We start from the raw sequence: 115,343 nt of genomic DNA on the forward strand, positions 1-115,343 counted from the left end.
TGTTTTCTGACGGAAGCTTTGCTTCAGCAAAAAAAGGGGCCCAGAGGTCGGAAAAACCAAGCGCGGCAAGGGTTCAAAGTGGATGGTGGTGGTCGATGGCGAAGGTGTTCCACTTGGAAGCACCATTACCTCGGCCTCACCAGCAGAAGTCAAACTGATTGAACCTTTGCTTGAAGTTACGTATGGGAAGACAAAGATACAACGCTTGGTGTATGACAAGGCGGCCGACTCAGATCTTCTGCAGGACCGTTTGGCTAAGCAAGGGATAGACTTGATCTGCCCACATAGAAGCAATCGAAAGAAGCCCGCTAAGCAGGATGGTCGAAAGCTTCGACGATACACGCGCCGCTGGAAGGTTGAGCGAACGTTTGCTTGGCTTGGTAACTTCCGCCGACTTGTTGTTCGCTGGGAAAGGCATGTAACCATCTACAGGGCCTTCTTCTATATTGCGTGCATGCTGATCGCGCTTAGGAAGTTATGAAATAGCTTCTAACAACAATTAGATAGCATACTTCATTATTACCAAAAATCTGATCCCCATAAAACGGGAGTATCGGCTTTTCTCCTTAGCCTTCAAAAACATAGCTACTTCGACATACCCAATTCCGGAAAATAGCTCATCTCCGTATTTTTCCTTCCCTCACCAGAACACTCATTTCACCCAAAACCGCATGCCTGTCCGCCAGGATCTCAAGCAACCGCTTTTACGCCATACACTTACAGCTCATTCGCCCTGCGATAATTCCCCAGATAGTCAAAAATCCGCTCCTGCACCTGCCAGTAGCGTTTCTGTTTGCGGGCGATGACGAAATCCGGGGCCGGTAGGTGGGCCTGTTGCGCGAGTACTTCTTCAATATCGGTGAAGGTTTTCAGGGTCTGGCCATTGGCGAAGCGGCGGCCGAACAGGCGGTTGAATACGCTGCGCTGGGTGGGTTTGGAGAAGTCAAAGGATTCGCGGAGTTCTTCTCCGTCTTCACCGTGATAGGTGATCGTCAGTCGGGTGTCACTGGTGCTGATACTGATGCCGGCGCAGCGGATCACCATGGCGTCTTTGAGTTTCAGGGCGTCCCGGAGCTGGTCGTCCGGGTCGATGATGGCCTTGCGGCACTGGTGGCAGTTGCGGGCGGCAATGTCATTTTCGGCGCCGCATTGCGGGCATTCCTTGAAGCGGAAGCGGTAATCGCATTGCTGCGGGCGCTTGTGCTGCGCGCCCGGGCCATTGTCTTCCTCCGGCTCCAGCAGGCCCTGGCAACGGCGTCCGTAATGTTCAGTCACATGGCCATCTACGTCGGTTTTGCCCCAGAAGATATTGGCAAAGCCGCAGGCCGGGCAGAACACCTGTACCGGCTCCCAGTCCGGGGCTGGCTTTTTCTCTCCCACTTCCGGGTGGTACAGGTTGATACCGTTACCTGCGTAATCAATCACCAGACAATCCTTCTTGCCGTCATCCAGGCGAAGACCGCGCCCCACCATCTGCTGGTACAGGCTCACCGACTGGGTCGGGCGGAGAATGGCGATAAAGTCCACATGCGGCGCATCAAAGCCTGTGGTGAGTACGGAAACATTCACCAGATACTTGAGCTGGCGCTGCTTGAAGCGGCGGATCAGCAGGTCCCGTTCTTTCTGGCCGGTTTCACCGGTAATCAGGGCCGTCTGCTGTTGCGGCAGGTAGCCGGTGATCTCCCGCGCGTGCTCCACCGTTGCCGCGAAGATCATTACCGCCTGGCGCTCGGCGGCCAGCTCGACCACCTGTTCGATAATGGCCCGGGTCACCCGCGGATGCCGGCTCAGCAGCCGGTTCACATCCGCCTCGGCGTATTCACCAAAGCGGTTCTGCGGCAGCGCCGAGAAATCGTACTGCGCCACCGCCGCGTCAATCAGCTGGGGTCGGGTGAGATAGCCGCGGTTGATCATGTAACTCAGCGGCAGCTCATAGATGCAGTGCACAAAGGGCTTGTGTTCCTCACTGCGGACAAAGCCCCGGTAGTGATAACGGTAGATCCAGCCCAGCCCCAGGCGGTAAGGAGTGGCGGTGAGGCCCAACACTTTCAGGGAGGGGTTCTGCCGGCGCAGCAGGGTGATGATCTGCTGATACTGACTGCCTTCCTCACCGCTGACGCGGTGGCATTCGTCAATGATGAGCAGGGAATACTCATTCCGGAACAGCTCCGGATTCGCCGCCACGGACTGCACACTGGCGAAAGTGACCTGATGCCGGGTTTCCCGGCGCTTGAGGCCGGCGGAAAAGATGCCCCCGGTCAGACCGTAACTCTGGTACTTACCGTGATTCTGTTCCACCAGTTCTCTGACATGGGTGAGCACCAGAACCCTGCGCCGGGCCAGACGCGCCAGCTCCGCAATCACCAGGCTTTTCCCTGCTCCGGTGGGCAACACGATAACGGCAGGCTCATCCGAGCGCCGGAAGTGCCGCAGGGTGGCATCGACGGCTTCCTGCTGGTAGGGGCGCAGGGTGAACGGAGCTTTCATTCCGGAATGCCTGCTGTTTCTTTGCATGCAATCATAAGACAGTCGTTACTGCTCGCTGGTGTCGGGTTGAATGTTGGCCTGATCAATGTTCGCACCGTAACGCCCGTTTCCCGGGCCGGGAAGCCGCTGCCCGCCGCCCATTTGTAAATCTCGGCAGAACCCGGGCCTGAAACGGCCACCAGCAGAAAAAAGACAGGGAGCAGGTGTGCGCCTTTCCGGCGGAGCATCAACATGCTCCGGCTTTCTTCTCAGTGAATATGATTCGCCTGTAGCGCTGGTCAATGATGTCTGCAATCCCCCACCGTAGAGGCATTCCGTTTTCCTTTTAGGGGTTGATCAACCGGATTCAGGCTGCAACCGGCATTCCCCTAGCGCCTGCGCCTTCAGATGCTCACAAAACGCCAGCACATCCGGATTTGTATACTCTTTGGAAATCAGCTCCCCCGGAATCAACCCCTCATCCCACCGGTTCGTATACAGGGTATGGGCGTGCACCTCATCATCCGGCAAAACCATCACCTCAGCTCTCGTCTGGTGAATATACAGATCCCTGAGCTTCCTGTAACACCGGAGAATCCCGCCCTCACGCTCGCGGTCACAGCGGTAGCTCCGCTCTCCAAAGAAGTCACTGGCGGCAGAGAACAGTGCTTCTGTATTCAGGGAAGATCCAGTCACAGGATAAACGCTTCTGGCGGCATCGCTGGTTACATTGGTACAGCCGGCGACAAGCGCCAGGGACAGAAACAGCAGGGTTTTGAGTTTTGTCACAGCCGAGGTCTCCTGCCTCCCATAAAGCCCGCTTGCCCTGTGGGACAGCCGCACAGGTGGAGCTTCAGCGCTGTGGCTAGGTCTGCTCCCGGAAAACTTGTTAAGCCTGGTGTCTCTAACATTTTTAACCTGAATTTAGGTGAGGTGGTCTAGTCGGTCTAATAGTAACCGACACCCCAGTTAAGGAATAATACCCTGAACTGAGGTGTGAGATGACCAAAAAGACACGAAAGAATTATACCTCCGAGTTCCTGCAGGATGCCGTCCGGTTAGTCGCGGAGCAGGGATACATGAGTGCGGCAGCGGTAGAAGTCTCGGTATGGACGCCGGCATGTTGGGCCGGTTACTGGGCGTAAGTCGTAGCGGTTTTTATGGCCGGCAACGTCGTGCACAGTTGTCTTCTGATAGCGAGAACCAGCGGGAACAGCAGGACTTGATCCAGGAGCTTGCAAAGAGTTCCGGTCATACCTAAGGGAGTCGTCGGTTGGTCATAGTATTCAACAGCAATCACAAGCAGCCGATCTTTCCCAGCTGGCTGGAACGCAACTTCAAAGTAGAGGAGCCGGACCACGTGTGGGCCAGAGATATCGCCTATATCTGGACACAGGAAGGGGGGCTGCATTTGGTGGTGGTAATCGACCTTTACTCGCGCAAAGTCGTGGGTTGTTCGCTTGGCAAGCGGCTGACAGTCGCCTTGGTTTGCGACGCGCAGAGCATGGCGATTTGGGAGCGACGCCCGTACTGCTTTTCGGCTCACTGAAATCAGAACGCATTTACTGGCGCAGTTATCAGAGTAGGGGAGAAATGAGGGCAGATATCATTGATTACATCGTGATATTCTGCAACATTCACCGGCTACACAGTTACTTTGGATACCGGAGCCCGCATTTGCACAAGGAAGAAATTGGGTTGCCATTACCAGTACACCAGAAATCAGCATAATTCATGTAAAAGAAAGGCGCCATGCATTCCCTGACTCTATTACTATTCATTTTTATTGCTCTGAATGGAAAGCAGCTTAGGAATGACAGTCTCTACAGGGCAAACGTATTTGCTATTGTGGGAATCTGTTACTTCTTTTTTGTTCAATATATCGCTTATTGGAATAGAGTATTTCCTGTGGAAGGTTGGGGGAAATACCTGCTTGAAATGTTGGTGGCTCTTGGTGCTGTGGGACTTTCTCTTTCTTCGTGGAATAAAAAATCTCACCCGATAAAAACTCTATGTCTCTGCTCGATATTTTTTATTGCTCTACTGGTGACATATGTTTTTGATATAAAAGTTAAAGAGTGGCTTGCTGAAAAAGGTGGCTTTTTTAATGGCGAACCTCCATTAGTATTGAAGCAGCAAGCAGGCACTTTGGATAAGTCGATTAAGTTTTCCGAAGTCGGTATTGAATTTCGAGCTTTTGAAGGCTGGCGTAAGGGCGAACTACCATCTGGACATGAATACTTAACTTATGGCAATAGTGATGCCGGAGTTGTTGAGGTAAGGCCAAATTGTCTGGATGGAATGAATATTGATACGCCTACTTATGTTTCTAATATGCTCGAACTTCTGGAGGTTAACAAGCCAACCTCCAGGTATGATTATCAGTGTAGTAAGTCTGCACAAGTTAAAGAGTGCTTTATCAGAGTTGAGTACTTGTCTGCCGATGGGGTTTCGAAACGGTGGCATTGGCTGAGGTCTCAGAGAGGCGAAAGATCCATTGCCGTAGATTTTATTATTCCCAATGACAGCAAAGTAGTTGAGGAAAAAGTCTTAGAGTTGATAATGTCCACAAAAATTTCAAAGAAACGCCAAACAGCAATATGTACTACACCTGCCGCTTGGCTTTAATGCGAACCGACCTGGCTTCCGTATTGCTCTACTGCCAAGCAACTCCAATCTGAGTGTCCAGCACTTCTTGCTGCATCCTTATAGAGCATGGAGCGCTGGTCAGCCGCTGCATTCTGAATAGCCATCCATGCTTGATAGGCATTACTAGAGGGCGGAAGCTTTTCGGTCAAAAAGGTGTCCAGTTTCAGAGCACGCTCTTGCGCTGTCAATTCGGAGTAGTCATCTGCATTTACAAGCCTCGTAAATTGATCGCAAAATATATCAAAATCGCTATTTTCAATACCAGAATTTGGATCTTCTTTTGGAGTGCAGGCACATAAGGATACCAGAATTGGAAACACCGCTACGTATTTAAGCTTAATCATTTTGTTATCACCTCCCAGTTAAATCCGCCGCTCAGTCCTGCCTGATAAGGTTTTTTGGGGCGGTATATTTTCAGGAAGTCTAGAGGTTGATAGTCGGCGACTAGGTTACCCCTGGCATCGGTAATGTATACCCATAGGCCAATATTGCTAATCCAAGCTGTGCCCCCTTTGTTAGCTATTGACATCGCGACAATTTCAGGTGCGGAAGAACCGTAATTGCTGCATGGGTGGATAAATTTAGCATACTTGGCTGGCTCTTTGCTGCGGACATGAGATAGCTTTCTCTGGGTATCGTCGTCCATCACGGCTTTAATTACGCTGGTAGTGATTGCGGCCGGCGCGGATACGAATCCGGTTGCCCAAAGGCCAATATCAACAGCTCCCGGCTTACTGCCTTCTGCCGCATAGTTCAAGGCCCAAGTTGCAGGAGTAATCAAGGAGCCGGCTACCTTTTTTCCCGATTGCTCTAGCCCAATTGAGGCAATAGTGCCACTTAGGGTTTGGATCGTATTCTTGTGATTTCTTGCCGCTGATACTGTGTCCATACATTGCAATTCCTTTTGAGTAAAAGCGGGCCGATTTTGGAAAATTACAAACTAATAATCAAGTTTTAAAATTCGGGTCAGAGTGGAACTTTATATTGCGGATGTGATGCTTGCCACAGTTGCTGTGTGATGCTGATCTATTTAAAGGCTGTTTCAGACTTGGTTTTTCAATTGATGGGTGTCCATTTTTGTTTTTGTTTTCACAGCTGGCGATCCACTACCCGGAACGCTTGGAGAAATACATCAGTCTATGAGGCGATTTGGCTGACACAGAATTTTGAATACCCCCAGGTGCACAGCACCTGGGTACTGAGCTTAGTCAGGAAAATGAAAGTTACACACCTGCTTCTCTACCACTATCTATATCTCGTTTAAACATAAAAATTACGACATATGCTAGCCCAAATATAGGAACTATTGAAAAAATGACACCAAGGAATGCTGCAAGTACAGGAGTCTCCGTTTTCCTGCGGCCAAGGAAGTAGCTAACAATACCAATAAAGATCGCAAAAACAACAATAAACTGGCCAAGCAATGCAATATTAATATTCACGATGATAAATTTCCTTTTCTTTTATAAACGTTTATCGTGCCCCAAAGGAGAATTTCGCATACCTCTTATCCAAAGATATAAATTTACGCTAGTATACTTTAACCTTCAAGCTGCAAGAAGTGTAGAAATTTTCAGAATGACAGGTTAGGGAACCTCTGATCAACTCACCGTTTTCTGGGGGCTGATTCATGGATACCCATAAAATAAAAAGCTTTCGATGCCAGTCGTATTGCAACATTCTCTACCTCATAGAAAATGCTGTTCATCTATACAGTAAATGAATAGCTAAAATGGGACGCCCGCGCAAATCCCTAATCTCTCTCAAAGCTACCCCCTACTACGCTGGATATCTGTGCCTATGCTGTCATAAGCAACCACTACCATGTGGTACTGCATATCAATGCTGCGCAGGCTGAAGCCTGGACGCTGCGCGAGGTGGTGGACCGTTGGCATCAGCTCTGTAAGGGCTCGCCGCTCTCACAGCGTTTTTACTCGCAACGAAACCTTGAGCGCTGCGGAACTGGCTCGGCAGGAGGAGATAGCCACAGAATGGCGGGCACGGCTGATGGATATCTGCTGGTTTATGCGGGTGCTCAATTTCTCGAACGGCTACAGATCGATCCGCGGTATTGGCTTTATCTGAACCGTAACTTCGAAAGCCGCTTCAAGTCTCTGGTTGGCTGCGCACTTGGTGCGCAGCGCCTGTGAGCAACTCGGAAAGCGCTGGTCTCACGGTATCCGCGACTGCGAGCGCTACCTATCCCCACCGATCACTTCCTAAAATTTTTCCTGTCACGGAAAAACGCCATCGCGGGCTTCTGCGAAGGACTGATGCGCCACAACAAAGCTGTTTGGTGAAATTTCACATAGGACGCAGGCTCTACTTACCCGAATAGCAAGCTCTGGCAACAGCGAGCTAAGAATGCAGCAGCCTTCCCATCAATGTTTCAATTAATGGGTGGCCGCTGATTGTTATGCCTAGTGGCTGACATACGCTTCATACTCCTTTCCTCTATTGTCTTTCAAATAGGCTTTAACCCATATTTGATGTGATGGAGTACTAAATATATCGGTACGCATTTCCGTGATAATACTTGCATCAACGCCGTGGCTTGCTAAGTGCTTGGGCAGCCAATCCTAGTATGTCGCTATGGACTTTCGAACTCTTTTTGAAAAATTCGATGAGTCGTAGTTTATTCTCGGAATCCATTGAATCGAAATGGTTTCACCCTTGACTTCCCGTGCCATAACAATCAAATCATCAACAACGTAACCATCATCAATATAATTCATTAGACTCACGAATGAGTGGCTGAAGTTGTGAGACATTGACTTTAAATCTTTGTATTTCATAGTTCAAAGGTATAACGCCCGTAGCAGGCGCGTTTTTGTAGGTGGTTTTTGTATGCCAGCGTAGCGACCGGCATGCAAAAAGTGCCGCACTGACTACGTTTTTATGGCATTTTTTACTACGTGGGGCTGATTATAAAACGCATTTGTTTTTGATTAATAACTTTTTCGACTTCTGCTTCTGCATGAATAGCTAACAAGGCGTCCGAAAATGCTTGGTCATTTGTTACCTCCATAAGAAATTCAAGCTCTTCACTGAATGACTCACATTGCTCGGGATCAAAAACAGTATCAATTATTGGCTCAACAATCTTCTGAAAATGTAATTCGTATGCAGCTCCGTAGGATAAAAGTCGAGACCATAGGCGCTCTGACACGCAACCCCAAAATTGGGCCGGGAAGAAAACTTTGATCTACAGCTGCAAGTTCAACCGATTCATCGTCGGTGAATTCCCCGGGGCTTACTAGCTTCTTCAGATTCTCATTCATGATGCATAACGCTCTGCATCAGCGGTCAAAATGAGAGCATAGCGAATATTTTGATCCGACTGCATGCGCTTGTTACATTGTGGTTGCTTCCCAACCTTGAAGGTGGGTCGCTACCATTGTTTTAATTTCTTTAAGACGTAGGTAGTCGTCTTCTGTGGCAGATATTTTTGTATACATTCCCAAAACATCTACAATAAACGAGCAACTCGTTTCTACACCGTCTGCATTTTGGTAGCAACTACCAACCCAAAGCCCTTTGTAACTGTTGCTAGGTTCATAATCTGTTGTTGGCTTAACTGTAACGAGATCCCAGAACCCACCAAGTTTTTTCCCTTCATGCTCACGAAATACACGGTAGAGTCCCAAGTCATCGTCGTATTCTACAAAACCATTCTCAAAATCTCCGGATAGTGATAACGGCTCGAATCTTTTGTTCCAGCTCCAGAGTTCAGTCATTTCTTGTTCTGAACCATCAGACAAGGTGACATGAATGTTTCGAAAGTAGCGATCATCTTTACCACCTTTCAGTTTAAACTCTGGTATATGCTCTTTTGTATAAGCACCGTTAAACCAAATGAAAATATCCGGCCCTTCTGTATCGAAGCCTTCTGCTGGCGACTGATTTGGTAGCGTACCAGGAACCACGAAACGATAAGGTATTTTGAAGTTAAAGTTTTTGGTGTGATATGAGATCAAATCATTCGGTTTTGGGGCTCTGTATACGGATAGAGTAAACAGCACGGTGACTATTCCAGCCACTACACCAAAAATGCCCAGAACCCACTTTATTAATTTTTTCACGTTAGCTCAGTATCTCCAGAGTAATGTAGCGCCAAGGTCTGCTGATTTTTAAAGTGGAGGCGAAGCCGGAGCTTGAAAAATTCCGCAGCACATTTTGTTATATTATTTCTTCACCTAATGTTTCTACCACTTTTATAAGCCAATTTTTAAAAGTACGCCATGAATTTATTTCGGTAGAAACATTTACGTATTCAAAAACTGGGTACTCATGGCAATAAATGTCAAAATTATTTGGACCTTCTCTATTCATGGTAAATCCAATGTGGTCGCCCATTGAATTAGATACACCTATCATACAAAAAAGGTCAGTGATAGGTTCTTCTTCGTCCATAGTTTTGAGCTCTTCATGAGTCTTAATAATTTTATCAAGAGTAAAAATATCAATGCCTAAGCCAAGCTGTGGATCATTGAACAAACATGTATTACCTATTTCCTTCATGAACGTTCTAAACTCAGTAGGAAACCGCCAACTCAACGCCTTCTCTGCGGAAGCGATTTCTTCATCTGAGTAGACTTTAAATTGGTGGAATTCGCAATGAACGTTTTTGCCAATATGGATAGCTGCTCCATTACTTTTAGCAATCCAACTTTTTAATTGTTCGATTGCTTGATCGTACGTCATTCTATCTCCGCTGTAATATAACGCTTAAAGCACGCCCAATACCGGAGCTTGAACTTTGTGCGAGTATTTTGGCGCACAAAACTCAAGTGGAGAGTATTGGATTGCCGTGACTTTTTTTGTTATGTGTTTTATACTGAATTGTTTAAGTGATTGCATAATAACCAAAGACAACGATTGGGATTAATATTGTAACCAATGTATACGCTACAAAATCTGAATATATATTTTTCTCTAGAGCCTTTAGTCCATCCCTGATTGAAAGCAGAGATATTACGGTTAGAGCTAAGCCCACATAAATTGGCCAGCTTTCATAATCACCCCACCCCATATAAATATAGATGGGGCCTAGTACGGAACCAACCCAAGCTACGACTACGGCTTTAGCTCCTATATATGATACATAAAGGTCTTGATTCATGGTTTACACATAACGCCCTTTAGCATGGGCCGTAGTGGAGGTGTTTTTGATATTAGCGTTAGCGTACAGCATAAAAAATACCGGAACGGAGGTCCAGCCGAAGGCGGACATGGCTAAATTGGTTATGTGTCGCTGCTTGCACAGCCAAGGGATACCCCCAACCATAAACAACCTAAAAAACTGGGACAGCCAAATATAGAGCCACCACCATAATCCGCAAAACCACAACGGAAGCAGCCTCTTTCCAATTGCTGATAAATAGCGCGATCCCGCTTTCATGAACCCAAGATCCATCGGAAGTATAAGTAACCCCTTGATTGAGGAATACAGTAACAATAATGGAAGTAGCCAGACCCATCACAATTGCTATCAATACACTTTTCGTAATTATTTTTTTCATAGAACTATGACACATAACGTTTTGCTAAAGGGCCGAGCGGCATAGCCGCCAGGTCCAAGTGAGCGAAGCGAATGGCTTTGGGCAACTTGTTATGTGCTTTAGTCTCCATCGAACACGACACCTACTTCTTTTGATTCGGCTTCATCAACAATTGATTCGAACTGTGAAATAAACTCCAGCACCTTGGATTTGCTCACTTTGGTGTATAAATCTTTTTCTTCAGGGTGTGTTTGTTTGCCGACAAACTCTTGCCAATATTCGGGCTTAGATGAAATTCTGTTTTTCACATCTTTTATGAGCCTTTTAAGATGTACCAACTCAATAGTCTGGAACGTAACTCCATCATATAGATCAATGTATTTTCCGGTTACTGAGCTTAGATGATCTATTTCAGGCCCCATAACCCAATAAAAAACTTCTGGTTCAAAAGCCAGTTTGTATTCCATTGATTTTGAATCTTTTCCGATTCCTATAACTAGAGACATTCTCTAATTCCTTGGTAACACATAACACCTCAAACACCGGCGTGGTGAAGTTGGCGGCTTTTGTGCGTTTTTTTTGCACAAAAGATGACAGCTTTGCCACGTCCGCGTGATTTGACTTGTTAGGTGATTTATTCAATGTAGATTATATTACCATCTAAATCATAAACCTCTTCATATTGAAGGAGGCTTGATAAAAACTCTTTAAAAGTATTTGCTACCACGAGGCTATTACCATCATCAGTCTCTGTGACAATAACTTTGGGATCAGTTAGGGAATCGCTGTAGTCTAGAGCTAACCAAGTATGGCCATCACCTTCAAGTGCTGATTCATGGACACCCACAAAATTGCTGATTCATGGACACCCACAAAATAAAAAGCTTTCGACGCCACCCATATTGCAACATTTCTTATCTCACAGAAAATACTGTTCATTTATACAATTGGGTGAATAGCCAAAATGGGACTCCCGCGCAAATCCCTGATCTCTCTCGAAGCTACGCCCTACTATCACTGCGTCTCCCGCTGCGTGCGCCGCGCTTTCCTGTGTGGCAAGGATGAGCGCTCCGGGCGCTGCTTCGAACACCGAAGGCAGTGGATCGAAGATCGCCTGCTGGAATTGGCCGAGGTATTTGCGCTGGATATCTGCGCTTATGCAGTCATGAGCAACCACTACCATGTGGTCCTGCATATCAATGCAGCACGGGCTGAAGCCTGGACGTTACGTGAGGTGGTGGACCGCTGGCATCAACTCTTTAAAGGATCTTCGCTATCCCAACGTTTTGCCCGCAACGAAGCCTTGAACGGTGCGGAACTTGCGCGGTTGGAGGAGATGGCTGCAGAATGGCGAGCAAGGCTAATGGATATCAGCTGGTTTATGCGGATGCTCAATGAATCTATTGCCCGGCAAGCCAATCAGGAAGATGGCTGCACGGGTCGTTTCTGGGAGGGCCGATTTAAGTCTCAGGCCTTGCTCGACGAACGGGCCTTGGCGGCCTGTATGGCCTATGTGGATCTGAACCCTATCCGGGCCAAAATGGCTGATACGCCCGAAACCTCAGACCACACTTCCATACAACGGCGTATATCAGCAGCTCGGGATGGCAAACAGCCACAAGAACTCTTCCCCTTCGCTGGTAACCCACGAGAACCGATGCCAATAGGACCGCCGTTTCAGTTACAGGACTATCTGGAGCTGGTCGACTGGAGTGGCCGTTGCCTTCGTGAAGACAAGCGCGGCGCGATCGATGAACAACTGCCGCCGATTCTCGAACGGCTACAGATCGACCCGCGGTATTGGCTTTATCTGAACCGTAACTTCGAAAGCCGCTTCAAGTCTCTGGTTGGCTGCGCACTTGGTGCGCAGCGCCTCTGAGCAACTCGGAAGGCGCTGGTCTCACGGTATCCGCGACTGCGAGCGCTACCTATCCCCGTAGATCACTTCCTAAAATTTTTCCTGTCACGGAAAAACGCCATCGCGGGCTTCTGCGAAGGACTGATGCGCCACAACAAAGCTGTTTGGTGAAATTTCACATAGGACGCAGGCTCTACTTACCCGAATAGCAAGCTCTGGCAGCAGCGGACTAAGAGTGCAGCAGCTTTCCCATCAATGTTTCAATTGATGGGTGTCCATTTTTGTTTATTTTTTTGTTTATTTAATTTTTGTTTATGGGTGTCCATTTTTGCTTAACAGCATAAGTTCAGATAACTTTTGTTCTGCTGTACGACGATAGCAATAAGCGAGACTAAGGTGTATGCTATCGAAATTATCTAGATCACTCATTTGGTTTGTGAGTTTACAATATGCCTCTCTATAATCTCTCCAAGAAGTAATAGAATTGTCAAAACTACTTATAAGGCTTTTCCCTTCAGGAGTAAGCTCTAAATCTCTCCTAATCTTCTTTTCGATAGCTTCAATTTTTTTCTCTGCTATTTTATTATGAGCCCAGCCACACTGTGCTGCGCCCCACTTCCCACCTGAATCTTCACAAGGGTCATATGCAGATAATTCAATACAACGAATAATTATATCTTGATTTTTGCTTGCCCGACAAGATTGACGATCAATCACAAAGTTTGGTTCATTAATAAAACCTGACAAAGTATCTCTTAGGCGTTCAATTCGCTCTTTATAAGTAGATTTACATTTTTCAATATCAATACGACAGGAAGAATTTCTAAGCGTTATCCATTTTCTTTGTTCTTCTCTCACTTTTCTAACTTCATCTGAATTGTTAGAAAGGGTCTTTATTAAGGATTTATAAACATCTGAAAGGTGTTCATCTAGGTAGCTAATAGAATGATTAGAGCATATCAAATGTTCAGCATCGTTACCTGCTTTTTTACAATTAAAACTCGCTGAAAATGATGGCGCAGAAGTCAATATTGATAGTATAAAAGAGATAATTATAACTTTATTCATTGGTTGCCTTTTATCATATAACGCCCAGCGCAGGCACAGCCAGAGCGGAGCATATTTTGTGTTAATGTTTGAGCGACAGCGAGTAACATAAAAAGTGCGTAGTGTTGGCTGTCGCTCTGCCGCTGTTTGTTATGTAATTATTTCCACTGAGCCAAGGCCAGAAAGAAGATGTCTTCTGAATTCCTCAAACTTCTTGGCCGGGAATACGAAGCTAGGAAATTTTCCTGGCTCAATCTGATTATAAGGAAGAGTAAAATAGCAGTCATTCTCAACAACTTCTAAGGCTACTTTTTGAACCTTATTGACAGGGATGGACACTTCGGAAAATGCTATTTTTCCACCTGAAAATTTCACAAAACTTACCGGATCTTCGACCTTCTGGGGGCCACTTTCCTTGAATAGAGCTATCAGTAGGAAGATATTGGTAATAGCGCTTAGCTCTAAGAGCTTAAATTCATACTCTGTAGTCAGGACGAACAAACAGTACACGACTACAATTGCACACCAAATAATCAGCATTCTAAGTCTGTACTTTTTCATTGCACTTTAGCTCTTATGATTACATAACGCCGTCAGCAGGGGCGGCCAATGCTGTGCACGTATTGTGCGAAAATGGGAGCGCAGCGACCCGCACAATATGTGAACAGCGTTGGACGTCCCGCGGAGGGCCGAAGGCCCGGAGCTTTACTGCTTGGCATTGTTATGCACCTTACTTTTAGCCCACTCTAAAGCCCAGCCCTCATGTGCGTTCCCACGATTGTAAACCACCATTAATGTATTTTCTGACGTTAATATTTCTTGTTGATCTTGCAGGAAAACTAAGAATACCGCATTTTCTGAAAGGTCCGGACTTTTGCATGGCTCCGCACTTAGGTAAAAGTAGCCTTCTCGCGCAACCTCTCCTTTTAATATTGGAGAAATAGCAGAGTAACGCCACCTAAGATGAGGTGGTCCATCTAAGTGTTCTGCTTCAACATTTGCCAAAAATACGACTTTTGCTGCTTCATATGCGGAATTCAAAATATCAACTCTATCGAGTGATTTTCGATCGCCACAATAAATATCAATTGCTAATGCCTTTCCACTAAAGGTGAATACTAAGAATAACTGAATTACTCTAGTCATGCTCTTGCCGCATAACGCCTTGGATAAGCCGCCGCTTTAGCGGTCGGCTTAATTCACTTGTTAGGCAATCTAAAGTATCTTATCTAAAGGCAGACCAACCTCATCCTCTATAGATTTGTATTCGGATTTTAGGTACTCCAGAAACTGTGTTAATTGTAAATGATGTTCTTCATAGTCGGATCGATCCCGAATTGTCTCACTATTTAACAGGCTTTCAGTGTATAACACTGCATCCCTAACTGCGGAGAGCATTAAAGGCGCCCATGTATTCGGTATTTCCATTATACAGCTTCCTTAATTAAGTCTTGCGCAAGTGAGTTCAGCAACATCTTAAACCGCCACAATGGCATATCAAAAGCTGGGGCAATTGTATAATGGGTTGCATCAAAGCGCGAATTATACTCATCTTTAACTATGGCAAGCCCATAAGGTAGTGTTGTGCCTTTAGGAATTCGAAAATATTCCCAATTTTTTCCTTTAGGAAGCCCCGGCTTGTCAAAGGTACTTAGGCCTCGCGGTCTTTCTTTGACCTTTACCCACTTTTCCTTCCCGACATTTTCTATTTTAATATCTGCTGGCCGAGGCCGACCATTAGATAACATATACGGTTCCTCTACAAATTCGAAGGGCTCCTTGTTCGCTTTAACGTTCATCGCCCTCCATAAATTGATTGGGACCTGCCCATCAAAATACTTCTCTATCTGATTTTTCGATAGTAATACGTCCTTCAAAACAGTAGCAGTCATTGCTGTATTTCATCCTTTTAAAATTAGACGATACTGCCTAACAGTTTTATTCACAGTCCAGTGGCTCTATATTATCTTGGCTCTTGTTCACAGGCGCGCAATACCACACGCTGGAAAATCTCCATTGAAATCAATGAGATAACCTACAGCTCGATTTGAATTCAGGAGTTAAACGAGCAAGATGCTCAGTTATCTTTTTGTTGATGTGGCTCCAAGTTTTATCACTACGCCGTTTAAAGTCAACGAGTTAACAACTGCTCATCGGTGAATAAGAGCCGCCGTCTACTGAGCACGGGCTTGATATATCGGTTCCTGCAACAATGATGTTTGTATAAACAGTTTTCAGGGGCTCTACCATGGTCATGGGTGACGTTCGTCCCAGGATATCCGCCCAAGCAACAGCTTCTTCAGTATGACGGCTGGATGCTCGGTGGAGTAACGAGGCTATGTGTTCTTGTTTGTCGCCCCCCTGTCTTGCTTTCTTTGTTTCAGTAGAAGCGAAACTGTCCTGATACAGGGGGGAATTGCGGCGGGTTGAGTTTTATCCCGGTTCTACAGTGCGGGGCTCTGGTGCAGCACTGCTGCGGCGGTCGTAGAGCCAGATAGCGCCAAATACCAGTAATAGTGCCATCGGCAACAGGGCAACCAGGGCGAAGGACTCGGCCGCAGCCAAACCCTGTATCTCCGCCAGCGCTTCGGCGGACAGTTGTGAAAGGTGTTCGGAGCCGCCGGCTAGTTCGGCCTTCACTTGGTCGTAGTAGGCGCCGAGCATGGGGAGTACAAAATAAATGGACAGGGCTCCGGCAGATCCCAGTAGGCCGATCATCAGAGAACCGCCGCGAGGATAGCGTTCGGATACGCTGGCGAGCATGGTGGGCCACATAAAGCAGACGCCTGTGCCCCAGACGGTGGCGGCGAGGAGCGCGGTTATCGGTCCCTGGGCCTGAGATAGCAGCCACAGGCCCAGTGCCGCCAGCAGGCTGGAAAACCACAGCAGCCCGGCGTTGGAAAGGCGGTGTGCCAGGGGGCCGGCGAAGTGGCGCATTACGAACATCAGCCCGCTTACGTATACCAACAGCAGCATACCGCGGAAGCCCACCTTTTGAGTCAGGGCCAGGTCCACCCATTGCCCCGGTGCCAGCTCTGAAGCCGCGGTGAGCAGCATTGCGCCGAACCAGATAAAGAAGCTGGGGCGGCGCACTATCTCTGCGAACATCTCGCCCATGCTGATGCCGTTGGCGGCACGTTCGGTAGGAGGGAAGGGGGTGTTGAGGGACAGCAATATCACCGCGGATGCAGGTAACAGAACAAGAGCCAGTGCCCACTGCCAGCTAATATTCAATGTCCCCAGGACCACACCCGCGAGCCCTCCGGCGATCATGCCTGCCGGCCACCAGGCGTGCAGTACGTTCAGGCGGTGGGTTTTTTGCTCCGGGTAGAGAGCTGTGGTCATCGGGTTGATCGTCGCCTCCACGCAGCCCCAGCCGATACCGCATAACAGCATGCCGCCCCAGATTACTCGGTAGGCAGCCTCTCCCCCGAGCAGCGGTGCACAAATCGTCAGCAGAGTGCCCCCGCCCAGGCAGGTACCGGCGGCGATTACCACCCGGCGCATACCCAACAGGTCCAGAAAGGGGCTGACCGCGAAGAGGGTAAAGGCAAAGCCCAGAAAGGCTACACCGAGGGCTTCGGCGATGAGTGTCGCCGACCTGGCGAGGTCTATGGCGTCGAGTAGCTCGGTTTTGATATTGCCCGCCACGGTGGCACGCAGGGAGGCGCTCATGGCGGCGGTGAAAAGGGCGAGGACGCCGATAAGGAAAAGTTTACTGCGGGGGTACTGCGCGGGACTAGTCATGGTTTTTCTCCCATCGCTTTATTGTTGTTATGGGCCGCGCCGCAGCTGTTCGTTTGGCGGTGAATGAATTGCGGCGCGGTTTTGTTTGCCCGCCGGCTCGAGCTATCTGATGCCTAAAATGCGCGCGTTGCGCCCGGCATCGCTGGCCCCGCCGGCGAAGTCGTCGAAGGCCTTGTCGGCGCGGCGGATCAGGTGTTCGCGCACGAAGCGCGCCCCCTCGCGGGCGCCGTCCTCCGGATGTTTGAGGCAGCACTCCCACTCCACCACCGCCCAGCCGTGGTAGCCGTACTGACTGAGCTTGCTGAAGATACTTTTGAAATCTACCTGGCCGTCGCCGAGGGAACGGAAGCGGCCGGGCCTGTCCTGCCAGTTCTGATAGCCGCCGTAGACGCCGGCGCGGCCGTTGGGGCGGAATTCGGCATCTTTAACGTGGAACATGCCGATGCGGTCGTGGTAGCGGTCGATAAAGTCCAGGTAATCCAGCTGCTGCAGGACGAAATGGCTCGGGTCGTAGAGAATCTTGGCGCGGGGGTGCCCGTCCACCGCCTGCAGGAACTGCTCGAAGGTGGCGCCGTCGTGCAGATCTTCGCCTGGGTGTATTTCGTAGCAGAGGTCCACGCCGGCTTCGCCGAAGGCGTCGAGTATGGGCTCCCAGCGCCGCGCAAGTTCCGCAAAGCCCTGTTCCACCAGCCCTGCTGGCCGCTGTGGCCAGGGGTAGACCAGGTGCCACATCAGGGCACCGGAAAAGGTGGCGTGGGCTGTAAGGCCCAGGCGCTCGCTGGCTTTCGCGGCGAGCAGCAATTGTTCGATTGCCCAGTCGGTGCGCGTATCGGGCTTACCGCGCAGTTCCGGTGGGGCGAAGTTATCGAACAGCTCGTTGTAGGCCGGGTGTACGGCCACCAGTTGTCCCTGTAGGTGGGTGGATAGCTCGGTGATTTCCACGCCAGCATCCGCGCAGAGCGCGCGCAGGTCGTCGCAGTAAGCCTGGCTTTCGGCGGCGAGGCGCAGGTCCAGGCAGCGGCTGTCCGAGGTGGGGATCTGCACTCCCCGGTACCCCAGGTCCGCGGCCCAGCGGCAGATGGCCGCGAGGCTGTCGAACGGCGGTTGGTCGCCCATAAACTGGGCGAGAAACAGGGCGGGCCCCTTGATGCTTGAGTCCGTTGTACTCATGAGAGCACCTCGGTCGGCGAGTCCACGGTATCTGCCAGGGCCACCCAGTTGCCGCGGCTGGCGACGACCGCTTCAATAAACGCCATACCGCGGATACCTGTTTCTATACCTGGATAATTGGCTGGCACGCCGTCGAGAATCGAAGCGGCGAAATCCCGGTAAAGGTTGGCCATGGCCTCGAGGTAGCCTTCCGGGTGACCGGCGGGCAGTCGCAACCCCTGCAGGGCGCGCGGGTGCAGAAAGTTTTTGTCGCTGCCTGCGCGCAGCAGGCGCACTTCGCCGCCGGGGATTCGATGAACCAGAGTATCCGGCGCCATCTGGCGCCATTCCAGCCCACCTTTTTCTCCATAGATGTGTAGGGTCAGATCGTTTTCTTCGCCTGCGCACACCTGGCTTGCGATCAGTACGCCGCTGGCGCCACCGGCGGTGCGGAACAGGGCCGCGCCATCGTCATCCAGCCGCCGCTCCTCGACGTGACTGCGCAGCTCAGCGCACAAATGGGTGATGGGTTGGCCGCTGACAAATTCCGCCAGACTGAAAGCGTGGGTGCCGATATCGGCCATACAACCACTGGCGCCGGCCAGAGCGGGATCGGTGCGCCAGCCGGCCTGCTTATTGCCGCTGTTTTCCAGCCCAGTGGAGAGCCAGCCCTGGCGGTAGCTTACGTAGATTTTTCGTATGCGGCCCAGTGCGCCATCGATCACCATTTGCCGCGCCTGCTGTACCAGCGGATAGCCGAGGTAGGTGTGGGCGAGGGCGTATTTGCGGTCACTTGCGTCGAGGGCGCTTTTCAGCGCCTTTACTTCCGCCAGTGACACGCCCGCGGGTTTTTCGCTGAACACGTGAAAGCCGGCCCGGAGTGCCGCCTCGGCAATGGGTACATGCAACTGGTTGGGTGTGGTGATAGTGAGCGCTTGCATGCGCTCGGATTCCGGCAGGGCGGCCTCGGATTCGATCAGGGTGCGCCAATCCGGGTAGATGCGGGCGGGGCTGAGTCCCAGGGCGCGGCCGCTGCGGCGGTTGTTGTCCGGGGCTCGGCTGAAGTTGCCGCACACCAGTTGAATGCGTCCGTCCAGGGCTGCTGCCGCGCGGTGCGCGGCGCCGATAAATGCACCTTCACCACCGCCGACCATACCCAGGCGCAACTTGTGACTGTCCGACTGCTTCACCCAGCCCTCCTGAGGAAAACCGCTGATTGTTGTTTTCCGCTCCGACGGCTGGCGGTTGCTTGTGCGGAGGAATGTAACGGGTTACATTTTTTTATGTCAATAGCCGGCGGGATGGATAGCGCGCCACATTTGGTGCTTCGCTCCGGCGGACGGCGGCTGCTTTATTGCTGAAGGTGGAGTTTCCCATGTCGAATATCCGCACCGTGGCCAGGCTGGCCGGCGTATCCGTGGCTACGGTATCGCGCGCCCTGGCCAAGCCGGACCTGGTATCTCCGCGCACGCGCAAAAAGGTACTGGCCGCGGTGGAGGCGGCCGGCTACAAACCCAATCTGATGGCGGTGCAGTTCCGCTCGCGGCGCACGCGCAATCTGGTGGTCTTGGTGCCAGTGATCGCCAACCCCTTCTTTTCCCGGGTGATTACCGGCATCCAGGGCTGCGCGCGGGAGGCCGGCTACCAGGTACTACTGTGCAATACCCAGGGGCGCGAGGAGACTGAGCGCGAATACGCGCGCATGGTGCAGAATTTTCAGGCGGACGGCGTCATTCAGCTGCGCGCCTTTGATCCCTTCGCCGATAGCGGGGTGGGTTCCGATTTCCCCGGCGGTTTGCCGCCGCTGGTCAATGCCTGCGAGGTGATGGACGACTGCCGCTACCCCTCGGTGAAGCTGGACAACCGCGCCGCCGCCCGCGCTATGACCGATCACCTAGTGCGTCTGGGGCACAGGCGTATCGGGGTGATCAAAGGGCCCCAGCGCAGCCCGCTAACCCGCGACCGTATCGCCGGCTATCGGGACGCCCTGGATGCAGCCGGTATCATCTACGACGAGACGCTCTTATGCCCCGGCGATTTCACCCTGCAGTCCGGCCACCGCGCTGCCGGCACCCTGATTACCCGCGATAATCCGCCCAGCGCCATCTTCTGTGAGAACGACGAAATGGCCATCGGGGCGATACAACGTATCAAGCAGGGCGGGTTGCGGGTCCCGGAGGATATTTCCGTAGCGGGATTCGACGATATTGCCTTTGCCTCCTACAGCGATCCGCCACTGACCACCATTGCTCAGCCGGCAGAAGAGTTTGGCGCCACTGCGGCCCGGCTGCTCATCGATCAGCTGGAGGGGCGGCAGCAAGGGGTTACCCACAGTGTCCTCCCCTATGACTTAGTGGTGCGCGACAGTACGGGCCCGGTGCGCTGACCGCTACCACTCGGGGTGAGTTTGCGCTCACTTTAGCGGGTTTCACAAGCGATGGGACCGGCAACCCCAAGCTGCCAGTTGCAAACGGCGCCAGATTGTTTTGCACCACTTGTGGGCATGGGTGAAACCGGTTACATTCTTTTGGTGCGTATGTTGCAAAAGTCCGGCCGTGCCCCGGCGCGGTGGGAAATATCAATAAAAATAACGAAGGATGAGAGCAATGAGCGCGACCGAACTAGGCCCGGATCAGGCCCGGCGGGCGCTGCTGCGCCGCGCTGCCCTGACGCTCGGCGTGAGCGCGATTTCCCCTGCCGTCAGCGCCGCCCTGCTGCGAGCGGGAACTACTCCCCCATTGCATCAATTTTCCGTGGCGCACCGGGAACTGGTGGCGGAACTGGCGGATATGATTCTGCCCGATACCGACACCCCCGGCGCCCGCCGTGCTGGTGTGCCCCAATTTATCGAAACTTTGTTCAGCCAGTTCACTCCCGGGCACCGGGCGCGTTTCCTGCGCGGTCTGGAGGAGGTCAATGCGCGTGCCAGTGTCGAGGCCAGTGATGGTTTTCTGCGCGCCGATGCCACTGCCCGCGAGCGTATCGTCGAGCGCATGGACCGGGAGGCATTTTCCGGGGGAGACTCTTCCCGTTATTCCTTTTTCCGCGAGTTCAAGGAACTGACACTGATCGGCTACTACACCTCTGAGGCGGGTGCCAGCCGCGAGTTGCGTTACGTGTCTGTGCCTGGTGACTATCGCGGTTGCGTGCCGTTGGCGGAAATCGGACGCTCCTGGGCGACGGAGTAACGCAAACAATGAAAACTCCCATCTTCGACGCCATAGTGATCGGCTCTGGCATCGCTGGGGGCTGGGCGGCCAAAGAGCTCACCGAACGCGGCCTGCGCACGCTGCTGATTGAGCGCGGTTCTGAGATATCCCATCCCCGCGATTACAAAAGCGACTTTGCGGCCCCCTGGGAGCTGCAAAACCGCGGCCTGGTGCCCGAGGCACTCGCGCAGCGGGACTATCCGGTGCAAAGCAAGTGCTACGCCTTTAACGAGCAGAGTCGCGATCGCTTCGTCAATGACCGTGAACATCCCTACGAGCAGGTGGCGCCTTTTGACTGGATTCGCGGTTATCAAACCGGCGGCAGATCGATGATGTGGGGACGCCAGTGCTACCGTTGGAGCGAACTGGATTTCACCGCCAATTACGAGGACGGCCACGGTACCGATTGGCCCATCCGCTACCAAGATTTGGCGCCGTGGTATGACCATGTAGAAGCCTTCGCCGGTATCAGTGGCAACCGCGATGGTTTGGCACAGATTCCAGACGGCAACTTCCAGCCACCGATGGCAATGAATTGTGTGGAAAAAGCGGTAAAGGCGCGTATAGAAAAAGCCTTTCCCGACAGGCGTTTGATCATAGGCCGCGCCGCACACCTGACGGCGCCGGAAAAAATTCATACTGACCTCGGGCGCGGCAAATGTATGAACCGCAATATGTGCGAGCAGGCCCGCGGTTGTTCATTTGGTGCTTATTTCTCAACACCCGCTGCCACACTGCCAGCGGCGCGCAGAACCGGCCGATTGGAAATGGTGCACGATATGGTTGTGCGCGAAATTATTTTCGATCGCGAGCGCGGTCGCGCCAGCGGTGTGCGCGCGGTGGAGCGAGATACTCTCCGGCCGCGTGAGTTCCAAGCCCACCTGATCTTTCTCTGTGCCGGTACACTGCCCAGCACCCAAATCATGTTGAATTCGGTATCGGAAGCATTTCCAAATGGCATTGGTAACGGCAGCGGCGTACTGGGTCGCTATTTGATGGACCACCATATGCGGGTCAGTGCCGCGGGTATCTATCCCGGATTCGAGGATCACTATTACAGCGGCCGCCGTCCCAACGGCATTTATATTCCGCGCTTCCGCAACCTGGGTCACAAGCGGGAAAACTATCTGCGCGGTTTTGCCTACCAGGGGGGCGGCGGGCGCGCGGGCTGGCGGCGCGGGGCCAGCGAAGCCGGATTTGGCGTCGACTTCAAGCGCCGGCTGCGAATGCCGGGTCCGTGGTATTTCTATTTATCCGGCTTTGGAGAAATGTTGCCCAGGCGCGAAAACCGCGTTTGGTTGGATCCGGAAAAACGCGACCGCTGGGGTATGCCGCTGCTACACGTGGAGGCGCGTTGGAGTGAAAACGAGTATCGCATGCGGGAAGATATGCTCGCTTCCGCGGTGGAAATGCTCGAGGCTGCGGGGTTGAAAAATATCAATTCGTCAAATGAAGAGCACGCTCCCGGACTCACCATCCACGAAGCGGGTACCGCCCGTATGGGGCGTGACCCAAAAACTTCGGTACTCAACGCTTACAATCAGTGTCACCAGGTGCCGAACCTGTTCGTCACCGACGGTGCCTCTCTGGCTTCTTCGCCCTGCCAAAACCCTTCATTAACTTTAATGGCTTTAACCGCGCGGGCAGTGGCTTTCGCAGTAAAAAAATTTCGACAAGGGCAGGTGTGATTGGCTTTGAGCGAAATATGTGGACTGGATAAGAGAAGCAATTTTTCTGAATGGATACATTATTTGCGGAGGGATCAATGCAGCGTAGAAGATTTTTGCAACTGGGTGCACTCGGGCTGGCTGCCGCCGGGATGGGTGTGACGGCGCTAGCGGAGGATAATGCCTTCAGGCCCAGGCAGGAGGAAGCCGGAAAAATTCCCGGACTGCAGTTATATACGCTGCGTTCGCTGATGAAAAAAAATGTGGCCGGTACCCTGGCAGCGGTGGCGGAAATCGGTTATCGGGAAGTGGAGTTTTCCGATTATTTTGGGCTAAAGCCCACAGAAGTGAGAAGAATGCTCGATGCCGAAGGGCTTTCAGCTCCGGCAGTGCATGTACCGTTGCAAATATTGGAGACGCAGCTGGAACAAGCATTGGAAGCCGCGCTCCGTATCGGTCATCGCTACCTCGTTTTGCCGTGGCTGGAAGAGAGGCAGCGTGGTACGGAAAACTTCAAACGGCTCGCGGAGCGCTGCAATGAGTGGGGTGAGAAATGCCGTGCAGCCGGCCTGCGGTTTGCCTATCACAACCACGATTTCGAGTTCTCTGCAGATGGAGGGTTCGTCCCTTACGATTGGTTGCTTGAAAATACCGATCCAGATCTAGTGAGTTTCGAAATGGATCTTTTTTGGATAGCCAAAGCGAATCGGGAACCTGAAGGATACTTCAAAAAATACCCGGGACGTTTTCCCCTCTGGCATCTAAAAGACATGGATGCGAATGGAAATATGGTGGATGTTGGTGCGGGGGTGATTGACTTCAAAAAAATCATCCTCGGCGCAGACATGGCTGGTTTTGAGTTTGGATTTGTGGAGCATGACCAGCCAGATGATCCTTTGCGAACGGCAAGCACTGGATTGGCGGCGGTGCGATCCTGGGGGAGGGGATGAGTTTTCGCCTTCACTTCCGTGAAATGTGTGGATAGAATGCCGCCCCCCATCCATCCATGATGGATGGATGTTTCGTTGGATTTTTGTTTTTTGAATTGTGGTGCGAGCTTGGGCGGGTGGAGTAAATCCCCCGTCTTTTTTTTGCGCCAAATAATTTTGATTGCGACGCACAGGAACTGAAAATTTTTGTTTTGAGAACCTTGTAGTAATTTTACAAATGTGTGGCGCGTAAATTATCGGCCCGATTGTGGCGCCGCAATTTTATTGTTAGCGTAAACAAACCTTATCTTTCCCCGGTGCAAGAGTGCTCTTGTGCCGATGTAGAGGGATGAGATAGGCCATCGACGATTAGCGAATATTTATTCGCAATAAAAAGGCAGGGACGCCGGATTAGTAAACTCTTCCGTTGCGCCCCCCAAAAGCCAAATAAATTACTTTCTCGCACCACCTGGACTTTTATCTCATAGGGCTCTCTTGCCTTGTGAGGCTGCGATCTAATGTGCAGATTGCACTGAAAAGGGGTGCGTGTGTCAGAAAGAATGAATGAAGTCTCTTCTGTGTGGAAGGTTGCCTGGGTGGTTGAAGCTGTCCGCATTTATTTTGCGGTGGCCATTTTGGCAATGATTCCTGTCTCCGTTCGTGCAGATCTTGTATTCAGTGCCGCCGGCGCCGGGCCTGTGGCTAATCTCTATGCGGTGGATTCCGCCGGCGATCTGCGCAGGATCACAGACAATATCCGTTGGCGGGATATCGATGCAGACATTGCCGATGATGGCCGGGTCGTCTTTAGTTCCAATCGCGAGACAGAACCGAAAATCGATGTTGAGCGACGTTCTGAGCATTTCCATCTTTACCTTACTGATATCCATGGCAGACCGCCGGTTCCGCTGACGGCGGGCAATAGTGACGAGCGCATGCCACGTTTCTCGCCTGACGGGCGCAACGTCGCTTTTATTCGCCATGCTCCCGGTGTTCAGCAGCTGGTGATGATTGAGCTTGGCGGCGAGGAGCAAGTAATTTTTTCCGCGGAGGAAATATTTGATTTTTCCTGGTCTCCGGGTGGGGAAAATTTAGTTCTGGCACTGCGTAATGGCGCGGAATCGGCAGTTGCGCTGAAAGCGGTCTCGGGCAGTCATGAAGACGTTAATACAGTGGCGCGGGGCGCTGGTGATGATTGGCTGGTTGCCGCGCGCTGGTCTCCGGATGGACGCCGAATCGCGCTGATCCGCCACCCGCTGCGGTTGGGCGAGCGGTCGTTGTCAGTGTTGGATCTGGCAAACGGAGATGAGCGCCGTCTGTCGCCGGCGGGGGTTGAGGTGCAGCAGTCGGTGGACTGGTCCGACGACGGTGAGCGCCTGCTGTATGCGGCGCTGGTGGATTATAACTACCGCTACGACGAGGCAGCCCACAAAAAAATACACGAGGGCGCCATGCATATATTTCAGTCCTCTATCGATGGTGAAACCCGGCGACTGAGTGCGGGCGGCGGTCTGCACAGAGCGCCGGTGTTTTCGCCAGACGAAAAGCGAATCGCCTTTCTGTATGCACCATCGCTGGATGCCCGCCGTTTGGCGCTGCGCACCATGCGTGTCGACGGAGAGGGGGTGCGAGAGCTTTATCCCGCGGTGACGCGTCATTCCGGGATTCTTTGGCGCTAGCGCGGTGATGAGGTGCCTGGCCGCAATTCGGAAATCAGATGTCGGTTCTGCGGCAGGTAAATAAAGATGTCAGAACACCGTATGGCATCTATGCGGTAGTGGTTAAGTCGGTGGGTAGTAACGGCAGAGAAGTAAACAAAAGCGAAATAATGAGAGAAGCGAAAGGGTGAAATCATGAAAAAGACACTGGCCATAGCCCTGCTAATGGCGCCTCTCGTCGCAGTGGCCCAACTGGCGGACGGGAAAAACAAATTCCTGGGAAATATTTCCCAAAACAACGTGCCTGGCAATTTCGGTAGCTACTGGAATCAGGTCACCCCGGAAAACGCAGGTAAATGGGGATCGGTGGAAGGCAGCCGCGACAGTATGAACTGGAGCGGCCTGGACGCCGCCTACAATTACGCCCGCACAGAGGGGATTCCTATCAAAATGCACACCCTGGTTTGGGGTAATCAGGAACCGGGGTGGGTCAGCGGTTTGAGCCAGCAGCAGCAACTGGAGGAAGTGACCGAGTGGATACAGGCCAGCGGTCAGCGTTACCCTGAAGCGGATATGTGGGATGTGGTCAACGAGCCGTTGCATGCGCCGCCCTCATATGCCAATGCGCTCGGCGGCGCGGGGCAAACCGGCTGGGACTGGGTAATCAAATCCTTTGAGCTGGCACGGCAGCACGTAAACGGTCAGTTGTTAATTAACGAGTACGGTATCGTCAATGACGGTAACGCTACTTCACGTTATCTGGAAATTATCCAGTTACTGCAATCCCGAGGATTGATCGATGGCATCGGGGTGCAGGCACACAGTTTCAACGTGGTTCCCGCTTCGCCGGAAACCATCCGTCAAAACCTCGATCGCCTCGCTGCCACCGGGTTGCCCGTCTATGTGTCCGAGTTGGATATCAATAACCCGGATGATGCCGCGCAGCTGGCGCAGTATCAGCAGAAATTCCCTGTCATGTGGGAGCACCCTGGTGTGGCCGGGGTAACCCTGTGGGGATATATCCAGGGTATCACCTGGCAGTCGGACGCCTGGTTGGTGTCCGCGGATGGCAGCCGCGAACGGCCGGCGTTGACCTGGCTGCGGGAATATCTCGGTGGTGGCAGCTCTTCCAGCAGTAGCTCCTCTTCCAGCAGCAGTAGCTCTTCTTCCAGCAGTAGCTCTTCTTCCAGCAGTAGCTCTTCTTCCAGCAGCAGTAGCTCGTCATCCAGTAGTTCCTCGGGCGGCCCGTCATTGTCCTGTGCTTCGGAAGGTATGGACGACTGGGGTGCCGGCTTTGTCATTAATTACCGGGTGACGAATAACGGCGGTCAGGCGGTGGACAGTTGGGCTGTCCAGCTGGACTTCCCCCATTCTGTAACGATTTCCAACGCGTGGAATATCGATTTACCAGTTACCAGTGGCAGCCAGTTGTTAGGTGGCAACGTTGGGTACAACGGCAATTTGCCCCCGGGCGGCAGTGCGACTTTCGGCATGCAGGGTGGGCCAGGAAATGTGGGTATACCGGAGTGCACCGCTGCGCAGTGATAGAGGAATAACCATAAGGTGCGGCTTTTTCAAGCTGCTTAAAAAATAGCGCACCCAGAAACAGGAGTAGTTCGGTAAAACCCAAATTACCGAGCCAGGGAAGGTACAACGCAATATTTAATTTCTCGATAAGGGAGAGAACCATGTATCGGTTATGTAAATCCAGTGCCCTGATGGGGTTACTGTGTCTCGGAGTCGCCGACGCCTATGCGGCTGAGGCAAATATGAATATCGTCAATGACTGGGGATCAGGATTTCAGGGGGAAATCACCGTAATCAACGATGAGTCTACCACCTTGTCGGACTGGACCGTCGAATTTGATATGGCGGTAGACATTGGTAATTTGTGGAATGGTGTTATTTTATCTCATGTGGGTAACCACTATGTAGTGGGGGCAGCGGATTACAATTCCGAAATTGCGCCGGGCGGTCAGATAAGCATTGGCTTTATCGGTGCACCGGGCAATGCGTCGCCGGTTCCGGTCATCGTCAACGGTGATGGAGGCAGTTCCTCCTCCAGTTCATCCAGCTCCTCGAGCTCGTCTAGCTCTTCGAGTTCCAGCAGCTCAAGTTCTTCCAGCTCCAGTTCTTCCAGCTCCAGTTCTTCCAGCAGTTCCTCCAGCGGCGGTGTGGTATTCCGCGTGGATGAGACCGGCAATATCACCAAGAACGGTGAAGTATTCCCGGTGCGCTGTGGTTCCTGGTTCGGCCTGGAGGGCCGGCACGAGCCTTCCGATGAGCCCGTAAACCCGAGCGGTGCGCCCATGGAACTCTATATCGGTAACACCGTCTGGGCGAACAATAATCAGGGCACTGGCCGCACCATTCAGCAGACCATGAGCGAGATCACCGCCATGGGAATCAATGTGGTGCGCCTCCCTGTTGCCCCGCAGACCTTGGATCCGAACGATCCGCAGGGCAAAGCTCCCTATCTGAAAAACCACGAATCTGTGCGGGTGCCCAACGCGCGTCAGGCGCTGGAAGAATTTATTGTCGCCGCGGATCAGAACAATATCGAGGTAATGCTCGATGTGCACTCCTGCTCCAACTATGTGGGCTGGCGTGCCGGCCGTTTTGATGCCCGTCCGCCCTATGTGGACGCCGATCGCGAAAACTACGATTACCCCCGCGAGGACAGCTCCTGTGCGGCTACCGGTAATCCGGACAGCGTGACCCGCATCCAGCCTTACGACAAGGAGGCGTGGCTCAATACGCTGCGCGAACTGGCCGGTATGGATCAGGCGCTGGGTGTGGACAACATTATCGGTATCGACATCTTCAACGAACCCTGGGATTACACCTGGGAAGAGTGGAAGACCCATATCGAAGACGCCTATGCAGCTATTGACTCAGTGAACCCCAACCTGCTGTTGTTTGTGCAGGGTGTTTCGGCCACCGCCAATAACCAGGACGGTACCCCGGAAACTTTCGTCGAGGTACCACACGGGGATGAGTTCACCGTGCCCAACTGGGGAGAAAACCTCTTCGAGGCCGGTGACAACCCGCCGGATATTCCCAAGGAGCGGCTGGTATATTCACCGCACACCTATGGCCCCTCTGTGTACGTACAGAAGATGTTTATGGACCCGGCACAGCCCGAGTGTGCGGATCTGGAAGGGGATGCCGCCGGTGATGCCGACTGTAATATCGTGATCAACCCGGAGATTTTGCGCTCCAGCTGGGAGGAGCACTTCGGCTACCTGCGCGATCTGGGTTACGCCGTGGTGGTGGGCGAGTTCGGCGGCAACCTGGACTGGCCCAACAAAGCTGCGTTGCGCGACCAAAACCGCTGGGATCACATCCAGCCGGGTATTGTTGATGGCCAGTGGCAGGAAGCCTTTGTGAATTACATGGCCGAAAAAAATATCCAGGGCTGTTACTGGTCCATCAACCCCGAATCCGGTGACACCGGGGGCTGGTACGGTCATGCCTATGACCCGATTAGCAACACTGCTGGTTGGGGTGAGTGGCTCGACTTCGATCAGCGCAAGACCAACCTCCTCAATATCCTGTGGGGAAATCAATAAAGCGATAAGGATTCCCGGAACAGGCATCCGAGTGCCGAGCTTACGCTCGGCATTCTCTGGCCACAGGCCGGTGTTGTTCCGGGGATTTTTCCAAACATCCGATTCGCAATTTGCGCTAAGAGGAAAACATGTATCGATTATTTAAGCGAAGCGTATCGCTTCTGGGCCTATGCTTGGCGGCGCCCAGTGTTTATGCCGCCCAGGCTTCAATGAATATCGTCAACGATTGGGGCAGCGGCTTGCAGGCGGAAGTTGTCGTGGTCAACGATGAGTCTTCGGCGACCAGCGGCTGGACCGTGGAATTCGATATGCCGGTGGATATCGGGAACCTGTGGAACGGTGTTATTGTTTCCCACGTTGGCGATCGTTATGTGGTGGAAGCCGCTGATTACAATGGTGCCATTGCTCCCGGTGGTCAGGTGAGTTTTGGATTTGTTGCGGCGCCGGGCAATATAGCTGCGGTACCGGTGACGGTGGAATTTGAATATGGGGATGGCGGAAGTTCCAGTTCTTCGAGCAGCTCTTCCAGTTCATCCAGTAGCTCTTCCAGTTCATCCAGTAGCTCTTCCAGTTCATCCAGTAGCTCTTCCAGCTCCAGCTCCAGCTCTTCCAGCAGTTCGTCCAGTTCGAGTTCGTCCAGTAGCTCTTCCAGTTCATCGAGCAGTTCCAGTTCGTCCAGCTCTTCCGGCGGCCGTCTGGATAATCCATTCGCCGCTTCCAGCAGCTGGTACGTAAATCCGGAGTGGTCGGCCAATGCGTCGTCGGAGCCGGGCGGCAGTGCCATCGCCAACTACAGTACCGCAGTATGGATGGATCGTATCGCAGCTATCACAGAAGGCGTGGGACTGCGCGGCCACCTCGACCAAGCACTGGCCAATGGCAACGATCTGTTTACTTTTGTGGTTTACAACCTGCCGAACCGCGATTGCGCGGCGCTGGCTTCCAACGGTGAGTTGTTGATTTCCGAGAATGGATTCGAGCGTTACAAACTGGAATACATCGATCCGATCGTGGAGATACTCTCCGATCCCGCCTACGCGGATATCAATATTGTCGCTGTTATCGAAGTGGATTCACTGCCGAACTTGGTGACCAACCTGAGTACGCCGGAGTGTCAGGAGGCCAATGGTCCGGGAGGTTACCGCGACGGTATTCGCTACGCGTTAAATCAGCTCTCCACATTGCCTAATGTCTATTCCTATGTCGATATTGGTAATTCCGGATGGCTCGGCTGGAGCAGCAACTTTGGTCCAGCAGTATCTTTGATTGGTGATCTGATTGAAACCACCGACAAGGGCTGGAACAGTGTGGCAGGTTTCGTCAGCAACACCTCCAATTACGCACCGGTTGAGGAGCCTTTCCTGCCTGATCCCACTTTGACTGTAGGTGGCCAGCCAATCCGCTCTGCGGATTTTTACGAGTGGAACGATTATCTCGAGGAGCTGGATTTCGTTCAGGACTGGCGCCAGGCGATGATCGACCGCGGTGCGCCTGAAACGATCGGTATGCTGATTGACACCGGCCGTAATGGCTGGGGTGGCCCGGACCGACCCACTGGCGTGTCCGCCAGCCTGGATGTGAACACTTACGTGAACGAATCACGTATCGACCGGCGCGAACATCGCGGCAATTGGTGCAACCAGCCCGGCGGTGTCGGCTTCCGGCCTCAGGCCAATCCGCACCCGGGTGTGGACGCCTATGTATGGGTCAAACCACCGGGTGAGTCTGATGGTATCGCGGATCCGAATTTCGAACAGGACCCGAACGATCCCAACAAGAAACATGATCCCATGTGCGACCCGAATGCATCCAACCGCTACGACGGCAGTGTGAGCACGGGTGCATTGCCCAATGCGCCTCATGCGGGCGGCTGGTTCCCGGAGGGCTTCCAGGTATTGCTGGAAAACGCCTATCCACCGCTTTAACCGCTTTGCCCCCTCCACGCGTTTGTGGAGGGGGTCTGCAGCAAGGGTGAAAAATGAAAAAGTTATCTCAATGCATAGCTGCGGCGGGCTTGTTGCTGGCGGCCAACAGTTGGGCGGGTTTCTCCATTGAGAACGGTCAGCTGCTGGATGCCAATGGTGAGCCTTTCGTGATGCGCGGCGTCAACCATGCCCATACCTGGTACAGGGACAAGACACCACAGGCCCTGGCAGACATCGCAGCCACTGGCGCCAACGCCGTGCGTGTCGTGCTGGCCACCGGGGGGCGCTGGAGCCGCAATGACGGTGCCGACGTGGCCGATGTAATTGCCCGTTGTAAATCCCTTTCACTCATCTGTGTACTGGAAGTACACGATGCCACCGGCTGGGGAGAAGACGGTGCGGCTATTCATATTTCGGAGGCGGCACAGTACTGGATAAGTCCGGATATTCGTGCGGCGATTGAAGGGCAGGAAGATTACATCCTGATCAATATCGCCAACGAACCCTTCGGTAATACGGTGTCGGAAAGTGCCTACGTGGAGGATACCAGTGCCGCTATTCAGACTCTGCGTGAAGCGGGTCTGACGCATACTCTCGTTGTCGATGCGGCCAACTGGGGACAGGACTGGCAGGGCTATTTGCGGGACAACGCCGCGCAGATATTTGCCGCCGACCCCTTGGCCAATACGCTTTTCTCCGTGCATATGTATCAGGTCTATCCGGACCGCGGCACGGTGGCGGACTATATGCAGGCCTTTGAGGATATGCAGCTGCCGCTGATGGTGGGCGAATTCGCGTATGAACACCAGGGACAGCCTGTGGACGAAGACGCGATACTCGCGGAAGCCGAGGCGCGCGGCATCGGCTACCTGGGTTGGTCCTGGTCCGGCAATACGGAACCCTACCTGGATATGACGGTTAACTGGGACCCCAATAACTTGTCTGAATGGGGGCAGCGGTTAATTCACGGGGAAAATGGTATTGCGCAAACCGCGCGTTGCGCCAGCGTATTTCCCGCTTGCGGCGGTACTTCTTCCAGCAGCAGTTCCAGCTCTTCCGGAAGCAGTTCGTCGTCCAGCTCCAGCAGCTCTTCCAGTTCCAGTAGTTCTTCCAGCTCCAGTAGTTCGTCGTCCTCTGGTGGCAGCGGCGCTCTCACGTGCACTGCCGGCAGTGTAAACGACTGGGGTGAGGGCTTTGTGCTGAATAACTTCACCGTCACCAACAATGGTACCGGCGCGGTGGATGGATGGACGGTGCAGCTGCAGTTTGAGCAGCCGGTGGATATCAGCAACGCATGGGGTATAGCGCTGCAAAACAGTAGTGGCTCGGAGCTCATTGGCGGCAATGCCGGTTACAACGGTAGCTTGCAACCGGGCGAGAGCGCGGTGTTCGGAATGCAGGGCGCCCCCGGTGATCTCGGTGCAGTGATTTGTTCCGCCCAGTAAACATATCTTGATCGGATGTCTGTTTAGCGATTCTTTCTCTCTTAGTGAGAAGGAAAAATAGGCATCACTAACAAAAAAAAGAGGATGTTATGAAGTCTACGAAGTATTTAATGAAACCACTGTGCGCCATCATTGCCGGCGCGACACTGGCGGTCGATGCCATTGCCGCGCCCAATTACGGCGAAGCGCTGCAAAAGTCCATTTACTTTTATGAGGCGCAGCAATCCGGTCCCATTCCCGACTGGAACCGCAATGAATGGCGCGGTGATTCCGGCATGACCGACGGTGCTGACAACAATGTGGATTTGCTGGGCGGTTGGTACGATGCCGGCGACCATGTGAAGTTCGGATTTCCCATGGCGTCGAGTGCCACCATGTTGGCCTGGGGGGTGGTGGAAAACCGCGAGGCCTATGAGCAAACCGGCCAGTTGCAGCACATGATGAACAACCTGCGCTTCGTGGCTGATTACTTCGTTAAGGCGCATACAGCCCCGAACGAATTCTGGGGGCAGGTTGGTAACGGCGGCCTGGACCACGGTTGGTGGGGTTCGGCGGAAGTGATGCCCATGGAGCGCCCATCTTATAAGATCGATGCCAATTGCCCGGGCTCCGATCTGGCCGGGGAGACAGCCGCGGCACTGGCTGCCATTTCCATGGTGTTTGAATCCACCGACGCTGCGTACGCGGCCAACTTGCTGGAGCACGCCAAGCAGCTGTACAGCTTTGCCGACAACTACCGGGGCAAATACACCGATTGCATCACCGATGCGGCCAGCTATTACAACTCCTGGAGCGGATACAACGACGAACTTGTTTGGGGCGCCGCTTGGCTCTATCGCGCCACTGGTGAACAGAGCTATCTGGATAAGGCGGTCAGCTACTACGACAATCTGTCCACCGAACCGCAGCAGCCCATCAAATCCTATCGTTGGACCCATGCCTGGGACGACAAGAGTTACGGCAGCTATGTGCTGATGGCCAAACTCACCGGAGACGATCAGTACCGCGCCGACGCCGAGCGTTGGCTGGATTACTGGAGCACCGGCTACGAGGGCAACCGGGTTACCTACACCCCCGGTGGTCTCGCCCATTTGGATCAGTGGGGCGCGGCCCGCTACGCTGCCAATACCGCATTTATCGCGCTGATTTATTCCGATTACCTGCAGTCTGCGGATCCGGGCAATTCCCGTGCGCAGGACTATTACAATTTTGCTGTAGGGCAGATGGAATACCTGCTGGGCGACAACCCGATGAATATGAGTTATCAGATCGGATACGGCAGCGTCTATCCCACCTCGCCCCACCACCGTACGGCCCACGGCTCTTGGAATGATAGCCTGCAAGACCCGGTAGAGAACCGCCACACGCTGGTAGGCGCCCTGGTGGGTGGCCCGGACACCAGTGATAACTTCGTCAACGACCGCGGCGACTATGTGCTGAACGAAGTGGCCACTGATTACAACGCTGGTTTCACCGGAGCGCTCGCGCGCCTGTGGCTCGATTTCGGCGGCAATCCGATTCCCGATAGCCAGTTCCCGGCGCCGGAAACCCGTGACGTAGAGCTGTTTGTAGACGCCAAACTCAATTCCAGCAGTGCGCGTCACACAGAGATCAGCTCCTATGTACACAACCGCACTGCATGGCCGGCGCGGCTTACTGACAATCTGAGTCTGCGTTACTGGATCGATATTTCCGAGCTGGTGGATGCAGGCTATGGCCCCGAAGATTTGGTTCTTTCCAGCGGCTACAACCAGGGCAGTGGTTTTACTGGCCCGCACCCCTGGGGCGATCCTGCAGACAATATCTACTATGTGGAAGTTTCCTTTGCTGGAGTAGATATTTATCCCGGTGGTCAGTCCGCCTCGAAAAAGGAAACTCAGTATCGCATCGGCGCACCTGAGGGCGCACCCTGGGATCCCGAGAACGATCCTTCATGGGATGGATACAACAGCACCCGTAAAGAAGCGCCGCTGATTGCCCTCTACGATGACGGTGAATTGGTGTGGGGCCAGGAACCCGGTGGTGGTTGCGGCGGTGACACCGGCGTTAACTGTGCGCCTTCTGCAGACAGTCAAAATCTGTCCACGCCTTACGAAACATCCCTGTCCGTCACCCTGAGCGGCAGCGACAGCGACGGTAGCATTGCCGCTTACACCGTGGTGAACGGTCCGGCCAACGGCACCCTGGAAGGCAGTGGCGCCAGCCGACTGTACACACCGGCGGCGGGCTTCTTCGGTACCGACAGCTTTACCTTTACCGTGACCGACAACGACGGCGCAACTTCCCAGCCGGCCACCATTTCCATTGAGGTGGAAGCGCCGGAAATTCCCGCTGTCAATATCACCAGTCCCGTGGATGGTGCCCGCTTCGCACCGGGTGCGGATGTCCGGGTGCAGTACAACCTGCAAAACGCCGAGGGCGTTAATCTCTATCTGGACGGCACCCTGGTTGCCACTGGCAGCGGCTCCGGAACTCTCACCGTACAGGCTCCGGATGAGATCGGCTTCTACATGTTGAAACTTGTCGCGACGCAGGACGGCGAAGAGTTGAGTGCGAGCGACAGTGTCACCTTTGAAGTGGCTGAGGCGCCAGCGGGCAGCCTAGGTTGTACCGTTGGGCAAATGGATGACTGGGGCGCGGGATTTGTGCTTAACAATATCACTGTGACCAACGAGGGCAGCGAGCCTGTGGATGGTTGGACCGTGCTGCTGGATTTCGGGCAGGAGGTGACGATTGGGAACCACTGGAACGCCAGTTTGTCCTCCACGTCCGGTAGCCAGCTGAGTGCCAGCAACGTCAGCTACAACGGCAGCCTGCAGCCGGGCCAGAGTGCCACCTTCGGTATGCAGGGCACCCCCGGTAACCTCGGAGCCGTCACATGCACGGCGCAGTAGCCACTGCCGATGCCCGCGCCCGCGTTGTCAGCGGAGCGCGGAGCTGGATCACCGACCGCGCCTGGATTTCCGGCGCGGCCGGTGCCTTAGCAGTGCTCCTTTGCGCGGCTTGGTACAACGCCCATCAGGTATTGAGCAAAGGGCTTTCCATCGGTGGTTGGCAGATTACTGACAACCGCCTGGACAGTATTCTGGCGGCGCTGGTTTTCAGCGCCGCTGTTATGCTGTTGGTGGAATTGCTGCGCCTGCGATTGTGGCACGGGTCCGATTTTTTTCGCCTGGACCCAAAATTGCGGCACGGCTACTGGCTCGTGTTTGCTCTGCACAGCGTGCTTTACTACCTGACCTATTTGGGCCTGTTGGCCCTGGTAATCTTTTTCTTTCACAGCGCTGGTGAATACGGCTTTGCGCGCAACCACCCCTACTATCAGCCCTGGTTCCGCCTATTGGATTTGGCGTGGGTCGCCTGGCTCTGGGGTGGTTTGCCCTATGTGATACTCACTCGGGCTTTAAAGCATTCCAAGGCGGCGGACAAGCTGGATTTGGCACACAGCTGTATCAAGGCAATGCGGTTTTTGGCCGGCCGACGGCCAAAATTCGAAGAGGCAGATAGGAAAAACCTGCGCGCCTTATTGGTGAAGCTTTTCTTTGCGCCGTTGATGACGGTGTTTTTTGCCGACCAGTTTCCCCACCTGGTGAACAATGTCGGTTATATGTTTGATGGCCTCCCCGCGGCGATTGCGGAAAACCGCTACAGTCACAGGCAATTCAACCTGGATTTTTTCAATATTACTGTAGCACTGGTATTTTCCATTGACGTCGCTCTGGCCTGGTGCGGTTATATGGTCTCCAGTCGCTGGTTTGATAACCAGACGGTGTCTGCGGAACCCACTTTGCTCGGCTGGGTGGTATGCCTGTTGTGCTACCCGCCGTTCCAGATGTTCCTCGGGCTCTACTACGCTGCGCCCGGAGAGCGCGAAGTGCTGCAGCTGGGTTCGCCCTGGTTGGTGACCTTGTTTACCGCGATGATGTTGGCCAGCTATCTGATCTATGTGGCTGCCACCGTCCATTTCGGCGTGCGCTTTTCCAACCTGACACATCGCGGAATCATCCGCACCGGTCTCTACAGCCTTGTGCGTCACCCCGCCTATGCGGCAAAAAACTTTGCCTGGTGGTGTGTGATGTTTCCGGTCATTTTGTTCCAGGGATTCCACGGCAGTTGGCAGTTGGCTCTGGGGCATACGCTCGGCCTGCTTCTGATGACATGGATCTACTACTGGCGGGCGATTACGGAAGAGCGGCATTTAAGTATGGATGCGGACTACCGGGAGTATTGCCGTCAGGTGCGTTATCGATTCGTGCCAGGCATCTGGTAAGACTCGCCGACGAGCCGGGTTCAGGCGGAATTGACTGGGCCCGAGCTCCCCAGTAAGCCGAGAGGTATCTTCACCGCCATAAGCGGATTAATCAGCAGTTCTTTTGCCGTAAATAGTCATATAAATCATAAATTTTCGCAGTTGCAGTGCGCTCCGTGGAAGCGCACTGCAGACGTATCCCGCCTCCACGGATTTATCTCTCAAAAAGGACGAGGAAAATCAGCGATGAACTTGCGAAAACTATCTGCGGGAGTGGCTTCGGGACTCTTGACCTTGGGGCTGGTGTCATCCGCATGGGCTGTGCCCAGCGAACAATATAGATGGGGTAATGTGCGCATCGACGGCGGTGGTTTTGTGCCGGGAATTATTTTCAATCGCACCGAACCGAATCTGATTTATGCGCGCACGGATATCGGCGGTGCCTACCGCTGGGATAAGCATGCGGAGACGTGGATTCCACTGCTGGATTGGGTCGGTTGGGAAAAGTGGGGTTGGAACGGTGTTTTGAGTCTTGCCACCGACCCGGTGGATCCGGATCGCGTTTACGCCGCACTGGGGATGTACACTAATGGCTGGGACCCAAACAATGGCGCTATCGCCCGCTCCACCGACCGCGGTGCAACCTGGCAGGTGACCGAGCTGCCTTTCCATATCGGCGGCAATATGCCCGGCCGCGGCATGGGCGAGCGGCTGGCAATAGACCCCAACGACAACAGCACCATTTATTTCGGTGCGGAAGGGGGCAATGGCCTCTGGCGCAGTACCGATTTCGGGGTGACCTGGTCGGAGGTGAGCAATTTCCCCAATCCCGGCACCTACGCCCAGGACCCCGATGACCCCAATAACTACTTAAATCAGTTGCAGGGAGTAGTCTGGGTCACCTTCGATTCCTCTTCGGGCACCCATGGAATGGGTTCTGAAGTTATTTATGTGGGGGTGGCCGATCTCAACGAATCCCTCTACCGCTCCACAGATGGCGGTGCCACCTGGGAAGCCATACCAGGCGCACCCACAGGTTATATACCTCACAAGGGCGTATACGACGAAGTCAACGGCGTGCTCTATGTTGCCACCAGCGATACCGGGGGACCCTATGACGGCGGCAGTGGCGCCGTGTGGAAATTCAATGCGCAAACCGAAACCTGGACCGATATCACTCCGGTCAGCGGCGACGATCTTTACTATGGTTTTTCCGGTCTGACTATCGATCGCAGTCAGCCGAACACCATTATGGTGGCCTCTCAGATCTCCTGGTGGCCGGACACTATCATGTTCCGCTCCACTGACGGCGGCGCCAGCTGGACGCGCATATGGGATTGGAATGGCTATCCCAACCGCAGCAAGCGCTACGAAATGGATATCCGCAGTGTACCGTGGCTCAGTTTCGGTGCCCAACCACAGCCGCCGGAGGAAGCCCCAAAACTGGGTTGGATGAATGAATCGGTGGAAATCGATCCACACAATTCCAACCGCTTTATGTACGGCACCGGCGCTACCATATACGGCGCCACTAATCTCACCAACTGGGATAGTGGTGGTGTTGTTACCATTCGGCCCATGGTTCGCGGGCTGGAGGAAACTGCAGTACTGGATCTGGCCAGCCCGCCTTCAGGTAGTGCACATATATTTTCTGCCCTCGGCGATATCGGTGGGTTTAAGCACGAAAACCTTCATTTGGTTCCGGAATTGATGTACCAGCAGCCCAACCTTACTAGCACCAGAAGTATCGACTTTGCCGAGCTGGACCCCAGCATTATGGTGCGCGTGGGTGACTCCGACACAGCCCATATCGGTGTCTCCAGCTCCGCTGGGGACAGCTGGTGGCAGCCTCAGGAGCCGGCCGGTGTAACGGGCGGTGGGAGTGTCGCTATGGGTGCAGATGGCGGCACAATCGTATGGAGTCCTCAGGGGGCCCCTGTGCATTATTCCACTACCCTGGGCAGCGACTGGAGCCAATCCGAGGGCCTACCGCAGGGTGCGCGGGTAGAGAGTGATAGGGTCAACCCGCAAAAGTTTTATGGCTTCAAAGACGGTACTTTTTATATATCTACCGATGGTGGCGCCAGTTTCGCAGCTACCGTCAGCGGTTTGCCGCAATCAGCAAGATTCCTCGCCGCACCAGGGCGGGAAGGGCATATCTGGTTAGCGGGTGGCGGCATCGACGGCGCCGTAAGCGGACTTTGGCGCTCCACGGATTCCGGTGCCAGCTTCGACAAATTTGCCAACGTGGAAAAAGGCATCAATATTGGTCTGGGCGCACCGGCACCGGGCGCCGATTATCAGGCTCTCTATCTCGTCGGTACCATAGACGGCGTTACCGGTGTATTCCGCTCCACCGACCAGGGTGCAGGTTGGGTGCGTATCAACGATGACAAACACCAATACGGTAATATGGGCGAAGCCATCACCGGCGATCCGCGCATCTATGGCCGCGTATACCTGGGGACCAATGGCCGCGGTTTGTTGTACGCCGATCCGGTGGACAACTCCAGTTCATCGAGCAGTTCCAGCTCATCGAGCAGTTCCAGTTCGTCGGCTAGTTCCAGCTCCTCGAGCTCCTCAAGTAGTTCAAGCTCTTCAAGTGGCTCCAGTTCCTCGTCATCCTCGAGTTCCGGCGGCGGGGTGGTGTGCACCGTGGAATCGCGGGACGACTGGGGGGGCGGTTTTGTACAAAACTTCACTGTCACCAATAGTGGTGGCCAAGCGCTTAACGGTTGGGCGGTGCAAATGGATTTCGGGCAGGAGGTAACCATCAGCAATGCCTGGGGAATCAACCTCAGCACCTCAAGCGGCGGCCTGATCTCCGGTACTAACGTGGACTACAACGGCAACTTGCAGCCGGGTGCCAGCGCCAGTTTCGGTATGCAGGGTGAACCCGGTAATCTACAAGCCGTAACCTGCCAGGTGCAGTGAAGTCCGCCCTGCAGGGTAAACTTTATATGGCCGGCAAATCGCCGGCCATATTTAATTTTCCGGCCTGTACTTTTTATTGCACAAGCTTGTCAAAATAAATATCGTATGTAAGGGGGCTGATTTATGCGTATTTTTTGAATAAAAAATAAGGAAATAAAGCGTGAAAAAATTTAAAGTTCTTCCGGTCGCCTTATTACTTTCGGCCTGTCAGACAGGCACTATGGAGGGCAATGCATCAGAAAGTGCTCTAGAAGAGACGCAGTCTTTAGTAAAAGTATGTAAAGATCACCCGTGCAGGCGAAATATACATGTCACATTCCGGACAGATGGCGAACCTGTAGATCAGATGATACCGCTCTATTGGCCGAGGGTGTTCAATGAGATGATATCTGTGCTTCCGGGTGAATCGTTTTACGTAGAGGCGGAGCTAGAGGATGGAAAGCTGGTCAATATGAAAGAGGCTTCTGAAAATTCCAATCCAGATAAGACCATTATTATAAAGTTCAATCAGGTTGAAAATGAAACCGGTATGATGCTATCGATTTATAATCCATTTGAAACTGTTGTGCTGAAATTTAATATGGACATGGTGGATTTTTTCGGAACGCCTCATAAAACAAGTAGCTGCCCAATTATGCCACAGGCGTATATTTTTGAGTCTTGGCCACACCCTATTCCTGAATTAATTATTAAAAATCCTGTCGCAGTGCCTGTGCATAAAATGGAAGCGGTGGAGTGTATTTACTAAATAGTATCAGGTTCATTTCTTCGCGAAGGTAAATATTGTTTGCGGTCAGATGTTGATATCAGGTGATGGAATGGAGTGATCCACAGAACACTACAGTTTCCAGGTGAACTCATTAAAGCTTCCTTAAGGAACCTCTGATTAATTCGCGTGGACACAGTGGTAGGTTCCGAGGCGCTCAGGCAATAGGACGGATATTTCGAAAACGCACGAGTACTTCCCTGTAGCTCCGACGGATACATCCCTGTATCCGACGGTTTCAAAATATCCGTCCTATCACCTGAGCTTCACATCCGCCCCCAAAGAACCTCTGCCGCCAGGAAATGAATTAATCAGAGGTTCCTTAAGTATAATTTTTGATGGTGTGGTTCTTGTCGGTTGAATAGACAAATCCGGTAAATAGAAAACACTGAAGTTCTGCCGTCTGTATCCGGCGGCTCAGAATAATCACCCCATTATGGGAAATTTCTTTTCCGCGAAATCTTCCTGTGCACCGGGAGCGAATCACTCGAAGACCTTGTAACCGACAGTTGTTGCGAGCGGGGGTGGCACACACTCACTTTGTGACTGTCGGTATGCTGAGCTTCCCAAAATCGGCGGTGTCTCCTATATCCACAATAATTGTATGGTTATAGATATCTGTCCGAAATGCGCTAATTGGTCATGCCCCAAAGTGGTGCGGCACCGCATCTGCTTGTTGATAGCCAGGTGTGTGGGACAGATTTCGGGGAATTGGAGATATCACGGCGCCAGGATGGTCGTAGTGGTTTAGCAGCGTGACTGAAATAGTTTTAGCGCAAACTCTCGAAGCTTGAGGAATTTTCACCAAAGAAACGCTGCATTGTAACTATGTTCCCGCATCCCTAGAAGAGTTCTGCAGAGTCAAGAGCGGTTGACAGCTGTTACGTTGGCTGAGAGTATCCGGAAAAATTTTTGCTAGTGCTTTCTGATCGCAGAGTTCACTGGTTGTCTGATTGATAGTGAGGCTGTTTGAAATAGCTGAAATTGCCCTTTTCGAGGGTGATATAAAACAAAGCGTTGGGGTTAACCCTTGAATGGGAACCACCGGTGCTTATAAAGAGAGTTGTAGCGATGGATGTTAAGAGTCAAATCAGTAACCTGCAAGAGGAGCAGTTACCGGTCCCAAAACAACAGCTTAAAGGGTGGCGCCACTTTTTAGGTCTATATGCCGGAGAGCATGTGGCGGCATCAGAATTTGTCTTCGGTGCGACCTTTGTTGCATTGGGGGCATCCATGACAGATATCCTGTTAGGGTTATTAATCGGCAATATTCTTGCCGTCTTGAGTTGGACATTTATTACTACGCCGATTGCCGTTGATACCCGCTTGAGTATGTACACATACTTGCACAAAATTGCGGGGGACTCGATGACTAAGCTCTATAACTGGGCCAACGTCATTATCTTTACGGTGATTTCCGCGGCAATGATTACCGTATCCGCGACTGCGGTGCGCTTTGCTTTAAATATTCCCGCTCAGCTGAATTGGTATCCTACCGATCCGTGGTTTGTCTTGGTGGTCTTGACGGTTGGAATTATTGTTGTTCTCGTTGCCACCTATGGTTTTAACGCTGTATCAAACTTCTCCAGGATTTGTGCCCCCTGGCTGTTCGTTATGTTCATATCAGGTCCTCTGGTCCTGATTCCCGCATTGTCTAATTCGGTGTTGGGTTATCCGGTATTAACCGGGTGGTCCGATTTTATGCAGATTGGCAGCACGTCTATATGGACCGGGCTTGACCCTAATGGCAAGCCGGGTATTGGTTTGATTGAAGTGGCCGGGTTTGCGTGGGCAGCGAATACGATAACCCACTTTGGTCTTATTGATATGGCATTGCTCCGCTATGCGAAAAAACGTTCCTACGGTTTATGCACAGCGGCGGGAATGCTTTTCGGTCATTATATAGCCTGGATATCGGCTGGTATTATGGGCGCAGGAACTGCATTGTTGGTACAAAAGTCCATCACGGAACTGGATCCAGGGGACGTTGCGTTTCAGGCGTTAGGCTTGTCGGGGCTGGTGATCGTTATTGTTGCCGGCTGGACAACGGCGAACGCGAATTTGTACCGCGCTGGACTTGCTGCGCAGGCCGTATTTAAACAGTATTCGCGCAATATCACTACATTAATGGTTGGTATCGTCACCGTTATCATTGCATGTTTCCCTTTTGTGTTCACCAAGTTATTGCCGCTATTGACCTACGCCGGCCTACTGGTCGTTCCGGTTGGTGCTATTGTGTTCGCTGAGCACTTTATCTTTCCAAGAATTGGTTTGACACGCTATTGGGTTAGTTACCGCAAGCTGACGCACAGCACTCCAGCTGTTTCTGCCTGGGGGTTGGGATTGTTGTTTGGTTTTGGACTGAATGTCATCAATGTTATGCCGTTCTACTACCTCTTCCTGCCGACCTGGATTTTCACTATCGTTGTGTACTCCCTGCTTTCCAGGGCGTATGGCGCTAACGAAAGGTATGAAAAAGAAGCGGCGGAAATGGCCCGTTTTGAACGGGAGGTTGAAAAGCACCAGGAAGAGCTGGCGCGTATTAATCCGGAAATTGAGCCAGAGTCAAGCTCATTCTCAAATGTTCTGAAATCGATTGCTTATGCCAGCTTGGGTATAACCGTGGCGTTGGCGGTTAACACCATGTTCTTTAGTTCAGATATGGCTGAATACGCGCAAAATCGAGATCTCTTTTACAAATTTGGATTTGCTTGTACTGTCGTTTATTTTGTTTCAGCCTACTGGGCAATGAAGCGGCAGAAGGCACAGGCATTGCAGTTGGCAGAGGAAGTTTAATATGCCCAGCCTAAATGTTATGGCGTTGAATGATAATAATTTAAAGTCTCTCCCTAACAATGTAATAGTTCCGGAATATGATAGAAAGCTGGTAAAAACCGGTATTGTGCACGTGGGCGTGGGTGGTTTTCACCGTTCTCATCAGGCCTTTTATACCGATGAATATATGGGGCATACCGGAGATTTACGTTGGGGAATCTGCGGTGTCGGTCTGCGCGAGGCAGACCGAAAAATGAAAGATATCCTCGAAAATCAGGATTACTTATATACCCTTATGGTAAAACATTCTGATGGCCGGATAGAAAATCGCGTCATCGGTAGCCTGACCAATTTTTTACTGGGGTGTGATAATCCACAGGTGGTCATTGATAAGATGGCCGCAGATGAAACCAAAATAGTTTCATTAACCATTACCGAAGCGGGTTATAACTATAATCCAGCTACTGGCGAGTTTAACTTTGATAACCCGGATGTTAAGCATGACTTGGCGCATCCTGAAGCCCCGCGTCTTGTTTTTGGTTATCTTGTCGCCGCGCTTAAACAGCGTAAAGAAGCTGGTAAAGTCCCGTTTACCATCCAATCTTGTGACAATATTCAACACAATGGCGATGTAACACGCAAGATATTAGTGGCCTACGCTCGGGAACTGGATGCCGATCTTGCGTTGTGGATTGAGCGGGAGGTGTCATTCCCAAATGCAATGGTTGACCGTATCACTCCGGTGACCACTCCATCTGATATTGAATATTTAAGATCAGAAATTGGCCTTGAGGACAAATGGCCGGTCACTTGTGAGAAGTTTTTGCAATGGGTGATTGAAGACCGCTTCAGCCAGGGGCGGCCGGATTGGGATAAGGTTGGTGCGCAGTTTGTGCCCGACGTTACGCCGTATGAAACGATGAAAATCCGCTTGCTGAATGCGGGTCATACTGTGCTTGGTATGTTGGGGTCACTGCATGGCTACAAAACAATTGATGAGTGTGTTCGGGATCCCGTATTTGCCGAGTTCTTGACAAAGTTTATGGATGAGGAAGTGACACCAGTGTTGCCTCCGCTGGAAGGTATCGACTTGAGTGCGTACAAGTCGACACTTCTCGAGCGATTTGGCAATCCGAATATCAAGGATGCATTATCTCGGATTTGCCTGGACAGCTCTTCTAAGGTGGCTACATTTTTGGTGCCGACGGTGGTAGAGAATTTGAAGCGTAAAGGTGAATTCCGTCTCTCTGCGCTTACTATCGCTGCGTGGTGTTATTACAGTGCAATGCATGCGGATCAAGCGGGTAATGCGCTGGAAGTCAACGATGCGATGGCGGATGAGCTGCACGAATTGGCCCGTCAGCCTAGCGAAGGCATACCTGCCTTTTTGACCGTGTCTTCTATCTTTGGTGACCTGCCGAAACACGAAGGTTTTGTGGCGGATTACAACTCCTTTGTTGATGGATTGTTCGCAAATGTGGAAGTCAAATCATTGATGCAGTCCGTGCTGCAGGTTGTTCAATAGCACTGAATTTCGATTGAGACTGGATAATCTCGTAGATGCCTCCATATTGAATCGGCGTGGCTCAGAGGAGCAATAAAGTACAAGGATGTGCTCGTATGCTTCTCCAAAGCTTGTCCCATGATTCAAAATCCCTGATCCAACTATGGATTCGTATGCATAAATTGAGGTCGTTTGCGCAACTTGTTTCCTGAAATTATCCATTGCTGATTGGACGTAAGTCGGTGGCAGATTGTCAGTGTAACCAGCTTTCTGGCTATATACAGATTTAAGTGGAGATAATTGTGGTCCAACCCAAAGTGGCCGTATTTGGCGAAGCATTGATTGATATGATTCAACAATCAACGGGAGAATATCAGCCCTACATTGGGGGATCACCTTATAATGTTGCGCGAAGTTTTGTGAGGCAAGGTTTGGATTGTTATTACCTTTCTCCAATATCCACTGATTTAATGGGAGAAAAAATTCTAGATTCTGCTAGAGAAGACGGCGTAAAAATACCTGAGAATTATCGCTCTCAGCGCAATACATCGCTAGCCTTGGTTTACAAGGATCATGATGGCAAGCCTAGTTATCGATTGTATCGCAAAGGTGTGGCTGATTTGGATGTTACTCCAGAGAAACTATTGGATGTGTTGCCTCCGGATATAGAGTTATTCCATACCGGTTCGCTGGCGTTAGTGCCGGAGATGCTCGATGTGCTTATTCCGGTGATTAGGGAATTGAAAACTCGCGGTGTCAAAATCAGTATTGACGTAAACGTGCGTAAAGGGGTGGAGGAAAACCATCATCAGTATGTGGCTGCGATATGGCGTTTTGTCGAGTTTGCCGATATCGTTAAAGTGAGCGATGAAGACTTGGCGCTAAAAGGCTTACACGGTAAGCCGGAATTTCATGCAAAGGCAATGTTAGACCGTATGGATCGGGGAATTGTGATCCTCACGCTCGGTGAAGGCGGTTCTCATCTCATTACTCAGGACTTTAATTTTCGCCAGGATGTCATTGAAGCAACGGATTTTAAGGATACCGTAGGGGCCGGTGATACTTATTTTTCGGCGTTGGTTGCCGAGCTGCTCAAAGGGGGGGCGCTTTCTCCGGATGCTCCAGAAGAGATTCTTAAACGCGCGTTGCGCTTTGGTGCAGCTGCGGCGAGTTTGAATGTCTCAAAAGTTGGGTGCCAGCCGCCGACCTACTCTGAGGTAATGGCGTTCATGGGGCAGCCTTAGTTCCGTATTGGTGTCATTTATTGGGCATCGGTTCCTAGAGTATGTTGGTCGGCGTTGGCTATATATGTCAGTCGGTGGTGGAAAGGTTACACTCGCCCGCCGTCAACAATCAGCGATTGACCGGTGATCATGCTGGAGGAATCTGAGGCGAGAAACAGTGCGCTGTTGGCGCAGTCCTCTTCGGAGATGGTTCTTTTCAAACACTGTTGATCCAAACAGTCCTGCAGTGCTTCTGGTGTGACCCAAAGTGCCCGCTGCCGCTCTGTCATTACCCAGCCGGGCACCAGGGCGTTCACGCGAATATTGACTGGTCCCAGCTCCCTGGCTAGTGCCTTGGTGAGGCCGAGAATAGCCGCTTTGGCGGTGACATAGGCTGGGTAGCCAGAAAGACCAAGTAAAGCCGCGTTGGACCCCACATTGATAATACTGCCACCGCCGGCTTTGCGCATGATGGAGGCAACTGCTTGCGCGCTGAAAAAATGTGGTCGCAGGTTGGTGTTGAGGGAGTGGTCCCAGTCGTCCGGGGTGAATTCCTCTAGGCGATGGCGATCGTCTCGCGCGGCGTTGTTAATCAGTACCCGCACCGGGCCAAAACGATCCATTGCCCGCTCGATACACTGCTGCAGATGGTCGATATCGGTAATATCACAGCGTTGAAAATAGGGCTGTGCGCCCAACTCGGCTTCTAGTTTGTTGCAGAGCCGGTGCGCTTTGTTTTCATCCAGAGATACAAAGGCTACCCGCGCGCCTTGCCAGAGGAAGGCTCGGACCATGGCTGCGCCTATTCCTGAGCCGCCGCCGGTAACAAAAACAGTGGTGTTGCGCAGGTCGGGATAGATGGCTTGGATCATTTTTTCACTCTATCGTTATTGGTTCTTTTTTCTCTTTGCGGTTAGGGTACCTCAGATTCAATTTTCCCCGTTTGCCAAAACAGTCCACACTCAGATGGTTGTCTCAAGTAGCCGGATGGATAATTGAAATCGACGGATACATGGATGTACCTCGCAGAGCTACAGAGAAAGCTTTGCGCGTTTCCGGTTGTCCACCAAAATGGTCGAGCGCCATAAGATAACGGTAAACCACAAACGAATTCATTTTGGATTCCTTGGTGGTTTCATTATTTTGCGCAGCCGAGTCAGCGCCAGTTGCTGAATCATGCGGGTTTTTTTAGTGTGATCTTTTCGCCGTTGTATTTAAGGGACTGTCCGGGTTTTGTTTCGAAGTCCACTGCGCTGTCACCTTCGTCAATCCAACGTACGTGAATTTGCCGTGTGTGCTCCATGCCCTTGAAGCTACCTATACGGTCGCCAATGGTCAGTTCGCCGCTGGCGTCATCATAGCTTACGGGAATACGGGACCATTGTCCCTGCTCGTAGTCGTAGCTAAGACCGTCGTCTTCGTAAATATCGAAGCTGCCATCCGCACCAGTAAATACATTCAAAGTAATAGGGGCGTTCAGGCTCTGGCCGGTATGCTGTATGTCCGGGCCGGTAGGAATAATGGACCCGGCTTTGACGAAGATCGGAATACGGGAGTAGGGGGCGTTTGCATTGAGTGTGCGGCCGCCTTGGTGTTTCTTACCACTGTAGAAATCGTACCAGTCTGCGCCGGCGGGCAGGTAAACCTGGCGCGAGCGGGCACCGAATTCATATACCGGATTGATTAGTAGTGCGGGTCCGAACAGGTATTGGGTATTGATATCGAGTACCCTGGGGTCATCTCCGAAATCCATTGCCAAACCGCGCATGATTGTGCTGTCCCTGTGGTAGGTGTCGCCAGCGAGTGTGTAGATATAAGGCATCAGCCGGTAGCGCAACTTGGTGTACCAGACAAGGCTGTGGTAGGTCTCGCTACCCTCGTCAGCGATATTGTAGATTTCGCGAAAGGGGTTCTGGCCGTGAGAGCGGAACAGCGGCGTAAAGGCGCCGAATTGAAACCAGCGCAAGTTGAGCTCCTGCCATTCCCGTTGTTCGGTCTCAGCCATCTGTTCAAAGTGACCGACCACGGTATCTCCGTTGTAGCGATAGCGGTCTTCCGGTGTAAATCCGCCGATATCGAAAGTCCAGTAGGGCATTCCCGCCATGCCGACGCCGATACCCGCGGCAATCTGTTCTTTTAGGTTTGACCAGCGCGATACTACATCACCGCTCCAGATGGCTGACCCGGTACGCTGAATACCGCCGAAGCCGGAACGGGTGAGGATAAAGCTGCGCTTGTGGCCGTCAGATTCTCGCTCTCCCCGGTAGACGCTTTCAGCGTGTGGCAGGGCGTATGCGTTGAACATCTCCGCCCCTGTGCCCATAGCGTTAGGTGTCATCAGGGCTTTGCGGTGTTGGAAGGATAGATTGGAGTGAATATCCGGTTCCACGGCGTCCAGCCACCAGGCGTCGAAACCGAGCCGATTGAGTTTATCGCGGATCTGCCGCCAGTAGATTTTCCGGCATTCTGGGTTGTAGGCGTCGTAAAAGGCATTCAGGTAGCCGGGGCCAATCCAGTCGATATTTTTTTCGTCGATATTTTTGTTGAACATACAGCCGGCCGCGTTCAGCGCTTTATAGTTTTCGGTACTGGGGTAAAACTTGGGCCAGACGGAAATCATGATATTGGCGTTCAGCTCGTGTACCCGGTCCACCATGTCGCCGGGAGCGGGAAAGTGCTGAGGGTCGAAGTCGTGGCTGCCCCAGGCATCTTCCGGCCAGTAGGACCAGTCGAGCACAATATTATCGATGGGAATTCTGCGCGCCCGGTATTCTTCCAGTGCGCTGATTAGCTCGTCTTGGGATTTGTAGCGCTCCCGACTCTGCCAGAAGCCGAAGGCCCACTTGGGCAGCATGGTGGCTTTGCCGGTCAAGTGGCGGTAACCAGAAATCACTTCGTCGAGGTTATCGCCGGCCACAAAATAATAATCCACCGCTTTGGCGGTTTCGGCGCTCAGGGTGAGCTGTTGGGTTTCTTTGAGTGGCCGCGGCGCATACTGTAGTAGCCGCAGATAGCCGCCCTGAGGCCGCCAGTGGAGATCGAGCTGGTATTTGCGGCCTGCCTGCATGTCTATTTTTGCATTGTGATACCAAGGGTTCCAGTTCATGCGCCAGCGGTCCAGCAGCACATCGCCGTCCAGGGACAGGGTTGCGTAACCACTGGAATACATTTTGAATTCGTGTTTGCCGCTTTGTTTGGGCACTATGCTGCCGCTCCAGCGGATACGCAGATTTTCCGCGTCGGCCAATTCTTCCGGCAGAGGTACTTCCCGCAGGTTTCCGTGAGAAAGAAACTGATAGTTTAGGTCCGCTTCTGTGCGTGCGAGTTTCAGCTTGTCGCCATCGTAATAGTGAGCGGTGAGGCCGCCCTTGTTGCCGTCTATGTCATAGAGTTCGAAAGCTGCTGCTAGCGGCTGCGGTGGCCGGGGATCTCCCAGGCGGCTGATGCCGGTGTTATTCCACAGCAGGCCATAGTTGTAGCTGGAAACCAGATAGGGAATGGTAATTTCCATGTTGTGCGTAGTCAGCTCGATATTTTCACCGGCCAGATTTACGCGGCCATCCTGGCGCTGGCCCAGCCCGTAAATTGCTTCGCCGGGCGATTGTCGGAAGTATTGACGCACTGAGTGGGAGTCTTCATCCACTGGCCCGGGGTCTCTGGTTACCGGTGCCAGGCTGCGGCCGGCCTCCGCCAACAGGGTTTTTCCACTGGCATTTTTGAATTCTACGGTTCCATCTGTGAGGGATATTTCCGCGGATATTTCCGCAGTCTTTACGATTAATTTGCCTTCTGCCTCGGTAACAGAAAAATCAGATTGAACCGGCTCTGCCACTACCATCAATGTATCTGGAAGGTTGTGAAAATTTTCCTGTGGTGTGGCGGTAACGCGGAAGATCTCTTCGTCGATAACCTGTAGACGGAGCTTTTTAAATTCGCCTTCACTGAGCGAGATAATGGCGCCGGTGTTGGTCTGAAGCCAGGCGGCCTCGGCCTGTTGATCCTGCTCGCCATTACAGGCGTTTATTAAGGGGATGAGAGAGAGTGCAATCAGTGGGTGTGCATGAGTGATATTCTTTATCATGGTTCTGCCTGTATTGATCAGGGCTGCTCCATATTCGAGGGCAGTGGAATTAATCGGTTTGATAAGTGGCAAGCGTTACTTTCAAAACTCGGGGATTGCTGGTGAAGTTAAGGCCCCAGTCGGTCTGGTCGCCGTTCCAGATCCGTTCGAAAACCCATTTTCCCTGCTCGAAATGTCCCTCTTCGACACGGGCGAGCATATAGCTTTTTCCTTCCTGGTCTCCGTTCGGATAGAAGGTCACGCGCGCGCGGAGTGCGGTTACCAAGTACTCGTTTGCACCGAGTTCGGCGATCAGTGCGCCGCCGGATGCCGGTTTGTTGCCTTTGGGGGGATCTGTCCAGAAAGCGGGGCGGCCATACGTGATTTCAGCGATCCAATCGCCGAGGTCCAGGCGTTGGGTATGGTCCTCGGGATTGGTTTCCCGATCTTGACCGGAACTGTCTTGGGAATTCCAGACGGTGTCATCCTGTCGCACTGTATCCCCTGGTTCCGATACCCCCCATGTGCGCTTGCTGGCGCTGATTTGTGCCCATTCCCGTGCCATAGCACCGAAAAATTGGTAGAGGCCGGAGAAGTGAGCGATTTCAGAATCCATTTTTTTCGCGCCCAGCGGGTAGTTGCTGTAGCCCGTATAATCGATGCCGAAAGGAGTGAAGCCCAAAGCTCCACGGCCGAGGGCGGAAAACAGGTAGCGCGCGTAGGGTTGGTCGTTGCCAATTTCGGCGATATACAGCGGGTTGTCTTCGCGGTTGTAGAGGTCCATGATCCGGGTGACGGTTTTGTGGTCTCGGAAATAGATATCCGGAGAGATCATATTGATATTGGGCGCGGCCGCTTTCCAGATGTGGATCACATTATCCGTGGCGCCGCCGCTGGAATACTGGCCCGGTTCGCCGGGGTTAAACGGATTACGCAGGGCCACATTCACGTACATTGGCAACGGGTATACCGCTTTTCCCGCAGCGGCTATCTCGTCCACATAGCGGGCGATATGCCATGCATGGAAAAATTCGTCGGCGTCGCGGCCGAACAGTTGCCGCCATGTGCCGGGTTCTTTTCCTGTCACTGCCAGTAAACTTTCCGGAACCGGTTGCCGGAATATTTTTTCCGCAATGTCGGAGAAATCACGCACAGAACCGTAGGTGCCCACTTCATTTTGTACCTGAACCATAATAACGGTGCGTTGTGCGTCCGTTTTTTTCAGGTGTCGCATCAAGGCTACAAAGGCTTTTTTGTCTGCTTCCAGTGTGCTGCGGAAATGTGGGGAAAGGGAATTCAAGGTTTTTCCATCCGCGGTTTTCACTCGAGGGAAGCGCCGGTTGTCCAGTTTCACCCATAGGGGCGCATAACTGGGTCCATTGTTTTTCCAGGTTGCAAACCAGAGCAGTACCAGGCGCACCCCTTTTTCCCGGGCCTGCTCTAGTAATATATCGACAAAAGAGAAATCGAAGCTGCCTTCTTTTGGTTCTACCTGCTCCCAGGCGACGGGGATGATCAGCGTATTGGCGTTCATCTTTTCCACTGCCGGCCACACCATTGGCAGTGCCGCAGGGTAGTTGGCGGAGTTATTGGTTTGGGCACCGAGGATCAGGTAAGGGGCACCGTCTACCATCAGGCTGTAGCGGCCGTTGTTATTCACCAGTTGGGGAATTGGCCGCATATTTTCGCCGTTCGCACCGGTGCCAATAAAAATTTGTGTGATTAACACAAGTATTACCACGGGGATTCTGCGCATTGTTCAGTTACCGTTGTCGTTAGAAAAGGCCCGGCCTCGGGCGGGTACCGGTTAGAAGCTGTACCGGGTGATAAAGGCGATTCTGCGGTCGGTGTCAGTCCAGCTGTAGCGGGCGTCTGGCCCTCCGTCGGCAAGGACTTCCAACTCACTTCTCGAGTTGAGTATGTTGGTCACCTGCAGACCGAATTTCAGATTGTCCGTGGCGTTGTAGAGCACTGAGCCGTCAAGCTGACCGTAGTCGTTAAACCATACCGGGCGGCCGATATTGGCCGCGGAAGTGGTAAGCAGGTAGCGTTCGCGCCAGTTGTAGGCAAGGCGCGCGGAGACGCCATATTTTTCGTACATCAACGCCAAGTTGTAACTGGTTCTGGACATGCCTTCAATGGGCAGAGTTTCGTCGGTGGCGCCACTTTGCTGGGCTGCTTCAAATGGATTGGCCGCGGTGTTCACACCGCCTTTGTTGTCGATATAGGTAAAGTTCGCCTGCAGTCCGAGTCCGTCGAAGGGGCTTGGCAACATATCGTAGAACTGTTGATAGGCGAGTTCGAAGCCCTGCAGTTGTCCGCTGGCACTGTTGGTTTGGCGCGTGGTTTCGAAGCGGAAGGTCTGACCGCCGTAACTGAATTCCTCCACCCTTGTTACCAGCGCGATATAGTCGTGGATATCCTTGTAGAAGGCGGCGAAAGTCAGACTGCCTGTATCGTTGAAATACCATTCGAGACTGGTATCGAACTGGTCTGCGACCGTGGGTTTTAGATACGGTGCGCCGCCGGTCGCGGTGCCTTGCACGCCGTTAGCCACCGTATCCGGATTAAATTGCTCGCCGGTGAAATCGAAGGAGAGACTGGTATATGGCCGCGTCTGGCTGAAAGCGGGGCGCACCATACCGCGGGAAAGCCCAAAGCGCAGCTGTAGCTCCTCCTGTAACATAAAACGTAGGTTTAGTCTTGGCAGCATGTTGGTGTATTTGTTGGAGAAAGATTTGTAATCGCCCAGTTCGGACAGAAAGGCGCTGACAAAGGCATCGGCATTTGCGCAATCTCCCGGCTTTATGCCAGTGATATTGCTCGCGTTGTCGCGGATGTAGCAGGAGTCGCCGATGCCGCCGGCCACGGAGCGGCCGTAGGCTGTGGTTTCTGTTTCCACAAAGCGCATACCGAAGTTGCCGTCGAAGGGCAGGCCCAACGTATCACCGCTGTCGTCTCCGAAACGCAGACTCACGTAGATAGCGCGGGTTTTTTCGTTCTGCTCGTTGATACCGGCGCTGACATTGTCTCCGCGCGGGTTCAGGTCGTAAGCCTCCGGTGGAGTCAGTGGTGCCCAGCCCCAGAACTGGCCGTTATTGGCCACCATACTCTCGAAATATTTGTAGGCGCCGGTGTTACTGCTCACCAGCTGCTCGGTAGGGAACCAGCCTACGGTGGGCACATCCACATCGCCGCGCATAAATTCGTCAAAAGTGATCAGTTCGCTCTGGTTCTGGGCGGCTTCATGCAAAAAGGCGGTGTTTTCTGGACTGTTGTTGAGCCAGTACTGGTTGGAAAGCAGGGACCAGTTCCAGCCGGTTTGACGGGTGGTGGTGTCTTTGTCAGTGATACGGCCGCCGAAACGGATGTTTTTGATAAAGCGGTTATCGTCAAATGTGTATTCCACATCCAGACGACCGGCGAGGGAATCCGCTTCATTGTCCTCCAGATGATCCATGGCCGCGCCCCACCAGTATTGATCCTGCTGCATAAGCCGATCTTGGTCGCTGATGGACAGAGAGGGTTTACTGCCGGAAAAACTAAAAGTGGTTTCCGGATAGTCGTTTTCGCTATCGGGGAGTACTCCAGTAAATGCGGTCATGCTCAGTACTGTCGCTTCGGAGGAAATGTGCTGGAGATCGCCGCTGACAGACCAGCGTTCTGTCGGCGCATATTCAAAGCGGAGAGAGTAGTCGCCGATACTGCTCTCCTGCTCTCCGTAACGGGTGTTAAAGGTAATACTGGAGTCGTAAAGGGTGCCGCTTTGCAGCCTGCCACTCGGATCGTAGTGGAAGTCACCCATACCGGGGGCTAAGCTGGCCCCAAAGGGACCGTTAACTCCCACGGCCCGCTCCAGGTCCACTGGGTTGGCTTCAGCGTAAAAAGCCTGCGCGGTAAAGGTCAGTTCGTCGTTGGGTGCCCATTGGAAGACACCGTTGTACGCATTGCGCTCCTGTTCCCAGTCTATGCGCCGAAATCCCAGGCCCGTGGGCAAATAAACCGTGCTGCCGTCTGCTTCTGTATTGGGTTCGAATCGTCCGGATTGGATCGAATCGGTGCGGTTGCCGATTTCGGCGATACTGGCGGAAAGCAGTAAACCGATCTCCCCTCCGTCCAGTTGCCAGCGGTCGCTGTAAAGACCGTTTCCGGAAACAAAGCCCTCGTCGTAGAGATCCGCGTAGTTGTAATCTCCTGAGAAAGCCAGCAAGCGGCCATTCTGCTCCAGGGGCAGTCGGGTGCGAAGGTTTACGGTACCGCCCAGGCCGCCTTCCACTTGGTCGGCGGTGGGGTTTTTGTAAACTTCGATACCGGCCAGCAGGTCGGCGGACACATCTTCAAAGCCTAGCGTACGGCCTCCTTCCGCGGAGAAAATATCGCGGCCGTTTAATTCCGTTCTCACCCAGCTCAGGCCGCGTACAAAGACGCCGCCACCTTCAGATGCCAGGCGCGCGGGGTCGCGGGCTTCATTGGTGCGCTGCAATTGGATGCCCGGTAGTCTTTGAAGAGCTTCGGATACAGAGCGGTCCGGCAGGGCGCCGATATCGGTTGCGCTGATCGCATCCATTACTTGCTCTGCATGGCGCTTGGCCGCCTGGGCCGAGAGGATACTGGCTCTGTGGCCGGTTACTTGGACTTCCTCCAACACCTCCGTTTCATTCTGGTGCTTTTCTGTGTCGGTTTGCTCCTGAGCCAGTGCCAATGGACCCATGGCCATAATTGAAAAGGCGCAGGCCAGCCGGGTGTGATGTGATAGTTTTGTTCTGGCAAATACATCGTTATTTTTATTCATTGTCAGTCTCCCTTCCCAATGATTGTTCCAACCACCAAAGATCACTTTTACCCCTATTGAAGCTATTTACGCGTAACCTCCGAGTTTGCTTTGGTAAGCAGGTAGCTTTCGCCCGGCTGTACATTGAATATTTTTATATGTGCCCCTTCACTCTGCGCGACGATTCTGTTATCGCTGGCCCGGCGCAGCGAGAAGTTTCCGTTTTGTGGCAGGCGTAACTTTAGTTGGCCGCTGCTGTAGGCGGTGATGTGGGCGTTTTGCAATTGACCCTTACTCCACCACATATCCACGGTGGTATTACCCCGGGCGCGCAATCCGGAGACTGCGCCGCTGGGCCAAGCAGCGGGCAGCGCTGGCAGCAAATGAATTTCCTGGCCATGAGACTGCAGTAGCATTTCCGCTATGCCCGCGGTTGCGCCGAGGTTACCGTCTATCTGGAAGGGTGGGTGACTGCTCCATAGGTTTGGCAGTGTGCTTTGGCGCAATTGTGCGGACAGAATACGATGGGCGTGGTCGCCGTCTCCCAACCTGGCCCACAGGTTAATTTTCCAGGCTCGACTCCAGCCTGTGCCGGCGTCGCCGCGGGCTTCCAGAGAGGTTCGCGCGGCATCGAGCAGTGGCGCAGGAAGGGAACGAATGCCAGGGTAAATTGCGAAGAGTTGCGACACATGCCTGTGCTTGTTTTCGGGGTGGTCCAGATCTTCCTTCCATTCCTGCAACTGTCCCCAGCTGCCGATGCGCAGGCCTGGGTCCAGTTGATCCAGTGTTTTTTCTATTTGTTGTGCAAATGCACGGTCGCCGAGCTTCAGGGCGGCGTTGAGCGTATCGCGCAGCAATTCAGAAACGATCTGCTGGGACATGGCGGCACCCGCGGTGAAGTCACCGTGCTCTGGAGAGTAACTGGGTGAAACCACCAGTAGCCCGTCGCGCGGATCTGGTACCAGCGCGTCCAGCCACAGGAGGGCGGCACCTTTCATCGCCGGGTAGGCCCGTTCGCGCAGGAATTTTTCGTCGTGGGAAAACAGATAGTGCTCGTAATAATGGGTGGCCAACCAGGCACCGGCTTCCGGTTGCCAGAAGGCTGTGGGCCAATCGATGGTGCCCGTGAATCCCCAGATATTGGTATTCAGAAATAAGGTCCACCCGCGGGCGCCGAGTAGTTTTTCCGCCGCAAAATTTCCGGGTTGGTGCAGGGTATCGACAAAGTCGAACAGGGGTATGGCCGTCTCGGCGAGATTGGTGGTTTCAGCGGGCCAGTAATTCATCTGCAAGTTGATATTGGTGTGATAGTCCGCGTTCCAGGGCGGCGTGGTGGAATTGTTCCAGACACCCTGCAGGTTGGCGGGCAGAGACCCGGAGCGGGAACTGGCGATTAGCAGATAACGACCGTATTGAAAGTAGAGGGCTTCCAGAGCGCGGTCCGCAGCCGAGTTTCCAGAACCGTAGCTGGCCAGCCATTGGTCGATGGGGATATTGGTAAATAGCGCTGCAGTTTTTTGGCGGGGGGGCTGTTTCCCGGCGGAAGGTGCAAGTGGCAATTCATTTACGTGCAGGGATACGCGATCGAACAGGGCGCGGTGGTCGGCGACATGGGCGGCGCGCAGGGCCGACCAGCCTTTGCGGTGGGCGCGGTTCACGCGTGTCTGTACTGTTTTGTGAGGGGAAATTGTGCTGCGATAAGCGGGATATACCGGAGCGTAATCGGTGGCGGCGGCCAGCAGTAGGGTGGCGGTGTCGGCGTCCGATACCCGGATACCGCCTTCGTTTGTCCGTGTGAGGGAACCGCCGTCGGCGATCACCTGTAGTTGAGTTTCGTAGGCCAGACCGTTGTCCAGCAGTTTTCCTCTGATGGCGATACGCCCCTGCCGGACCGAACGATGCGCGCTGCGGTTATGCGGAATATTCAGCTCTGCGGTAAAGTTGATATGCCCCGCGCGATCGGCTTTCAGGTGGATGGCAATAACGCCGTCTGGATAGCTGGCCAGATATTCCCGCGTGTAGCGCACCCCATCGGCGGAATAAGTGACCCGTGCGATAGCTTCGCTGATATCCAGTTGGCGTCGGTAGCCGCTGATTTCACCGGACGGGGGAAAAGTCAGGCGCAGTTCACCAAAATTTTGATAGCTGCCGTAAGCCTCGGCTTTGCGTCCCAGTTTCCTGGCGACATACTCCGGTGTCAGCCGGCCCTTTGTATTCAGCTCCCGGCGGATTTCTGTAAGGGCTTCGGTTTGCGGATCGGCGGGGATACCAAAATCGTATTTGCCCTCCCGTGTGCCGGGTCCCCCGGTCCAGAGCGTTTTCTCATTGAACTGCAGAATATCCAGTGTTACGCCGCCCTGAACCGCCGCGCCCATAGCGCCGTTCCCGATGGGGAGGCTCTCGCGCTCCCAATCTTCGGCGGGGCGGTCAAACCATAGATGGTGAGGCGTCTGCGCTTGCGCGGTTGCGCACAGACCGGTAATGGCTGCGAAAAAAAGTAGCAGCAGTTGCGTTGGGCCGCGGCGCGGAGCCGCCGACCGTGTGGCGGCTGATTTTTTCATTTCATCGCTGACAGCGCTGGTCGTTATGGATTTATTGTCGAGCGCCTGGCGCGGGAATACGCGCGAATATTTTAGGCTGCTGCTCAGTGCATTGAGCAGCAGCCGGGGAGTTACCCTAGCAATGGATGTAAACGTTTACAATATTTATCTGAATGATATGTCAAATAGATGTTGAATCGAGCGACGCTGGGTGTCCGGCGAATAAGTGGCGGGGCTGCGTGCCGGGCAATGGCGGGTTATCTTTTGACGCCCCGACAAAAAATAAGAAGAGAGCAGAGCGCGTGAATAGAAGACCCGGTGGACAGAATCTGACCCAACAACTGGTACACATCTTAGGCGCGGCTATCGTCAACGGCCGCTACCGCGGCGGAGAGGGATTGCCCTCTGAGGCCGGATTGTGCGATGAGTACGGCATTAGCCGCAGCGCCACCCGAGAGGCGATCAAAATGCTGACGGCGAAAGGGTTAGTCACTTCCCGTCCACGCCAGGGCATCAGGGTACAGCCGCGGGCGCGATGGAATCTGTTCGATCCGGATGTGCTCGGCTGGATATTGCGCGCCAGCCCGACCTTGGAAATGCTGCGTGAATTTCTCCAGTTGCGTTTGGCCATAGAAAAAGAAGCTGCGGCCCTGGCGGCGGCGGTGCAGGACAAAGAGTCCATCTCCGCGGTGGGGGCGGCGCTGGCGCGCATGCAGCGCGCCGAGGAAGGACTGGAAGATCCCGTCGATGCGGATATTGCCTTTCATATCAATATTCTCAATGCCACCAATAACGCCTTTTATATTCAGCTCGGCAGTTTTATTGAAACGGCACTTAGGGTAAGCATCCGCTATACCAATCGTATTAAAGGTGTGGCGACGGCGAGCTACCAAAATCACAAAATACTTTACGATGCTATCGACAGTGGAGAGATCAGCGCAGCGCGCAATGCTTCCGCGGCCATGCAGGAAGAGGCGCTGGCTTTGATTGAGGGGGAGCTGGCCCGTAGAGTCAGCAGAGGGAAAGATATTCTAGTTTGATAGAAAATACTCTAATCAGATGGCGATCGTCTTCGTCTGGCTTACCGTGCGCATGTAAAACCTTAATTAGAAAGTTCTAATTTGTCTGTCCGATAAATACAGGCCTTTTGGGGGGCTTACTTTGGTGCGTGGGCTCATCGGCCTATACCTATAATAGTATCTGCCCATTTGCGTTATGCCGGAGGTTAAAATGGACCATGGTAAAAATGGCGTCGAATGCGTTGACCGGTTTATCTGTTGCTATAAAGAATTTATGGCGCGTGGTGGAATTATAGTAAGTAGAAACCATTGAGAATGGTTCTGATTTAAAAAATCTGCAAACGAATTAGTTGAATATCTTATTTGTGAAGAGGTTTTGTGGCTGGTTAAAAATGCAGTTGATAAATCAGAGATCGAGGCGGATATTTTAAATTGTTTGTCTACTGAAATTGAATTCTTTCTGATCCGGTCGAAGCATAACGAAGGAAGCAGTAATTCGGAAAATGGCAACAACGCAGAAAAAGGAAACGATAGCGAAATAGTTGAAGGCGCCAGCACCATCAAGCAAAGTATAGAGAAATTGTTAGGTAAGTGGATTCCTAGTCGTATCTTAAATAGATTCTCTCTATTAAATGAAATGCTAAGCCTTTGCTGGCTTTAATGGCGTTTTCTTTTGGGGGCAAACGCTATTTTCTTCCCGCCACGTGGATATTCTCGCGTGGCTTTTTAGCGCTCAACCAGCGTGTATTCCCAATAACTTACCTGCTGCGTAGTAGCGAAGGGTTCGCGGCCTCAAAACCTTATACTGTGCACTGCAGGCGCTGAAACGCGTATAATCAGCGCCTTTTGCACGAGGACAGATTGTGAGTACTGAACAAGAACTGGTGGCGCGCAGCGGCGGACAATGTGAACTCTGCGGTGCGGACAGTGGACTGAAGCCTTATAGCGTGCCGGCTTCAGAGGGCCGCGGCGACGCGGATATACTGCTGTGCGAGACTTGTCGCACGCAGCTGGAGAACCCGGCGCAGATAGATTCAGGTCATTGGCAGTGCCTCAGCGACAGCATGTGGAGCCAGGTTCCAGCGGTACAGGTGATGGCCTGGCGTCTGTTGAAACGGCTATCGGGAGAGACCTGGGCACAGGATCTGCTCGATATGCTCTATCTGGACGACGATATGCTGGCCTGGGCTCAAGCGGGTGCGCTGCCGGACGAAAGCGAGGTGGTGGTACACCGGGACTGCAATGGCGCGCAGCTGCAGGCCGGCGACACGGTGACCATTATCAAGGACCTGGACGTTAAGGGCACTAGTATTGTCGCCAAGCGGGGTACCGCGGTGCGCGGTATCAGCCTGACGGACAACCCCGAGCAAATTGAAGGGCGTGTAGAAGGTCAGCGGATTGTTATCCTAACCAAGTTCGTCAAGAAATCCGGCTAAAATCCGCACAGCATCCAAAGCTGGGTCACTTCAAGCTTTGCAGGAAACGGGATAACAGTGCGCGACTAATACCGGTATAACCTCAATTTTTGAATTTGCCACTCGCCGCCGGGAATGCGCAGGTGCCGTCCCTGGTGGCTCTGGTCGCCGTTTAAGCGCCGTCCGGGCGTCCATTTGCCGTCTTGGAATTCTCCCTCTTCCAGTGTGTCTATGCCTGCGCGTTTGCCGTCGGCGGCGAAGGTTAATACCACGCCGGTGCCGGCGACCATAAAATCTTCCAGCCCTGTTTGCACTATCAGAGCGCCCGCTTCGGGCCAGGTTTCCGCCTCTGAACCCGGGGACCAGCCGAGGGTGAATTCGTGTTTGGCGGTAAAATGGTAGTCGCCGAGGGTGAAGGCCATTTGTGGATTTTCCCGGGTGAGCCAGACGCCTTCTTTAATACTGCCTGCGGTGATATGTCCCCCCAGCTGTGCCAGTAAATCATAGCTGCGAGCGAGATTTTCCATTGCCTTTGTTGAGCCAGTTTCAATGGAAAAGGGCGAAAAGCCGAGCGTATTGTAGTGGCCGAAAGCATAGAGGGCCTTGGTTCCGGCGTCAGTGTCGAAGCGGATTTCCGGAATCAGCAGCGGATCACCCTGGCGGGTATAACGGTCGTTCCAGTATTGGAAGTGGGGGTTGTAGAAGTCTGGTGCCATAAGATCGATGTTCGGCGCCGCGGCCTTCCAGATATCCATCAGGTGTGGCAGCGGGCCACCGCTGGGGTATTCACCGGGCGAGGCACCGGGGCGGTTGAGGGCAGCGTTGACGAACATGGGCAACGGGTATTCCGCTTTTCCGGCGGCCGCCACAGCGTTGGTATAGCGGGCGAAATACCAGGCGGTAAAAATCTCCTCGCCGGTGGTGTCGCCGCCGAATAGCTGTGCCCAGCTGCCGCTGTTGCGGAAGCCGTTGCGGCGCCATGCGGCGCGCAGCTCCGGTTCCAGTTGCGCCTTGTGCTCCCGCAGGTAGTCGAGCAGCGGCTCCGGCACTTGCGACGCAAAGGCGGCATCCGCCAGCGGGTGGTGGTCGCGGGGGCTCGGCAGCATGCCGATTTCATTTTCTACTTGCACCATAATGACGGTTTTGTATTTGCCGTCCGCCCGTTTGAGAAAGCGCATTAGCGCAGCGAAAGCGCGGCGGTCCGCGTTTAAATTGTTTTCGCTAAAAGGCGTGAGAATTTCCTGAGGTATGCCTTTTTCGTCCAGTGCGCGGGGGAAGCGCGCTGTGTCGCGTTTTACCCAGGAAGGGGCGTAGGTGGACATGCTGTTTTTCCAACTGCCGAACCACAGCAGCACCAGCCTGAGGTTTTCCCGGCGGGCTCGGTCGAGCAGCGCTTCGATCAGGGAAAAGTCGAAATTTCCCTCTTCCGCTTCCAGTAGTTCCCAGTAAACGGGTACCAGGAGGGTGTTCAGGTGCATGGCTTTTAGTTTCGGCCACACACTTTCCATGTATTCCAGGTGGGAGGCGCTGGAGTTACCCAGTTCGCCACCGAGTATCGGGAAAGCCCGCTTGTCCACCAGCAATTGGGTGCCTCCGGTGTGATTTTGCAATTGTGGTGGGGGTGCTGCTGCGGCGGGCAGGGCGAGAGCGGTGGAGAGCAGGAGCGAGAGAATCCGGTTTTTCATTGTTGTTTTGAAGTTGTCGCGATGAGGCCGTTTACCAGGTAGGCGAGAGGCGCGTTCCAGTTAATGGCTATTTCGTTGCTGGCGTAGCTGCACAAGGTATCCGTGTAGGATTCATCTGCGACATCACTTGGGTAGTCGCAGTTATCCTGTTGGGCGGGATTTGGTCCGCCGACAAGAAACCCCGGCAGTGGCGGCAGCGCTGGTTGGGCCGCGGCCAAGCGGTGGTGTGGGTGTTGTGGGGATTTGCCGCCGAAACCGGTGACATAGGAATAGCCGGTGGCATTTCTTCCCAGCAGGTAATCGAGATTGTCGGCTGCGCTGTGCAGAAAGCCGACATCGCCCGTTAGATGATACGCCTCCAGGAAAAGGATGCCCTGGTTTGCCGCCACTGAGTTACTGCCCCAGACGAAATGGGTTTTACTGGTGACCATGGGGGCCTGATACGCGGTCTGAGCACTCTGGTGGCGCAGTCGTTCGGCTTCTTTGAGAAGGCTGCGTTTTATCTCCGTCAGCCAGGCCAGGTCCAGATGCTTCAGCTCTTGTTCGCGGCGGATCAGGGAATAATGTCCCAGCCACTGTACCTGGGACCAGGAGGGCAGCTGGTAGTCGATGGGGGCATTTTGCAGAGCGTCCCGGTAGGCGGTGTTGCCGGTGCTGATAAAGAGCTCGGCGGCGGCCCACAGCCGCTCGTCTTCGAGGTATTCGTCGCTGTAGGCGCCTGTGTGTATATCCGGGTCGTATTTGCGGTTCAGTGCTTCCTGTCGGTAGGGAATGCCAGGGTTTTGCGCGGCCCAGGTCCAGGCACGCTCGGCGGCGCGCAGGTACTTGTCGGCTTCTTCCGCGGAGAAGGGGGAATACAGACGCGCCGCTTGGGCCATAACGGCGGCGAAATCCAATGTGGCGGCGGTGCTCTTTTGTACCAGATAGCGACGCCCCCCGGCATCCGCTGGCGCTACCGTCATGCCTTCAAATCGGGCCGTGGTGAGCTTGTGGTACACGCCCCCGTCGGCGGGGTCCTGCATGGTGAGCATCCAGCGCAGGTTGTAGCGCGCTTCGTCGAGAATGTCCGGCAGTGGGTTGCCGGATTCGGGAATGCCGAGCTCCAGTCGTGTGAAATAGCGGGGATAACGCTCATAGGCCGACAACAGGGTCGCCGTGGCGATGCCGCTGTTTACTATGTACTTGTTGTAATCGCCAGCGTCGTACCAGCCCCCTGGCGAGGCTACGGTAGCCCCCGCCGGACGTGAGGTCCCCGCGGCCGACGGATGTATTTCCACTTCCCGGTCGGCATGGCCGCCCCTGCGCGCCCAGCGCCCGGCGTATTGTGCGTCCAGGTCGGTGGAGGCGCGTTGGAAGTAGAAAGCCTTGAGACTGGCGCGGGCCAGTTTTCCGTATACATCGCTGTTGACCGCAAAAGGCAGGGAGCTGCCGCGACCGGGGATTTCCAGCCGGTATAAGCCGTTTTTTTTCAGGGTGGAAAAGTTGGCTATCCACACTGGTTTGCCAGACCAGCTTTTGGCTGGGGCGGGAGTGAAGGAGCCCTTGAGTATTGGGTCGCCTCCGCTGTGTTCGCGCAGGAGAAAGTAGCCAGGGTTTTCCTCCGCGAACACCAGGGCAATTTTTCGCTGTTCGGGGGCGTAGCCTAGCTGGTTTAGGCGAAAAAGCGCGGTGCCGCTGGCAAGCTGTTCGGCGCTGGAGGTAGGGCTGAAGAAAGTCAGCAGGCACATTAGGCAGAGAGCGGCGGGAAAAAGGCTATGGGAGCCTTTCCCACCGGTTTTAGTCGGATGTTGTTGCGTCATAGGCCGGATTCTCCAGATGTGCGCGGAAGGGCGCGGCCGGTAAGTCGGCACTGTTGTACAGGTTGGCGCCTGCGGGATTATCCGCCCAGGCGTAGCGCACAGCGGTCGGTGTGGGTACTTGCTCACTCCAGAGGCGTACTGTATCGCCGAGAATTTCCGCCCGGGCCCAGGTGAAGTGGCCGTCTTTGCCGGCGATGGCGAAGTGCCGCAGGGGGCCGCCGTCCGATGGTTTCAGACCGCCGCCAGTGTGGCGGAAGGTGACAATCAGTCTGTCGCCTTCTGCCCGCAGAGAGTGGAACTGCGGCCCGAAATAAATGCCCTCTTTTTCTCCATAGGCGACGCGCCGCGCGGCCAGCGCCAAGCGAAGTCCGACGGTTTTTTTGTCCAGCGGATGTATGTCGTTCCACTCGCCAGCGTCGATGGCAACGGCCATGCCGGTGTCCGGCAGGGCGAGAGCGGCGGCCTGGGCTTCGCGCAGTTCCGCCCAGGCGCTGTCTGCGGGCGTCGATGCGGGTTCGAGAAAATTCGCCAGCTGCACAAACAGGAAGGGCAGGGAATCCTAACCGGCTTGTGCCCGCCAGCCCGAGCGCCAGTCGCGGATTAGCGCTGGGAAGAGCTTTTTGTATTCCTCCGCCCGGCCCACATTGGACTCCCCCTGGTACCAAATGGCGCCTTTGATGCGGTAGTTTTGCAGCGGGTAGAGCATGGCGTTGAAGAGCCCGCCGGGCTTCCAGCGCACAAAGGTCTGAGGCGCCAGCGAGGGCATGCGCGCGCCCCGCCGGAAGTGCCAGGGACCGCGCAGATCAAACCGCTCGCCTGCCACTGTGAGTGCGTAGGGCTTGTCTTTGACGAAACCGCCGCGACCGCTGGTATTGGTGACGCGCACGGTGATAGTGTTTTCCCCCGCGCGCAGCAGGCCCGCCGGCACCGGGTAACGGCGCCGCGGGTAGAGGTAGCTGGTGCTGCCCACCTGTCGGCCATTGATATAGGTTTCGTCCGCGTCCACGATGCGCCCCAGCTCCAGGAGCCCCGCTGTGCCGGCTAAGTGTTCTGGCAGCGCTAGGTTTTTTCGGAACCAGAAAATGCCGTTGTCGCCCTCCTCTGTTGGTTCCGCCCAGTAACCCGGCAGAGAGAGTTGCGCCCATTCCGCGGTGTCCAGTTGCGGCGCAAACCAGGGGACTTCCCCCTCGGCCAATCCCGCATCCTTTTGCGCGGCGATGGCGTACCATTGATCGATGCGGGCGCGGTCCTCCCGCTGGATTTTTTCAATCAGCGTCGGATTTTCAAATTTTCTCTTTTCCGCCAGATGTTGCGGAAACTGCTTGAGAGTTTCTTCGCTCACCCAGGCTTCCGCTGGTGAGCCGCCGAGACTGCTATTGATGATGCCGATGGGGACCTGCAGTTTCCGCTGTATTTCCGCGGCAAAAAAATAGGCTACGGCACTGAAGTCCCGGATATTGTCCTGGCTGGCCGCCAGCCATTGGCCGCTTTCTAAATCCGCCCGAGGCGCGTTGAAATCATATTCTTGCGGTACCCGGAACTGGCGGATGCGACTGTTGTTTACCGCGGCGATTTCTTTTTCAAAGCGGTGGGCGATGCGGCTGATGGGATATTCCATATTGGATTGCCCGGATGCCAGCCATACATCGCCGACGAGAATGTCCGCCAGTTCGATGTGGTTCTCCCCATGGATGGTCATGGTGTGAGGGCCACCGGCGGGCAGTGGTTTGAGCGTGACGGACCAGTGGCCTGTGTCATCGGCCTCGGTGCTGTAGTGCCGACCGTTGAATTCGACTGCCACCGCTTCTCCCGCATCCGCCAGGCCCCAGATTTTCACCGGAGCGTCGCGCTGCAGCACCATTCCGTCGCTGATCAGTTTGGGCAGGCGCACTTCCGCCGCACCCGGCGCGGACAGCAAACCTACTAAGAGCGGAGGCAGGATTCGTTTGATGAATACCCGTAAGCAAGAGGCTTCCGGCCTTTTCCCTGTGGGGGGCGGTGATGTGCCGAATAGAAACGGGCGTATACCCGTGATTGGACGTGTCATCTTTTGTGCCAAATAGGACTCGTTATTGTTGTTCGGTACCGGTATTTGACGCTGCGAGCACCGACAGGACCGGGTTTTCCGGTGTTTGGTGTAAACGTTTACATTACGGGTTTCTCCCGTGCGGATCAATACCGAGGGTCGGAGGAGTATGGAGCGACAGTGCCGTCGCCGCTCACGTTCCCCGGCCCTTCTGCAGTGCGCTTGTTCCGTGTTCGAGGGGCAGCCTTTCATCTGGTGGGCGCCGGAAACAACCAGTTGCGCCAGCTAACCACTTGACTTCTCCGCTCAGCCGCGCCAAGGTCGCGAAACGCTTACTCGAGGCCGGATGGGAGTCTTTCCCACCCAGGGGAGGTTATAAATAACAAGCGATTACAAATACCTGCTCCCGGTGTTTTCCGGTCGCCCACGTCTCGCACCGCAATAATTTCTTCTCAATAAAACAACAGGAGGGAGAAGTTATGCGGTATCAAAAATCACTACTCAGTGCATGGGCACTGGCCCTGTCGGCCGGAGCCTTCGGCCACGGCCTGATGTCCGAACCCGCTTCGCGCAATTGGTTCTGCGGCGCGATCACCAAGCCCGATACGGCGGAACCGGGCAGCGCCTGTGCTCAGGCATTTGCCGATGATTTCAACGGCGGTTATCAGTTTATGAGCGTCTTGACCCATGACGTGGGCCGCAAAGGTGTTACCCCTTTGCCCGCCAATGTCTGCGGTTTCGACAGCGAAACCTGGAATGGCGGCGCGACCCCCTGGGATAAGTCCGTGGACTGGCCCACCAACCGCATCACCCCGGGGCCTTTGACTATCACCTGGGATATTTCCTGGGGGCCGCACTTCGACGACACTGAGGAGTTTGTCTATTACATTACTAAGCCCGATTTTCAGTATGAGGTGGGCAAACCGCTGACCTGGGATGATTTCGAGAGTGAGCCCTTTTGTAACCTGACCGGGTATAACGACAGCAATCCGGGTGCGACCCCGAATATCACCCCGGACAAGGGCAACAGCCTTTTCCACACCCAGTGTGTGGTGCCGGAGCGCAGCGGCCGCCATGTGATCTACGGCGAATGGGGGCGCAATCAATGGACCTACGAGCGCTTCCACGGTTGTATTGATGTGGTGTTCGACGGCGACGGCGGCCCCGCGCCGGTTGTGGCGGAAATCACCGCAACACCCGACAACAGTACTTTTGTGGGTTCTGGGGAGATCCAGCTCAGCGCCGCTGCCTCGCAGGGGGAAAACCTCACTTACACATGGAGTCTGGAAGCCAATGACACGGCGCTCTACAGCCTGAGCAGTACCAGCGCAGTGGAGACGGTACTGAGCCTGGACGAGCCGGAAACCGAAGGGGAGGTGACCGTGCGCCTGCAGGTGAGCGATGGTTCAACCAGCAGCACTGATGCGTTCACCTTCACTCATGTTCCGGCCAGCGGCAGCGCCTGGGCGGATCTGGGGGCGCTGACCGCTGCGGCGCAAACCCTAAATCCGGGTGATCAAGTACGGTTGCGTCTGGTGACCGAGGAGGGATCCGATGTCTACCTGCCCTCTTCTCCCTTCACCGTCGTCAATGGGGCGGCGTCCGTCTGGACCTACGAGTTTGCCCAGGCTGTCAATGGGGAAAACACCGATGTGCGCGTAGGCGTGCTGAATGGCGGTAATATCGCACCGGTGCAGAGCGCCACGGAAAACCGCGTTTACGCCCAGGCACCCGCCGCATACAGCAGTGCTTTCCTGCAGGTGGAAGCGGGCTCCGGCTCCGGCGGCGTCAGCTGCGATTACATCAACCAGGATGTTTGGAACAGCGGCTTTGTTGCCAGTATCGTCCTGACCAATAACGGCTCTGAACCGGTGGAGGGCTGGAGTGTGTCATGGGACTATGCCGGCGATGCTCAGGTGACCAACGGCTGGAATGCGCAGATATCCGGCAGTGGGCCCTACACGGCGACGAATGTGGACTGGAATGCCACCATTCAGCCGGGTGAGTCGGTTGAGTTCGGATTCCAGGGCACGGGCAGCGCGGAGACGCCGGAGGTCAGCGGGGCTATCTGCGACTGAATACGGGGGCGCGGCAAACGCCGCGCCTCGACTTTCCTTCCCGGAGAGAACCTCGAACGGATTCAGAGAGTGCTCTCATCTGCCTGTTGTTCCAGTAGGGACTGCACGGCATTGGCCAGGAACAAATAACTGGCCCCTACCGTAATCACATATTCGTTTTGCCCCCAGAAAAACGGCCAGTTTTCTTTGTTTTCCGGAAAGTCCGGCGGCAACACCAGCACCCCGGGCACCACGCCGCCGGGAATAAAGGAAAAGTCCGCGCGGTTGGAACCGTAGGCCACCAGTTTCGATTCCACGCCAACGGCGGAGACCAGTGACAGGTTCGAGCCGGGATGTTGGCCGAGGATATAGTCGAGACTGCGGAATACCAGGTCCTTTTCCACAATGTGCGGAAAATAGCGGTGCAGCCAGTAGTTGGTATTACCGAAATCGATCACACTGCCGGCGCCGGCCCAGCCGCCGCGGGTAATGGGGACACCGAAAGGGTTTTCCCGCTCGTATTCCCTGATCTGCTCCCGGTAAGCGCGCGTGAGTTGTTGCAGCGTTTCGGCGTATGCCTGGTCCATCAGCGGAAGGGCCTGCGCCAGGGTAATGGCGTTGGTGGCAAACCTGTCATGCAGCTGTGGTAATAACTGACGCACCGCTTGTGCATAGCGTGGGTTTTGTGTGGCCGCCAACAGCTCCACCGCGGCGCCCAGCTGCTCCTCCTCCAGTCTGCCTCCGGTGGTATTGCCATAACGGTATCGGTTGGGTTCGCGGTGGCTTTCGTACTCCCAGACGTTGACGGCGGTCTCCAGGCTCTCTTTCGCCAGGTCGTCGTTGTAGCCGCGCAATGCGCGGCTGGCGGCGGCGAGGGCCGCGGCGGAGCCGTAGTTCAGTGCCGATGTGTTGCTAGTGAAAGCCCAGCGGTCGTCGAATTCACCACTGTGGTTGCCGTCGCTCGATAGCACCCGGCGCTCCGGCGGCGGTGCGGCTGTGGATGGCAGATACATTTTTCCCACCCGCCGCTCACTGGCGAAGGGGTCCAGTGTGGCGCGATAGACGCGGTTGTCGGTTTTGGTAGCGCCGTCGCCCAGGTGCGGGTACTGATACAGGTGTGCGGCGACAATGCCGGGAATGGCGTGCCCGAGGGCGCGGTGCTGGGCGATCAGCGCTAGTGTGCCGTGCTCGATTTGTTGGAGGATGTCCGGTACCCCGTCCGGGCGGTGGATCTGCACCAGGCGTTTCGATTGGCTGACGGTGGTGTTGTCCCTTGTTATGCGGAACGATTCCCAGGCGCGCACTAGATCCCGCACCGTGTGATACTGGGACTGGGTGCGGATATCGTAGTCCCCCGCGTCGTACCAGCCACCGATCGCCAAGCCCGGAATATGTTCGAAGGGTTCAAAACGGCTGTCTGTCTCCGGGCCGTGGGCGTAGAGGTCGAAGTGTTCATAGTTTGGTGGCGCCTGCAGGGCGTCGTCTAAATGCGATCTGCCGTGCCAAATCCGGTAGGCCTCGCGCACTTCCATATGATCCATCTGTACCGGCAGAAAAATATCCAGTGTCGGCTGCCAGGTTTGTCGGTGTACATTGGTATCAATCGGAAAGGGGCCGCTCAGTTGGCCGCCGTACTCAATTCGGTAGAGTCCCGGGCGGGTGACTGCGGAAAAATCGAAAGTGGCGTACTGGTAGCGCAGGTAATTGCCCCACAGATTGACCGGCGCGTTGAAAGCTTCGTTCGTTTCGCCATCGGCCGTCAGGCGCAGCAGGCGGGCGCGCGCTTTGGGCGTGTCGTTGGCGTCCAGTTCGATAACCGCGGTTTTCGGCTGCTGCGGGTGGTAGCCCACTTGCGAATAAGTGATCACCGGTGTGCGCAGCCAGCCGGGTTCCGCCGTTATTTCCAGCTCCCAGTGAATCACCCGGCCTGTGCGTGCGGCGGGAATCAGGCTGCGCACGACAAACCAGCCGTTCTGCGCCTTATTGCGACCATCGAACAGCAGCAGTTGGTTTTCGCCGCTCAATTCGCGCAGGGTGACACGTGTATCCGGGTTTTCCGGCGACAGTACCAGCTCAGTTCCACGCGCCAGAGGCAAAGGCTCCGTGCGGCCATCGCGGTCGAACCGCATGGGACCGCGGGGGTGGCGGGGAAATATTGCGCCGCGGCCATCCATCAGATAGGTCTTGCCAAAATAGGCCGCCGGCAGGAATTCCAGGTTAAAGCCGGCCTTGCCCTCGAGTTTTTCCGGCAGAGGCTTGTCTAGGTGCACGCTGATTTCGACTTTGTCGCCCTGGGCGCGAGTGTCCACGCGGTAAGAGAGATTGTGTTCGGGGTATTCCAGTCTTGTTTCTATGCGATTTGCCTCCGGATCTGCGCGGCGTTCAATCAGCCTGCCCATACCGTCCCACTGCTCCGGGGTATGCAGCAGCCGCAGGTCCCCATTGGTGGCGATGCGCTCGCCGCGCTGGATGATTTCCACACCGCTGGTTTTTGCGTCGTAGAAAAGGCCTCCGGGCGCATTGCTGAAGGCGAGGACGTTGATTCCGGGAGCTTCGAAATATTCGCGTGTATTTAGGTTTAAATCGGCGGCGGCGTGATGCCCGCGCTCTTCGCGCGGAATATTGACGGAGTTATTTCCGGGGTGTTCGCCGCAGGCGGCGAGGCAGGCCGCGAGGAAGATAAGTGCAATATTATTTTTATACATGTTGGAATTCCTCTACCAATCGTGGAGTGTGCCGTCCTCCAGGCGGTTTACCGGCAGATAAGCGCGTTTATAGGGAAACTTTTGCGCAAGTGATTCATCGATATCCACACCCAGCCCCGGCGCGTCACCCGGGTGCAGATAACCGTCGGCAAAGCGGTAGTTGTGGGGGAAGACAGCATCAGTATCGGCGGTGTGACGCATATATTCCTGGATACCGAAATTGGGGATCGCAAGGCCCAGATGCAGCGCCGCGGCCATGGTAATCGGGGAAAGGTCGGTGGCGCCGTGGCAGCCGGTGCGCACCTTGTACAGCTCCGCCAGGGCCGCGATGCGCCGGAGGTGGGTGATGCCGCCAGCATGCAGCACAGCCGCGCGAATATAGTCGATCAGCTGTTCTTCGATCAGCTGCTTGCAGTCCCAGATGGTATTGAACACCTCGCCCACCGCCAGCGGCGTTGTACTGTGGCCGCGTATCAGGCGAAAGTTGGTCTGGTTTTCCGCTGTCACTGCATCCTCTAGCCAGAACAGGCGGTAGGGCTCCAGGTCCTTGGCGAGGCGCGCGGCCTCTATGGGGGTGAGGCGGTGGTGGACGTCGTGCAGAAGGTGGATATCCCAGCCCAGCTGTTTTCGCGCGGCGGCGAAGAGTTCCGGCGTGCTGCGCAAGTAGCTTTCCGTGGACCATCGATTTTCCGTAGGCAGGTCCGCGTCCGCGGGCTCGTAGAAGTCCTTGTCCTTGGAGACGCCATAGGTGGACTTGAGGCCGGGTACACCGGACTGTAGGCGCACGGCGCGGTAGCCGAGGTCCATATAACGCCGGGCTTCCCGCAGAGTTTCTTCAATGGTGTCACCGTTGGCGTGGCCGTAGACCATACAGCCCCGGCGGCTGGCGCCACCGAGCAACTGGTAGAGGGGCAGGCCGGCGACCTTCGCTTTTATGTCCCAGAGCGCCACATCCACCGCGGCAATGGCGGCCATGGTGACCGGGCCCCGGCGCCAGTACGCGCCGCGGTAGAGAAACTGCCAGGTGTCCTCAATGCGGTGAGCGTCGCGGCCGATCAGGCAGGGGATCACATGGTCTTCCAGGTAGCTGGTCACCGCCAGCTCGCGCCCGTTCAGCGTGGCGTCGCCGACGCCGTGGACGCCGCTATCCGTCTCAATTTTCAAGGTGACGAAGTTGCGCCCGGGACAGGTGACGATCACACGGGCATTGGTAATTTTCGGCATGAATCAATCGCCTGTAGCTTTATGGAGCCGGTGACAGCCGGTTGTTGAAACGGGCCTCCTCGGCGGCCCGTCCAACAACCGGAGAGAGACTTATTGTGGCGAACTGCCCCCCTGGAGTCCGAGCTCCCGCAGTGCCCGCAGGTGAGCTTCGACAGTGTTTTTTCCTGTATAGGTCAGCGCACGCCATGTCTCCGTTGCCGACATGGATTCCCCTGGTGCCAGTTCGCGATAGGGTGCGTGCACTTCCAGTTCCAGCACACCGGCGTCGGGGTTCTGCGGATCCTGTTCCAGATACAGTTCCACCTGGCCCTGATCCGGGTGGATTGACTCGCGTGCCTGCCGCGGAAATTCAATCACGAACAGCTGTCCTTGGGTGAAGGCTGCGATCCAGCCAGCGGAGGGTTCGATAAAAGCTTTTGCCTTGATGTTTTCGCCACGGGCGAAACCGAACAGCCCTAGCCGCTGTTTTTCCGCATCCGCTTTTACCTCAGTTGTCATTTCCGGGAATTTTTCCAGGCGCAGGTCGCGGGAAAAGTCCGCTATCGGAACGTAGACACGGGTTTCCGGCGATACGCGGGTGTTGAACCAGATATCCCATTTGACCGGTGTCTCGCGCCGGTTGACGGCGGTAACACGATGCAGCAGGACGTCGTCTTTGAGCGTGAACTCTTTGGTGAGTTGCAGGCCGGTGACAGGACTTACCGGAGAGACAATTGTCGCCGACTTGTCAGAGACTGCCGTCAACTCGTAATCGTTTAGCACAGTGAAGGGGTCCGGTGGCCAAACGGCGCCGGCCGCGCGGCGCTGCGGGTTTACCTCCTGTTGCTTCCACCAGTCGGCCTGGGGACCGGGCCAGATAATATGGCCCTGATAGGGGATAAAGCCCGCCTGCGGGGATATGTCCGGGTTCGGCTGTTCCTGGACCGCGGTACCGACTTTGAGCAGGTTTTTCTCTCCCGCCGCAGAAAATGCCAGGCCGCGGCCGCCGATCTGCGGTGTAAAGCTGTAGCTCAGTTTACTGTTTTGCAGTTTGTAAATTTCCGGCTGGGCATCGCTGTGTCCGTAGGCCTGACCCACAAGTAGCGCCGCCAATAGGGCGGTCAGTCCGCGGTTGCGGATGATGCCGGCGCAATTGCGCCGCCAGGGCAGGTTCAAGCGGTCATGCTTTATTGATCTTTTCATACTGTTCAATCCGCGAAGGTATTCAGAGTTTGCCGCTGCCGTTGTCATCGCCGGCAGCGGTACCATCTTCACATTGCCCTGATGGGTTGGCCACTGCGCCTCGAAATTTCACGACTAAACAAGCGCCACATACCGCTGAGCGCCGGCGATCCCACTACAGCGCGCAGACGCGCGTTGCAGATGCCCGGTCGGGTTCGGAAAAAGAACAGCGCCGGGCCTTTTCCGCGGGCGGTTAGCTTTCGACGGTCAGAGTCACGGTTTGCAGGTCAACGGAATTGGGGCCGGCCATAATGTCGAACTCGCCGGGTTCCAACACCCTTTGCATGGCGCTGTTCCACAGGGACAGGTCTTCCGAATCCAGGGTGAATTCCACTACTTGTGTTTCGCCCGGTTGTAGGGAAAGGCGCCTGAATCCACGCAATTCCTTCACTGGACGGGTCACCGAGGAAACCTTGTCGCGGATATAGAGCTGCACGACTTCATCGCCGGCGCGCTCTCCGATATTGCGTACTTCAACGGAGACGCGAACTTCCCCCCCCGCCGCGATAGTGGGTGCGGAAAGCTGTGGTGCGCCAATCTCAAAGTCGGTGTAGCTGAGCCCGAAACCGAAGGGAAATAGCGGGGTCTCATCGTCGAATAGGTAACCGCGCCGCGCGCTGGGTTTGTGGTTGTAGTAAAGGGGCAGCTGGCCCGCGTTGCGTGCGAAGGTCAGCGGCAGCTTGCCGCCGGGATTGATATCGCCGAACAGGGCTTCGGCCAGCGCGGTGCCCCCCTCCTGACCCGGATACCAAGCTTCGATCAATCCGCTGGCACCTGCCGCGATGGCTTCCAGTGCCGGCGGGCGACCGTTGATTAACACCACGATCACCGGCTTGCCAAGGGCGAAAAGCGCTTGAGCCAGTTCTTCCTGCTCACCCACCAGGCGCAGGCTGGATCTGTCTCCCAGGTGGTTTTCCGCCCAGGCCTCGCGGCTGGTCTGCTCTGTGTCGCCGAGGGCGAGCACTATGGCATCGGCGCCTTGCGCCACTTTGACCGCGTCTTTAATGCGCCGCAGATTTTCCGCGCGGTCGGCGAGCTGGACCTCATCCGCCCACCAGTCGTCGTTTTCCGTGATGCGCACGCCCTCGGCGTAGCGCACTTCCCCGTTGAAGCGGGCGCGAATGCCGTCGAGCAGACTGACCTTGTGACGCGGTAGGCCGGAATAGCCGCCCAGGCGTGCCACGGCGGCATTGGGGCCTATGACCGCGAGGGTGCCAATCGCCTTTTCATCCAGGGGCAGGGTGCCGTCGTTCTTCAGTAGTACCAGGGATTTGCGCGCGGCCTCGAGTGCCAGTTCGCGCGCCGCTGGATCGTCGATCAGTGCCTCGGCGGTGTCCGCGTCGGCGTAGGGGTTTTCGAACAGGCCGGCGTTGAACTTCAGGCGTAGCATCCGCCGCACGGCGTTGTCCAGCCGCGCCTCGGGAAGGTGGCCCGCGCGCACCGCGTCGGCCAGGGTGGGATAGGCGCGGGGGTCCGGCAGTTCTGTGTCGACACCCGCGTCGAGGGCGGCGAGGGCGGCGGACTCCAGGTCCGGCATCAGCTGGTGCAGGTCAACCAGCTGAGTCACCGCTTCGTAGTCGCTGACCACGGCGCCCTCAAAACCCCACTCTTTCCGCAGCACGTCGTTCAGCATCCACTTGTTGACGTGGCTGGGCACACCGTCGATTTCGTTGTAGGAAGCCATCAGTGCACCGAGCTGGGTGCGTTTCACGACCTGCTCGAAAGGCGGGAAGAAATACTCGCGCAGTGTGCGCTCACCAAAAGGGGCGATACCGACATTGATGCCGCTTTCCGGCTGACCGTGGCCGGTCATATGTTTGAGTGTGGCGAACACCTGTTCCGGACCCAGCGGCAGACTTTTCCCTTGCAGGCCTTCCACTGCGGCCACGCCCATCTCGCCGACCAGGTACGGGTCCTCGCCGAAGGTCTCCTCGATGCGCCCCCAGCGCGGATCGCGGGCGATATCCACCACCGGCGACAGTACCAGCGGCACGCCGCGGGCGCGCACCTCACGGGCGATCACCTTGTTCACTCTGCGCACCAGGTCGGTGTCCCAGCTGCTGGCCAGCGCGATGGCCTGGGGAAAGCTGGTGGCGTCCCGGGTGGCGAAGCCGTGCAGAGCCTCGGCGTGGAAAAGCACCGGAATCCCCAGGCGGGTCTCTTCCGTCGCGTATTTCTGAACTGCGTTGATAAATGACACTGTGTTGCGCGGGCTGCGCCAGCGGGGGGCTCCGGGAGGCGCGCCGCGGTAGTCGGACGGACGGGCGATCTGGCCGAAACCGTGGGGGTAGCGGTCGCGGGCTTTGGCGGGGTCGAAGTTGAGATCCTGGTCGACGATGTGCGCCTTGTCCTCCCACAGGGTGGTGAGCTGGGCCACCTTTTCTTCCAGTGTCATGCGCGCAAGCAGATCCTCCACTCGCGCCTCCACTGGCGCACCCGGGTCACGGTAGCGCGGCGCGGCGGGTTCGCCGCCGCAGGAAATCAAAATGGCCAGACATGTGCCGGCACCGAGCGCGCTCTGCAGCCGGGATCCTATGCTCAGGAATCTCACTCTCCCACCTCCTGTCATTATTGTTGTTTTCCAATTTATGATAGCGCTACCATAATAATTCAGCGCGGCTTTTTGTCAAAGCCCGTGCCGGGACCGCGCGACTGGTTCGGAGCGCCCGGTTTATGCCGTGGCTGAACAAATAACAATAACGAGGGGGGCAGCGATGCAACCTTTGGCTCTGCTGGCGTGCCGCACGGCACTGCTGTTGGCTCTGGTGATTCCACAATGTTTGCGCGCCGAGGACGGCTACGAACTCTGGTTGCGCTACCGGCTGCTGGAAGCGGAATGGCGCTCCACCTATCGCGAGGCGGTGCGCAGCCTGGTGGTGCCGCAATCGGGCTCGCCGACATTGCGCGCGGCGCGCGGGGAACTTCTGCGGGGGTTGGAGGGCTTGCTCGGCGCGGTGCCGGCGAGCGCGCGCGAAGCCGGAGAAGGGGCATTGCTGCTGGGGACGCCGGAAACCTCGGCACGGATTGCGGACCTTAAATTGCCGCTGAAACCCCTGGGAGAGGAGGGCTACCTGATCCGCCGCGTCGACACTGATCGCGGGGCGGCTATCGTGATCGCCGCCAATAGCGATATCGGTGTGCTCTACGGGACATTTCACTTCCTGCGTCTGCTGCAAACCCGCACCGCCCTTGCGAATCTGGATATTGTCAGTCGTCCACGGATACAGCTGCGCCTGTTGAATCATTGGGACAATCTGGACAGAAGCGTCGAGCGCGGCTACGCCGGCCAGTCCCTGTGGGACTGGTGGCGACTGCCGGACTACCTGGATCCGCGCTATACCGACTACGCTCGCGCCAACGCCTCCATCGGTATCAACGGCACAGTGCTGAACAATGTCAATGCCAGCGCCGACAGTCTGACCTCCCGCTATATCGCCAAGGCCGCCGCCCTGGCGGACGTATTTCGCCCCTACGGCATCCGCGTCTACCTCTCCGCCCGATTCAGTGCCCCGGTGGAAATCGGCGGTCTTGACACCGCCGATCCGCTGGAACCGGCGGTACGCGCCTGGTGGAAAGCCAAGGCAGCGGAAATCCATGCGGCCATTCCCGATTTCGGCGGTTTCCTGGTCAAGGCCAACTCCGAGGGACAGCCGGGGCCCCAGGACTACGGCCGCAGTCACGCCGATGGAGCCAATATGTTGGCCGAGGCACTGCGCCCCTACGGCGGGGCGGTGATGTGGCGGGCCTTCGTCTATTCGGACACCAATCCCGAGGACAGGGCTAAGCAGGCTTATAGCGAATTCAAGCCCCTGGATGGCCGCTTTGCGGACAATGTGATTCTGCAGGTAAAAAACGGCCCCATCGACTTCCAGCCCCGCGAACCTTTTCATCCACTGTTCGGCGCCATGCCGGCTACCAACTTGATGCTGGAATTACAGATCACCAAGGAATATCTGGGGTTCGACACTCACCTGGTGTATCTGGGGACACTGTTCGAAGAGGTGCTGGATGCGGATACCTGTGCCGGGTCCTCCGGGCGTTGTGGGGAGGGTGCGGTGGTTGCCAGCGTGATAGACGGCAGTTTGCACGGCTACCGGCGGACCGGCATCGCCGGCGTGGCCAATATCGGCACTGATCGGGACTGGAGCGGCTCCATTTTCAATCAGGCCAACTGGTACGCCTTCGGGCGCCTGGCCTGGAACCCGGATCTTTCCGCACGCAGTATCGCCGAAGAGTGGCTGCGGATGACATTCACCGCCAACAAGCGCTTCGTTGCTCCCGCTGCGGGCATGATGCTGCGCTCGCGCCAGGCGGCAGTGGACTATATGACACCCCTGGGGCTGGCACACCTGATGGGCACGGATCACCACTACGGCCCGGCACCTTGGGTGGATCATCTGGCCCGCCCGGAATGGAACCCCGTCTACTATCACCGCGCCGATCGCGAGGGTATTGGTTTCGATCGCACAGCAGAGGGCACTGGCGCGGTGTCGCAGTATGCACCGCCTCTGGCGCGGCGCTTCGGTAACCGCAACGCTGTGCCCGAAGACTATCTGCTTTGGTTCCACCACCTGCCGTGGGATTACCCCATGGCCTCCGGCCGCGACCTCTGGGCAGAACTGGTGCACCGCTACGACCGCGGCGTGGCCGAGGTGCGGGCCATGGCGGAGACCTGGGCGGGCCTGGAATCCTTTGTGGATGCGGAGCGCTTTTACAAAACGGCGCGCTTCCTGGAAATCCAGAAGCGCGAGGCGCGCTGGTGGCGGGACGCCAGTATCGCCTATTTCCGTGCGGTTTCCGGGCGCCCGCTGCCCGCTGGCGCACGCGAACCTGCCCGCCCTCTGGAGGCGTACCGCGCACTTCAATTCCCTCGGGGCGCGGGCAATTGAGCGCTAACACACAGAATTAGACGGCTGTACCTGTTGCAGGAAAGTGCTTGACATATACCGGTTATCTACTTAAACCTATTTATGGTAGCGGTATCATAAAGTTATAAAAAGTCACAATAATCAATAACCAAAGCCGCTGAGCACTCTCGGAGGTGCGCTGTCGAATGTTGCTTCGGCGGGTCAGTCCGATGAGGGGAGACCTTATGTATAAAAAGAAAAAACTATCCGAAGCCATTATGGTGATGGCGGCAGTGGCCTGTAGTCAGCCACTGGTGGCGCAGGAATCGCCGGGTGTGCTGGAAGAAGTAACGGTCACCGGTATCCGCGCATCTCTGCAGCGCTCGATGGATATCAAGCGCGACGCCTCGGGTGTTGTCGACGCCATATCTTCCGAAGACATCGGTAAGTTTCCCGATACCAATCTGGCCGAATCTCTGCAGCGGATTACCGGGGTTTCCATCAACCGGGTGAACGGTGAGGGCTCCGAGATCACCGTGCGCGGTTTCACAGGCAGTTACAACATGGTGACCCTCAACGGCCGCACTCTGCCCGGCGGCATCGCATACGGCGGTGGAAGCGGGGCCGGTGGCACGCGCGGTGGTGGCACCCGCGCCTTTGACTTTGCCAATCTCGCCTCCGAGAGCGTCAGTAGTGTACAGGTCTACAAGACCAGCCGGTCCGCCATTACCAGCGGTGGGATTGGCGCCACGGTGAATATCGATACCGCCAAGCCGCTGGACAACCCCGGCATGCAAATGAGTATTGGCGGCAAGGTGGTCAATGACACCACCAACTTGGTGGGTGATGACTTCACGCCCGAGGTCTCCGGTATTTTCAGTTGGACGGACAGCAGCGAGCGGTTCGGTGTGGCTTTGAGCGGCAGCTTCCAGGAGCGCGATTCCGGCGCCGCTAACGCGGCCGTCAACGACTGGAATATCGGCACCTGGGGCGAGGATGAACTCTATTCCTTCACCGGTGACGCGGTGATCGAGAATGCGCCCGACGAGGGCCAGCTGTACGCGCGGCCCAACGATTTGCGCTACGCCTGGTCGGACCGCCACCGCGAACGCACCAACGGACAGCTGACATTACAGTTTCGCCCGATGGACTCCCTGACGCTGACCGGCGACTACACCTATGCCGAGAACTACCTGCAGGAGCACCGCAGCGAGCAGACCTTCTGGTTCGCGAATGGTGACAGTGTCGACCATGTTGTGTTCGATGATTCCGCGGTAGCCACGCCGGTGATTTACTCCGAGGTGTTAAGTGGCAAGGACGCGGGCTTTGAGCAGCAGTGGCGCGAGCAGACTAACACTCTGGAGTCTATTGGCTTCAATGCGGACTGGAATGTCAACGAGACACTGAGCCTGCGCTTCGATATGCACGACTCCAGTATGGAGAGCCTGCCCAGCGGTCCCGGTAATAGTGGTGAGATTGCCATGTCTATTGCCGCGCCGATACTGACTTCCCAGGTGGTGAATTTCGGCAGCGACCTGCCCGTTGCCGATGTGACCTTCGACGACTCAAGCCGCGGCAATAACAATGGCGTCTTCGATGCGGGCGATTTCGGCACTCAGGTGGGCCGCGTATGGTACGCGGGACAGACCACCGATATAACGCAAGTCAAACTGGACGGTTCGCTGGAATTTGACGACGGCCGCTTTGACTTTGGCGTGGAGTCCATGGCGGTGGATATGCGCCAGCAGAGCTCCAGTCGCTACATGGGGCTGGGGGACTGGGGGATCGCCAACCCGGGCGAGATACCCGAGGGGCTCTGGGATGCATTCAGTCTCACCGGCCGATATGACGACTACAATATGTCCGGAGCCCTCTCCACCGGTTTCCGCGGCGATCCCGTGGCGCTTTGCAACTGGTCCATGAGCATCTACGCCACGGCGGAAAACGACTATCAATGTGCCTACGATCCGGCCTTCACCACCAACAACCGGGTGGAGGAAGATACCACCGCAGTCTATTTCCAGGTGTCGATGGATGGTCAGCTGGCCGGTCTGCCGACCAACTTGCTCGCCGGCGTGCGTTACGAGACCACCGATGTGAAGTCCTCCTCTCTGCAACAGATACCACTGTATCTGCTGTGGCAGGACAACAACGATTTTATGACTGTATACGCGGATGGCGACGCCGAGCTGATTAGCGCCGATGCCAGCTACGATCACCTGCTCCCCAGTCTGGACTTTTCTATTGATCTGCGCGACGACCTGAAAGGCCGTTTCTCCTACAGCAAAACTATCGCCCGCGCAGGCTACAGCAATCTCTCACCGTCGGTGGGCAGCTTCGGTACCGTGGGTTCCACCTATAACGGCACCACACCGACCGCCGTTTCCTCCAATCCCGCGCTCTTGCCTTTGGAATCCGACAATCTGGATCTTTCCCTGGAGTGGTACTACAGCGACTCCAGTTATGTTTCCGCCGGATTCTTCGAAAAGCGGGTGGATAACTTTATCGGCACCGCGCAGGTGGAAGAGAACCACTTCGGTATGCGTGACGTCACTAACGGTCCGCGTGTCGAAGCTGCGGCGCAGGCGCTGATGGATCGCGGCTTCGCCGTCAATGACACTTCGCTGTTTGTGATGATGGCGGTGATGGAAAACCCGGACGCCTTCCCCAACGGCGCGGATGACTACACTGACGATGCCCAGTTTGCCGTCGATGTGGCCACCGCCTACGATCTGGCGCCCAACGATGACGATCCGCTGATGATCTTCCGCACCTCTAAGCCAGACAACAACAAGGAGGCGAAGATCTACGGATTCGAGTTTGCCGCTCAGCACTTCTTTGGCGACACGGGCTTCGGCTTACAGGCTAACTATACGGTGGTGCGCGGAGACGTGGGCTTTGACGTGTTGTCTGACCCCGGCGTGTCCCAGTTTGCGTTGCCGGGGCTGTCCGATACCGCCAACTTGGTGGCCATCTACGAAAACTACGGTTTCCAGGCACGCCTCGCCTACAACTGGCGCGACTCATACCTGAACGAAGTCAACAAGGGAAATTCCCGCAACCCCATATTCGTTGAGGCATACAGCCAAGTGGATCTCAACGTGAGCTATGAGGTTAACGAAAATCTGGATGTTTTCTTCGAGGGCCTCAATCTGACGGAGGAAAATGTCCGTTATTACGGTCGTTCCGATGGCCAGCTGTGGTACCTCGAAGATCTGGGCGCGCGTTATCAGTTGGGTGCCCGCTATACCTTCTAAGGTTTTGGGGGGACGCCGTTCCGGCTCTGCCGGAGCGGCGGATTTTTCTGCGTCATGTGTTTCCTTGCGTTTGTATCGTCACTGTGAGGTAGCTTTATTGTTGTTGTTGAGCCGCTGTTTGCAGCGGCCATTTTTTTGATGGCCCTATTGCCTGAGCGCCCCGGAAGCTACCATAGTGTTCACGCGAATTAATCAGAGGTTCCTTGGGAACCTTCAGGATAACTGCGGTGAAGGAATTGAGCGATCCCGTTCTGTTGGACAATGTTACGCACAAAAACCTGCGGGTGATTACTCGCAGCGGCAAAGCGTTCGGAGATAGCGTCAACCTGGTACCGGTCTTTCCCCCGGAGTTTGGTGATGTGCAGCGGGAGTATCCGATACTGCTGCGCAAAGAGAAAGAAGGCGGCTATCAGGCGCTGGCACTGTTGGGTTTTGATGCCGGGGAAAATCTGTTTCTCGAAGGAGACCGCTGGCAGGCGAGTTATATTCCCGGTGTGATCGCCCGTGGGCCCTTTATGATCGGATTTCAGCAATGGGAGCGGGATGGAGAGCTGCTGCGTGAACCGGTGATTCACGTAGATATGAACAGCCCGCGTATTCGCGACGGCGGTGAAGAGGGCGAGCCAGTTTTTCTGCCCTACGGCGGCAATAGCCCTTACCTGGAGCGAATTGCCGCGATTCTGCGCGCTATTCACCAGGGCGTCACAGTGAGTAAAACCATGTACGCAGCCCTCGAGTCCCTGGGTTTGATAGAGCCGGTGAATATTCAGATAGAAATACACCGGGACCAACACTACGATTTGCAGGGTTACTTTACCATTGCCGATGAGAAACTCGCGGAACTGCGCGGGGATGCATTGGAAGAACTCAACCGCGCGGGCTTTCTGGAGGGCGCCTTTTTACTGCGGGCCTCTCTGAACAATGTCAAAAAACTGATTGAGATGAAACGGCGGAAAATCATTGGCCGGACAAGCGGTGGCTGACCCGGCGACAGATACTGCCGACACAAGAAAGATAACAATGGCAATCGTCGAAAGAAAAACCAAAGTAATTGAAGGTCTGCGGCCGGATACCATTCCCTGGCGCGAATTAATCGCGGCAGCCGAACCGGTGGTATTGAAGGGGCTGGCGGGCAGCTGGGAGCTGGTGCAAGCCGGTCGGCGTTCCGCGTCAGAGGCCATCGCTTATCTCAAATCCTTTTACAACGGCCGCACCGTGGGAGCTTATCTGGGATCTCCGGAAATCGGCGGACGCTATTTTTACAAAGACGATCTCAGTGGGCTGAACTTCCGCTGCGAGCGCTTGCCTCTGGACCAAGTGTTGGATGACATAGCGCGTCACCTGGACAACACGAGTCCCCCTTCCATTTATGTCGGCTCCACCACTCTGGATGCCTGCCTTCCAGGCCTGCGGGCGCGCAATGATCTCAGCTTCGACAGCGAAATGTTTGCCGGAAGTCGGCCGCTGACCAGTATCTGGATCGGCAATCCTTCAATTGCCTCCGCCCACTACGACGCGCCCAACAATCTCGCCTGCTGTGCCGTGGGGCGGCGACGCTTCACTTTGTTTCCCCCCGAACAGATCGCCAATCTGTACCCGGGACCGCTGGATCTGACTCCCGGCGGCCAGGCGGTGAGCATGGTGGATTTCGCCAACCCGGATTTTGAAAAATTCCCCCGCTTCCGCGATGCACTGGCGGCGGCACAGGTGGCAGAACTGGAGCCGGGGGACGCGGTGTTTTACCCGAGCCTCTGGTGGCACCAAGTAGAGGCACTGTCGCCGTTCAATGTGCTGATTAACTATTGGTGGAGCGATGCGCCCGGCTATATGGGGACACCGATGAACGCACTCTATCACGCCCTGTTGAGTTTGCGCGACAGGCCGGAACAGGAAAAGCGAGCCTGGAGGCACATCTTCGACTACTACATTTTCGGCACCAGCGATTTGCCGCGGGAACACCTGCCGGAGAAGGCGTGCGGTGTCTTGGGGCCCGTGGACGAAGATCGCGCACGCCAGCTGCGCGCTATGTTGCTGCACAAAATGAACCGATAACGGCAGCGCCAGCGGGTCGAACCCGTGCGGCGGTACGGGGGAGTGTTTACGGACCGGCTTTTTTGCTGAACAGGTGAAAAAAGATGGATAAAAACAACAATAAAATATCAAGAGTCGTAATCGCTGGTGGTGGCACTGCAGGCTGGATCGCCGCTGCGGCCCTGAGCAAAAAACTCGGTGAACTGCTGGATATTACCCTGGTGGAATCCGAGGCGATAGGAACCGTAGGTGTTGGCGAAGCCAGTATTCCGCCAATGCGGGTTTTTCACCGGCTCCTGGGTATCGAAGAGCGGGCCTTTATGCGTGCGACCGGCGCCACCTTTAAACTGGGCATCGCGTTTGAAAATTGGGGGCGAGAGGGCGACCGCTATATCCACGCCTTCGGCCGCATCGGGCAGGGCTCCTGGCTGTGCGAATTCCACCATTTCTGGCTGCGGGCGCGGGCGTTGGGAATGGATTTCGCGCTGGGCGATTTCTGCAGCGAGTTGCAGGCGGCGGAGGCCGGTAAATTTGCCACTGCGGAACAATCGGAAATCAATTACGCCTACCATCTGGATGCCGGGGCCTACGCGAAATTTCTGCGCAATTTCAGCCAGCGCTTGGGAGTCAGGCGTGTCGAGGGAAAGATTATCCGCGTCGGGCGCAATGCCGACAGCGGCTTTATTGAAGCTCTGCAGTTGGATAATGGCCGCCGTATCGAGGGCGATCTGTTTATCGACTGCACCGGCTTTCGCGGACTGTTGATCGAGGAAGCGCTGGGGACTGGCTATGAGGATTGGTCCCACTGGCTTTTGTCTGACAGTGCCGTACCTGTGCAAACACGTGTAACCGGACCGGCGCCACCCTACACACGGGCCACGGCTCGCGGCGCCGGCTGGCAGTGGCGCATTCCGTTGCAGTACCGGGTGGGCAACGGGCTGGTTTACTGCAGCGATTATCTGTCCGACGACGAGGCGGCAGCTCAGCTGCTCGCCAATATCGAGGGCGAGGTTCTGACCGAACCTAAGGTAATTCGTTTCAAAACCGGCAGACGCCGGCGGGCCTGGAATAAAAACTGTATCGCGCTCGGCCTCGCCAGCGGCTTTGTGGAGCCGCTGGAGTCCACCAGTATTCACCTGATCATCACCGGCATCACCCGCCTGATGCAGCTGTTCCCCTTCGATGGTATCGCTGATGCCACGGTCAATCACTACAACGCGCTCACGCGCACGGAACTGGAGTCCATCCGCGATTTTATCGTGCTCCACTACCACTTGAACGAGCGCGAAAGCAGTGCCTTCTGGCGCCGCTGCCGGGATATGGAAATTCCGCAGTCTCTGGCTCAGCGCATTCGACTGTTCCGCGACAATGCCTACGCTTACCAGGGGGATGGGGAATTGTTCCGGGTGGACTCCTGGGTGCAGGTGATGCTCGGTCAGGGGCTGAAGCCGCAAGGTTACCACCCGCTTACCCGCCTGATGCCTGAGGCGCAGTTGGCGCAGCTGCTCGGCGGACTTAAGGCGTCCATCGCACGCGGGGTGGCGCCTCTGCCTGCCCACCAGGATTTTGTCGAGGGCTATTGTGCCGCCGAGTTGGCCGAAGCCGTCCCGGGCTGAGAGCGCTTTTTTGTTGGTCTGGGATGCGTTATACAATCCCGTGACAGGATTATCAGCCGGTGGAAAGTCAGTGAAGCAGAGACAGCCCCGTCGACAGCGCGGCAGCGCGCCAACCATCAGCGACGTCGCCCGCGCGGCCGGTGTATCACCGATGACGGTTTCGCGTGTCATCAACGGCGAGAGCAACGTTAGGGCCAAAACCAGGGAGGCGGTCAACGCTGCCATTCAGGCGCTCGGTTACACGCCGAATCGCGCGGCGCGCAGCCTGGCCGGTGTGGAGCAGATCAATCTCGGCTTGCTGTACAGCAATCCCAGCGCCGCCTACCTCAGCGAGCTGCTGGTTGGCGGCCTTGAGCAGGCCAGCCGCTACAATGTGCAACTGATTGTTGAGAAGTGCGATGTGGAGCTGGACGCTGAAGAGGTGGCCTACCGGCTGATCTCCCGCGGTGTCGAGGGAATTTTGCTGCCGCCACCGCTATCCGATTCCCCGCGCTTGGTGGAAGTCCTCGAAACAACTGATACGCCGGCGGTGGCCATTGCCACCAGCCGCCCGCAGAAAAATGTTTCGGCGGTGAGTATCGATGATTACCGCGCCGCCCACGCTATGACCCGTCACCTGATTTCCCTCGGCCACAAGCGGATCGGTTTTATTGTCGGCGACTCCAACCAGGTCGCGAGTGGCCACCGTCTCCAGGGGTATCGCGATGCCCTGTGCGAGGCGGGGCTCGAAGCATCCGATGACCTAGTTGCCCAGGGGCTTTTTACTTACCGATCCGGCCTGGATGCAGCGGAGAAACTGCTCAGCCTCGGAGAAATTCCCACGGCTATTTTTGCCAGCAACGATGACATGGCCGCGGCAACCGTCGCCGTGGCGCACAGCTGTGGCCTGGATGTCCCCGGCGATCTGAGTGTGTGCGGTTTCGACGACACGGCTCTGGCCACCACTATCTGGCCGGAGCTGACCACTATTCACCAGCCGATTATCGAGATGTCTCGCGCGGCCGTGGATTTGCTGGTGAAAAAAATACGCGCGCGCCGCGCGGGCCGGGAAGAGGCATGCCGCCAGTTGCTGCTGGACTATACCCTGGTGCGGCGCCAGTCGGACGCCCCGCCTCGCCGCCGCCCACTGATCAAGGCCGTAGGGGCTTCTGGAACACCGGAAACCCGCACTGAATAGCAACGAGTATCGGCGCTATGCCCGGGCTTGCCGCTCTGCTTCTTCATCCGCCCACCGCCGCGTGACGGCACCGTCGCCGTTTGCGGCGGGTCGCGAAAAGCGTCAGTATGGCAGGTTTCAACTACGGAAACCGAGCCTGCGATGTCCCTTCTCTCCGCTATTGATTCCGCTCTTTCCGCCTTCGCCGCCTTCGTGTGGGGGACGCCGCTGCTGGTTCTGCTGGTCGGCGGCGGCCTGACCTTGCTGATCTGGTCCCGAGGCAGGCCCTACCGCCACCTGGGCCACAGCATTGGACTTTTGCGGGGCAAGTACGACGATCCGGCAGACCCGGGGCAGGTGCCGCATCGGCAGGCGTTGTCCACGGCGCTTTCCGGCACCCTTGGGCTGGGCAATATCGCGGGCGTGGCCATCGCCATCAGCACTGGCGGGCCGGGGGCGATTTTCTGGATGTGGGTGACCGCGCTGGTCGGCGTGGCCACCAAATTTTATACGGCCTCGCTGGCGGTCATGTTCCGCGGGCGCGATGCCAGCGGTGAACTGCAGGGCGGCCCCATGTATGTGATCCGCGAGGGATTGGGCAAAAAGTGGATGCCGCTGGCGGTGTTGTTTGCCCTGGCCGGCCTGGGCGGCATGATGCCCTCCTTTCAGTCCAATCAAACAGTGCAGCTGTTGCGGGAATCCTTTGCCGTGCCCCTGGGATGGGTGGACGAAGGCAATACACTGCTGTTTGATTTCACCGTTGGCTTGGTGCTGGCCGCGGCCGCCGCCGGGGTTATCGCCGGGCGCATCGAGCGCATCGGCAGGTTCACCGTGCGTCTGGTGCCGGGCATGGTGCTCTTCTATCTGGCCCTGACACTGATCGTGATCGGCTATTTCTGGCAGCAGGTGCCGGCGGTATTTGCACAGATTGTTAGCGACGCGTTCACCGGTCAGGCGGTGGCCGGTGGTGCCCTGGGTACAGTGATCGCCACTGGTATCAGCCGTGGAGCCTTCTCCAACGAGGCCGGTATCGGTACAGAATCCCTGGCCCACGGTGCCGCCAAGACCCGGGAGCCGATCCGCGAGGGCGTGGTGGCGATGGTGGGTCCGATTGTGGATACGCTGGTGGTCTGCACCTGTACCGCACTGGTGATTCTGCTTACCGGCGTGTGGCGGAATGCCGAGGGGGTGGAAGGCGTCACGATGACCGCCAGCGCCTTTTCCGAGGTGTTCGGCCACTGGGGACCGCTGCTGTTGCTGATGATGGTGTTGCCGCTGGCATTCAGCACCATCGTCACCTTCTGGTATTACGGTTTGAAGTGTTTTGTTTTTCTGTTCGGTGGCCGCTGGCAGCGCTTTTACACCGCCTTCTATCTCGCATTGGTCGCCATCGGCGCTGTTGCCTCGCTCAATGCCGTGAACAGTTTGATCATCGGTATGTACGCGATCATGGCGATTCCAACCATGACATCCACATTGCTGTTGGCCCCGCACGTCAACCGCGCGGCGCACAACTATTTTGTGGGTATGGCGGAAAAAAAAGAAACCCGCAAATAATTCAGGCGGGATACTGGGTATTCAAATGATAGGGAGAAAACCAACCTGTTTTTTCCCGTAGTGCCGCCGGATACGGTCCCTTGTATCCGGCGGTTTAAAGTTTCTATTCTGTCAGTGGCCCGCTCGCTCGGCTGAGTAAAGCCCGTGCGCCGATCCCTAGTGCACTACGGTGACCCGAGTGCCCACGGTGGCGTTCTGATAGAAAATTTTCGCCATATGCCAGGGCAGGCGGATGCAGCCGTGAGACGCCGGATAGCCCGGCACGCGACCCGCATGCATGGTGATAGGTCCATTGATGCGCATCATGAAGTCCATTGATGCACCGCGGAAAACGGCACCCGGAGGACGGCGGTGGCGGCGCACATCCACATTACTTCTCAGCACATAGCCGGTACGGCTGACATAGTGGCCGTAGAGGTTGGAGCGATGGCTGTACTTTTTCTCCGAGATACGGAAATTCCCGGTTGGTGTGCGATGCCCCGGCATACCTGTGGAAACGGGGGATACACCGGCCAGGCGACCGCCCTTATAAAAGTAAGCTCTCTGCTCGCTCAAAACGATTTTGATGTGCGGTGTTCCTCCGGAAACCTCGGGGCGCCACCAAGCCTGGCCCGCGTATCTGTCCTGATAAGTGGTGCCCTGACGCAGGAACTGATAGCCGTAGTCGACCGCGTGAGACAGGGGACTGAGCAACATTGCGCCGCCGATCAACAGGGCGCTCAACGAAGAGTTTTTCAGTAGGGATGAACGGCTTAGCATTGCGCACCTCTCTATTGCAAATGAACTTTGCAAACAACAGCGATTTTCGGTGGTATCCCCAGTGCGGCTTGCCGGTATGCTCCGGTATGCGCCGCTAAGTGGGCGGGCAACGGCCGCGGCCGTAGCATGTGGGAGAGATGGTAGAGTCGGCGGAGGTGCCGGATTACATCAAAAGGGAATGACGGCGCTAACGGTTAGAGCAGGTGCTATTATCCGCTGATGTCAAAGGCCAACTTGTTACTCGACCTGCGCAGTTACGACCGGGAAACCCGGCGGCATTTGCACGACTATCACCAATTGGTGTTGCCTGTGTCCGGCACCCTGGAAACCAGCATCGCCGGGCGGGAAGGCTGTGTTGATCGAGGTCGGGGGGCGCTGATCGCGGCGGGCGCAGAGCATGCCTTTGCTGCGGCTGCCGAGGATAACCGCTTTATCGTCGCCGATATCCCGGCGGCACTGGCCCCGGAGCTGGAGCGCCTGCCTGCATTTATTCCACTGGACGCGGCCCTCGGCCACTACGCCGCTTTTTTGCAGGCGGAGCTCGAATCATCCCGCTCCGCTTCCAGTCAGGGCCAGCGGCAGATGTTATTGCTGTTGGTGCAGCTGCTCACCGAGCGCTACGGCGGTGAACAGTGCATTGACCGCCGCATTCAGGCCGCGCGCGCTTGGATAGACGAGCACCTGGCGCAGCCGCTGCCACTGGCCCGGCTGGCCGCCGTTGCCCACTTGAGCCCGCGCCGTTTGTCGGAGCTGTTCAAGCGCAGTTACGGCATGACGCCCCACCAGTATCAGCTTGAGCGGCGTATGCAGCGCGCCTGGAGTCTCCTCGAGCGCGGCGAGTTTAGTGTGGAGCGTATTGCCGAGGAGGTGGGTTACAGTAGTCTCTCCGCTTTCAGCGATCGCTTCCGCCGCCACTTCGGCAAGTCGCCGAGCCACTTTCGGAAATAGGTCGGTCATCTCTGCCATTTCGACAAAGTTTTGTGCCTGTGCGCGGAACCGGATCGGCGCGGTTACCGGTAAGCTGGCCTATCCGGTAATTTTGTGGAGATACCCATTGTGAAGCGGACACAAGCCACCGCCATCGGCAGCCTTTCTATTCTGCTTTGGGGTACGCTCGCATTACTGACGCAGCTGACCGAAAACCAGGTTCCACCTTTTCAGCTGCTGGCGATGACTTTTGCCACCGCCTGGTTGCTGATGCTGATCAAGGGGGTGCTGCTGGGGCCTTCGCCCAGGCAGCTGTTGCGCCAGCCAGCGGCCGCCTGGGCATTGGGTGTCGGCGGCCTGTTCGGCTACCACGCCTGCTACTTCGCCGCCATGGCATTGGCACCGGCGGTGGAAGTCAGTCTGCTCGCTTATCTTTGGCCACTGCTGATCGTGTTGTTGTCGGCACTGTTGCCGGGGCACAGACTGCTGTGGGTACATGTTGCCGGTGCTCTGGTGGCGATGGCCGGTTGCTGGCTGCTGCTCGACCGGGGCGAGGGTGGATTCCAGTGGCGTTACTGGCCGGGCTATGCACTGGCGCTGGGCTGCGCATTTTTATGGTCCGGATATTCGGTATTGAGCCGCCTGCTGGCACAGGTAAAAGGTGAGGCTCCGGCGGATGCGGTGGGCTGGTACTGTGCAGTCACTGCCTTGCTGGGGCTGATATGCCACCTGCTGTGGGAATCCTGGGTATGGCCGCAGGGAATCCACCAGTGGCTGGGTATCCTCGGTCTCGGTCTGGGGCCGGTGGGAATCGCCTTCTTCACCTGGGATTACGGTATCAAGCGCGGTGACCTGCGCTTGCTCGGTGTACTCGCCTACGGTGCGCCTCTGGTATCCACGCTGTTGTTAGTCGTATTCGGCTATGCGGAATTTAGCTGGAGTCTGGTGTTGTCCAGTCTGTTGATTGTCGGTGGCGCGCTGCTGGCGGGCGCTGGCCCGCTGTGGCAGGCCCGCAAGGTGGCAAGAAGAACAGAGCAGTTGGAGACACCTTAAAAAACTGAGAGCAACTATGTCGAAAATTGCCAATACACCAAAACCTCCATACTACGCAGTTATATTCAGTAGCCATCGGACAGCTGGGGACAATGGTTACGCCGAAATGGCTGACTATATGATGGCGTTGGCCGCTCGGCAGCCGGGGTTTCTGGGGGTGGAATCCGCGAGGGAAGATTTGGGTGTTACCGTGTCCTATTGGGAAAGCCTCGAAGCTATCAGCAACTGGAAGAATAATTTAGAGCACCGTGAGGCCCAAAAGCTGGGCCGTCAGTGCTGGTACACCCATTTCCGGGTGCGAGTGGCAAAGGTAGAACGCGACTATGGATTTTAACGGGCCTTAGGGAACCTCAAATTAATTCGCGTGGATACTATGGTGGGTTCCGGGGCGCTCAAGCAATAGGATGGATGCTTCGAAAACGCACGAGTACTTCCCTGTAACTCCGATGGACACATCCCTGTATCCGACGGTTTCTAAATGCCCATCCTGTCACCTGAGCTTCTCATCCACCCACGAAGAATTCCTGCACCAGGAAGCGAATTAATCAGAGGTCCCCTAGATAATGGGCTAGCGGTAGGTTGCGGCTGGATATCTGGGGTTGCATAGCGTCTCCCCTTGCCAGTGGCTAATGGTTGCAATCTATCGCATTTCAAACAGCTCCTGATGAAAGTGCTTTGCGGGCAGGCCGTGTTTCAGAAAATCCTTGCGCAAGGTGCTTCCGAATGCAGAGGGGCCACAAAACCAAAGGCTTGCGGAATACCACTCCGGTACGGCTGCGCGGATTTGTTCGGGTGTCAGGCGGCCGTCTCTCGGCGTGACGATCAGGTGCAGTCGCACCTTTGCCAACCTGGCGTCTTCAGTCAGCTTGCCAATGGCGGTTTCGTCGTAATCTCTGGTCACATGGAACAAATCTATTTCTTTTTTCCCAGGGAACTGTGCCAGATGTTTCATTTTCGCGATAAAGGGGGTAATCCCGATACCCGCTCCGATCCATATTTGCCGCGGTTGATCGTCATTAAAATCGAAGCAACCGTACGGGCCCTCCACGGATACAGGTGTGCCCACCTTCAATGACTGTCGCAATTGACTGGTCCAGTCTCCCAGCGATTTGACAATAAAGGTGAGACTAGGATCATCCGGGTTCCAGGCTGAAGCGATGGTGTAAGGATGCGCACCTTCAGTGGTTTTTGAAGTGACAAACGCAAACTGTCCGGGCGAGTGCCCCTTCCAGCCTTCGCTAAGTTGTATGCGCCCTTCGATAACCTTTACGCCGGGATAGGATTCGAGTGCACTGATATTTCCCTTAACGGTGCACTTTTTCCCGACCCTGCCAGCCAGTACCAGCAGAGCCGATATGGTGCCGCAAAGTAGCAACAATGCCGTGACCCAGCCGATGGGCTGGGACCAATATTCCGACTTGATCAGAACAAGACTGTGGTAAACCAGAACAAGATAGACAGCTGCCAGCCATTTGTGTGTTTTTCGAAACAGGTGATAGGGAAACCATTTAATCAGGGCCAGGGCAATCAAGAGTACCGCGGCATAAAATGCCCATTCGCCAACGGATTCGGCCGTTCCTCTTTGATCATGCAGCCACTGCTCCAGCTGCGAGAGCGCCTCGCCAGAAGGGCCATGGCGCTCCGGACGTTGCAGCCAGCCCCACCTGACCATCCACTTGGTACCTTGAGCCCACCACCAATGGAGTGTGGCAAAGATCAATGCGGTAATACCCAGCCATTTATGCAGGCGGTACATCTTGTCGAGCCCGTTTAATGGCTGTTCCATCCACTTCGGGCGCACTGCCAGCAGCATCGCCACACTCATTGAGCCTATGGCGATTATTCCAGAATACTGCGTGAATACGGTGCGGAAGGAAAAGTAGGAGAATGGAGTGGGAATGAAAGTATCTGCGAAAAGCCAGGCTCCGCTGAGTAACAGCAGGAGCAGCCAAAATGTCACCTTTATATACTTCAACTTAAAATGACCCTTCGGAGGAACCTCTGCTTGATTTGCTTGCTGGGGTATAGCGACTTTGCGATCTGATAAGAAGCTCAGGTGATGGAATGGGCATTGCCTGAGTGTCCCGCAATTAACCGTGGCGTTCATGGGAATTCATCAGAGGTTCCTTAGACGCTCCCAAGACTAGCCGCTAATTGCGGGGTGTTACGGCTGGTGAGCTATAACACCTAGGTATTCTGTACCATTTATACAGGCTTGGCAAAGCGCAGTGGCGACTTGCCGGTCCCGGTATTTCCTCTGTTGCAAGAGAGCGATTGGGAATACGAGTTTGATGAAAAAAATACCGGTAAAAAGAACTATTCTCATCCCGTTTTATCCCGTATTTGGAGAGAAACTCGGAAAATACAGGAACGAGAATCATTGTGTTGCAGCTATGGCAATTACGCCGGTTATTTTTTCTTCTTCGGGCTCTTTTTTTCTCCGGAAATCAGTCCTTTCTTTTGTTCTCTCTGATCGAGAGAATGATATTTCTTTTTGATTTCGTCGATATTTTCCGTGGGCTTCGGGAATGCCATGTCCAGCGATTCCATTGCCTTTGCCACTATGTGGGAGATTGCCAGATTGCGGAACCATTTGTGATTCGACGGTATAACAAACCAGGGTGCGTAATCGGTGCTGCATTTTTCCAGCGCATCCTGGAATGCGCCGGTGTACGCATCCCAGTAGCAGGCTTCTGTATAGTCACTTTCGCTGATTTTCCAGTGACGGGTTGGATCGTCAATGCGCTTCTTGAAGCGCGCGAGCTGTTCTTTTGCGTCGATATGCAGATAAAACTTGAGAATCAGAGTGTTGTTGTCGGTGAGCAGTTTTTCGAAGTTGTTGATATGGTCGTAGCGCTTTGACCAGACCTCTTTTGGCACCATTTGGTGCACCCGCTGAACCAGCACATCCTCGTAGTGGGAGCGGTTGAAAATAGCCACATTGCCGCGCCGGGGCACAGCCTTGTGGCAGCGCCAGAGAAAATCGTGGTCCAACTCTTCCGCGGTGGGCTGCTTAAATCCGGTTACTGTACATCCCTGTGGGTTCATGGCACTGAGTACGTGATTGATAGTGCCGTCCTTGCCGGCGGCATCGCGCCCCTGGAGGCAGATCAGCAGGGAGTGCTTGTGTTCGGCGTACATCAGGTATTGCAAGTCGCGGATCTTGCGGTTGTAGTCTTGGATTTCTGGTAGCGCAGAGCGATGATTTTCGTGTTCACCCTTAAAGGATGCATCGATATTATCCAGATGAACTTTGCTTCCCGGTTTAACCCGGAATTTTTCATAGTAATTCATGATTTTTCACCGCGAGCGTAAGTGGACTTTTGTTGGTGCCGATAGAGAATTCGTTTCACCAGATCCAGGACAAACATCCAGGCAATCATATACAGCCACACCAGGCCGATAATGGCCCAGGGAATGGCGGGCACCAGCCAGCCGAAGCCGCACATCAGCACGGTCAGCACCTGGGTGCCGACGATAGCACCGAACAGCCGGGATGCCGGCCAGGGACGGGAGAAGAAAGCACCGCGGGCGCGCACGACAAACAGTAACAGGTGGCCGCCAGCCACTATCTGTAAAAACACTACTGTCTGAATTTGATCTTTTGAAAGCGGAATCCACGACTGCCACTGTGGATTTCCCAACCACTCCATGCCGATCAACAGCAGTCCCAGGGATTGCGCGATGGAAAACAGGCCGATAATGCTGGCCCCCAGCAGCAGCTGGCGCATCTGCCAGTGTACCGGTTTGGATGGCACAAGGGTGTTGTCGTAGGCGATGGTCATAATGGGGACGTCGTCCAGCAGGGCGATTAGGACAATCATAATTGGTGTGAGCGGCGGGAAGCCGAAAAAAACGGTGGCAAAGACAACCACCACCATAATGTCCAGGGTCATGGAAACCCGGAAGAGCACATAGTTAATGATGCGCTCAAAAATTTTGCGCGCTTCGTCGATGGCATCGATGACGGTGGAAAGCCCCGGTGCTGTCAAAATGATGGCGGCGGCTGCACGGGCTGCATCGGTCGCGCCGCTCACCGCAATGCCGCAGTCGGCCTGTTTTAGTGCGGGGGCATCGTTGACGCCGTCGCCGGTCATGGCGACCTGGTGCCCGCGTCCCTGCAGTGCTTTGACAATGGCGTATTTGTGTTCCGGGAATACCCGCCCGAATCCATCCGCCGTCTCCACACAATCGACCACTCTGGCCGGCAGGTGATTCATGTCCTGGTTTTTACTGAACAGATCGCCGGCGGCGCGAATGTTTGTCCCTATGCCCACCTGGGAGGCGATTTCTTTGCCGATGGCCACGTCGTCGCCGGTAATCATTTTCACCTGCAGCCCGTGATCGCGCGCTCTGGTGATTGTCTGGCGGGAGTCGTCCCGGGGAGGGTCTTCGAGGGAAAGGATGCCGAGGAAAGACCAGCTATGCCCCTGGTCTTCGGACCGGGCCACGCCGAGCGCGCGCAGTCCGCGCGCTGCCAGATCGCTGACACAGGCATCCGCCTTATCGGCCGTGTCCCCGGAAAGCTTGCACAGGGCGGCAATCGCCTGGGGCGCGCCCTTGGAAAAAAGCAGTGTCTTTCCGCTGCTGTCGGTGACCTGGGCCTGGGTGCGTTTGCTCACCGGATCGAAGGGCGTGAACTTGTCTGCGCGGTAAGTATCGAGGACTTTCTTGTCCCCCAGCCCGGCGAAGACAGCTTTGTCGATGGGATCGTCGGAATCCGGCTCGGACGCCAGTGCCGCGGCCTGAATCAATGTGGCCTTGTCCTCGGCGGCAAACAGTTGGGGATCGTGCAGGGTGAGTTGATTTTTGGTCAGGGTTCCTGTCTTGTCGGAACAGAGAATATCGACCCCGGCCAATTCCTCGATCGCTTCCAAACGCGAAACGATGGCTTTTTTCTTTGACAGCGTCAGTGCACCCAGGGCATTGGTGACAGTCATCACCGAGGGCATGGCCACGGGAATGGAAGCGATCAGCAATACCAGCACCAGGCGCAATATGTCCAGCAAATCGGACCAGTGCCAGTCTTTGGCGATGACAATATCCCGGTAGAGTTCACTGCCCACAAGAAACAACGCCAGAAACAGGCAGAGCGCGATAAGGAAGTCACCGATTTGTGTGACGGCTTTTTGCGAGTGAGACGGCCCCCTGCCTGCGCCCGCAACCAGTTTGGCGGTGCGCCCGAAAAAGGTATTCCGACCGGTGCCAATAACGACGGCGGTCATTTCTCCGCGTTTGGCGATACTGCCGGAGTAACCGAGATCGCCGATTTTTTTATTGACTGGCAGGGATTCTCCGGTGAGCGCCGCCTGGTCGATACTGATGGAGTCGGCGCCCACAAAGCGCACGTCCGCCGGTACTACCTGACCCAATTTTATGCGGACAATATCGCCGGGTACCACTTCGGCGGCGTCGATGGTGGTGAATTCGCCATCCCGCAGTACCTCCGCCTTCGGCGCCATGCCCGCCTTAAGTGCCGCCAGCGCGTTAGAGGCTTTGCGCTCCTGCCAGAAACCGGCGATCGCGTTGTACAGTAACAGCAAGCTGATAATGGCGAAGTCCGCCCAGTGGCCGATCAGTGCGGAAAGGAGTGCCGCGGCTTCGATCATCCAGGGTATAGGGCCCCAGAAAAAGCGCAAAAATTTGCGCAGTGCGCTCTCTTCTTTTTCGGTGATGGCGTTGCGGCCATACTTTTGCAACCTATTTGCGGCCTCGGTTTTGCTTAACCCTTTGGTGGAAGTTTTCAGGGTGGCATAGACGGAATTCAGATCCGCTTTTTCCAGATCGTCTCCACCTGCTTTGGATATCGTCGCCGTGGAAGCATTGCTCGATTGCTGCGATGTTTGTTGCACGTGAAATCCTTTTCTTGCCACAGTGTTACCGGGGCGGTTCCGGTGCGGGTTGTTGAAGGCCGCGCTGATGCGTTCGAGTGGTTGCCGTCGCTGCTTTCGGGGCACGCCATCACCTGAGCTTCCCATTTGGCAGAGGGGCTTCTACAGCGAACGAATCAGAGATCCATTAACAATCTAGCAGCTCGCCAGTCGCTGCAGCTGGTTCCATCGGCGTTCGCTTGGTGGAATATCAATGGCGGAGGCTTTACTCCGAGTGCGCGCTGCGCCCCTCTGCCTTTTTGGCGTCGGCGACTACAGCCTCCAAATTTTTGTAAAGGGCTTTGTCGTCAAAAAGCGCGCGAATTTGCGCCGGCGCGTTGGCGGAGGTGCCGCTCATGACCGCGGCAAATACCAGACGGATACCCCGGCGGGACAGGTATTTGTGCAATTCTCGCAGCGTCTCGGCAGCGGTAAAGTCAATATCATCCACTGCGGAGATTTCGATGCAGAAATAGTGTAGTGGCGGGTCGGCGCTGGTGGCCAGGTGGGTGACTTCGTCTGTCAGCAGCTGCGCATTGGCATAGTAAATACTGTGGGTGAAGCGGTAAATGATCAGGCCCGGTGCGGCCTGGGTGCCACTGCTGACCGGGCTGGCCTGCCAGCCGCCGGAAGCCGAGGGTCTCAGCAGCGCATTCCTGGGTTTATAACCGTGGCGGGTGTGCACAACCAGGGAAAGGGCCAGCGCAAGCATAATACCCTGCTCGACGCCGACCAGGATTACCGTCCCCGCCGTGGCCACCGCTACCCAGAACTCCGAGCGCCGCGCCGCGTAGATGGCGCGCATCCCGCGCAAATCGACCAGCTCCAGCCCAATAACAAAAACGACAGCCGCCAGTACCGCATCCGGCATATGGTGCAGTGTTTGGGTCATAAACAGCAGCACCATTAAGGTGATCATGCTGGTGACGACCATACTGAGTTGGGTTCGGCCACCGGCACTGTTCACGATTTGTGTTTTTGTGGGGCTGCCGTTTACGACGAAGCTGCTGCTCAACGCGGCGCCCAGGTTGGCAACGCAGAGCGCGCTGAGATCGGCATTTTCATCAAAGCGCTCGCCATAGCGGGTTGCATAGGCCCGCGCGGTGGCGGCACTTTGCGCGAGGATAACGATAAATATGGCGAATGCGGTCGGTGCAAGATCCACGATCAGCTGTGGGTGCCAATCGGCCTTGGGCAGGCTCAGCTCCGGCAGCCCGGCAGGTAGCGTCCCCAGCACTGGTAGCTGTGTATCCAGATCCATTGCCCAGGTGGTTAGGGTGGCTGCCACCACTGCTATCAGGGCAGCGGGAATATGAGGCGAGCACTTTTTACAGCTTGCGATCAGCAAAAGCGCGCTCAGGCTAATGCCCAATGCATAGTAGTTGGGAGACTCCAACTGTTTCACGTATTGCCAGATATTCTCCCAGCCGTTGTATCCGGTGGGCTCCAATCCGAACATAGCCGGCAGCTGCCCCAGTGCCACCTGAATGCCGACGCCGGTAAGAAATCCGATCAGTACCGTGCGCGAAAGAAAATTGGCCAGAAAACCCAGCCGCACCCAGCGGGCCAGAAGCAGCAGCGCGGCGGCGAGTAAGGCGGTGAGCCCGGCCAGCGCGATATAGTGGTCAGTCTGAGGTGCCGCCAGTCCGGTGAGGCCGGCGGCGAGAATGGCTGCGGTCGCCGAATCTGCTCCAACCACCAGGTGGCGGGATGAACTCAGCAGCGCGTAGGCGAGCATGGGGATAAACAGCGTATAGATCCCGGTGACCACGGGCATACCGGCGATTTTCGCGTAACCCATCACTTCCGGTATCGCAAGCGCGGCGAGGGTGGCGCCAGCGAGAATTTCCCTCGGCAGCTGGCGCAGCGTCAACGGCAGAATCCCACGCAGCAGGGGCCGGGACTTGCGTAGAGTGGCATGATCGGGTTGTTCGGACATCGTGACGCTGGCTGTGAAGGGACACCTGCAGCGGGTAAATGAACCGCATCCTTACAGCATAGCAACCGGGGCGGATGTGAAGCTCAGGTGATAGGACGGGCATTTCGAAACCGTCGGATACAGGGATGTATCCGTCGGAGCTACAGGGAAGTACTTGTGCGTTTTCGTAATGTCCGTCCTATTGCCTGAGCGCCCCGGAAGCTACCATAGTGTTCACGCGAATTAATCAGAGGCTCTAAAAAAAAGGCCGGCACTAGGCCGGCACCGGAAGCAGACGTCGAAAGGAAAGACGTTCCAAAATCGTGTGACAAACGCTTACATATTTCGGGACAGGGCCCCTGAGCCGTTTTGCACTCAGCGGCGCTCAACAAAGTTTACTGTTTGCGCAGCAGTACTCGTGCTCCAGCGGGTGGCAGTGTTAGCTGTTCGCCGTTGCGCTCGCCGGCAAACAGCGTCGGTGTAATATCCTCCGCGCTGGAAAATTCGGACGGCAGTGCAAAAGTCTCCGCATCTTTGCCTAAATTCAGGGCAACGAGATATTCCCGCATTTCCCCCCGGCGGAAAAACACCAGCAAATCGTTTTGAGTGTCCACAATTTCCTGCGCGGCGGTTGCCAGTTCCGATGACTGGTTCTTGTGCCAGTCGAGCAGAGCGCGGAAACGGTTCAGCATCGATTGCGGATCTTTTTCCTGCAGGCTGACCGCCTTGTGGCAGTGCTCTTCTGGCACCGGTAGCCAGGGTTTCACCGCGGAAAAACCGGCATTGGGTTCGTCGCTGTTACTCCAGGGCATGGGGGTGCGGCAACCGTCGCGCCCTTTGAAGTCCGGCCATAGATTGATGCCATAGGGGTCCACTAGATCCTCAAAGGCGAGCTCCGCCTCTTCGAGACCCAGCTCCTCGCCCTGATACAGACAGACGCTGCCGCGCAGGGTCAGTTGCATCAGTAAAAACAGCGGCGCGCGGGCCATGGCCTGCTCGGTATCGAAACCTTTATTCCAGCGGGTAAAAGAGCGGGGAACATCGTGGTTGCTGATGGACCAGCAGGGCCAGCCCTGTTCGATTACCTCGCGGTTCTTTTCCAGAGTGTCGCGCAGGAATTTAGCGCTGCTCTCCTCGGTCAACAGATCGAAGGAGTAGGCCATATTCAGGCGCTCGCCGGTGGTGTACTCCGCCATGATCTTGTGGGTGTTGTCATCGCCCACTTCGCCCATGGTCACGGTGCCGGGATACTGGTTCATCAGCTGGCGGACCCGCTGCAGGAACACCAGGTTTTCCGGTTGGGACTTGTCGTGAATGTGCCACTGATAGTTGTAGGTATTTACCGGCGGCAAGCCCTTCTCGTCCAGTTCCAGCGGGCGCGGCGGATTGTCGGCCAGGGACTGATCGTGGAAGGCGTGGTTGATGGCATCCAGGCGGAAGCCGTCCACGCCCCGGTCGAGCCAGAATTTCAGGTCGGACAGCAATTGTTCCTGAACTTCCGGATTGTGCAGATTCAGATCCGGCTGCTCTTTGAGGAAGTTGGTCAGATAGTATTGGCGGCGGCGGCTGCACCAGCGCCAGGCACTGCCGCCGAAATTGGACATCCAGTTATTGGGCGCGCTGCCATCCGGCTTGGGATCGGCCCACACGTACCAGTCCGCCTTGGGGTTGTCGCGGCTGGAACGGCTCTCCTCGAACCAGGGGTGCTGGTCGGAGGTGTGGCTGAGAATCTGGTCGATAATCACGCGCAGACCGCGCGCGTGCGCCGCTTCAATCAGGCGATCGAAATCGTCCAGTTTGCCGAAAATCGGGTCCACATCGCGGTAATCGGACACGTCGTAACCGAAGTCCGCCATCGGCGATTTGAAGAACGGGGAGATCCAAATGGCGTCCACCCCGAGGGACTGTACATAGTCGAGCTTCTCAGTGATGCCTGGCAGATCGCCGATGCCATCACCGTTAGCGTCGCAAAAACTGCGCGGGTAGATCTGGTAGATCACACCGCTGCGCCACCAGTCCCCGCTTTTGTCGCTGAAGGGCTTTCCGCTCATGCCTTGAGTCCGTTGGGTATTCATTAGGTTAGGGTGAGTATGGCGATGCTGGCTGGGTGCTGCCTCCTCCCCGGGCAGGGGGGAGGGGAGAGGATTGGCCGGGTTGCTAATTAGTGGATTCAGGACTCTCCCGTATGAAATGGTGTGACCCAAAAGCATCAAATGGTCTCACAAGTTGGGATTGGTTAGGGCTGATATTTTGCATCATTGCGCCTGGTGCAAGCGGAAAGGGAGGGCAGGCAGGAGGTGCTCTTTGAGATGTAGTTTGCAGGTGAGTCGAGACATTTGTCACAGTTAATTGTGACTGGTACGTCTGCACTTTCAATAGTTCGGACGGGGGCTTGAAGGGCTTTGGAAGGTCTCATTATGATCCTCGCCCGCACATGGAGTGACAAACAACAGGGAGTAAAATGAGCACTACACAGAACCTTCCTCTGATCGCCGGACAGCGTGCCGGCAAACCCATCCGCTGCATTACAAAACTCGAACCGGTTTTCCAGCGCCTGCAACAGGCAGCCCGCCGCAACCACTATTGGGCTACCATCGCCGTTAAGGAGCTCAATGCACTGACCACTGGCGTACTGGGCAAGAACAATGTCTACGTGCGCCCTAGCAAGTCGCGTACCAAGAACAGCAACGAACTGTATTACGTCTTTCTGCCGGGCCTTAAGGCCACAGTGGTGCGGTGGCCGGATGATCAGTTCTGTATTACTGAGCTGAACTTGGATGACAATTATTTTCGGGCGACGGAGTGGAGTGATGATGCCACTCGAATGGGGCTGTACCGAGCCTCATTAAGGCGGGATAAGCGAAGCTGGGGTGTAGAGCATGTGCCAGATTCTAGGATATTAAAACAACAGGGCCGGCTAGTGGCGGTAGCGGACTCGGGGTATGAGCGCGCTGACGATGCGGCTCGGTACACTATTCCTGGTGCTTTGGAGTTCTTAGGTAAGAATACTGCTGGGATACGTGAATCGGGCTGCGATCTACATTTCACACCTGGGCAGAAGCGGTTAGGAGGATTGCTTCGCTACAATCCATTGGAAGTAAATACTAGCCGCGCATCTGCGGTGCAGTTGGCGGCGACAATGGAAGGCGCAAGAGATATCAAGAATGTCAGTTGGGTGGCGGATTTTGGCGGATCTGCTGTACTAACTCAGGCCATGCAGATATTGGTGAATAAGGGGGTAAAGCTGAAGGGGCATACTGCCTATCTACACCGGCCGCGCACATCGCCTGCTAAAGCTTTGCGCTTGGCGCATAAACTGGAATTGACGTTAAATGAGAGCTTTGCTAACACAGGGCTCAGTCTTCGTGGTGCTCTCAGTCAGTTTTCTGTATCAGGGGCACGTCTCAATAATGAACGTGATCTCTATAACCGTGGATATCATGCTCGAGCTTGGTTTAAAGGCACGGTTGCAATGTCTACCCCAGTAGGTGTTGTGGCCACTGTGATGGGGGGAGCACAGGCAATGGCGGTGGTAGGGAGTATTGCCACTGCGATTGGTGGTGTTGGAGTTGCTTATAGTATTGGCCAGAGTTTGGCGGAGGACTTGCGCCGCCGATTCAAATTGTAATTGGGGGCACATATGCGAAACTGGATTAAATATCCTCCACTAGAATGGCGTAAACGCCAGGCTTATTGTGTGCCCCAAGGACCGAGTTTCTCTTCAGCTCGCTGGGCTATGATGCACCTCGCTGAAAGTCGTTTGCGTGTTAAGGTTCCGCGGCATAGTCCGCGCCGTTCTACGGTTGAGCAGGTGCGAATTCTACCTGGGCGAGATGTGCTTAGTTCCCCTCAGTTAGGACACTTTCCTGATAATGTTATGGCCAATGAACATTGGGGTAGTATCGTATTGCTGGCAAGAAGGTGGGCATTTTATGGACCTTGGATGACAGGATGTAAAGGGGAGCTTAGTCTGAGCATTGCCGTAGTTGGTCGCTTAGATGAGTACTCCTTACCTCAAGTTTCCCTCTTCAACCCCAAAGCGTTTGAAATGATTCTAGTGTACTATTTGAACGACTTTTATGGCCACAAGAACTGGGGAGGCGAATCTTCTCATATACCTCGTTATAGCGGGCCGATAGGCTGGCAGTGCCACAATCACCTTCCAGTACCCAGTGCTAGTTTTAAAATCAGCCGCAGTGCCGATCCTACGAACTTGGTACGACCTGAGTATTTTTTTGTATTTCCTATCACAGAAAAGCACTTTGTCGAAGTTTGCTTTGAGCAAGATATTTACAGCTTTGATAAAAATAATAAACCTACCTTCGATACCTCTCCTATCCAGGAACTGCAAGACAATATCTTTAACAGTATCAGCCTGGAATTGGGCCCGGAGACACAGGCGGCTTACGACAAAGTAAAGGCGGAAGTGGGAGATATGCGTTTAAGTGAGGAATTTGCACCGCTGAAGTGGCCCACGAATGTGTATCCGCCGGAGCCAGTCAGTGAGATGCAGCAGCGGTTGCGGGCTGGGAGTTAAAAGGTTCTCTGATTAATACGCCTTATCTCGGTAAAATTTCCAGGGCCAAAGATAAGGCGTTCAGCTGCAGGTATGAATATTTCAAAATCATCGGATAAATGGCGGTAGCCGGTGGGGCTACCGGGACTTCGCGCACTTTTGGAATGCCCTGCCCATCCCGCTACTTGAGTACCCCGAAACTGGCTAGAGGCTGAAAATTCTATTGTGGAACGGTTCATGTTCCGACTACCCGCCAATCCGCTCTACAAACCAATTCTCTCCACTCCCTGTTAACAACAACTGCTTCCGAGCCCGTGTCATCCCCACATATAGCAGCTTTACTTCACTCTCCAGGTTTTCCTCGTCATCCTTCAATCCTCCCAACCCGGCCAGAACCACGGTATCGAACTCCAATCCCTTGCTGCTTTGCCGGGTAAGCAGTGCGATACGATCCGCATTAGCGTCATACGCTTTCTTGCTGGCACTGTCTTTCAACCAAGCGTGCGGGATCGCCACCGCTTTCAACGCCCTTTGTAAGGTTTCGGCCTGCCGGGTGTAGCCGTAAATCACCGCGATGTTATTGAGCGGTTGGCCGTTCTGGTGCCATTTGCGGATACAGCGGGCAATGTAATGGGCTTCGTCATTAAAGCTGTCAAACTTGCGGAATTCGGGCGCTGGGCCACTGGTGCCGGCTACTTCCGGGGCAATGAGGGGAATGTGGTCGTCGTCGGCGTCCTGCGCTTGCAAAAAGTCTTTGGCGAAATCGTAGGCGTAACTGAGGATTTCGCGGGTATTGCGGTAGTTGAGTTTTAAAATCGTGGTGCGGCCACGGGCCTGAATCCCGGCGCTGGACAGGGGGAACTTGAGGCTGCGTTTCTTATAGATGGATTGGGCATCGTCGTAGAGTAGCAGCAGGGAGTTGGTGTTCGGGTCAATCATCTGCACGATAAGGGCAAGCCAGTCCTGTTCGAAGTCGTGACCTTCATCGATCATCACTGCGCTGTACTGGGCGCGGGGGATCTGGCCTTTGTCCACGGCGTGTATCACGGTGTCCACCTGCCGTTCCCAGTATTGTCGGCCGGGCGTGGCGGGGAGGAGGTCCACGTTGTAGGTTTTCAGTTGGCGGCCGCACCATTCATGGAAGTGATGCACCTGCACTTTTTCCTCGATGCCCTTTTCGACAATAAAGCTGCGCAGCCGAGCGGCCAAGGTGATATTGAAGCACAGCACCAGGATCGGCTTGGTGACGGCCTGGGCCAGATGCTGACAGCGGTAGCAGAGAATCAGCGTCTTACCGGACCCGGCCACCCCGTGAATAACTCGGTGACCATCGCCCATGCTGCGAGCCAGTTGTTCCTGCTGTAGGTCCATGACGCGGACGATATCGGGAATGCTGTTGTAATCTGCTTTGTTCTTGGCCGCGCTCTTGTCATCCGCACTCGGTCCCGGCCCGTTTTCAGCATCCGCGTTCTCATCGCTATCGCCGTCATCAAACAGGCCTTTCTGCGGTGTGTTGATGCGGATTTCCGGGAACAGGTTCCAGCGGATGCGATCGATCTGTGGCAGGCTTAGTTTGTCCCCAAAGGCGTAGTCGAACATGCCCCACAGCCGCTCCTGAAACACCTCCGGGTCGGCGGTGGCAGTCATTTCATCCTTGCAGATCAGCCGGTGTGGCGGCAGCACCAGCTCCTGATCCTCCTCACTGATGGCTTCGTTCCACTGCTTGCGGGTAATGTTGGGAAACACCACCCCGTAGCCCCACGGGAAACAGAGCTTGCCTTTGTACTGTGAGGAGGTTTCTTGTAAGTGCTTATCGCGCTGCAGTTTGTTGATGGCGGTGAGAGCGTACTGGCGGGCCTGCTGCAGGGGATTGCTGACGGTCTTGAGACCATCCGGGGTGTGTATTTCCACATCACGTGGAGTGATTTGTTTGAGGGTATCCAGCTTCCAGTCCTTCACCTCCAGAAACAGCAGTCCGCGGCCAGGATGGAGAATGATGTAATCGGGATAACGCCGGTTCCGTCCCACTGGGGTGTCGTACCAGACGATGTAGTCGTCCTCCAGTAGGCTTTCTAACCGCTGCCCCAGGCGGCGCTCACCCGGCGTCATGCCGCGAAGGGTGCTGAGGTTTGGGATAATAGTGGCCATGGTGGATCATCCTCTTAATCTCACAAGCCAGAACTGGAAAACCCCCGATATTCCAGATTTCCAACAGCGTTATACTACCGCAATAATCCTTAATAAAGGACATCCATAAAATAGAAGGTGTAGAGCCAGCTTTGCTGTATAAATATTGGCGCAATCACAGAGCAATAAGTGTGCGAAGCACGTATTAGTATTGCTGGGGCGTTGCCAAGCATTTGACTTGATGAGAGTAACTGGCGGTTGAGTGCGCTATAGTAACGGAAATTGTTTAAAAAACCTCTGATTAATTCACGTGAACACTATGGTAGGTTCCGGGGCGCTCAGGCAATAGGCTGGCCATTTCGAAAACGCACGAGTACTTCCCTGTAGCTCCGACGGATACATCCCTGTATCCGACGGTTTCGAAATGGCCAGCCTATCACCTGAGTTTCTCATCTGGCTCCAAAGAGTTTTAACCATCAGGAAGTGAATTAATCAGAGGTTCTTTAACTATCAAAAGGAGCGACAAATAACTGTTTTTTAAATCAAAAAAATCGTTGGATCTTCAGTAAAAAATATGAGGAAGTAGGTGATGAATCCGTGGATAGTTATCATTGGGGTGGTAGTTAGTTGGAACTATATTGATCTCAAGTCAGATTCAGAATTTAACAGCATTTTTTGCCCTATTATTTTCGCCGTATTCGTAATTGTCGGTCTTGTGAAGTTGATTAGGTCTAGTTTATCCGATAGTCATCGGGGTAGTGGCTCTAGTGGTGGTTCTAGTTCTAGCGGCGGCTTCTTTGATGGTGGTGACTGTGGTGGGGGCGGTGACTGTGGTGGGGGTGATTGATGAACTCCAGCATTATTTAACAGGCTGCTTGAATTTGTTAAGGAATCTCTGATTCATTCGGGTGGGCGCTGTAATTGATCCCGAGGTGTTCAGGGGGTCTGGAAGTATCTTCACCTTCAGGAAGCGAATTAATCAGAGGCACATTAAGGGCGGAAAAGTGACGCCTCCGTCGGAGCTACAGGGAAGTACTCGTGCGGTTTCGAAATATCCGTCCTATTGCCTGAGCGCCCCAAAACCTACCATAGTATTCACGCGGATTAATCAGAGGTTCCTTAAAGGTAAATACAGTCTTGTGAGGCAGTGTCCTCAAGGCTTGTCCTGCACCGAACGCAGCATTTGCTCCGCTAACGCAATAGCTTCCTGGCGGTCTTTTACGTCCAGCTTTTGGTAGAGGCTGCGAATGTGGGTTTTGATGGTGCTGGGCGCCACTTTGAAGTGACGGGCGATGCGCTCGTTTGAGAGGCCCGAGTGAATGGCGTTTAGCACTTGCCATTCCCGCGGGGTTAACGGTGAGTGACGCAGGAAGTCCGGCACTGCATCGCTCTGCAGAATTTCTTTGATAATGGTTTCGTCCAGCTCGATGCGGATGCCGCCGTCGAGCTCCGGTTGCTGCTGGGCCAGTTTAATCAGTTCGCGGGCCCGATCGGCTTCCGCTTGGCTCAGCTCACCTTTTTCGTCTTCTGACTCCAGGGCCGCTTTTAAGATAACGATCAGCGGTTTGCCAATTTGCAGGAAGCTGGCACAGAAGCCGCGATCGACAGCAATGGCGAGCGCCTCGCGGATGGCTTTGACTGAGCCGTCGCGCTGCTCGCGCAGCCATAGCAGATGCGCTTCCAGCACCAGGTTGCGGAGGCAGTCGGTGACCAGTCCGCAGTCTTGCGCTACCTGTTGCAGGCGGGCGAGCAACCGCCCGGCATCGGACCAGCGGTGCAGTTCGATCATTGCGCGCACGTGGTTGCGCCCGTGGCATTGTTCGAAGTGGTTGCTGGGTCTGTCCACTACCGGCTCGGCCTGTTCCAGCCAGGCTCCAATGGCTTCTTGGTTGTTCAGGGCGCGCCAGGCGCGCATGCGCGCGGCGTCGGCGTTGGCCACCCAGTCGCGGTGGTAGCGCTCGCCGGTCATCAGGCGGTCAATGCGCGCCAGCCATTCCAGGGATTCTTCTTTTTCGCCGCGGGCTTGGGCCACTTTCAGCAGCAGGGTGTATTCCGGCAGCAGCCAGCGTTCGCCCACTTTGCGGTTGATGCGCATGCCGAGGCGGGCACAGGCGGCTGCGGCATCCAGGTCGCCCCGCTCCCATTCCAGGTGGCCGCGCAGGCGGCAGATAAATTCGGAGATGGGTTGGCCGCTGAGGTGGTGTTCCTGTATCAGCAGCTGGGCGCGCTCTTGCAGGGCTGTGGCTTTCTTTAGCAGGCCCTGGGCGATGGCGATCTCGGTCTGCTGGCAGATTGCCCAGGCGGCGCTGGGGTAGTCTTGTTCAGCCAAGGCCAGAGTTTCCACCTCGCGCATATGGGCGTCGGCTTTTTCCAGCTGTCCAAGACAGAAGTTGGTCTCCCCTGTAACCAGGAGGGCGGCGATGCGTTCGCCGGCCTGATTGTCGCGCAGGAGCTGCAAGGCTTCCTCCGCGTACTCCTTGGCCTGTAGTGTCCGGCCCCGGGCCACAGCAGCCTGGGCGCGAGCGGCGGCGAAGGCGCCCTCGTACTCGTGCCATTGGCCCGGGTCTTCACGCTGCAGCCAGCTCTCCGCGGCGGCGAGGAGTTTTTCGCAGCGGTTGTGTTCGAAGTTGTCCCGAGCCATACGCGCGGCCAGTAGGGTGAAGCGGGGGTTTTGTTGCAGCTCGTCTGCGCCGAGCCAGTCGAGGCAGTTTTTCACCACCCGGGCCTGCCCCTCGCGTAGCAGCTGTTCCCCGTGGGCTTCCAGCAGTTGCCGCAGGCGCGTCGGGTCTTCTGCCGCCAGCGCATGGTGCAGTGCTTCCTGCGGTTGCTCCAGCTGCTGCCAGGTATCGCAGGCGGTGCGGTGCAACGCCTGTAGGCGCGAGGGATCGGTGAGTTGGCGCTGAAGAAAGCGGGCGAATACGGGGTGGTAGCGGAACCACCGGCGGCTTGAGTCCTGAGCCTGCAGGAACAGGCCGCGCCGTGCTACCTGTTCCAGCAGCTGTTGGCCGCCTTCGAGCCCGCTCAGTTGTTCCGCCAGCCGGGCGTTGACGCGGTTCAGTATTGAGGTGCAGGCGAGCAGTTCGCGCAGTTGCGGTTCCAGCCGCTCTAGCACCTCTTCGGCCAGATAATCGAGGATGTGACTGTGGCCGCGCTCCAGCTCGCTTAGGTAGCGGTCCACTTCGTCGCGGTCGCGCACGGATAGGGCGAACAACTGTACCGCCGGTGGCCAGCCCTCGCTCAATTGATGCAACTGTTCGGCGCGGTCGCTGTCGAGGGGAAAAGGCAGGCGCTGCTCGAGCAGTTGGCTTATTTCCTCGGTGGTCAGTGCCAAATCGTTGCTGCTCAGTTCCAGCAGTCGGCCAGCTACCCGCAGTGAGGCCAGTCCCAGCGGCGGCTGACTGCGGCTGGTGAGCACCACGCCGATGCCGGCGGGGGCGTGGCGCAGTAGGAAGCGAGTGGTGTTGTGCACCACTTCGTTGTCGATCTGATGGTAGTCATCCAGCACAATGCGCAGTTCGCTGGGGAGGCCGCGCAGCTCCGCCAGCAGTTGGCTGATAACCAGCGATGGATCGGGGTTTCGTTGCGCCGCGAGCAGCTTGTGGGTTTCGGGCACGCCATTGCCAGTGGCGCGGTGTACGCTCTCCACCAGATAGCGGCAGAACTGGGCTGGTTGGTTGTCGCTCGTATCCAGGGAGTACCAGGCCACCGGGTTGTCCTGTCCCGCGGCCCAGGAAGAGACCAGAGTGGTTTTTCCATATCCCGCCGGCGCGGTCACCAGCAACAGCTGGTCGCTGTGGCTGCCGTTCAGCAACGACAGTAGGCGCGGGCGCGCCAATGTGTGTTCCGGGCAGTCCGGCAGGCTGTATTTGGAGGTCAGTAGCATCGCTGCGGCGGGTTATCTTTTGGTTGTTTTTTGTGCAAGCAGGGCAGTGCACGTCTCAGGTGATGCAATGACAGGGTCGTTACACCCCCTTCTCAACGCATAGGCTACTGCCTTCTTCATAAATTTTCGACTGCAAAGCACTTTTTCAACCGCTCGGTAAATGTTAGTTTCGACGGATTCAGCGGTGCCCATTCACAAAAATGAGCGGCGCGTGAGGCGATTCTTACGCAACGCCGAAAAAATAATCAGGGGCTGAATATGGCCGATATAGTAATCCTGGCGGTGCCGGGTATGGGGGTGGCGGACGAGGAATTCGCCGAGCCGCTGTTCGCGGCGCTGCGCGAGGGACTGGGAGACGACTGGTCCCGCTTGCATTGCGATACCGTTCTTTGCCAGGTTCACTTGCAAACAAATATCGAGCGGACCTTCGAGGGCATGCAAAAGCGCGATATGGATTTCCTGCGCGCGCGTAAGTTCATGCTCTACGGCATGGCGGAGAGCGCCGCGCAGCTGGGGGATATCCACCAGCGCGGCGGCAACTACGAAAAGGCCCAGCAGACGATCTATAACACGCTTGAAAGGGCGGCCAAGGCCGCCTCTGACAGCGCGCCGGTGGTACTGCTGACCCATTCGGTGGGCTGCGTCACTCTCTCCAACTATTTGTGGGATGCACAGAAAACCAGCCTGGGTCACGGCATCTGGCGCGATGGCGGCCCCCGCGGTGTACACAAGGGCTCGGCCCGGGATCTCTTCCTGCGTCTGAAAACGCTGAGCCATTGGTACACCCTGGGGGCCACCAATCCGCTCTGGTGCGCGGGTATGCCGCGGGATCAGATACAGGCGGTGACCTCGGCCACGCGCGGCTACAACTTCCGCTGGAAGAATTTCTACCACCCGGACGACCTGTTCGGCTGGCCTTTGAAGCCCCTCAGTCCCTCCTACAATCAGGCGGTTTACCGCGACTACGAAATCTGTCCACTGTCTGACTGGAGCGCGTCCCACTGGGGGCCGCAGCTGGTTTCCCACAATGGCTACTGGCGCAGCCAAATGGTGCATCAACAGTTGCTGGAGGATCTGCGAGCGCTGCTGAAAAGTCACCGCGGCCGCCGCCCGGCGGCGCCGGTGCGGACTGCGGCGGCGGCCGCGCTATAATCCGCGGCACAATTTTCGAAGTATTGGTTTTTTGTATGTCGTTGCAATTCCATACGGTTCCGGTCACGCCTTTTCAGCAAAACTGCACCCTACTTTGGTGCGAGAACAGCAAACGGGCGGCGGTGGTTGACCCCGGTGGGGACCTGGAGAAGATTCTGGCCGCGGTGGATGAGCGCGGTTTGCAGTTGGAGAAAATTCTGCTGACCCATGGCCACCTGGACCACGTCGGCGGCACCGCCGCGCTGGCCCGGCAGTTGCAGTTGCCGGTGGAGGGGCCCCATCGCGACGATGAGTTTTGGATAGCCCAATTGCCGGTGCAGGCACAGATGTTTGGCTTTCCACCCGCCGAGACCTTTACCCCCGACCGCTGGCTGGCTCAGGGCGACACTGTAACCGTGGGTGAAGAAACACTGGAAGTGCATCATTGCCCCGGCCACACCCCGGGCCACGTTGTGTTTTTTCACCGCGCGGGCAAGCTGGCGCTGGTGGGGGATGTCCTCTTTGCCGGCTCTATCGGCCGTACGGATTTCCCCAGGGGCGACCACGACACCCTAATCCGTTCCATCACTGAAAAACTGTGGCCGCTGGGCGATGATGTGCGCTTTATCCCCGGTCACGGCCCAATGTCCTCCTTTGGCCAGGAGCGACAGAGCAATCCCTTTGTCGCTGACAAGCGCTTTGGTTGATTTTGCCATGAATCCCGCGAAGAGCCTTCTGTTACTCTTGACCGCGCTGCTCGCGGGCTGTGCCGTGATCTCTGAGGAGGCGTGTCAGGCCGGTCTCTGGTACGAGCGCGGTTTGCAGGACGGCGCCCGCGGGCGCGGCCAATCGCTGGTCTACGATATCGCGCGGCAGTGCCGCGAGTACGGCGTGCGCGTGGATACGGAGGCCTGGCTGCGCGGCCACGAGGAAGGCGTGGCTTATTTCTGCACGCCAGAGAACGGATACCGCCAGGGGCGCCTCGGCAACAGCTACGAAGGCGTGTGCACCGGGCCCGGCGCGGATTTGTTTTTGGCGGAATACCATCGCGGTCTCGCCGATTACCAGGTGGAGATGGAGTACCTGCAGCTGGCCCGTCGCTACGATGACCTGAGGCGTCAGCTCATAGCGGTAAACGCCGCCTTGGCCAGCGCGGGGGAGGAAGAGCAAATCCGGGCGCTGCAATTGCACCGCAGCGCCCTCAGGCGGGAACTGGATCTGTTGGATCTCCAGCTGCGCGGCTTCGGTTTTGTCGGCTTCAGCCGTTTTTATTGACCCCATATTCGGGCGCCGGTAGATACCCCCCACGACATTTCAATCAGGAAGTAACTCAATGGCAATCTGGCACAGTAACCCCACTCCGGAGCAATTAAACGAAAATGCCGCCGGCTGTATGCCCGGTCATATCGGATTGAAAATTACCGAGGTGGGTGACGACTATCTGGTGGGAACCCTGCCGGTGGACCAGCGCACCCGACAGCCTTTCGGCATATTGCACGGTGGCGCCAATGTGGTATTGGCGGAGACCCTCGGTTCCATGGGGGCCAACCTTGTGGTGGATCCGGAAAAATACTATTGCGTCGGTCAGGAGATCAACGCCAATCACCTGCGCCCGGTGGCCGAGGGCGAAGTCACGGGTACGGCAAAACCCGTACATATTGGCCGCAGCAGCCAAGTGTGGGAAATCCGCATCACGGCTCCCAACGGCAAACTGAGCTGTATCTCCCGCATCACCATGGCGGTGGTTGCGCACGGCTAATGAGCGAGGCGCAGACCTATACCTACGAGGATATCGCCTACCGGCTGGTGCGTTCGCCCCGGCGCAAACGCCTGGGTTTGGTTCTGGTGCCGTCTGGTGTCGAAGTGCGTATTCCCGAGCGCTGTGCGGCGCGTTACGGCCACCAGTTTTTGCGGGACAATGCACACTGGGTACGCAGCCAACTGTCGCGCGCCCGTGAGCGTGCGGCCCAGGTCCCCGTCTACGAGTATGCCTTTGGCGAGCGTTTCCCCTGGCTGGGGCGCGCGTTGCCGCTGGAACGGGCTGGGGCCAGTAGTGCCAGCGGTATTGGCGCGGATGCCATAGCGCTCTATACCCGTCAGCGCCAGCCGGATAAGAGGCAAGTACAGGCGGCGTTGCAGCGGCTCTATCAGCGCGAAGCCCTGGCACTGCTTACGGAAAAGTCAGCGCGGTTGGCGGAGCGGCTTGGGCTCGCTTTTTCCTCGGTGCGCGTGCGCCGCACCAAGAGCAAGTGGGGCCATTGCACCAGTCGCGGCGAACTGCAGTACAACTGGCTAGTGTGCCAGGCCCCTGAGCCGGTGGTGGATTACCTGGTGGCACATGAGGTTTCACATCTGCGGCATCACAATCACAGCCGCGCTTTCTGGTCTCTGGTAGAGAGTGTCTGTCCGAGCTACAAAGTGCTGCGGCGCTGGTTGCGGGACAACGGCCATCGCCTCACCCTCTGATTTGTTTTTCTCCCAGCACAACCTGTTTTTCCCTGTAAGTTTATGGCTAAAAAGCCCCGTTTCTTTTCAGCGCCGAAACCCGCCAGAAAAAATCTGCCCGCGGGCGCCGAGGCGGAGATCGAAAAATTCAGCCACGACATGCGCGGTATTGCCCGGGTGAGCGGCAAGGCGGTATTTATCGATAATGCACTGCCGGGAGAAAAGGTGAAATTCCGCTATTCCGCGCGGCGCTCGAAGTTTGACGAGGGGGCGGCGCAGGAGGTGCTGCAACCATCCCCGCAGCGCTGCGAGCCGCGCTGTGTCCACGCGCATCTGTGCGGTGGCTGCTCGCTGCAGCATTTAGTGCCAGAGGCACAGATTGCAGCCAAACAGAAGGTGCTGCTGGATCAGCTGGCCCGCTTCGGTGGTATCGAGGTCCCGGAACTGCTGCCTCCCCTGGTGGCCGCTCCCTTCGGATACCGGCGCAGAGCGCGTATTGGCATCCGCATTGTCGGTAGGGGAGCAAAGAAGACGCTGGTGTTCGGATTCCGTCAGAAAGGTTCCAACGATTTGACGGAGATCGACGAATGCCCGGTGCTGCACCCGCTGATCGCGGCTCAGATACCGCGCTTGAAACAGCTGGTGGGCGAAAGTGATGGGCGCGCCTATTTTTCACAGCTGGAAGTGGTGGTTGGAGAAAGCGCCGCAGCCATTGTCCTGCGGCACCTGAAACCAGTGACGGCCGCGGACCGCGAGCGCTGGCTGGCGTTTGCCGCCGAGACCGGTATTCATCTGTACTTGCAGCCAGGGGACGCGGCCAGTGCCCACAAAATCTGGCCCGGCGATGGAGAAGATTATCTGACCTACGACTTGCCGGAATTTGATTTGACATTGCGCTTTCATCCGCTGGACTTTGTCCAGGTCAATGCCGTTATCAACCGGCAGATGGTGGCGCGGGCAGTGGAATTGCTGAATCCGCAGGCGGGTGAGCGACTGCTGGATCTGTTTTGCGGTCTCGGTAATTTCACTCTCCCTCTAGCGCGCCGCGCGGGCGCTGTAGTGGGGGTGGAAGGCGAGGGCGGACTCACGCAAAGAGGCGTGGATAACGCCGCTTTGAACGGACTGCGCAATGTTAGTTTTCACGCCTGTGATCTGACGCAGTCGATCGAGTCGCACCCATGGGCCGCCGGTGGTTTCGACGGTATTCTCCTCGACCCGCCGCGCAGTGGTGCCCTGGAAGTGGTGCGGCGTCTTGCGCGATTTGACGCCAAGCGAATCGTCTATGTGTCCTGCAATCCTGCCACTTTGGCCCGGGATGCCGGTGAGCTGAAATCTCTTGGCTATTCACTGGTTAAGGCGGGCGTTATGGATATGTTTCCGCACACAGATCACGTGGAATCCATCGCGCTTTTCAAAAAAACACGATGAACCCGATTGCGGCCGGTGAGGCCGTTGGTGCTCCTGTCAATCTGGCGTAAACTGCGCACAAATCCTGGAGAGTCCGCCCATGCAAATCGAACCACTGAGTGACGATTTCGAACATAACTGCGCGCGTTTTTTGCCGGAAGCGGCTGCGCAGGGCTGTGTCTGGGCGCTGGAGGGCAATGAAGGGTTTGCCCTGTGCGAGTCGGTCAAATACCCGCAGACAGAGGTGATGCCCTTCTGGTCCCAGCGCGAGTTTGCCGAAATACACGTCGAGGGGGATTGGGCCGAATACCAGGTGGTGCCTATCGACCTGGAAGAGTTTATGGACGACTGGCTCACTGGCATGCACGAAGATGTACTGCTGGTGGGTATCAACTGGAACCGCGAGCTCGAAGGTATCGAGATGGAGCCGCTGGATCTGCTCGAGCAGCTGGAACAGGAGCTGCGCTAACCTTTCCGCTTGCGGCTGTCTTGTGCGGACACCAGCGGCGGTATCGACAGGAGCCTGATATGGGGCAGTTTCTCGGTTTGCGCACTGTGATCTACGGGGTCACCAATATCGCTGAAGCAAAAGACTGGTACAGCCGCCTGCTGGAGCAGGAGCCCTATTTCGATTCCGAGTGTTATGTGGGCTTTAATGTCGGTGGCTACGAGTTGGGGCTGGACCCGGACGCGCGCAATGTGATCAGCCGCGCCGACGGTGTAGTGGCCTACTGGGGCGTGCGCGACATAGATGCCCAGGTAGAGCGCATCAACGCCCTGGGCGCGCGCCAGCACAGTGATATAGTGGACGTGGGCGAGGGCATACGCATGGCGACATTTCTCGACCCCTACGGCAATATTTTTGGCATTATCGAAAACCCTCACTTCAAAGCGGAGTAGCTGGAGTTCCCCGTGAACAAACCGCCGGCATCGAGGTTTCGCCCTTCAGATCGTACGTTGGCCGCCGAGAGCCTGGCGAAAATCGGACGCGGTTATGTGGTGCCGGACCGCGTGGCACTGATTACCGGTTGTTCCACCGGCATCGGGCGCGAGCTGGCGCTGGCGCTGCACCGCCGCGGCACCATCGTCATCGCCACCGCGCGGCGCCCGGAAAGCCTGCAGGAACTGGCGGACCTGGGCATTGCCACTGAGGCCCTGGATGTCAATTCCCAGGCGGATATCAACCGCGTGGTGCATGCGCTCAAGACCGCCTATGGACGCCTGGATATCCTTATCAATAACGCCGGTTTTGGCCAGATGGGGCCGTTGCTGGAGCTTGATACCCGAACCCTGGAAAACCAGTTTCGCACCAATGTGTTTGCCCCCATGGCGCTGATTCGCGCCTGTGCCCCCCTTATGAAATCCGAGCGCCGCGGCCTGATCTGTAATATCGGATCGGTATCCGGTGTCATGCCCACCCCGTTCTCCGGCGCCTACTGTGCCTCCAAGGCCGCACTGCACACTTTATCGGATGTGCTGCGCCTGGAACTGCGGCCTTTCGGCATCCGCGTGATGACGGTGCAGCCCGGCGCTATCGCCTCGGAGTTTGGCCGTCATGCGGAAGTTTCTCTGCGCGGCCTGCTGGCCCCGGACTCCTGGTACAAGCGGCAGGAGGAAGCAGTGCGCGCCCGTGCTCTGGCGTCGCAACAAAATGCCACTCTGGCGCGGGATATGGCGAAACGTCTGGTGGCGGAACTACTGAAAAAGCGTCCGCCGGCATTGGTGCGCATTGGCAACAAAAGCCGCCTGTTGCCCTGGATGGCCCGCTGGTTGCCGCGGCGGCTGCGGGACTGGCTGCTTGCGCGGCGATTCAAATTGCGCTGAGCATAGAGGCGTCCCGGCGCGGAAACGTCCCGGCGCGCTTCACGGACTGCGGCTGCCAGCCAGCCCGGCACTTCGGCAAAACTTCCGCACAACACTACTTCTCCACTGCTCCACGTCATCAGGTACTCTTCGAGCAATCTGTTCACCACCGGGATATAGGCTTAGGGAGCACCTGATTAATCCGCGTGAGCACTATGGTAGGCTCTGGGACGCTCAGGCAATGG

Annotated in this window: 87 protein-coding genes and 2 pseudogenes; 48 read left to right on the forward strand and 41 right to left on the reverse strand. The window is 55.7% G+C overall.

All coding sequences use genetic code 11. From position 1 onward, the window contains the following. Positions 1 to 52: 52 nt before the first annotated feature. Positions 53 to 481 (forward strand): annotated as a pseudogene (locus BM155_RS17800) (IS5 family transposase); the annotation flags it as partial. A 236-nt stretch (positions 482 to 717) separates the two neighbouring features. On the opposite strand, the gene radD reads toward BM155_RS17800, so the two are convergent. The 3 genes from radD to BM155_RS08850 form a co-directional block, all read right to left on the reverse strand. Beyond that, the gene (radD, locus tag BM155_RS08840) at positions 718 to 2,487 is read right to left on the reverse strand and encodes a DNA repair helicase RadD (protein ID WP_074902608.1); all 1,770 of its coding nucleotides are present in this window, start codon (positions 2,485 to 2,487) and stop codon (positions 718 to 720) included. Beyond that, complete coding sequence (locus tag BM155_RS08845) at positions 2,484 to 2,720, reverse strand: hypothetical protein (RefSeq protein WP_139223191.1); 237 nt, start codon at positions 2,718 to 2,720, stop codon at positions 2,484 to 2,486. The genes radD and BM155_RS08845 overlap by 4 nt, the downstream gene beginning before the upstream one ends. Before the next feature lie 103 nt (positions 2,721 to 2,823). Beyond that, the gene (locus tag BM155_RS08850) at positions 2,824 to 3,255 is read right to left on the reverse strand and encodes a hypothetical protein (RefSeq protein ID WP_139223192.1); all 432 of its coding nucleotides are present in this window, start codon (positions 3,253 to 3,255) and stop codon (positions 2,824 to 2,826) included. 484 nt (positions 3,256 to 3,739) lie between these two features. Here BM155_RS08850 and BM155_RS17010 point away from each other — a divergent pair, with 484 nt between their 5' ends. The 3 genes from BM155_RS17010 to BM155_RS08865 are packed head-to-tail and all read left to right on the forward strand — an operon-like array spanning position 3,740 to position 5,094. Then, positions 3,740 to 4,015, forward strand: coding sequence for a DDE-type integrase/transposase/recombinase (locus BM155_RS17010; RefSeq protein ID WP_074902615.1), 276 nt, complete (start codon positions 3,740 to 3,742; stop codon positions 4,013 to 4,015). A 44-nt stretch (positions 4,016 to 4,059) separates the two neighbouring features. Beyond that, entirely contained in the window at positions 4,060 to 4,197 is a 138-nt protein-coding gene (locus tag BM155_RS17805; RefSeq protein WP_367888681.1) for a hypothetical protein, read from the forward strand. Between the two features lie 21 nt (positions 4,198 to 4,218). Next, a complete protein-coding gene (locus BM155_RS08865; RefSeq protein WP_074902622.1) occupies positions 4,219 to 5,094 on the forward strand; it encodes a hypothetical protein in 876 nt (291 codons plus the stop codon). Here the strand turns inward: BM155_RS08865 and BM155_RS08870 are convergent. The 3 genes from BM155_RS08870 to BM155_RS08880 form a co-directional block, all read right to left on the reverse strand. Then, positions 5,091 to 5,459, reverse strand: coding sequence for a hypothetical protein (locus tag BM155_RS08870; RefSeq protein ID WP_074902625.1), 369 nt, complete (start codon positions 5,457 to 5,459; stop codon positions 5,091 to 5,093). The two genes, BM155_RS08865 and BM155_RS08870, sit on opposite strands and share 4 nt — an antisense overlap. Continuing rightward, positions 5,456 to 6,004 (reverse strand): hypothetical protein, encoded by a 549-nt coding sequence (locus BM155_RS08875; protein WP_074902629.1) that lies wholly within the window; start codon positions 6,002 to 6,004, stop codon positions 5,456 to 5,458. The genes BM155_RS08870 and BM155_RS08875 overlap by 4 nt, the downstream gene beginning before the upstream one ends. A 334-nt stretch (positions 6,005 to 6,338) precedes the next feature. Further along, entirely contained in the window at positions 6,339 to 6,557 is a 219-nt protein-coding gene (locus tag BM155_RS08880) for a hypothetical protein (protein WP_067155638.1), read from the reverse strand. A gap of 384 nt (positions 6,558 to 6,941) precedes the next feature. On the opposite strand from BM155_RS08880, the gene BM155_RS17020 reads away from it, so the two are divergent. Continuing rightward, on the forward strand, positions 6,942 to 7,265 hold the full coding sequence (locus BM155_RS17020) for a hypothetical protein (protein ID WP_217641475.1): 324 nt from the start codon (positions 6,942 to 6,944) through the stop codon (positions 7,263 to 7,265). Between the two features lie 761 nt (positions 7,266 to 8,026). On the opposite strand, the gene BM155_RS17415 is transcribed toward BM155_RS17020, so the two are convergent. The 6 genes from BM155_RS17415 to BM155_RS17030 form a co-directional block, all read right to left on the reverse strand. Continuing rightward, positions 8,027 to 8,284 (reverse strand): hypothetical protein, encoded by a 258-nt coding sequence (locus tag BM155_RS17415; protein WP_217641476.1) that lies wholly within the window; start codon positions 8,282 to 8,284, stop codon positions 8,027 to 8,029. 184 nt (positions 8,285 to 8,468) lie between these two features. Then, a complete protein-coding gene (locus tag BM155_RS08890; protein WP_067155632.1) occupies positions 8,469 to 9,197 on the reverse strand; it encodes a hypothetical protein in 729 nt (242 codons plus the stop codon). 97 nt (positions 9,198 to 9,294) lie between these two features. Then, complete coding sequence (locus BM155_RS08895; RefSeq protein WP_067155629.1) at positions 9,295 to 9,819, reverse strand: SMI1/KNR4 family protein; 525 nt, start codon at positions 9,817 to 9,819, stop codon at positions 9,295 to 9,297. A 590-nt stretch (positions 9,820 to 10,409) separates the two neighbouring features. After that, entirely contained in the window at positions 10,410 to 10,637 is a 228-nt protein-coding gene (locus tag BM155_RS17025; RefSeq protein ID WP_139223194.1) for a hypothetical protein, read from the reverse strand. A 98-nt stretch (positions 10,638 to 10,735) separates the two neighbouring features. Continuing rightward, positions 10,736 to 11,122, reverse strand: a complete 387-nt coding sequence (locus BM155_RS08905) for a hypothetical protein (RefSeq protein WP_139223195.1) — start codon at positions 11,120 to 11,122, stop codon at positions 10,736 to 10,738. Positions 11,123 to 11,250: 128 nt separating this feature from the next. Further along, positions 11,251 to 11,463 (reverse strand): SMI1/KNR4 family protein, encoded by a 213-nt coding sequence (locus tag BM155_RS17030; protein ID WP_139223196.1) that lies wholly within the window; start codon positions 11,461 to 11,463, stop codon positions 11,251 to 11,253. Between the two features lie 117 nt (positions 11,464 to 11,580). Here BM155_RS17030 and BM155_RS08910 point away from each other — a divergent pair, with 117 nt between their 5' ends. Next, positions 11,581 to 12,495, forward strand: coding sequence for a transposase (locus BM155_RS08910; RefSeq protein ID WP_254773160.1), 915 nt, complete (start codon positions 11,581 to 11,583; stop codon positions 12,493 to 12,495). Positions 12,496 to 12,786: 291 nt separating this feature from the next. On the opposite strand, the gene BM155_RS08915 is transcribed toward BM155_RS08910, so the two are convergent. From BM155_RS08915 to BM155_RS08945, 7 genes are all read right to left on the reverse strand, one after another. After that, positions 12,787 to 13,542: a lysozyme inhibitor LprI family protein gene (locus BM155_RS08915; RefSeq protein ID WP_083421134.1), complete on the reverse strand. Its 756-nt coding sequence runs from the start codon at positions 13,540 to 13,542 to the stop codon at positions 12,787 to 12,789. A gap of 129 nt (positions 13,543 to 13,671) precedes the next feature. Next, positions 13,672 to 14,082 carry a hypothetical protein gene (locus tag BM155_RS08920; protein ID WP_067155617.1) on the reverse strand — a complete coding sequence of 137 codons (411 nt, stop codon included), beginning with the start codon at positions 14,080 to 14,082 and terminating at the stop codon, positions 13,672 to 13,674. A 144-nt stretch (positions 14,083 to 14,226) separates the two neighbouring features. After that, positions 14,227 to 14,667, reverse strand: coding sequence for a hypothetical protein (locus BM155_RS17035; protein WP_139223197.1), 441 nt, complete (start codon positions 14,665 to 14,667; stop codon positions 14,227 to 14,229). Between the two features lie 281 nt (positions 14,668 to 14,948). After that, positions 14,949 to 15,413, reverse strand: coding sequence for a Tse2 family ADP-ribosyltransferase toxin (locus BM155_RS08930; protein WP_067155610.1), 465 nt, complete (start codon positions 15,411 to 15,413; stop codon positions 14,949 to 14,951). A gap of 541 nt (positions 15,414 to 15,954) precedes the next feature. After that, positions 15,955 to 17,268: an MFS transporter gene (locus tag BM155_RS08935; protein WP_074902641.1), complete on the reverse strand. Its 1,314-nt coding sequence runs from the start codon at positions 17,266 to 17,268 to the stop codon at positions 15,955 to 15,957. 102 nt (positions 17,269 to 17,370) lie between these two features. Further along, positions 17,371 to 18,438, reverse strand: a complete 1,068-nt coding sequence (locus tag BM155_RS08940) for a sugar phosphate isomerase/epimerase family protein (RefSeq protein ID WP_067155605.1) — start codon at positions 18,436 to 18,438, stop codon at positions 17,371 to 17,373. After that, on the reverse strand, positions 18,435 to 19,607 hold the full coding sequence (locus BM155_RS08945) for a Gfo/Idh/MocA family protein (protein WP_254773161.1): 1,173 nt from the start codon (positions 19,605 to 19,607) through the stop codon (positions 18,435 to 18,437). The genes BM155_RS08940 and BM155_RS08945 overlap by 4 nt, the downstream gene beginning before the upstream one ends. A 185-nt stretch (positions 19,608 to 19,792) precedes the next feature. On the opposite strand from BM155_RS08945, the gene BM155_RS08950 reads away from it, so the two are divergent. From BM155_RS08950 to BM155_RS17550, 8 genes and pseudogenes are all read left to right on the forward strand, one after another. After that, complete coding sequence (locus tag BM155_RS08950) at positions 19,793 to 20,803, forward strand: LacI family DNA-binding transcriptional regulator (protein ID WP_074902984.1); 1,011 nt, start codon at positions 19,793 to 19,795, stop codon at positions 20,801 to 20,803. Positions 20,804 to 21,023: 220 nt separating this feature from the next. Next, positions 21,024 to 21,605, forward strand: coding sequence for a gluconate 2-dehydrogenase subunit 3 family protein (locus tag BM155_RS08955; RefSeq protein WP_067155599.1), 582 nt, complete (start codon positions 21,024 to 21,026; stop codon positions 21,603 to 21,605). 8 nt (positions 21,606 to 21,613) lie between these two features. Then, on the forward strand, positions 21,614 to 23,314 hold the full coding sequence (locus tag BM155_RS08960) for a GMC oxidoreductase (RefSeq protein ID WP_074902645.1): 1,701 nt from the start codon (positions 21,614 to 21,616) through the stop codon (positions 23,312 to 23,314). Positions 23,315 to 23,391: 77 nt separating this feature from the next. Next, positions 23,392 to 24,243, forward strand: coding sequence for a sugar phosphate isomerase/epimerase family protein (locus BM155_RS08965; protein WP_074902650.1), 852 nt, complete (start codon positions 23,392 to 23,394; stop codon positions 24,241 to 24,243). Between the two features lie 527 nt (positions 24,244 to 24,770). Beyond that, on the forward strand, positions 24,771 to 25,901 hold the full coding sequence (locus BM155_RS08970) for a TolB family protein (RefSeq protein WP_139223198.1): 1,131 nt from the start codon (positions 24,771 to 24,773) through the stop codon (positions 25,899 to 25,901). A 174-nt stretch (positions 25,902 to 26,075) separates the two neighbouring features. Further along, on the forward strand, positions 26,076 to 27,425 hold the full coding sequence (locus tag BM155_RS08975; RefSeq protein ID WP_074902657.1) for an endo-1,4-beta-xylanase: 1,350 nt from the start codon (positions 26,076 to 26,078) through the stop codon (positions 27,423 to 27,425). 143 nt (positions 27,426 to 27,568) lie between these two features. Further along, positions 27,569 to 29,452, forward strand: a complete 1,884-nt coding sequence (locus tag BM155_RS08990; RefSeq protein ID WP_139223199.1) for a cellulase family glycosylhydrolase — start codon at positions 27,569 to 27,571, stop codon at positions 29,450 to 29,452. A 209-nt stretch (positions 29,453 to 29,661) separates the two neighbouring features. Beyond that, a pseudogene (locus tag BM155_RS17550) lies at positions 29,662 to 29,856 on the forward strand (cellulose binding domain-containing protein); the annotation flags it as partial. 11 nt (positions 29,857 to 29,867) lie between these two features. Here BM155_RS17550 and BM155_RS17695 read toward each other — a convergent pair. Beyond that, positions 29,868 to 30,236: a hypothetical protein gene (locus BM155_RS17695; protein ID WP_302848366.1), complete on the reverse strand. Its 369-nt coding sequence runs from the start codon at positions 30,234 to 30,236 to the stop codon at positions 29,868 to 29,870. 25 nt (positions 30,237 to 30,261) lie between these two features. Between BM155_RS17695 and BM155_RS08995 the strand changes: the two genes are divergently transcribed. The 9 genes from BM155_RS08995 (at position 30,262) to BM155_RS09035 (ending at position 46,294) form a co-directional block, all read left to right on the forward strand. After that, complete coding sequence (locus BM155_RS08995; protein WP_265965759.1) at positions 30,262 to 31,377, forward strand: glycoside hydrolase family 6 protein; 1,116 nt, start codon at positions 30,262 to 30,264, stop codon at positions 31,375 to 31,377. A 53-nt stretch (positions 31,378 to 31,430) separates the two neighbouring features. Then, entirely contained in the window at positions 31,431 to 32,822 is a 1,392-nt protein-coding gene (locus BM155_RS17555; protein WP_067155591.1) for a cellulase family glycosylhydrolase, read from the forward strand. Positions 32,823 to 32,911: 89 nt separating this feature from the next. Then, positions 32,912 to 35,716, forward strand: coding sequence for a glycoside hydrolase family 9 protein (locus BM155_RS09005; protein WP_067155588.1), 2,805 nt, complete (start codon positions 32,912 to 32,914; stop codon positions 35,714 to 35,716). Next, complete coding sequence (locus tag BM155_RS09010) at positions 35,701 to 37,092, forward strand: methyltransferase family protein (protein WP_067155586.1); 1,392 nt, start codon at positions 35,701 to 35,703, stop codon at positions 37,090 to 37,092. Before BM155_RS09005 ends, BM155_RS09010 begins: the two co-directional genes overlap by 16 nt. A 225-nt stretch (positions 37,093 to 37,317) precedes the next feature. Next, positions 37,318 to 40,005: a cellulose binding domain-containing protein gene (locus tag BM155_RS09015; RefSeq protein ID WP_074902664.1), complete on the forward strand. Its 2,688-nt coding sequence runs from the start codon at positions 37,318 to 37,320 to the stop codon at positions 40,003 to 40,005. A gap of 160 nt (positions 40,006 to 40,165) precedes the next feature. Continuing rightward, a complete protein-coding gene (locus tag BM155_RS17040) occupies positions 40,166 to 40,753 on the forward strand; it encodes a hypothetical protein (protein ID WP_139223200.1) in 588 nt (195 codons plus the stop codon). A 1,089-nt stretch (positions 40,754 to 41,842) separates the two neighbouring features. Continuing rightward, positions 41,843 to 43,567, forward strand: a complete 1,725-nt coding sequence (locus BM155_RS09025; RefSeq protein WP_074902672.1) for a purine-cytosine permease family protein — start codon at positions 41,843 to 41,845, stop codon at positions 43,565 to 43,567. Position 43,568: 1 nt separating this feature from the next. Further along, positions 43,569 to 45,071: a mannitol dehydrogenase family protein gene (locus BM155_RS09030; protein WP_074902675.1), complete on the forward strand. Its 1,503-nt coding sequence runs from the start codon at positions 43,569 to 43,571 to the stop codon at positions 45,069 to 45,071. Positions 45,072 to 45,352: 281 nt separating this feature from the next. Next, on the forward strand, positions 45,353 to 46,294 hold the full coding sequence (locus BM155_RS09035; protein WP_217641477.1) for a carbohydrate kinase family protein: 942 nt from the start codon (positions 45,353 to 45,355) through the stop codon (positions 46,292 to 46,294). A gap of 86 nt (positions 46,295 to 46,380) precedes the next feature. Here BM155_RS09035 and BM155_RS09040 read toward each other — a convergent pair whose 3' ends face one another. The 5 genes from BM155_RS09040 to BM155_RS09060 form a co-directional block, all read right to left on the reverse strand. Then, on the reverse strand, positions 46,381 to 47,145 hold the full coding sequence (locus BM155_RS09040; RefSeq protein WP_074902678.1) for an SDR family NAD(P)-dependent oxidoreductase: 765 nt from the start codon (positions 47,143 to 47,145) through the stop codon (positions 46,381 to 46,383). A 302-nt stretch (positions 47,146 to 47,447) separates the two neighbouring features. Then, positions 47,448 to 50,354 (reverse strand): TIM-barrel domain-containing protein, encoded by a 2,907-nt coding sequence (locus BM155_RS09045; RefSeq protein WP_074902681.1) that lies wholly within the window; start codon positions 50,352 to 50,354, stop codon positions 47,448 to 47,450. A 49-nt stretch (positions 50,355 to 50,403) separates the two neighbouring features. Continuing rightward, positions 50,404 to 52,014, reverse strand: coding sequence for a DUF5597 domain-containing protein (locus BM155_RS09050; protein WP_139223201.1), 1,611 nt, complete (start codon positions 52,012 to 52,014; stop codon positions 50,404 to 50,406). 126 nt (positions 52,015 to 52,140) lie between these two features. Then, complete coding sequence (locus BM155_RS09055) at positions 52,141 to 55,125, reverse strand: TonB-dependent receptor (RefSeq protein ID WP_074902687.1); 2,985 nt, start codon at positions 55,123 to 55,125, stop codon at positions 52,141 to 52,143. A 62-nt stretch (positions 55,126 to 55,187) separates the two neighbouring features. Next, positions 55,188 to 57,665 (reverse strand): glycoside hydrolase family 95 protein, encoded by a 2,478-nt coding sequence (locus BM155_RS09060; RefSeq protein ID WP_074902690.1) that lies wholly within the window; start codon positions 57,663 to 57,665, stop codon positions 55,188 to 55,190. Positions 57,666 to 57,946: 281 nt separating this feature from the next. Between BM155_RS09060 and BM155_RS09065 the strand changes: the two genes are divergently transcribed. From BM155_RS09065 to BM155_RS09070, 3 genes are all read left to right on the forward strand, one after another. Then, positions 57,947 to 58,684 carry a FadR/GntR family transcriptional regulator gene (locus BM155_RS09065; protein ID WP_067155563.1) on the forward strand — a complete coding sequence of 246 codons (738 nt, stop codon included), beginning with the start codon at positions 57,947 to 57,949 and terminating at the stop codon, positions 58,682 to 58,684. A gap of 355 nt (positions 58,685 to 59,039) precedes the next feature. After that, entirely contained in the window at positions 59,040 to 59,324 is a 285-nt protein-coding gene (locus BM155_RS17045; RefSeq protein WP_139223202.1) for a hypothetical protein, read from the forward strand. Between the two features lie 202 nt (positions 59,325 to 59,526). Further along, the gene (locus BM155_RS09070) at positions 59,527 to 60,099 is read left to right on the forward strand and encodes a PhnA domain-containing protein (RefSeq protein WP_067155559.1); all 573 of its coding nucleotides are present in this window, start codon (positions 59,527 to 59,529) and stop codon (positions 60,097 to 60,099) included. Positions 60,100 to 60,164: 65 nt separating this feature from the next. On the opposite strand, the gene BM155_RS09075 is transcribed toward BM155_RS09070, so the two are convergent. The 4 genes from BM155_RS09075 to BM155_RS17430 are packed head-to-tail and all read right to left on the reverse strand — an operon-like array spanning position 60,165 to position 65,453. Next, positions 60,165 to 61,763 (reverse strand): GH35 family beta-galactosidase, encoded by a 1,599-nt coding sequence (locus tag BM155_RS09075; protein ID WP_074902692.1) that lies wholly within the window; start codon positions 61,761 to 61,763, stop codon positions 60,165 to 60,167. Then, the gene (locus tag BM155_RS09080; protein ID WP_083421135.1) at positions 61,760 to 63,562 is read right to left on the reverse strand and encodes a glycoside hydrolase family 9 protein; all 1,803 of its coding nucleotides are present in this window, start codon (positions 63,560 to 63,562) and stop codon (positions 61,760 to 61,762) included. Before BM155_RS09080 ends, BM155_RS09075 begins: the two co-directional genes overlap by 4 nt. Then, entirely contained in the window at positions 63,540 to 64,100 is a 561-nt protein-coding gene (locus BM155_RS17425; RefSeq protein WP_217641479.1) for a hypothetical protein, read from the reverse strand. Before BM155_RS17425 ends, BM155_RS09080 begins: the two co-directional genes overlap by 23 nt. Before the next feature lie 21 nt (positions 64,101 to 64,121). Then, the gene (locus BM155_RS17430) at positions 64,122 to 65,453 is read right to left on the reverse strand and encodes a beta galactosidase jelly roll domain-containing protein (protein ID WP_217641480.1); all 1,332 of its coding nucleotides are present in this window, start codon (positions 65,451 to 65,453) and stop codon (positions 64,122 to 64,124) included. A 614-nt stretch (positions 65,454 to 66,067) separates the two neighbouring features. Here BM155_RS17430 and BM155_RS17285 point away from each other — a divergent pair. Further along, the gene (locus tag BM155_RS17285; protein ID WP_074902696.1) at positions 66,068 to 67,666 is read left to right on the forward strand and encodes a lytic polysaccharide monooxygenase; all 1,599 of its coding nucleotides are present in this window, start codon (positions 66,068 to 66,070) and stop codon (positions 67,664 to 67,666) included. A 62-nt stretch (positions 67,667 to 67,728) separates the two neighbouring features. On the opposite strand, the gene BM155_RS09095 is transcribed toward BM155_RS17285, so the two are convergent. The 4 genes from BM155_RS09095 to BM155_RS09110 form a co-directional block, all read right to left on the reverse strand. Next, on the reverse strand, positions 67,729 to 70,350 hold the full coding sequence (locus BM155_RS09095; protein WP_074902698.1) for a glycoside hydrolase family 9 protein: 2,622 nt from the start codon (positions 70,348 to 70,350) through the stop codon (positions 67,729 to 67,731). 12 nt (positions 70,351 to 70,362) lie between these two features. After that, positions 70,363 to 71,574: a D-mannonate dehydratase ManD gene (manD, locus tag BM155_RS09100; RefSeq protein WP_074902700.1), complete on the reverse strand. Its 1,212-nt coding sequence runs from the start codon at positions 71,572 to 71,574 to the stop codon at positions 70,363 to 70,365. Between the two features lie 90 nt (positions 71,575 to 71,664). Beyond that, positions 71,665 to 72,756 (reverse strand): DUF4380 domain-containing protein, encoded by a 1,092-nt coding sequence (locus tag BM155_RS09105; protein ID WP_175487778.1) that lies wholly within the window; start codon positions 72,754 to 72,756, stop codon positions 71,665 to 71,667. Positions 72,757 to 72,988: 232 nt separating this feature from the next. Beyond that, on the reverse strand, positions 72,989 to 75,346 hold the full coding sequence (locus BM155_RS09110; RefSeq protein WP_217641482.1) for a glycoside hydrolase family 3 N-terminal domain-containing protein: 2,358 nt from the start codon (positions 75,344 to 75,346) through the stop codon (positions 72,989 to 72,991). A 163-nt stretch (positions 75,347 to 75,509) separates the two neighbouring features. Here BM155_RS09110 and BM155_RS09115 point away from each other — a divergent pair, with 163 nt between their 5' ends. The 7 genes from BM155_RS09115 to BM155_RS09145 all read left to right on the forward strand — a co-directional run bounded on the left by BM155_RS09115 (position 75,510) and on the right by BM155_RS09145 (position 87,259). Further along, positions 75,510 to 77,684, forward strand: coding sequence for an alpha-glucuronidase family glycosyl hydrolase (locus BM155_RS09115; protein ID WP_074902705.1), 2,175 nt, complete (start codon positions 75,510 to 75,512; stop codon positions 77,682 to 77,684). Between the two features lie 203 nt (positions 77,685 to 77,887). After that, entirely contained in the window at positions 77,888 to 80,899 is a 3,012-nt protein-coding gene (locus BM155_RS09120; protein ID WP_082817529.1) for a TonB-dependent receptor, read from the forward strand. Positions 80,900 to 81,126: 227 nt separating this feature from the next. Further along, the gene (locus BM155_RS09125) at positions 81,127 to 81,882 is read left to right on the forward strand and encodes a SapC family protein (RefSeq protein ID WP_254773162.1); all 756 of its coding nucleotides are present in this window, start codon (positions 81,127 to 81,129) and stop codon (positions 81,880 to 81,882) included. Between the two features lie 37 nt (positions 81,883 to 81,919). After that, positions 81,920 to 82,951, forward strand: coding sequence for a cupin-like domain-containing protein (locus tag BM155_RS09130; RefSeq protein ID WP_074902707.1), 1,032 nt, complete (start codon positions 81,920 to 81,922; stop codon positions 82,949 to 82,951). An 83-nt stretch (positions 82,952 to 83,034) separates the two neighbouring features. Beyond that, positions 83,035 to 84,546, forward strand: a complete 1,512-nt coding sequence (locus BM155_RS09135) for a tryptophan halogenase family protein (RefSeq protein ID WP_067155536.1) — start codon at positions 83,035 to 83,037, stop codon at positions 84,544 to 84,546. A 70-nt stretch (positions 84,547 to 84,616) separates the two neighbouring features. Beyond that, positions 84,617 to 85,723: a LacI family DNA-binding transcriptional regulator gene (locus tag BM155_RS09140; RefSeq protein WP_074902710.1), complete on the forward strand. Its 1,107-nt coding sequence runs from the start codon at positions 84,617 to 84,619 to the stop codon at positions 85,721 to 85,723. Between the two features lie 141 nt (positions 85,724 to 85,864). Then, complete coding sequence (locus BM155_RS09145; RefSeq protein WP_067155532.1) at positions 85,865 to 87,259, forward strand: alanine/glycine:cation symporter family protein; 1,395 nt, start codon at positions 85,865 to 85,867, stop codon at positions 87,257 to 87,259. A gap of 156 nt (positions 87,260 to 87,415) precedes the next feature. Here BM155_RS09145 and BM155_RS09150 read toward each other — a convergent pair whose 3' ends face one another. Further along, positions 87,416 to 88,018, reverse strand: a complete 603-nt coding sequence (locus BM155_RS09150) for a L,D-transpeptidase family protein (RefSeq protein ID WP_231902392.1) — start codon at positions 88,016 to 88,018, stop codon at positions 87,416 to 87,418. A 219-nt stretch (positions 88,019 to 88,237) separates the two neighbouring features. Here BM155_RS09150 and BM155_RS09155 point away from each other — a divergent pair, with 219 nt between their 5' ends. From BM155_RS09155 to BM155_RS09165, 3 genes are all read left to right on the forward strand, one after another. Further along, entirely contained in the window at positions 88,238 to 88,966 is a 729-nt protein-coding gene (locus BM155_RS09155) for an AraC family transcriptional regulator (protein WP_074902713.1), read from the forward strand. A 108-nt stretch (positions 88,967 to 89,074) separates the two neighbouring features. Beyond that, positions 89,075 to 89,998 (forward strand): aromatic amino acid exporter YddG, encoded by a 924-nt coding sequence (gene yddG, locus BM155_RS09160; RefSeq protein WP_083421148.1) that lies wholly within the window; start codon positions 89,075 to 89,077, stop codon positions 89,996 to 89,998. Positions 89,999 to 90,104: 106 nt separating this feature from the next. Next, positions 90,105 to 90,332, forward strand: a complete 228-nt coding sequence (locus BM155_RS09165; RefSeq protein WP_231902391.1) for an antibiotic biosynthesis monooxygenase family protein — start codon at positions 90,105 to 90,107, stop codon at positions 90,330 to 90,332. 306 nt (positions 90,333 to 90,638) lie between these two features. Here the strand turns inward: BM155_RS09165 and BM155_RS09170 are convergent, their stop codons facing one another. The 5 genes from BM155_RS09170 to BM155_RS09190 form a co-directional block, all read right to left on the reverse strand. Then, positions 90,639 to 92,105, reverse strand: a complete 1,467-nt coding sequence (locus BM155_RS09170) for a ferredoxin reductase family protein (protein WP_139223204.1) — start codon at positions 92,103 to 92,105, stop codon at positions 90,639 to 90,641. Positions 92,106 to 92,407: 302 nt separating this feature from the next. Beyond that, on the reverse strand, positions 92,408 to 93,292 hold the full coding sequence (locus BM155_RS09175) for a polyphosphate kinase 2 family protein (RefSeq protein WP_067155521.1): 885 nt from the start codon (positions 93,290 to 93,292) through the stop codon (positions 92,408 to 92,410). After that, entirely contained in the window at positions 93,289 to 95,850 is a 2,562-nt protein-coding gene (locus BM155_RS09180) for a plasma-membrane proton-efflux P-type ATPase (protein ID WP_254773163.1), read from the reverse strand. Before BM155_RS09180 ends, BM155_RS09175 begins: the two co-directional genes overlap by 4 nt. 244 nt (positions 95,851 to 96,094) lie before the next feature. Next, on the reverse strand, positions 96,095 to 97,807 hold the full coding sequence (locus tag BM155_RS09185) for a SulP family inorganic anion transporter (protein WP_074902718.1): 1,713 nt from the start codon (positions 97,805 to 97,807) through the stop codon (positions 96,095 to 96,097). Positions 97,808 to 98,181: 374 nt separating this feature from the next. Continuing rightward, positions 98,182 to 99,837, reverse strand: coding sequence for an alpha-amylase family glycosyl hydrolase (locus BM155_RS09190; RefSeq protein WP_074902720.1), 1,656 nt, complete (start codon positions 99,835 to 99,837; stop codon positions 98,182 to 98,184). Positions 99,838 to 100,247: 410 nt separating this feature from the next. Between BM155_RS09190 and BM155_RS09195 the strand changes: the two genes are divergently transcribed. Both BM155_RS09195 and BM155_RS17055 read left to right on the forward strand, forming a co-directional pair. After that, positions 100,248 to 101,414, forward strand: coding sequence for a hypothetical protein (locus BM155_RS09195; RefSeq protein WP_074902722.1), 1,167 nt, complete (start codon positions 100,248 to 100,250; stop codon positions 101,412 to 101,414). Positions 101,415 to 101,663: 249 nt separating this feature from the next. After that, positions 101,664 to 102,323 carry a hypothetical protein gene (locus BM155_RS17055; protein ID WP_139223205.1) on the forward strand — a complete coding sequence of 220 codons (660 nt, stop codon included), beginning with the start codon at positions 101,664 to 101,666 and terminating at the stop codon, positions 102,321 to 102,323. A gap of 225 nt (positions 102,324 to 102,548) precedes the next feature. On the opposite strand, the gene BM155_RS09205 is transcribed toward BM155_RS17055, so the two are convergent. Next, the gene (locus BM155_RS09205) at positions 102,549 to 104,450 is read right to left on the reverse strand and encodes a 3'-5' exonuclease (protein ID WP_074902726.1); all 1,902 of its coding nucleotides are present in this window, start codon (positions 104,448 to 104,450) and stop codon (positions 102,549 to 102,551) included. A 1,132-nt stretch (positions 104,451 to 105,582) separates the two neighbouring features. After that, on the reverse strand, positions 105,583 to 108,312 hold the full coding sequence (gene malT / locus BM155_RS09215; RefSeq protein ID WP_067155505.1) for an HTH-type transcriptional regulator MalT: 2,730 nt from the start codon (positions 108,310 to 108,312) through the stop codon (positions 105,583 to 105,585). Positions 108,313 to 108,570: 258 nt separating this feature from the next. Here malT and BM155_RS09220 point away from each other — a divergent pair, with 258 nt between their 5' ends. The 9 genes from BM155_RS09220 to BM155_RS09260 all read left to right on the forward strand — a co-directional run bounded on the left by BM155_RS09220 (position 108,571) and on the right by BM155_RS09260 (position 115,119). Beyond that, a complete protein-coding gene (locus BM155_RS09220; protein ID WP_074902730.1) occupies positions 108,571 to 109,464 on the forward strand; it encodes a hypothetical protein in 894 nt (297 codons plus the stop codon). 35 nt (positions 109,465 to 109,499) lie between these two features. After that, positions 109,500 to 110,150, forward strand: a complete 651-nt coding sequence (locus BM155_RS09225) for an MBL fold metallo-hydrolase (protein ID WP_067155499.1) — start codon at positions 109,500 to 109,502, stop codon at positions 110,148 to 110,150. Between the two features lie 7 nt (positions 110,151 to 110,157). Then, a complete protein-coding gene (locus BM155_RS09230) occupies positions 110,158 to 110,718 on the forward strand; it encodes a DUF2799 domain-containing protein (RefSeq protein WP_067157997.1) in 561 nt (186 codons plus the stop codon). Positions 110,719 to 110,776: 58 nt separating this feature from the next. Then, positions 110,777 to 111,202, forward strand: a complete 426-nt coding sequence (locus BM155_RS09235) for a hotdog fold thioesterase (protein WP_067155496.1) — start codon at positions 110,777 to 110,779, stop codon at positions 111,200 to 111,202. After that, complete coding sequence (locus tag BM155_RS09240; protein WP_067155494.1) at positions 111,202 to 111,909, forward strand: M48 family metallopeptidase; 708 nt, start codon at positions 111,202 to 111,204, stop codon at positions 111,907 to 111,909. The genes BM155_RS09235 and BM155_RS09240 overlap by 1 nt, the downstream gene beginning before the upstream one ends. 42 nt (positions 111,910 to 111,951) lie before the next feature. Then, positions 111,952 to 113,316 (forward strand): 23S rRNA (uracil(1939)-C(5))-methyltransferase RlmD, encoded by a 1,365-nt coding sequence (gene rlmD / locus BM155_RS09245; RefSeq protein WP_074902732.1) that lies wholly within the window; start codon positions 111,952 to 111,954, stop codon positions 113,314 to 113,316. 79 nt (positions 113,317 to 113,395) lie between these two features. Then, on the forward strand, positions 113,396 to 113,764 hold the full coding sequence (locus tag BM155_RS09250) for a DUF2750 domain-containing protein (RefSeq protein WP_067155485.1): 369 nt from the start codon (positions 113,396 to 113,398) through the stop codon (positions 113,762 to 113,764). Between the two features lie 59 nt (positions 113,765 to 113,823). Then, entirely contained in the window at positions 113,824 to 114,195 is a 372-nt protein-coding gene (locus BM155_RS09255) for a VOC family protein (RefSeq protein WP_067155482.1), read from the forward strand. A 12-nt stretch (positions 114,196 to 114,207) separates the two neighbouring features. Then, positions 114,208 to 115,119, forward strand: a complete 912-nt coding sequence (locus BM155_RS09260) for an SDR family oxidoreductase (RefSeq protein ID WP_083421138.1) — start codon at positions 114,208 to 114,210, stop codon at positions 115,117 to 115,119. Positions 115,120 to 115,343 lie beyond the last annotated feature (224 nt).

The sequence above is a fragment of the Microbulbifer thermotolerans genome, assembly GCF_900112305.1.
GTDB lineage: Bacteria > Pseudomonadota > Gammaproteobacteria > Pseudomonadales > Cellvibrionaceae > Microbulbifer > Microbulbifer thermotolerans.

Bases quoted from the DNA above. Each gene is read 5' to 3' on its own strand.
- BM155_RS08905 (WP_139223195.1), bottom strand. From the start codon at position 11,122: ATGTCTCTAGTTATAGGAATCGGAAAAGATTCAAAATCAATGGAATAC.
- BM155_RS08920 (WP_067155617.1), bottom strand. From the start codon at position 14,082: ATGAAAAAGTACAGACTTAGAATGCTGATTATTTGGTGTGCAATTGTA.
- BM155_RS08865 (WP_074902622.1), top strand. From the start codon at position 4,219: ATGCATTCCCTGACTCTATTACTATTCATTTTTATTGCTCTGAATGGA.
- BM155_RS09255 (WP_067155482.1), top strand. From the start codon at position 113,824: ATGGGGCAGTTTCTCGGTTTGCGCACTGTGATCTACGGGGTCACCAAT.
- malT (WP_067155505.1), bottom strand. From the start codon at position 108,312: ATGCTACTGACCTCCAAATACAGCCTGCCGGACTGCCCGGAACACACA.
- BM155_RS17055 (WP_139223205.1), top strand. From the start codon at position 101,664: ATGGCCAATGAACATTGGGGTAGTATCGTATTGCTGGCAAGAAGGTGG.
- BM155_RS08895 (WP_067155629.1), bottom strand. From the start codon at position 9,819: ATGACGTACGATCAAGCAATCGAACAATTAAAAAGTTGGATTGCTAAA.
- BM155_RS09150 (WP_231902392.1), bottom strand. From the start codon at position 88,018: ATGCTAAGCCGTTCATCCCTACTGAAAAACTCTTCGTTGAGCGCCCTG.
- BM155_RS17695 (WP_302848366.1), bottom strand. From the start codon at position 30,236: ATGGCACTGCCGCCCGGCTCCGACGACGCATTGGCCGACCACTCCGGA.
- BM155_RS09190 (WP_074902720.1), bottom strand. From the start codon at position 99,837: ATGAGCGGAAAGCCCTTCAGCGACAAAAGCGGGGACTGGTGGCGCAGC.
- BM155_RS09165 (WP_231902391.1), top strand. From the start codon at position 90,105: ATGGCTGACTATATGATGGCGTTGGCCGCTCGGCAGCCGGGGTTTCTG.
- BM155_RS09240 (WP_067155494.1), top strand. From the start codon at position 111,202: ATGAGCGAGGCGCAGACCTATACCTACGAGGATATCGCCTACCGGCTG.
- BM155_RS09120 (WP_082817529.1), top strand. From the start codon at position 77,888: ATGTATAAAAAGAAAAAACTATCCGAAGCCATTATGGTGATGGCGGCA.
- BM155_RS09155 (WP_074902713.1), top strand. From the start codon at position 88,238: ATGTCAAAGGCCAACTTGTTACTCGACCTGCGCAGTTACGACCGGGAA.
- manD (WP_074902700.1), bottom strand. From the start codon at position 71,574: ATGCCGAAAATTACCAATGCCCGTGTGATCGTCACCTGTCCCGGGCGC.
- BM155_RS09005 (WP_067155588.1), top strand. From the start codon at position 32,912: ATGAAGTCTACGAAGTATTTAATGAAACCACTGTGCGCCATCATTGCC.
- BM155_RS09230 (WP_067157997.1), top strand. From the start codon at position 110,158: ATGAATCCCGCGAAGAGCCTTCTGTTACTCTTGACCGCGCTGCTCGCG.
- BM155_RS09050 (WP_139223201.1), bottom strand. From the start codon at position 52,014: ATGCGGCCAATTCCCCAACTGGTGAATAACAACGGCCGCTACAGCCTG.
- BM155_RS09075 (WP_074902692.1), bottom strand. From the start codon at position 61,763: ATGAAAAACCGGATTCTCTCGCTCCTGCTCTCCACCGCTCTCGCCCTG.
- radD (WP_074902608.1), bottom strand. From the start codon at position 2,487: ATGAAAGCTCCGTTCACCCTGCGCCCCTACCAGCAGGAAGCCGTCGAT.
- BM155_RS08935 (WP_074902641.1), bottom strand. From the start codon at position 17,268: ATGACTAGTCCCGCGCAGTACCCCCGCAGTAAACTTTTCCTTATCGGC.
- BM155_RS17285 (WP_074902696.1), top strand. From the start codon at position 66,068: ATGCGGTATCAAAAATCACTACTCAGTGCATGGGCACTGGCCCTGTCG.
- BM155_RS17035 (WP_139223197.1), bottom strand. From the start codon at position 14,667: ATGACTAGAGTAATTCAGTTATTCTTAGTATTCACCTTTAGTGGAAAG.
- BM155_RS09170 (WP_139223204.1), bottom strand. From the start codon at position 92,105: ATGAACGCCACGGTTAATTGCGGGACACTCAGGCAATGCCCATTCCAT.
- BM155_RS09045 (WP_074902681.1), bottom strand. From the start codon at position 50,354: ATGATAAAGAATATCACTCATGCACACCCACTGATTGCACTCTCTCTC.
- BM155_RS08955 (WP_067155599.1), top strand. From the start codon at position 21,024: ATGAGCGCGACCGAACTAGGCCCGGATCAGGCCCGGCGGGCGCTGCTG.
- BM155_RS17805 (WP_367888681.1), top strand. From the start codon at position 4,060: ATGAGGGCAGATATCATTGATTACATCGTGATATTCTGCAACATTCAC.
- BM155_RS09235 (WP_067155496.1), top strand. From the start codon at position 110,777: ATGGCAATCTGGCACAGTAACCCCACTCCGGAGCAATTAAACGAAAAT.
- BM155_RS09080 (WP_083421135.1), bottom strand. From the start codon at position 63,562: ATGACGCAACAACATCCGACTAAAACCGGTGGGAAAGGCTCCCATAGC.
- BM155_RS09145 (WP_067155532.1), top strand. From the start codon at position 85,865: ATGTCCCTTCTCTCCGCTATTGATTCCGCTCTTTCCGCCTTCGCCGCC.
- BM155_RS08990 (WP_139223199.1), top strand. From the start codon at position 27,569: ATGTATCGGTTATGTAAATCCAGTGCCCTGATGGGGTTACTGTGTCTC.
- BM155_RS09105 (WP_175487778.1), bottom strand. From the start codon at position 72,756: ATGAAAAGATCAATAAAGCATGACCGCTTGAACCTGCCCTGGCGGCGC.
- rlmD (WP_074902732.1), top strand. From the start codon at position 111,952: ATGGCTAAAAAGCCCCGTTTCTTTTCAGCGCCGAAACCCGCCAGAAAA.
- BM155_RS09225 (WP_067155499.1), top strand. From the start codon at position 109,500: ATGTCGTTGCAATTCCATACGGTTCCGGTCACGCCTTTTCAGCAAAAC.
- BM155_RS17555 (WP_067155591.1), top strand. From the start codon at position 31,431: ATGAAAAAGTTATCTCAATGCATAGCTGCGGCGGGCTTGTTGCTGGCG.
- BM155_RS08915 (WP_083421134.1), bottom strand. From the start codon at position 13,542: ATGAATAAAGTTATAATTATCTCTTTTATACTATCAATATTGACTTCT.
- BM155_RS09205 (WP_074902726.1), bottom strand. From the start codon at position 104,450: ATGGCCACTATTATCCCAAACCTCAGCACCCTTCGCGGCATGACGCCG.
- BM155_RS08960 (WP_074902645.1), top strand. From the start codon at position 21,614: ATGAAAACTCCCATCTTCGACGCCATAGTGATCGGCTCTGGCATCGCT.
- BM155_RS08950 (WP_074902984.1), top strand. From the start codon at position 19,793: ATGTCGAATATCCGCACCGTGGCCAGGCTGGCCGGCGTATCCGTGGCT.
- BM155_RS09015 (WP_074902664.1), top strand. From the start codon at position 37,318: ATGAACTTGCGAAAACTATCTGCGGGAGTGGCTTCGGGACTCTTGACC.
- BM155_RS09130 (WP_074902707.1), top strand. From the start codon at position 81,920: ATGGCAATCGTCGAAAGAAAAACCAAAGTAATTGAAGGTCTGCGGCCG.
- BM155_RS09010 (WP_067155586.1), top strand. From the start codon at position 35,701: ATGCACGGCGCAGTAGCCACTGCCGATGCCCGCGCCCGCGTTGTCAGC.
- BM155_RS09115 (WP_074902705.1), top strand. From the start codon at position 75,510: ATGCAACCTTTGGCTCTGCTGGCGTGCCGCACGGCACTGCTGTTGGCT.
- BM155_RS08910 (WP_254773160.1), top strand. From the start codon at position 11,581: ATGGGACTCCCGCGCAAATCCCTGATCTCTCTCGAAGCTACGCCCTAC.
- BM155_RS08875 (WP_074902629.1), bottom strand. From the start codon at position 6,004: ATGGACACAGTATCAGCGGCAAGAAATCACAAGAATACGATCCAAACC.
- BM155_RS08940 (WP_067155605.1), bottom strand. From the start codon at position 18,438: ATGAGTACAACGGACTCAAGCATCAAGGGGCCCGCCCTGTTTCTCGCC.
- BM155_RS08930 (WP_067155610.1), bottom strand. From the start codon at position 15,413: ATGACTGCTACTGTTTTGAAGGACGTATTACTATCGAAAAATCAGATA.
- BM155_RS09025 (WP_074902672.1), top strand. From the start codon at position 41,843: ATGGATGTTAAGAGTCAAATCAGTAACCTGCAAGAGGAGCAGTTACCG.
- BM155_RS08965 (WP_074902650.1), top strand. From the start codon at position 23,392: ATGCAGCGTAGAAGATTTTTGCAACTGGGTGCACTCGGGCTGGCTGCC.
- BM155_RS09220 (WP_074902730.1), top strand. From the start codon at position 108,571: ATGGCCGATATAGTAATCCTGGCGGTGCCGGGTATGGGGGTGGCGGAC.
- BM155_RS17025 (WP_139223194.1), bottom strand. From the start codon at position 10,637: ATGAAAAAAATAATTACGAAAAGTGTATTGATAGCAATTGTGATGGGT.
- BM155_RS09030 (WP_074902675.1), top strand. From the start codon at position 43,569: ATGCCCAGCCTAAATGTTATGGCGTTGAATGATAATAATTTAAAGTCT.
- BM155_RS09060 (WP_074902690.1), bottom strand. From the start codon at position 57,665: ATGAAAAAATCAGCCGCCACACGGTCGGCGGCTCCGCGCCGCGGCCCA.
- BM155_RS09040 (WP_074902678.1), bottom strand. From the start codon at position 47,145: ATGATCCAAGCCATCTATCCCGACCTGCGCAACACCACTGTTTTTGTT.
- BM155_RS09135 (WP_067155536.1), top strand. From the start codon at position 83,035: ATGGATAAAAACAACAATAAAATATCAAGAGTCGTAATCGCTGGTGGT.
- BM155_RS09250 (WP_067155485.1), top strand. From the start codon at position 113,396: ATGCAAATCGAACCACTGAGTGACGATTTCGAACATAACTGCGCGCGT.
- BM155_RS09175 (WP_067155521.1), bottom strand. From the start codon at position 93,292: ATGAATTACTATGAAAAATTCCGGGTTAAACCGGGAAGCAAAGTTCAT.
- BM155_RS08870 (WP_074902625.1), bottom strand. From the start codon at position 5,459: ATGATTAAGCTTAAATACGTAGCGGTGTTTCCAATTCTGGTATCCTTA.
- BM155_RS08845 (WP_139223191.1), bottom strand. From the start codon at position 2,720: ATGTTGATGCTCCGCCGGAAAGGCGCACACCTGCTCCCTGTCTTTTTT.
- BM155_RS09195 (WP_074902722.1), top strand. From the start codon at position 100,248: ATGAGCACTACACAGAACCTTCCTCTGATCGCCGGACAGCGTGCCGGC.
- BM155_RS08975 (WP_074902657.1), top strand. From the start codon at position 26,076: ATGAAAAAGACACTGGCCATAGCCCTGCTAATGGCGCCTCTCGTCGCA.
- BM155_RS09185 (WP_074902718.1), bottom strand. From the start codon at position 97,807: ATGTCCGAACAACCCGATCATGCCACTCTACGCAAGTCCCGGCCCCTG.
- BM155_RS09055 (WP_074902687.1), bottom strand. From the start codon at position 55,125: ATGAATAAAAATAACGATGTATTTGCCAGAACAAAACTATCACATCAC.
- BM155_RS09095 (WP_074902698.1), bottom strand. From the start codon at position 70,350: ATGTATAAAAATAATATTGCACTTATCTTCCTCGCGGCCTGCCTCGCC.
- BM155_RS08995 (WP_265965759.1), top strand. From the start codon at position 30,262: ATGGATCGTATCGCAGCTATCACAGAAGGCGTGGGACTGCGCGGCCAC.